Genomic DNA, 108,083 nt, shown 5'->3' with positions numbered 1-108,083 from the left:
GAAGGAGGCATCGATGCGCTTCTTCCACGTCTCGTGGTAGTCCCAGATCGCCCCCCACGCCACGCAGGCCTTGTAGCGGGGCTCCATGCTGGCCACCCGGGGGGCGTAGTAGCCGCCCAGGCTGATGGCCATGACGGCGACGCGCTTGGCGTCCACGTCCTTGCGCTTCTCGAGGTAGTCGAGCGCGGCCGAGCCCGCGGCCTCGTAGTCGTGGCGGAGGTAGATCTTCCGGAAGCGGATGGACTCGCCCGTGCCGGGGCCGTCCACGATGAGGCAGCTCATGCCCCGGCGCACGAGGTCGTCCACCCCCCGCATGTACTGGAGCTCCTTCGTCACGTCGAGGCCGTCGAAGAAGACGACGCAGGGCGCCTTGGCCTTCTTGGTGTTCTCGGCGCGGACGAAGTAGGCCGGGAGCTTCTTCCCCTTCTCGTAGGGGACCTCGACCTGCTCGATCCTGGGCCGATCAGTCAGGCGGGCGAAGCGGCGGAAGCAGTCGAGGGAGGTTTTGTAGACGTCCAGGGCCCGCTTGTCCTTGGGAGTGCGGAAGCGCTCGCCCATCTGGTAGTAGGAGCAGGCCCGGAGGTAGTGGGAGGCGGCGGAGAGGTTGCGCTTCTTCTTCTCGGCGGCCTGGCCCAGCGCCCGCACCCGGTCCCCCATCCACTTCCATTCGCTGAACCAGTGCTCGTCGTCCCCGAGTTTCTCGCGCAGGCGCCGGCCCACCTGGTCCACCTCCCCGATCTCGGACTGGCCGAATCTCGCCCCCGAGACCATGCCGCAGATGGCGGCCGACCAGCGGTAGTCCTCCGGGAAGTAGGTGAACCAGTTGGCGTTGGCGCGGGCTTCGGGCATGGGTCGCTCCTTGAGAAGGGTTTCCCCGGACAGGAAGACGGAAGATAGCCGCCGGATCGGTTGCTGAATCGGCGCGGGAATCATATCTTCCGGGGGTTCGCGCAAGCAAGCCGATCAGGGGGGCGGGCGAACCGTCCGCCGCCAGGAGGGAGCCGTGGCCGGGAATCCGGATCTCAAGGAAGTCTTCGCCCACATCGAGCGCAACACCGGGAAAATCGTCGCCGACCTGCAGGAGCTCTGCCGCCAGCCGAGCGTCTCGACCACCCACACGGGCATCGAGGAGATGGCGGCCCTGGTGAAGCGCCGCCTGGAGCGGGCGGGGTTCCAGGCCACCCTCCACCGGACCCCGGGCCACCCCATCGTGACGGCCCTCCTGCCCGGCAAGAACTCCAAGAATCTCCTTTTCTACAACCACTACGACGTGCAGCCCCCCGACCCGGTGAGCGAGTGGACGAGCCCGCCCTTCGAGGCCCGGGTGGTGGACGGCGCCGTGGTCGCCCGGGGCTCGACCGACAACAAGGGGAACATCGTCAGCCGCCTCGCGGCCTTCGAGGCCCTGCTCGCCGTGCGCGGGGAGCTCCCCTGCAACGTGAAGTACCTCATCGAGGGCGAAGAGGAGATCGGAAGCCCCTCGCTCGAGGACTTCGTCCTCGCGAACAAGGCGCTCCTCGCGGCCGAGGGCTGCGTCTGGGAGGACAACACCACCCGGGAGGACATCCCCATCCTCTCCCTGGGCAACAAGGGCCTCTGCTACCTGGAGCTCACCTGCCGCACCGCCAACGTGGACTTCCACTCCAGCAACGGCCAAATCTACGAGAACGCCGCCTGGCGGCTGGTGTGGGCGCTCTCGACCATGAAGGACGAGAAGGAGAACATCAAGGTCGAGGGCTTCCTCGACGGCGTGAAGCCCCTGAGCCCCAAGGAAGAGGCCATGGTCGATCGGATGAAGCCCTACAACTTCGCCGACCGGGTGAGGAAGTTCGAGCTGCGGGGCAACCTCCTCGGCCTCTCCGACAAGGAGCTCACCCGGCGCCACCTGACCATGCCCACCCTCAACATCGCGGGCTTCGACGCGGGCTACACCGGCGAGGGGGTCAAGACCATCGTATCGGGCCGGGCCCGGGCCAAGGTGGATTGCCGCCTCGTGGTGGACCAGGACCCGGACAAGATCCTCGCCTGCGTCCGGCGCCACCTCGACAAGCACGGCTTCGCGGACATCGAGGCCAATATCCTCTTCCGCTCCCTCCCGGCCAAGAGCGACCCCGAGGCCTCAATCGTGCGGGCGTGCGAGGCGGCCTCGCGCCGGCTCTACGGGAAGGACCCCATCATCAACCCCTTCGGAAACGGCAGCACGCCCACCTGGATTGTGCTGCGCCACCTGGGGGTCCCGCTGGCCTCGACGGGGGTAGGCCGCATCACCTCGCGCACCCACAGCGCGAACGAGAACCTGAAGATCGCGGACCTGATCGACGGCGCCAAGTGGATGGCCGCCATCACCGAGGAATTCGCCGCTCTGTAATCCGGAGGACCGCCCGTGGCTTCCAGGGACCTGGCGCCCGTCTTCGCCCACATCGACAAGAACGCGGATCAAATCGTCGCCGACCTGCAGGAGCTTTGCCGCCAGCCGAGCGTCTCGACCACCCACACGGGCATCGAGGAGATGGCGGACCTGGTGAAGCGCAGGCTGGAGCGGACGGGCTTCCAGGCCACGATCCACCGGACCCAGGGGCACCCCATCGTCACCGGGCGCCATCCGGGCGCCGGGCGAAAGACCCTCCTCTTCTACAACCACTACGATGTCCAGCCCGCCGAGCCGCTGAGCGAGTGGACGAGCCCGCCCTTCGAGGCCCGGGTGGTGGACGGCCACGTCATCGCCCGGGGCTCGACCGACAACAAGGGGAACATCATCAGCCGCCTCGCGGCCTTCGAGGCCCTGCTCGCCGTGCGCGGGGAGCTGCCCTGCGACGTCAAGTACATCATCGAGGGCGAGGAGGAAATCGGCAGCCCCTCGCTCGAAGCCTTCATCCCGGCTCACAAGGCTCTCCTCGCGGCGGACGGCTGCATCTGGGAGGACACCTTCCGGGAGGACGTGCCCGTCCTCGACCTCGGCAACAAGGGGCTCCTCTACCTGGAGCTCACCTGCCGCACCGCCAACGTGGACTTCCACTCCAGCAACGGCCAGATCTACGAGAACGCCGCCTGGCGGCTGGTGTGGGCGCTCTCGACCATGAAGGACGAAGACGAGAATGTGAAGGTGGAGGGCTTCCTCGACGACGTGGCGCCCCTCACCCCGAAGGAGGAGGGGTTGCTGCGGCGCATCCCGCCCTACAGCGGCGCGGAGCGCAAGCGCAAGTTCTCTCTGCGCCGCTTTGTGCTGGACCTGCCGGACGCGGAGCTCCCCCGGCGCCACCTCACGGTGCCCTCCTTCAACATCGCGGGCTTCGATGCGGGCTACACCGGGGAGGGGGTCAAGACCATCGTCTCGGGCCGGGCCCGGGCCAAGCTCGACTTCCGCCTCGTCGTGAACCAGGACCCGGACAAGATCATGGCCTGCATCCGCCGTCACCTCGACAAGCACGGCTTCAAGGACATCGAGGTGCGCAAGCTCTTCCAGAGCTACCCGGCCAAGAGCGACCCGGAGAGCGCCCTGGTCGAGGCCTGCGCGCGGGCCTCGCATCACCTGTATGAAAAGGATCCGGTCATCAACCCCTTCGGGATCGGGGGGACGCCCACCTGGATGGTCATCCGGGAGCTGGGGATACCCCTGGTGAGCACCGGGGTGGGCTACGTCACCGCCCGCACCCACAGCGCGAACGAGAACCTCAAGGTCGAGCACCTGACCGAGGGGGCCAAGTTCATGGCCGCCATCTGCGACGAGTTCGCCTCCCGCTAGCGGGGGAAGAGGAGGGACGCACACATGATGGTCGCGAAGGGAGGCAGGCTGGGCGAGGTGGTGGTGGCCCGCCTGGTGGCGGGAGAGGACCTGCTGGAGGGCATGACCCGCATCTGCAAGGAGAGCGGCATCCGGAACGGCGTCATCCTCACCGGCTTCGGGAGCGTCTCCCGCGCCGTGGTGAGCGGGACGGCCACGGCCAAGTTCCCGCCGGACGAGTTCTACAAGATCGACCGCTCCGAGGGCATCGAGATCCTGGCCATCAGCGGCGTGGTGGCCGACTACCACGTGCACGCCCACGTCGCGCTGTGCACCCCCGCCGAGAGCTTCGGGGGCCACCTCGAGGCGGGCAACATCGTCTTCAGCCTGGCCGAGATCGCCTTCGCCAAGATCGAGGGGATGAACCTCAAGCGGATGCGCGACCCGGTCACCCAGCAGCGGCTGCTCCAGGCCGTCGAGTCCTACGAGGGGCTCCCCGAGGAGGATGAGGGCGGGAGCCTGCACGACGTCGCGCACCGGATGAAGAAATAACGGCCCATCTTTCCCTGAAGGAGTTGCCATGCACGTCTACGATCTGCAGAAGGAAGCGGTGTTCAAGCCCGAGCGCCACGTCGAGAAGGTGCTTGGCCGGTTCGAGACCCAGTGGGACAAGGTGGACGTGACCGTCGCCTGCTGGGAGCCCGGCCAGGTGAGCCCCAACCACGCCCACCCGGACGCCACCGAGATCTACTTCTGCTTCACGGGGGGCGGGAAGATGAAGGTGCCCGGCCAGACGGTGGACGTGAAGCCCGGGCAGTTCATCGTCCATCCGGCCGGCGAGCTGCACGAGTACACCAACGGGCCCGAGCGCACCCTCCTCTACCGCGTGCGCTGCGGGGCGGGCATGGTCTCCCGCACCAAGGAGTGGCCCACCAACAAGGAGTGGAAGGCCAAGCCCGAGGACATCGAGTATTACAAGGGGAAGTGAGGATGCCGTCTTCGTGGGGGCGGGTTTCAAGCCCGCCCCTATGTGCCATCTCACGCACACCTGTAGGGGCGCACGGCCGTGCGCACCTACGGAAACCCTGCCTCAGCGAGACGATGATGAATTTCCCCTTCCCTCTGGGAGGGGGTAGGGGGAGGGCAGGAAACTTCTTTTCCTTTTCCTGCAATGGAAGGGTTACCCTCCCCTCTGCCACTTGAGCCACCGCCCCATCCACTTCCTGACGCCGGGGGTGAGGCGGGTGCGGTTGTAGAGGTCCCCCGTCTTGCGCACCGCCTCGGCCTGGGTGGGATAGGGGAGGATGAGATCCGCCAGGCCCCTGAGCCCCGCGCCCCTCTGGATGGCCAGGGTGTAGAGGCCGATCATGTCCCCCGCGTTCCGGGCGACGATCGTGGCGCCCACAATCTCGTCCGTGCCCTTCTTGACCCACGCCTTGGCGAAGCCCTCCGTCTCCCCGTCCAGCACCGCGCGGTCCACCCCCTCGAGCGGCTGGACGAAGGCCTGCGTCTCGATTCCCTGGGCGGCCGCCTCGGCCTCGGGCGTCCCCACCGCCGCCACCTGAGGGTCGGTGTAGGTGCACCAGGGGATGACCAGGGCGGAGGCCCTCCGCCGCCCGAGGAAGAGCGCGTTCGCCAGCACCGCCCGGGCCATGAAGTCCGCCGCGTGGGTGAACTGGTAGCGCGAGCACACGTCCCCGGCGGCGTAGATGCGCGGGTTGGTGGTGCGCAGGCGGTCGTCCACCCGCACTCCCTTGCGCGGGTCGAAGGCGACGCCCGCCGCCTCCAGGCCCAGGTTCTCCACCCGGGGCACCCGGCCCGCCGCCACGAGGACGGCCTCAGCCCGCGCCTCGCGCTCCCGGCCGTCCGGCCCGGCGAAATGGATGACCTTTTCTTCTCCCCGCGCCTCGGCGCGCGCGATCCGGGCCGAGAGGACAACCTCCACTCCGTCCCGGCGCAGCGCCTCGAGCACGATGCGCCCGGCCTCCGGGTCGTCCTTGAGCAGGAGCCGATCCGCCACCTCGAGCAGGGTCACCCGCGCCCCCAGGCGCTGGAAGGCCTGGGCCATCTCGCACCCGATGGGCCCGCCCCCGATCACGGCCAGCCGGGCCGGGCGCTCGGTCAGGCTGAAGAGGGTTTCGTTCGTGAGGGGGCCCGCCTCCGCCAGCCCGGGGATGGGGGGGATCCCCGCCCGGCTCCCGGTGGCGACCACCGCCCGGGCGAAGCGCAGGGTCTGGCCCCCCACCTCCAGCGCGCGGGGGCCGGTGAAGCGCCCCTCGCCCAGGAAGACGTCCACCCCCAGCCCCTTGAAGCGCTCGGCCGAGTCGTGATGGCTGATCCGCGCCCTGAGCCGCCGCATCCGCTCCATGGCCGAGGCGAAGTCCGGCGGCGTCCCGTCCTCCAGCCGCGCCCCCTCCGCCCGCGCGTGGGCGCTCCGCAGGAGGCCCTTGCTCGGGACGCAGCCGAAGTTGAGGCAGTCGCCTCCCAAAAAGTGCTTCTCGACGAGGGCCACCCGGGCGCCCAGCCCCGCCGCCCCCGCCGCCGCCACGAGGCCCGCCGTCCCCCCGCCCAGGACGGCGAGGTTGTAGGTCCCCCTCGCCTCGGGATTCTTCCAGCCCGGCGGACGGACGTTGGCAAGAAGACGCTCGTTGTGGGCGTCGCGGGGCTCGATCATGGAGGTGCTCATGGAAGGCTTCCCTCCCCCTTCCGGGCCCTCAGCTTCTTGTAGGCGGCGGGGACGAGGGCGAGGACGGCCAGCCCCGTCAGGGCGATCATGACCTGCGGCGTGAAGATGCCCCCCACGCTGAACTCCCCGCCCCTCTCGAGGACGCTGCCCAGCCCGGCCCCCACCGAGGCGAGGACGAAGGTGGCGGGGATGATGCCGAGGAAGGTGGCGATGAAATAGATGCGGAACGGTACCCCCAGGAAGGCCGGGACGAGGTTCACGATGAAGAAGGGGAAGATGGGCATGATCCGGAGCACCAGCAAGTAGCTCAGGGCGTTCTCGGCGAAGCCCGCCTCCATGCGCTTCATCCAGGGACCGGCCCGCCGGCGCAGGGGATCGCCCAGCGAGGTCTTGGCGATGAAGAAGAGGATCGAGGCTCCGATGGTCGCCCCCGTCACGATGCAGAGGGTGGCCGGGAGGGTGCCGAAGAGAAAGCCGCCCCCGAGGCTCATCACCCCCGCGCCCGGGATCGAGAAGGTCACCACGGCGATGTAGAGGAGGATGTAGAGGATGGGCGCCGTCCATCCCAGCCGCCCGACCCAGTCCTGGAGCGCCTGGTGATTCTCCCGCAGGGAAGCGAAGGTCACGTGCTTGTCGAGGCCGGCGAGGAAGAAGAGCGCCAGCGCCCCGATGAGGACGAGGGGAGGGAGCCACTGCCTCATCGTAATCCGGCCGCTGGTTTTTTCCGCCATCGGGCGATCCGTCTCCGCCGGTGGAAGGTTCATGGGGCGCCTCTTCCCGCCGGGGCGCATGGCGCGCCTGTACGGGCGCGAGGTGAAAGGGGGCGGGCCTACTTCTTCAGCACCCCGGGCCAGTTGCGGTCCGCCTTGGCGATGTGGCCGGGGATGTCCTTCTCCCACCTCCGCTGGATGGATTTGCTGTAGTTGAGATAGAGCTTCCCGTTCACGATCCTCCAGGCGTTCGGATCGATGTCCGCCGTGTAGCCCTCGCTCACCGCCCAGGCGCAGTAGCCTCCGTACTGCGGCGCGTAGCGCTCCGGCCCGGCTTGAAAGGCCTTCTTGTTCGGGTCGCTCGCGAAGCGCCAGGTGGCCCCCATCCAGGAGAGGCTGTGCGCGGCCTGTCCCTTCACCGGCTTCCCTTCCTCGAAATAGGCGACGGGGTCGTAGCCGTGCAGGGCGAGGCCCCCGCGGGCCAGGTTCAGGGGGGCGGCCGCACCGGCGGGGGCCCCCGTCCCGGCGATGAGCGCCAGGGCCAGGAGAACCAGGCCGAGCGGCTTCCATCCGAAGGGCCGGGGCGTCATTCGTCACCCGCTATCTTATTGTTTCATAAAGGGCATTTTAGAAACCGCCGCCGGGGCGGTACGTCATCCCGCCGCTTCCGCTTCCCCCCGCCGGAACAACCCGGCGGGCGAAGCGATTCCCGCCCCGCCGTTTTGGCCTGGAATCCGGGGCGAATATAGATCAATATGGGGCGGGACTCTATTCGGCCGGTTGTTGCGCCGGATCCAGATCCGCCCCCCTCTCCAACCCTCGGAGGAGAGCGACGGATGAACAACGGTTGGACCTTCGCCCGGGAGCTGGGGGCCACCCTCCTCCGCTTGGCGCTCGGCGCCTACTACCTCATGCACGCCTACTACGCCGGGGCCGTCATCGGGATCCCCGCCCTGGCCCAGGCCAACGCCACCCGGTACATGGTGCCGCTGCCGGAGCTCTCCGCCTGGTACATCGTCCTGGGCCACGGCGCCGGCGGGCTCATGCTGCTGATCGGCCTCTACCCCCGGATCGGCGCCCTGCTGAACATCCCCATCATGGCGGGCGCGTTCTTGTTCGTCCACCTGAACCAGGGCTTCTTCATGCGGGGGATGGCCCTCCCGGACGGCCGCGCCGCGGCCGCGGGCTTCGAGTACTCGCTCTTCCTGCTCCTCGCGACGGCCGCCTCGCTTCTCATCGGGGGAGGCCGCTTCACCCTGCGGACCGCCCGCAAGGGCGGCCGCATCTCCCTCGACTGACCCGCCGGCCCGGCTGGAGGAGAAAGCGGCGCCATGGATCTGCGGCGCGCCAGGAACCGCCTCGCCGCCCGCCTGCTGGGCATGTTCCCGGGCCTGGTGGACCGCTGGGCCCGGGGCCGCCGGTTCGCGCAAGAAGGCGCGGAAGAAGGCGCGGGGGAGGCCGATCCGTGGGCGCCCCTCGCCAAGCCCCTGACCCGGTGCCGCGTCGCCCTCGTCACCACGGGGGGCGTCCACCTCCGGAGCCAGCCCCCCTTCGACATGCGGAACCCGGACGGCGACCCCACCTTCCGGGAGATCCCCGCCGGCACGCCCCGCGGTAACCTCGTCATCACCCACGACTACTACGACCACCGCGACGCCGACCGGGACCTCAACGTCATCCTGCCGCTCGACCGCCTGGAGGAGCTCGCCCGCGAGGGCCGCGTCGCCGGACCGGCCCCCCTCCACCTGGGCTTCATGGGCCACGTGGACGGCCCCCTGGTCGAACGCCTCATTCGGGAGACCGCCCCCGCCGCCGCCCGGAGGCTGGCCGAGGCCGGGGCCGACGCCGTCCTCCTCGCCCCCGCCTGAGGCCTCTGCAACCGGACCGTGGGTCTGGTCGCGCGGGCCATCGAGGCGGCGGGCATCCCCACCGTCTCCCTCAGCATCGTCCGGGAGATCACCCTCCAGGTGCGGCCCCCCCGCGCCGTCTTTCTCCATTGGCCCCTCGGCCATCCCCTGGGCGAGCCGGGCCGGCCGGCCCAGCAGCGACAGGTTTTTCTCGACGCCCTGGGCCTCCTCGAGAGCGCCCGGTCGCCCGGCGCCCTCCTCGAGCCCGGCTACCGCTGGCGGCGGCACGCCTATCCCGGGGAGAGCCCCTGACCGCCCGAAACCCGCCGGTTTCCCTTTCCGCGGCGATTTTTTCGCCTCGAATATCGGTGAATATCGGTGAAAAAGGGGCTCTTTCCCCCCTCTTCCCTCGCCTTCCTCGGCCCTCTCCGCGCCCCCGGAAAGCCTCCGAATCCGCCGCCGGGCCAATTTTTTCCCCTGGAATATCGTGAAATATCGTGAAAAGCAGGGGGAATTCAGCCCTTATGTGCCCTCATCGGGGGCATTTTCTCTGCCTGAAGGCCCGCCCCCTGGCCCTCTCCTGACGCAGCCGCCTTCCGGGCGGCGTCCCTCCCAGCATAACCCCTCATGCGCGCCCAGCCGCTACCGCAAATGACGCCAATTTCGCGCACTTTCATCTTCAGGCCGAAAAGGGCACGAAATTTACTTATCTGAATTAAAAAGACAGGCAAATTATACTTGACATATTAACACTAAGAAAATATATTGCTCATCGAAGAAGATAATTGGGGCGGGAAGCCCCCCAGGAGCTCATAGGACCCGGAACAGAACCAAGGACCCAGAAGGAGGTAACCCAAATGGCCACGCTCATGACCCGCGACCCCATGAACATGCTCCAGAACCTCAGCCGCCTGATGGAAGAGCCCTTCCGGCCCGCCTTCGGCTACGACGGCGAGGACGGCACCCTGCCCCTCGACATCTCCCAGACCGGGACGGAGATGGTCGTGCGGGCCTCGCTGCCCGGCTACCGGCGCGAGGACATCGATGTGCAGGTGCACAACGGCGTCCTCTCCATCACGGCCGGCTACCAGGCCGAGCACGAGGAGAAGGGCGAGCGCTTCTACCGGCGCGAGCGGCGCGCCGGCTCCGTGAGCCGGCGGGTGGCCCTGCCCGGCATCGTCTCGGAGACCGATACCCGCGCCGAGCTCAAGGACGGCGTCCTCACCGTCCGCATCCCGCTGTCGGAGAAGGCCAAGCCCCACAAGATCGCCATCCAGTAAGCCAGCCTCTCCCCCCTTCTCTTGATGGGGGGGGAGTTCAGACCGCCCCGGCGCGGCGTCATACGCGGCCGCCGCCCGGGGCGGTTTTTTGCGCTCCGCCGCGGACGCGCGGGTGCGTGCTACCATCATCCGCCGGATGCTCCGGCCGGCCGATCGCCGGCGCATGAAACCGCCGCCAAAACCGGAAGGGAGAACATGCCTCCTTTGTACGCAACCGAGAAAGAGAGATTCGTCGCCGAGCTCGCCCGCGACCTCTTCGTCGCCGCCTTCACCGGCCAGCCCGGCCTCCTCAACACGCCCCCTAGCCCCACCAAGTGCTTCCAGCAGGCCAAGCTCTTCGCCGAGGAGCTGCAGAAGGAGAATTTCAGCTAGGGGACCACGGAAGGAAATACCGCGCCCCGGGAGAGGCCTCGGCCCGGCCGCCGCCCGGGGCGGTTTTTTGTGGGGGGCGGGAGACTTGAATCTTCTGAGAGTGGTCACGATTATGTTATTATTCTTGTAATGGAAAATTAGAAGATGCGGAGCAAGCAACAATCGTGATTGTTTTGGAGGTCTCGGAGATGCCAAAACCCTTCGTATCCGCGAATGCATATGCACCTTTCACGCATAGAGCGCATACATGCCTGATAAAATGTTTTCAGATGGGAAGCTGGAAGTATTCCATCAAGATAAGCAAAGGGGGAAAGAAAGTATATTCCGAAGAAAGCAAAAATCTTTTTGCATCCGCAGATGAGGCGTACAAGGAAGCTCAGAAAAGATCAGCAGAGTGGATCGACAACAAAATCGATCGAATAATTCGGTGATCACGAATTCGCAAGATTTTTCTCCCGTAAGAACATGGAGTTTTTCCTTGCTCAGTTTGGGAGCCTTCCCGATTGTCTAATTCGAACTTCCGGAAAGACTCGTTCAAAGAAATAATTTTCCCCCTGCTTAGAGAGTTTCTTCGGCCCACCGTGTCATTCCTGGGTTTATTGTTCCTTGCGTTTATTTTATATGTCTTCAAGTTCTTGGCCTTTGAATGGGTTCTCGCAATCTTAGTGGGGGGAATTATTCTATTTCGTGTAAGACGAAATAAATCCCAGGCTCTTGAATCGGAAGAGCTAGCGGGTAGGATTGTTCGGAGTGGAGATCCGAATGCCGAAGATATGTCGCTTGACGACCTGAATCATGCAGGGGTGAATTGGCCGATTATTGCGCAGTTTAATTCTCTTGAAACCGTTCCCACTCTCAATCCGAATGATGTCGTTGTCGAAAATCCACCAAGATGCCCGCGGTGTGGCACTCAACTAGAACAGAAACTTAATTTCTGGGGTTGGTGGGCCTGGAGATGCGTTGGATGCAAGTTTCGTATGAAGAGTAGGGACGGCTTCAATGTTGAGGCGCAACGTGCCTTGGTGCTGGCTAGAAGGCGACTTGAAAGGGAGGACAGGTAGATACAGGTCCTGCGGTAAATTTCCCCCTCCTCGACACCTCCCCCCTCGCCGTGGTTTCATATCCCGCCGCGCGCCTTCCGGAGGGCCCTCCCATGACGACCGCCGTCGCAGCGCCCAAGTCCGCGCATTTCGCCCGCTTCGTGGGGGCGCTGGAATTCCTCTATGAGCAGGGCTTCCGGGGCCGGGACTTCATCCGGGCGGCGGAGCCGGCGCTGAGAAGGCTCCTCATCGAGCGGGACTGGCTGCCGGAGGCGGCCCGGACGCCCTCGGAGAAGGGCTACGCGCGCCACCTCCTCCACCGCGACCCGGGGGACCGCTTCGTGGTGGCGGCCATGGTGTGGCGGCCGGGCCAGGGCACCCCCATCCACGACCACGACGGCACCTGGGGGATGGTGGGGATGATCGAGGGGGGCCTGGAAGTCGTGAACTTCTCGACCGAGAGGGAGGCGCGGGCGGGCGGGGAGGTGTCGCTGCGCCGGGAGGCACCCCATACCCCCAAGGCGGGGGAGCCCGAGTGCGTGTGCGCCTGCGCCGACATCCACCAGGTGACGAACCCCCTCGGGGAGACGGCGGTCTCGGTGCACGTCTACCCGCGCGACCTGGAGAAGTGCAGCGTCTTCGAGCCGGTCGGGGAGGGCGCGGGGCGCTACGCCGCGCGGACGGTGAAGCTCGACTACACGAAGAGATATTCCTGAGATGCCCGGGTCTCGGCCCGTAGGGGCAGGCCCCTGTGCCTGCCCCGGATTCGTTCGGGCTGGCCCATCTTGCGGGTGGGCGATGCCATGTAGGGGCGGTTCGCGAACCGCCCCTGCAACAAACCGGCATGGCCAATGCGGGGCGGCCACGGGGGGCCGCCCCTACGGATTTCTTTGGGCAATGTTCTTTTGGGCCTGTCATTCTGAGCGCAGCGAAGAATCTGCTTTAAACAAGAACCGAGATTCTTCACTCCGCTTCGCTCGTTCGGAATGACAACAAAGGCAGGCGTATCCATTTCCATTTCATTCTCTGACCGGGAGAGTCGCATGAAACCCAAGGGAAGCTGGCGCGCGGGCCACGAGACCATCGGGCCCCTGCGGATGTACTACCGGGACTGGCGCCCGGCGGGGGGCGGGAAGGCCCCGGCGGTCGTCGCCCTCCACGGCTCCCTCGTCCAGAGCGGGATGTGGATCCCCGTGGCCGAGGGGGTGGGGAAGGCCCGCTTCATATGCCCCGACCAGAGGGGCTACGGCCTCTCGAGCGACCCGGGCTCGGGGGACTCGGCGGCGGACTTCGCCCGGGACGCCATCGGCCTCGCCAACGCCCTCATGCTCGACCGCTTCACCGTCATGGGGCACTCCTTCGCCTACGCCATCGCCCTGGAAGCCGCCCGGATGGAGCCGGAGCGGGTGGCGGCGGCCGTGCTGGTGGACCCGACGGTGCGGGACGCCTCCGGGCACCAGCAGAACCTCGGCCGGGCGGCCGAGCGGCCGGCCTCCTTCCCCTCCTTCGCCGAGACGCTGCGCTGGTGGCGCGAGAACGAGGAGGGCGGCTGGCCGGCGGCGGAGGTCAAGCGCTTCCTGCGGGAGGTGATGGTCGCGGAGGGGAACGGCGGGCCCTGCCGCGCCCCCTACACCCAGGAGCGGCTGCTGCGCCTCCGGGCCTTCCAGGCCTCGCCGGGGAGCGACTACGGCATCGGGGCCGCGAAGCACGTGAAGTGCCCCGTCCTCATCTTCCGGGGGAGCCTGAGCCGGCGCCTCAGCGCCCAGGCGGAGCGGCGGCTCAGGAACGCCCTCCCGAACGGGGCCCAGTCGGTGCTCTGCAGGAAGAGCGGCCACTTCCCCTCGGTGAGCGAGCCCAAGCGCTTCAACGACGCCCTGCGGAAGTTCCTGGCGGGGACGAGGTAGGGGCATATTCTGACGGCCGGTCGCCCCTACGGACGGATTTAAATGGTCGGCCAGATATTCTGTCCGCGGCACCACCCGTAGGGGCGGCCCCCCGTGGCCGCCCTGGTCCGTTGTCAGGGGCAGGCACAGGGGCCTGCCCCTACGGAAAAGGCTTTCATTCGTGGCGGCGGGCCTTGTCGTCCGTAGGGGCGGTTCGCGAACCGCCCCTGCAAAAACCGGCGTGGCCCATGCAGGGCGGCCACAGGGCCGCCCCTATGGAAATCCGCCCATGTAGGCCCGGCATCCCGCGTTGTAGGGGCGAGGCATGCCTCGCCCCTACGGAACCTCGCCCCGCGCCTCTGACCCCCTCCCCCCGTTGTGCGGCCCCCGGGGCGCGGGTATGATTCCTCCCGTCGCCGCAGGCCCATTTCGCGGCCGGCTCCTCTGCAGGGGCGTTCCATGGAACGCCCCTACCCGTTGGCGCACCCGAGGAGAGGAATTTGTCCAAGGTCTTCCCCAGCTCGAAGGCGGCGGTGGCGGACCTCCGCTCCGGAATCACCCTGCTCGTCGGGGGCTTCGGCATCTGCGGGATGCCCCACAACCTCTGCCGCGCCCTGAGCGAGCGCGAGGACGTGGCGGGCCTCCGCCTGGTGAGCAACGCGGGCGGGCTGAACGGCTGGGGGGCGGGCCTCCTCTTCGAGCGCCGCCAGGTGAGGGCCATGCTCGCCTCGCGCGTGGGCCCGGCCTGCAAGGCCTACGAGAGCCAGGTGATGGCGGGGGAGATCGAGCTGGAGCTCGTGCCCCAGGGCACCTTCGCCGAGCGCATCCGCGCGGGCGGGGCCGGCATCGGGGGCTTCTTCACCCCGACCGGGGCGGGCACCGTGGTGGCCGAGGGCAAGGAGAGCCGCGTCATGGGCGGGCGGGAGTACATCCTGGAGATGCCCGTCCGGGGGGACGTGGCCTTCGTCAAGGCGTGGAGGGCCGACCCGGCGGGGAACCTGGTCTACCGCCTGAGCGCCGGGAACTTCAACCCCGTGATGGCGACAGCGGCGGACCTCACCATCGCCGAGGTGGAGGAGATCGTCCCCCTGGGGGCGCTCCCGCCGGAGCGGATCCACACCCCCGGGATTTTCGTGCAGCGGGTCGTGGTGGGGGAGAACCGCGAGAAGCCCATCGAGATCCGCGCCACGCGGCCCCGCGCGGGCCGGAAGGGCTGAGGGGAGAGGCCATGGCGCTCACGCGGGAGGAGATCGCGCGCCGGGCGGCGCTGGAGGTGCCGCGGGGGGGCTACGTGAACCTGGGTCTCGGCATCCCCACCCTGGTGGCGAACTACATACCGGCCGGCTGGGGCGTCACCATCCACTCCGAGAACGGGGTGCTGGGGGTGGGGCCCTATCCCTACGAGGGGGAGGAGGACCCCGACCTCGTGAACGCGAGCAAGGAGACGGTCACCATCCTCCCCGGCGCCGCCTTCTTCGACAGCGCCACCTCCTTCGCCATGGTGCGCGGCGGGCACGTGGACGTCACCATCCTGGGTGCCATGGAGGTGGCCGCGAACGGCGACCTCGCCAACTGGGCCGTGCCCGGGCAGAAGATCTCGGGCCCGGGCGGGGCCATGGACCTGGTGGTGGGGGCGAAGAAGGTCATCATCACCATGGAGCACGTGACCCGGAAGGGGGAGCCCAAGATCAAGGAGCGCTGCGCCCTCCCCCTGACCGGGAAGGAAGTGGTGGACCTCATCGTCACCGACCTGGCCCTCATCGAGGTGGGAGAGGGCGGCCTCCTCCTCCGCGAGCTGGCCCCCGGCGTCTCCGAGAAGGAGGTCCGCGGGAAGACCGCCGCCCCCCTGCGCGCCGCCCCCGGCCTCAAGGAAATGTTCGCCGCCGCGTGAAGGCTGCCTCCCGCCGATGATCGATCTCGAACAGTTCTCCCGCGAGCACTGGGGCCCCCTCAGGCGCCATGCGTACCGCCTGACCGGCAGCATCCTCGACGCCGAGGACGCCGTGCAGGAGACCATGCTCCGCGCCGTCGAGATGGGCCCCGCCCTCGACAGCATCGACAACCACCCGGAGTGGCTCCACGTCGCCGCCACCGAGGCGGCCATCGAGCTCCTGAACGGCCACCCGCCCCTCCCCCTGGACACCCTGGAGCTCCCGGACCTCGTCCAGACCGCGGGCCCCGGCGCCGGGCCCCCCCTCGAGGGCGAGGAGGGCTGGCCCGGGGTGGACCTCCCCTTCCTCTTCCCGCTCCAGTACATGGAGCCCGAGCAGCGCGCCGTGGTGGTGCTGCGCGACGCCCTGGAGGACGGCGACCGCATCGCCGCCACCGCCCTCTCGGCCACCCTGCCCGAGATCTTCCAGATGGCCGAGGCCGCCGGGCGCCGCCGCGCCGAGGTGCGCCGCCGCTGGGGCCGGCACGTCCCCTTCGCCCCCCTCCAGGACGACCCCGCCTCCGCCCGCATCTTCTCCAAGTTCACCGAGGCGCTCGGGATGCGCGACAAGGCGCTGCTCCAGGCCATCCTCGTCCCCGAGGCCGAGATGGTGATGAACGCCGGCCGCCGCGAGAGCGGAGGGGACTTCGTCGCCACGGCCTGCGCCGAGACTCTGGCCTCGATCGGGGACGGCCTGCGCTTCAGCCCCGTCTGGCTGAACGGCTGCCGGGGGCTCCTGGTGTGGGCGTGGCACCCGTACCGCGGGGAGTGGCTGCGCGAGGCGGCCCTCATGGTGCTCGCCGAGGGGAGCCACGTCCGCACCCTCAAGTGGGAGATGGACGGGCACATCCTCAGGACCATCCAGGCCGAGGAGCCGGTGGGGTAGGGGGAGGGGTCTTACGCCGCCTCGATGGGGCGGACCCTCTTCTCGATCCGCGGGCCGTTCTCGCGCTCGGCGCGCTCCAGCTCGTAATGCCCCTGGAGGTTCATCCAGAACTGCGCCGTCGTGCCGAAGTACTTGGACAGGCGCAGGGCCGTGTCCGCCGTGATGCCGCCCTTGCCGTTCACGATCGTGTTGACGCGCTTGGGAGGGACGTCGATATCGCGGGCCAGCTTGTTCTGGCTGACGCCCATCGGCTTCATGAACTCCTCCAGCAGTATCTCGCCGGGGTGGATGAGGGGGAGTTTCCGGGGCATGACGCTCTCCTTCAACCGGACCGCACATGCTTAATGATAATCGACGATCTCCACGTCGTACGCCGATCCCTCGTGCCACCGGAAGCAAATCCGCCATTGGTCGTTGACGCGGATGCTATATTGGCCCTTCCGGTCGCCCTTGAGCGCCTCCAGTTGGTTGCCGCGAGGCACCATCAGATCGTCTAAACGGCTAGCCGCGTTTAGTATCTTCAGCTTTCGCCGCGCGGCATCCTCGATGGCTTGAAAGCGCCTCGAAGGCTGGTTGAAGAAAAGCTTTTCGGTGTCATCACAGCGAAAGCTCTTGATCACGGGCGCATTCTATTACGGTTAGGGTAATGGGGCAAGGGTAACGCAAAAGGATGCGGCAAGAATCAAGAGCAGATTCCTCGCTGCGCTCGGAATGACTGGCAAGGACCCGGTGTCATTCCGAAGCGACCGAAGGGAGCGAGGAATCTGCTTTTGATTTAGCCGGGAGTCGGGCTTCCCCCTACCCCAGCCGCCTTCTCCCCTTCACCCGCTCCTCGCAGGGGACGGGGGTCTCGTTGCCGAGCCAGAGGTCCCAGGCGGTGTGGTGGCCGATGTCCACGCCCTCCTCCTGGGCCTTCCGCTGGAGGGCGATCTGGAGCTCGTCCAGGAAGGCGCAGTCCATGAGCTCGAGATTGTCCGAGAGGTGGCGGTGGAGGACGCGGTAGACGAGCTTCATGTCCTCCAGGGAGGCGTCGAACCGGAAGTTGCCTGCTTGGGTCTGAAATGTCATGTGGTTTCCCCGAAAATCCCGACAAATCGAGCCGAAACGGGCGTAACCGCCCACAGGTCCGATTTTACCGGATCGGAGAGGGATGGGGAAATGGCTCGTGTTCATGCCGGGGCAGGCCGGTGATGTTTCGCAGGGGCGAGGCAAGCCTCGCCCCTAGACGCGGCCGCCGCGATTGGGATGGCGTCTGTGGGGGCGTATCGCGATACGCCCCTACGTTTCCGCGCGCCACATTTGGAGTTCGGAGGGAGGAAAGAAGCCGGGGGCCCGGAAAAGCGCATGGGGCCGGGCCCCCGGCTGGGGGGGGCTAGTTGAGGCAGACCTGCTTGAGCTCCTTGAAGTGGTCGAGCACGTGGCCGGTGCCGCGCACCACGGCGGTCAGGGGGTCCTTCACCCGGTAGATGGGGAGCCCCGTCTCGGTGTGGAGCCGGGCGCCCAGGCCCTTCAAGAGCGCCCCTCCGCCCGCGAGCACGATGCCGCGGCGCTGGATGTCGGCCGCCAGCTCGGGGCTGGTCTTGGAGAGGGCCTTGCGGATGGCCTCGACGATGGCCTTGACCGGGGGCTCGAGCGACGCGCGCACCATGCCGTCGGTGAGCTTGATGACCCGGGGGATGCCGGTCGAGACGTCGCTGCCGCAGACCTCGGCCTCCATGGGCTCCGAGAGCGGGGCGGCCGAGCCGATCTCGATCTTCACGCGCTCGGCCTCGAAGGAGCCGATGGCCAGGCCGTGCTCGCGCCGCACGTAGCGCTGGATGCAGTCGTCCATGGCGTCCCCGGCCACGCGCAGCGACTCCGAGTAGGCCACGGTGTACTGGGAGATGACGGCCACCTCGGTCGTGCCCCCGCCGATGTCGATCACCATCGAGCCCGCGATCTCGTGGATGGGGAGCTTGCTCCCGATGGCGGCGGCCATGGGCTCCTCGATGAGGTGCACCTTGCCCGCCCCGCACTGGGAGGCCGAGTCGATGACGGCCTTCATCTCGACGCTGGTGATGCCCGCGGGCACGCAGATCATCATGGTGGGCCGGCCCAGGCGGCGGCGCGGCATGGTGGCCTTGATGAAGTGGCTGATCATGGCCTTGGTCACGTCGAAGTCGGCGATGACGCCGTCCTTCATGGGCCGGATGGTGCGGATGCTCTCCGGCGTGCGGCCGTACATCTCCTTCGCGCGCTTGCCCACGGCGAGCACGCTGCCGCCGTTGCGAGAGCTCAGGGCCACCACCGAGGGCTCGTCGAGGACGATGCCCCCCTCCCGGTAGATGAGGGTGTTGGCGGTGCCCAGGTCCATCGCGAGCTTCTGCCCCATGAGTCCGCTGAATCTGTCCAGGAGCCACATCGCTTCATCCCCCCCCGTGAAAGCACAGCTGGTTGATCCCCGCCGACCGGGCCGCGGCGAGCGCGCCCAGGGAGGCCGCGATGAGGGCGTTGGGGTCCTGGGCGTGTTCGGGGAAGCACGCCACCCCCGCCGATGCCGTCACCTCGGCCGTCCGTCCCCCGATCCGGCAAGGGGTTTCGTTGATCGCCTGGATGAGCCGCTCCGCCGCCGCCTCGGCGTGCTCGTGCGAGGAGCCCTGGAGGAGCAGGAAGAAGCGGGCCCCATCGTGCCGGGCGAGGATGTCCCCGCCCCGGGCCGCGGGGGCGAGCAGCCGGTGGATGTGGAGGGCCGCCTCCTCGCCCGCCGAGGGGTGGAGCTCCTCCTCGAGGGAGTCTGGCGCGATGCACAGGAGGGCTGCGCGGCGGCCGCGGGCGTGGGCGTCGCGGAGGATCTCGGGGAGCTTGGCGCGCAGGCGGGCCATGCTCCAGCCCCCGGTCAGCGGGTCGGTTTCGGCGTGGCGGCTGAGCCGGCGCTCGGCCCTCAAGCGCAGCAGCGCCTCGGCGGCGGGCGCCGCGGCCATCTCGGCCCGCTTGAGGGAGGCCGGGTCGAACTCCCCCCGGCGGCGGCTGGTGAAGCCCAGGACGCCCGCCACCTCGCTGCCCGCCGAGAGGGGGACGGCCAGGGCCGAGCGCGCGCCGATGTTGGGCTCGTCGGGGTGGAAGAGGGGCCGGCTCCCGTTCGGGCCCCTGAGGTCCGGGAGGCGCAGCGGCTCCCCCTTCTTCAGGACGTAGCCCGCCACGCTCTGGCGCTCGTTCACGGTCAGGCCGCCGAGGAAGAGCTCCCCGAAGCCCGAGGTGCGGGCGAGGCGGGGGGTGCCTGCTTCCTCGTCCCGGAGGACGAGGAAGCAGGCGTCGAAGGGGAGCAATTCGCGCGGCACCAGACAGATGGCGTTCAGCAGCTGGTCCTCGCTCTCGCACGCGCGGAGAGAAGCCAGATATCCGCTGTAGGCGCCGACGTCGACGGAGCGGCGCTCCTTCTGCGCCGCCGCCAGGGCACCATCCACCAGATACGCGAATTGTTGGGCGAACCCCGCGAGGATTTTCTGGGACTTGGCGGTGAAGCACCAGCTCTTCTTGCTGTCGATGGCGAGCGCGCCCTTGGTCAGCGAGGAGGGAAGCGGCGCGGCCATGAAGGACTTGATGTCCTCGTGGCGGCCGTAGTAGCCGAGGACGACGGTGTCCTTGTCGAACTCGTTGACGCTCAGGGCCTCGTTGTTCTCGAGCACCCAGCCGAGGAAGCCCTGGCCGCTCTCCACCGCGGCCTCGGGCAGGAGGTGGGGGCTCAGGCTGTGGTAGCTGGTGAGCTGGAAGACCTTGCGCCGCCGGTTCTCGAGGAACAGGCAGGCGCTGTAGGCGTCCGTCACGTTGCTGACCAGCGTCACCAGCGAGAACAGGTCCCGTTCGAGGTTCATCGGGCCACCCGGGGGGCGGGGCGGATGGGGAACGAGCGGAATCTTAGCAAAGGGCTTTTTTGACTCAAGTAATTTTTTAAGTCATGCCTGTATCCAATTGAATTCATTGTAAAAGAAAATTAAAATTTTTCGCCGCGCGGGGCCAGACTTCAACCAGTGCATGTGGTTGATTCCGTATCTATTTGAAAAAATTACATTTGTTTGCTTACGCCAGAAAGGGCGCGGCCGGATTTGCCAGCAAAAACTAGGAGTTGTGCCTTCGCCCACGAGGGCGCCTACCCATGGGGTCCGGGCGGCTCACGATGGCCCGGCTGACGAGCCTGGCCAGCTCCCGCGCGAAGGCCTCCATGCCGGGCAGGATGCGGAGCCCCTCGGCCCCGGCGGAGGGCCCCGCCAGCGGGGCGAGGGCGTAGGCGGGCTTGCCCGCCTCGCGCGCCGCGGCGAGGAGGGCGGCCAGGGGCGGGCCGAGGAAGAGGAGGATATCGGCCCGGGACGCGGCCGCTTCCGGGGGCGCCTCGCGGGGAAGGGAAGCGAGGTCCCGCCCGCCCGCCGCGCGGTAGCTCTCCCCGGCCAGGCGGGAGGGGCCCTCCGGCGGGTGGAGGAGGAGGGCGTGCCCTCCGGCCGCGGCGTAGCGTCCCGCCTGCTCGAGCGCCCGGCGCCCCGGCTCCGGGGGCTCGGGGCCTCCGGTCCAGAGGATGGCCAGGCGCACGTCCGGCTCCCTAGCTGTAGTACCGCTTGCGGAGCTCGGCGACGCTGAAGTCCTCGGAGGTGAAGAACTCGATCATCCCCGCCTCGCGGCCCTGCACCCGCCGGGCGGCGGCCGGTATCTGGGCCGCGATTTCCTGGGGGACCACCAGCGCCCCGCTCGGGTCGGCGTGGACGATGTCCCCGGGCAGCACGTTCATCCCCCCCACGCACACCGGGACGTTCACCTCCACCACCCGGATGTCCCCCCGGGAGGGGGTCACCCCCGCCGCCCAGACCTTGAAGCCCGCCTTCCGCATGGCCTCCACGTCGCGCACCACCCCGTCGAGTACCGCGCCCTCCGCCCCCAGGCGAAGGAAGAGGTTGGCCATCACCTCGCCCCAGAAGCAGGCGGAGAGGGGCCGGGGGCCGGTGTCCTGCTGGACGAGGATGCAGGGCTTCGGCGCCGCGTCCACGGCCTCATAGAGCCGCAGGCGGGAGGAGTGGGTGCGCTTCTCCCCGGGGGCGTACTCCCCCGTGGTGAAGGTGACGGCGTAGCCCACGGCCGTGCCGGCCTCGGGGAACATGCAGCGCACCCGCGCGTCCGTGTGACCCATGGCGCGGGGGCGCACGTCGAAGGACTCGATGGCGTTGGAGACGGTGGGAGTGTCGAGCTCCCGGAGCGAGTGCAGGGTTTCCAGTGTGAGCATGAACTCTCCTCGGCCCGAATGGGGCCGAAATCCTGGAATTCTGTAGGGGCGAACCTTGTGTTCGCCCGGTCCAAGAAGGGCGATGACAAGCATCGCCCCTACGAAAGCACCTTCCGAACCGGCACCCCTCGCCGCTTGTGCTAGCGCCCGCCTCGCGCGGGATGCCCCCGGGGGATTCTCCCTTCCCGCATCCAGGCGCGCCAGTCCTCCAGGGCGGCCCGGGTGGTGTCGAACGCCAGCTCGGCGGGGTCGATCTCCTCCGGCGCCGCGAACTTGACCGCCTCCGTCTCGTCCAGCGGCCGGGGCTCCCCGCCCGCGATCTCGCCCAGATAGGCCACGAGGACGATGGGGTTCCCGGGTAAAGAGTACACCCCGAGCAGCGGGCCCATCCTCGCCTCGACGCCCGTCTCCTCCAGGGCCTCGCGGGCGGCCGCCTCGGCGACCACCTCCCCGCGGTTCACGAAGCCCCCCGGGAAGGTCCACAGCCCCTTGCCCGGGTTATGCCTGCGCTGGACGAGGAGCGCCTTGCCTTCGCGCGCGAGGATCACTCCGGCCGCCAGCTTGGGGTCCAGGAAGTGGACGTGGCCGCACCCCGGCCGGGAGCAGCAGAGCTGCATGCTGCCGTCCCCCTCCCCCCAGGGCCGGTACGAGAGCTCCGCCCCGCACGACACGCAGAAGCGGATGCGCCCCCCGAGGTGGGGATGGGCCGCGGGCGGCGTGCCGCTCATGCGAAGAGCCTCTCCGCGCCCGGCTGGCAGAAGGGATTGGCGGCCTTCTCCCGGCCGACCGTGGTGTCGGGGCCGTGGCCGGGGTGGACGATGGTGTCCGGCGGGAGGGTGAGGAGCTGGGTCCGAATGCTCCGCAGGAGGGTCCGCGCGTCCCCCATGAAGAGGTCGGTGCGTCCCACCGAGCCCGCGAAGAGCGCGTCCCCCACGAAGGCGCGGCCCGGCTCCCCCTCCGCGGCCGCCCGGTAGAGGGTGACGTTGCCGGGGGCGTGGCCGTCCGTGAGCCGGATCTCGAAGCGCAGGCCCCCCGCCTCCAGGGCCTCGCCGGGGACCAGGAAGCCGTCCACCTCGGGCACCTCAGGCGGCTCGAACCCGTACATGCGCGCGACCTCCGGCATGCGCCGCAGGTTGGGGAGCTCCGCCTCGTGGAGCCAGTAGGGGACACCCAGCCGCCGCCTCGCCTCGGCGGCGCCCTCGGCGTGATCGATGTGGGCGTGGGTGCCGGCGAGGAGGACGATGGAGAGGCCAAGCCGCTCCGCCTCCGCGAGGACCCGGTCCACCTCGGCGCCCGGGTCGATGTAGACGGCCTCGCGGGTCTTCTCGGACCCGGCGAGGTAGCTGTTCATCTGGAAGGCGCCGACGGGGATTCGCTCGACGATCACGTGGGCCTCTCCGAGGAAGAAAGCGGCGGCCGGGGGCGCGCCCCGGCCGCCGCCGGCGGATCGAATGGCCCGGAGGGTCCCCGTTACTTCGCCTCGGGGGGCAGGACGGCGATCTCTATCCGGCGGTTCTTCTCGCGCCCCTCCGGGGTGGCGTTGTCCGCGATGGGCTGGAACTCCCCGAATCCGGCCGCCGACGCGCGGCGCGGGTCGAGGCTCCCCACCTCGACCAGATAGCGCATGACGCGGGTGGCCCGCCCGGCGGAGAGCTCCCAGTTCGTCTCCCACCGCTCGGCGAGCCGCTCGGTGATGCGCAGGTTGTCCGTGTGGCCGCGCACCTGGAGGTCGCGGTTGCCGTAGCGCTTCAGGGCGCCGGCCACGCGGCCCAGCACCTTCTCGCCGGGGGGCTTGATGTTGACGCTCCCCGGCGCGAAGAGGATGCCGCTCGACACCTGGACGACCACCTTGTCGCCCTCGCGCTTCACCTGGACGGCGCCGGACTTGATCTCGGGGGCGAGCTGGGCCTGGAGGTCCTTCTCGAGCTGGGCCTGGAGCCGGACCCGATCCTCGAAGCGGGCGAGGCGCGTGCGCGTCTCGTTCAGCGCACCCTCCGCCTGGCGCAGCTTCTGGAGGGCCTCCTCCTGCTCCTTTTCGAGGCGGGCCATCTTCTCCTGCGCGGTCTCGCTCTCCTGCTTTTGGGTGGAGACCTGCGCCCGCAGGTCGGCGACCCGGCTCTCGGTCTGCTGGCTGTAGCGCCTCGCCATGGAGAGCGACTGCGTCAGCTCCTCGTTCTCGACCTGCTTCTGCTGGAGCTGCTGGCGGAGGTTCTGCGCGTCGTGGGTGAGGGAGGCTATGCGGGCCTGGGCGCTCTCGAGGCTGCGCCGGAGGTCGGCCGCCTCCTCCGCCTTACGGTCGTATTCCTGGAGGCCAACGCACCCCGCGAGGAGGAGGGGAAGCAGGAGGAGGGCAGGGCACCCGCGTGAGCCGCGCATCAGACGACCGCCTTTCCTTGGAGGAACCGCTCGGCCTCCGCCACGTCCTCGCGGCTGCCGATGACGAGGGGCACGCGCTGGTGGAGCTTCTCGGGCACGATGTCGAGCGTGCGCTGCGCGCCGTCGCTCGACGCCCCTCCCGCCTGCTCCACGATGAATGCCATGGGATTGCACTCGTAGATCAGGCGGAGCTTTCCGCTCTTGCTCTTCTTGTCCCCAGGGTAGAGGAAGACCCCGCCCTTGAGGAGGTTCCGGTGGAAGTCCGCCACCAGGGAGCCGATGTAGCGGCCCGAGTAGGGCCGCCCGCTCGCCTTGTCCTCGCTCTTGAGGTGGCGGATGTACCGGGCCACCTCGTCGAACCAGTAGACGGAGTTCCCCTCGTTGATGCTGTAGATCTTCCCGCGCTTCGGGATCTGGATGTTCGGGTGCGAGAGGAAGAACTCCCCGACCGAAGGGTCCAGGGTGAAGCCGTTGACCCCGTTGCCGGTGGTGTAGACGAGCATGGTGGAGGAGCCGTAGATGACGTAGCCGGCGCAGAGCTGCTCCGAGCCCTTCTGGAGGAAATCGTCGATGGTGGCGGGGCCGCCATCGGGCGAGCGCCGCCGGAGGATGGAGAAGATGGAGCCGATGCTCACGTTCACGTCGATGTTCGAGGAGCCGTCCAGCGGGTCGTACACCACGACGTACTGGCCGTCGTCCACGAAGCTGCCGGGGACGAGGTAGGGCGCCTCCATCTCCTCGCTGGCCATGGCGGAGACGGTGCCCGTGTGGTCGAGCGCCCGCCGGATGACCTCGTTCGCGTACTCGTCGAGCTTCTGGACCTCCTCGCCCTGGACGTTCGTCTTGCCGGTCAGGCCCAGTATCTCGACGAGGCCCGCCTTGTTGACCTCGGCGTTGACGATCTTGGCCGCGAGGCATATCTGGCTCACGAGCCGCGTGAAGACGCCCCGGGCGCCGGGGTGCTTCCGCTCCTCGTTGCGGAGGTGGCGCTCCAGGGTGATGCCCTTCAGGTCCTCGGCGGGGATTGTCTCGCCCACGGTTGCCATCACGCCACCCTCCTTTCCCCGGCCGTCTCGATGGGCCCTTTTAAACGGCGGCAAGCTCGCGCTCCATCGCCTCGCTGTACTTGGCCAGGGCCGCGGCGCCGTTGCACTTGGCGCGGTGGTGGAAGATCTTCTGGGCCTTGATCACGTTCTCGGGTTTGCCCGCCCACGCCTTCATCGAGGGGGCCTGCAGGGCTCGCCCGTAGGAGAAGCTGAGCTTCCAGGGGTTGCCGCCGATCTGATTCATGGCGTTGAGGTGCGCCGTGGCCGCCTCGTCGGTCTGGCCGCCCGAGAGGAACACGACGCCCGGCACCGCGGAGGGCACGCAGCGGCGCAGGCACCTGAGGGTCATCTCCGCCACCTGCTGGACGCCGGCCTGCACCGGGCACTTCTTGCCCGAGACCACCATGTTGGGCTTGAGCAGGATCTTCTCGAGGGGCACGCGCTGCTGGAAAAGGGAGTTGAAGACGGTCTTGAGGGTCCACTCGGTCGCGTCGAAGCAGGTCTCGATGGTGTTGTCCGCGTCCATGAGGACCTCGGGCTCCACGATGGGTACGAGGCCGCCCTCGACGCAGATGGCCGCGTAGCGGGCCAGGGCGTGGGCGTTCGTCTCGATGCAGTAGCGGGTGGGGATGCCCGGGCCGATGGTGATGACGGCGCGCCACTTGGCGAAGCGCGCGCCCAGATCGTGGTACTCCTTGACGCGGCCGGCCAGGCCGTCGAGGCCCTCGGTGATGACCTCCTCGGGCGAGAAAGGGAGAGGCTTGGTGCCCTTGTCCACCTTGATGCCCGGGATGGAGCCTTCCTTCGAGAGCACCTCGGGGAAGGGCACGCCCTTCAGGGACTTCTGCCGGATGGTCTCGTCGAAGAGAATCACGCCGCTGATGTAGCCGCCGAACCCGGGCGTGGTGAAGAGCATGTCCCGGTAGGCGCGGCGGTTCTCCTCGGTGTTGGGAATGTTGAGGGACTTGAACCGCCTCTCGATGGTGCCCGTGCTCTCGTCGGCGGCGAGGATGCCCTTGCCGTCTGCGACCAACTGCCTGGCGGTGGTTTCGAGATCCGGCGCGCTCATGGTGTCACTCCTTCATCTGGCCTGGAGGAAACAATGCCCGGTCCCTTCCTTTTCCCGGCGGAAACGCCGCTCTCCCGGAAGGAGTCTCCGCCCTGAAGGCTCCGACGCCCGAGGAAGAAAGCCCCTGATTCATACCTGAGCGTGGAGGAATGGCCCCTTGAAAGGCCGGGGCCGACGGTACGCTTCGCAGCAACGGAACAACTGACGGAAGGATATCAGATTCGGGGCCAGGAAAAAAACCCTTTCGGCGAGTCCTTTCCCGCGGCGGAGCGGCGGAGAAACCGGACCGGCGTGGGATATACTCGCGGTTCAGGTGTTCACCGGGGGGGCGCATGGCCGGAGGCGGGGCAGGAGGAGGGGAGGGGCCCGCCGGAGAACCCTCGGCCTCCGGGGCCGCTTCGCGGGAAAACCCGCCTTCTCCGGCCCGCTGGCGGATGCCCGCCTTCTACTTCATCCACTTCTTCGGGGTCGGGGTCACCCTCCCCTTCCTGAACGTCTACTTCGACGCCGCCGGCATGAAGGGGCTCCAGCTCGGGCTCCTGAACGCCGTCCCCCGCCTCACCCTGGGCTTCGCCCCTCCGCTCATGGCCGCCCTGGCCGACAAGTACCGCCGGGGACGGGAGGTGCTCATCATCGGGGCGGCCGCGGGGGTGGCCGCCTCCCTCGCCATGTGGGGGGCCGAGGGCTTCTGGCCCCTCCTCGTCCTCGTGACGCTCTACTCCGCCGCCCGGGGTTCCCTCGTCCCCATCGCCGAGAACATCTGCCTTCGGGAGATCGCCGTGAGCGGCGCGCAGTACGGCCGGGTGCGGCTGTGGGGCTCTCTCGGCTTCATCGCGGCGGCCCTGGGGGTGGGGGCGCTGGTGGACGCGGCCTCGATCGGGATCATGTTTCCCGTGCTGGCCGGGAGCGGCGCCCTCCTCATCGGCGTGGCCGCCTTCTTCCCCCGGGAGGGCGGGGAGGTGAGGCTGCGCTTCGGGGGGGACCTGTTGGAGCTCCTCCGGAACCGCCCCTACATGGTGCTGGTGGGGGCGAGCACCCTCGTGGCCTTCAGCGCGGGCCCGTTCAGCATCTACTTCAGCATCTACCTGAAGGAGCTCGGCCACCCGGCCTGGGTGATCGGCATGGCCTGGACGGCCGGGGTGGCGAGCGAGATCGTCTTCTTCGTCTACGCCCAGGCGCTCCAGCGGCGGGTCGGCCTCAAGGCCATGATCGCGGCCGGCATGGCGGCCTACGCCCTCAGGTGGGAGATGATCACCTGGACCGACAGCGGCGTCCTGCTCGTGGCCATCCAGCTCCTGCACGGGGTGAGCTTCGGGGTCTTCCACGCCGCCTCGATCCAGTACGTCGACCGCCTGAGCGGCCCCGCCACCAAGAACACCGCCCAGTCCCTCTACAGCTCGGCCGAGATCGGCCTCGGGGTGACGGCGGGGGGGCTCCTGGCGAGCTGGCTCGTCCCCCAGTGGGGCTTCATCCCCCTCCTCCACGCCGGGGCGCTTCTCTCCCTGGCCGGGGCGGCCTGGTTCGTCCTGGCGCTGGGGCTCCGGGAGGAGGCTTGAGCGCTTGGTGCACGCCGCGGAAGGGCCTAAAATCCTCTCACGTTTTGCATCGAATTCATCCGAACATCATCCGGCGGGGGAGAAATCTCATGAGCGGGTATCCGAGGAACGGCGTCCGGGACGGGATGCGGGTCGACTGGGACGTCCCCATCGAGATGGACGACGGGGTGGTGCTCAGGGCGGACGTCTTCCGGCCGGTGCAGGGCGGCACGTATCCCCCCATCCTCAGCTACGGCCCCTACGCCAAGTGGCTCCACACCGAGGACGGCTATCCCCAGCAATGGAAGACAATGGTGGAGCGCTTCCCGGACACCGCCGCCGGCTCGACCAACAAGTACCAGACCTGGGAGGTGGTGGACCCCGAGAAGTGGGTGCCGGACGGCTACGCCGTCGTCCGGGTGGACGCGCGCGGGGTGGGCCGCTCGGAGGGCTTCCTCGACCCCTGGTCCGCCCGCGAGGCCCGCGACCTGCACGACTGCATCGAGTGGGCCGCCCGCCAGCCCTGGAGCAACGGGCGGGTGGGGCTGAACGGCATCTCGTATTTCGCGATGAACCAGTGGCAGGCGGCCTCCCTCCAGCCCCCCCACCTGGCCGCCATGTGCGCCTGGGAGGGCGCGGCCGACTTCTACCGCGACATGGGCCACCACGGGGGCATCCACTGCCGCTTCCCGGAGCTCTGGTACGTCCGCCGGGTGGTGCCGCGCCAGCACGGCAAGGGCGAGCGCGGCTACCGGAGCCGCATGAACGGGGAGTGGGTGTCGGGGCCCGAGACCCTCCCCGAGGAGGCGCTGGCCGCCCGCCGGGCGGACTTCGCCGGGGACGTCCTCAAGCACGACCTGGACGACGATTACTGGAAATCGCGCATGCCCGACTGGTCGAAGGTGAAGGTGCCCTTCCTCTCCCCGGCCAACTGGGGCGGCGTGGGGCTCCACCCGCGCGGCAACTTCGAGGCCTTCACGCAGGCCGCCTCCAAGGAGAAATGGCTCGAGGTGCACGGCTTCGAGCACTGGACCGGCTTCTTCACCGACGCGGGCGTGGCCTACCAGAAGAAGTTCTTCGGCCACTTCCTCAAGGGGGAGGACACGGGCTGGAAGAAGGAGCCGCCCGTCCGGCTCCTGGTGCGCCACCCGGGCGACGTGTTCGTCGAGCGTGCCGAGAGGGAATGGCCCCTCGCCCGGACGAAGTGGACGAAGCTCTATCTCCACCCCGCCGATCAGGCGCTCTCCGCCGGGAAGCCGGCCAGGGCCGGGAAGGCCTCCTACCCCGGCCTGGGGGAGGGCCTCACCTTCCTCACCGCGCCCTTCAAGACCGAGACCGAGATCACCGGCCCGGCGGCGGCCAAGCTCTTCATCTCCTCCGAGACCGGGGACGCCGACCTCTTCCTCGCCCTGCGCCTCTTCGACCCCGCGATGAAGGAGGTCGTCTTCGAGGGCGCGATGGACCACCACACCCCGGTGGCCCTGGGCTGGCTCCGGGCCTCCCACCGCAAGCTCGACAAGAAGCTCTCCCTGCCCTGGCGCCCCTACCACGCCCACGACGAGAAGCAGCCCCTCGCGCCGGGCCGGGTGTACGAGCTCGACGTGGAGATCTGGCCCACGAGCGTGGTCGTCCCCCCCGGCCACCGCCTGGGCCTCTCGGTGCGGGGGCGGGACTACGTCTGGCAGGGCTCCGGGAAACCCCAGGGAGAGAACACCGGCTGCGGGCCCTTCATCCACGACCATCCCCGCGCCCGCCCGGCGGATATCTTCGGCGGGAGGGTCACGATCCACGCGGGGCCGGATCGGCCCTCGCACGTGCTCCTGCCCGTCATCCCGGCGAAGAAGGGGTGAGGGACAGGCGCGACATGAGGTGCCCCCATGCCTGACCCCGCCATCTTCCTGACCGGCACGGGGACGGGCGTGGGGAAGAGCGTCGTGGGCTGCGCCCTGGCCGCGGCCTGGGCGGCGCGGGGGCTCGGGCCCCGGGTGTTCAAGCCCGCCGAGTCGGGCTGCGAGCGGCGCGGAGGAGCGCTGCACCCCGAGGACGCCTGGACGCTCCGCCAGGCGGCGGGCGATCCCAGGCCCATCGAGGAAGTCTGCCCCTACCGCTACGCCCTCCCCCTCGCCCCGGCCCATGCGGCGGAGGAGGAGGGGAACCCGCCGGACGCCGGGCGCCTGCTCGGGATGATCGCCGCGCTGCGCCGGGCGCCCGGCCCCCTCCTCGTCGAGGGGGCGGGGGGGCTGCTCGTGCCCCTGGCGCCGGGCCTCCAGATGATCGACCTGGCCCGGGGGGCCGGCCTCGGCCTCCTGATCGTGGCGCCCGTGGGCCTCGGCACCCTGAACCACACCCAGCTCACCGTCCGGGCGGCGCGGGCCGAGGGCATCCCGGTCGCGGGCATCGTCCTGAACGACCTCACCGGGGAGGACACCCCCGCCGCCCGCCGCAACCCTGGGGCCATCGAGGAGCTCTGCGGCGCCCCCCTGCTCGGGGTGTTCCCCCACCTCCCGGGGATCGGGGCGGAGCTTAGGCGCGGCGCCGGTCCCGGCACCCCGGCGGCGGCTAGGCTGGCGGAGGCGGCGGAAAGGCTGGACCTGGCGGCGTTGGGAAATACGTAGGGGCGGGTTTTAAACCCGCCCCCGCGAATGCGGGCAAATGGGGGAATCGTAGGGGCAGGCCCCTGTGCCTGCCCCGGGGCGACCACAGGGGGCCGCCCCTACGGTTGAATGCTGCCGCGATTCGGGATTTCCGTAGGGGCGGTTCGCGAACCGCCCCTACAGATCCATGCGCCGGGGCAATCTCCGGCGCTGCCCTACCTCCTCGCCGCCAGGGCCAGCACCTTCTCGCCGAGCTCCTTCCTCGCGTCGTCGAGGACGGGCTGGACGGCCCGCCGGAAGACGGCGCGCTCTTCGGGGGTGAGGTCCACGAAGGCGATCCCCATCTTCTCCATCTTCTGGCGGTAGTCCCGCTCCACCACCCCGGCGGCTTCGCGCTGGAAGAGGATGGCCTCGCGCGCGGACTCCCGCGCCGCCCGCTGGAGCTCGGCCGGCCAGGCGTCGAAGGTGGCCTTGTGAACGTAGATCCCCCGCGCGCCGTAGAAGGTGCCGGTCATGGTGACGTGGCCGTGCACCTTGTGGACCCCGTAGGTCATGGTGTTGGAGAGGGGGTTCTCCTGGGCGTCCACCTCGCCCGAGACGATCTTCTGGATGCCGGGCTTGAGGTCGGTGGGCACGGGCTCGGCGCCCAGCAGGCGGAAGGTGCGCGCGTGGATCTCGTTGAGCTGGAGGCGCACCCGCATCCCCTTGAGGTCGGCGGGGGAGCGCACGGGGCGGAGGCGGTTCGAGAGGTGGCGGAAGCCGTTGTCCCAGTAGCCGAGCACCCGGTAGCCCAGGCGGCGCTCGGTGCACTCGGTCAGGTAGGCGCCCAGCTCCCCGTCCAGGGCGGCGTGGGCGTGATCGAGGTCCTCGAAGATGGAGGGGAGGTCCACCACCCCCAGCTCGGGCACGCGCTCGGCCAGGTAGGCGGTCGAGAAGTAGCACATGGTGAGGACCCCCGCCTCGGTCAGCCAGAGGAGCTCGTTGGCCCCGTAGCCCAGGTCCATCACGTTCCAGACCTTGTCCGTCTGGATGGCCCCGCCGGTGCGGCGGGCGATCCCCTCGGCGAAGCGGACGACGGCGCGGCTGTGGGAGGTTTCCGGGGGGGAGTAGCCCCCGAATCGGATTCGGACGGGCTCGGGCATGGCGCTCGCTTTCTCCTGGGGAATCGGGTTCTCCGGTCCGGGTATCCGGCCGCCGGCGAGCATACCGCCCGGGGCCGCCCCGGCCAAGGGCTTGACGATCCTCGGCCGGGTGGGGCATGTTCCCTGCCCTGTTTGGGGCTTTCGCAGGGGGATCGGATATGGGCACATTGAAAGAGCAACTGTTCACCCAGGTCGCTTCCCGGACGCTCAACCGCCTCACCAAGGACCTCCAGAAGAAGTTCGAGCTGAAGAAGGGGGACCGCTTCAACGTCAAGGGCATCACCTACGAAATCGGACCTCCCCGCTTCCAGAAGGACGGCATCCAGTTCGAGATCAGCAGCAAGATCCCCGGGGAGGAGTTCCCCCCGGCGTACGAGCACGCCAACTATTTCAAGGAGATCGAGAAGGCCTGCCGCTCCTCGAGCAAGAAGCCGGAGGCCGCGGACATGGAGAACATCGTCCGCGAGACGCGGGACCAGGAGCGCAAGGAGCGCGACTACGTCAAGCTCACCTACCTCTACGCCCTGAACGAGCTCTACGACGACCGCGAGGTGAGCACCCAGGTCCAGGAGTACGCCAAGAACCCCGAGAAGGCGAAGGAGCTGCCTCCCCCCATGCCGGGCGTGAACACCCTGGCCGGGCGGATCATCCTGAACCGCCTGGAGGCGGCGCTCTACGACGCCGCGCGGCGGAACGTGGATACCCTGATCAAGGCCAACGAGGACGTCCGCGAAGGTCTCAAGAAGCTCCGAAAGGGCTAGGCCCGTGCCGGAGGCCCTGGCCCTCACCGGCTGCGAGGCCTGGACCCCTCTCGAGCGGATCCCCGACGCCCTCCTTCTCGTCGAAGGAGGGCGTTTCGCTTACGTGGGGCCGAGGAGCGCCCTCCCCCTTCCCCCCGGCGTCCGCCGCGCCGACCTCGGGGGCGCCGCCGTCTGCCCGGGCTTCGTCGACCTCCAGGTGAACGGCCTGGGGCCCGAGGCCGTCCTCGGCGCGGACGCGGAGGGCCTCCTCCGCCTGGCCCGGGAGCTCGCCCGCCGGGGCACCACCGCCTTCCTCCCCACCGCCACGACCGCCCCCCCCGAGGATCTCCTGCGCGCCGCCCGGGCGGCCCGCGAGGCCTGGGAGCGCCAGCGGCGCGGGGCCGGCCGGGGCGCCGCCATCCTCGGCCTCCACCTCGAAGGCCCCTATTTCAACCCCGCCATGCGCGGGGCCCATCCGGCGGAGCACCTCCGCCCCGCGGATTTGGAGGAACTCGAGCGCATCGGGGAGGCGGCGGGGGGCTTCGGCCCCTCGGGCCGTCCCGGGCTCCGCCTCCTCACCCTCTCGCCCGAGGCGGGGGGCGCCCTGGAGGCCGCCCGCGCGATGAGCGGGCGCGGCGTGGCCGTGGCGATGGGCCACACCGCCGCCACCGAGGAACAAGTGGAGGCATTCATCGAAGCCGGCGCGCGCTTCGCCGTCCACGCCTTCAACCGCTACGGCGCGCCGGGCGGAGGCCCGCCCGATCACCGCGCGCCGGGGCCCATGGCCGCGGCCGCCTCGGACCCGCGCCTCATGGCCGGCCTCATCGCGGACGGGGTCCACGTGCATCCCGGCGCGATCGCCTCCTTCGCGCGGGCCCGGGGCTGGGAGCGCGTCGTCCTCACCTCGGACCTCGTCTCCGACCGGGGCCTCTCGGGAGAGGGCGCCTCCGCGGAGGGCGCCGCCGTGCGGCGCGGAGGCATCCTCTCCGGGAGCCGCCTCTCGCTGGGGGAGATGCTCCCGAACTACCGGAGGTGGACCGGCCTCTCCCCCGGCCGCGCCGTGGCCGCGGCCACCCAGCAGCCCGCCCGCCTGCTCGGGCTCCAGGAGGAGGCGGGCCGCCTCCTCCCGGGCACCCCGGCCGACCTCTGCGTCCTCGATCCCGCCACCCTCGCGATCCGGGCCGTGATGGCGGGGGGAGAGTGGGTGATTTCATTTGCGGCGCCCTAGCGAATCCACCATAATGCGGCGGAAAGAATTGTTTTTGCGGCCTTCTGCGGCGTTTTTCGCCCTGCCGCCTGCGCGGGGTCCGGCCCAATGCATGACCTCTTGTTCCGCGGCGCCCTGCTCTACGACGGGGAGGGCGGAGAGCCCTATCCGGGCGATCTGGCCGTCTCCGGGGACGCCATCGCGGCGGCGGGCCCCCGGGTGGAGGGCCCGGCCCGCCGGACCATCGACGCGCGGGACATGGCGCTCTCGCCCGGCTTCGTCGACATCCACGGCCACTCCGATTATTACCTCCTGATCAACCCCACGGCCGAGGCCAAGGTGCGCCAGGGGGTGACGACCGACGTCGGGGGCAACTGCGGCTACTCCGCCGCCCCCATCGGGGGCCCCGAGGCCCGGGAGCGCGCCGGGAGCTACCGCGAGCAGTACGGCCTGGAGCTCCCCTTCGACACCCTGGATGGCCACCTCCGCCGGATGGAAGAAACCGGCATTTCGGTGAACTACGCCCCCCTCGTGGGCCACAACACCGTGCGCGCGAGCGTGATGGGCGGGAGCGCCCGGCCCGCCACCGCCGGGGAGCTCGCCCGGATGGAGGCCATGGTCGCCCAGGGGATGGCCGAGGGCGCCTTCGGCCTCTCGACCGGGCTCATCTACGCCCCGGCCTGCTTCGCGGACCGGGGGGAGCTGACCGCGCTCTGCCGCGTGGCGGGCGCGCGCGGGGGCCTCCTCGCCACCCACATGCGCAGCGAGGGCGGGGGGCTGCTCGAGGCGATCGAGGAGGTCATCGGCGCGGCGCGCGACGCGGGCCTCCCCCTCCAGATCAGCCACCTCAAGACTGCGGGGGAGAAGAACTGGGGCAAGCTCGACGCCGCCTTCTCCCTCATCGAGGAGGCGCGGGCGCGCGGGCAGGACGTGACCAGCGACCGCTATCCCTACACCGCCTCGAACACCCACCTGAGCGCCTTGCTGCCCGACTGGGCGCACGACGGGAGCCTGGAGGAGAGGCTGGCCCGCCTCCGCTCGCCCGAGAGCCGGGCCCGCATCCGCGCGGAGATCCTCGCCGCCCACCCCGAGCCCGAGTACTGGGAACGCGTCCTCATCAGCCGCGCGTTCACCGGGAAGAACGCCGGCTGCGAGGGCCTGACCCTCGCCGGGCTGGGCCTCCGGCGCGGCCTCGACCCCTGCGAGGCGATGATGGACCTCCTCGCCGAGGACCGGCTCCAGGTGGAGATCCTCATCTTCATGATGAGCGGCGAGAACATGCGCCGCATCCTGAGGAAGCCCTACGTCATGGTGGGCTCGGACGCCGGGGCGCTCACCCACGAGCCGCCGCTCGGCGCGGGCCGCCCCCATCCCCGGAACTTCGGCACCTTCCCCGCCGTGCTCGGGAACCTCGCTCGCGACGAGGGCCTGCTCCCGCTCGCCGAGGCCGTCCGCAAGATGACCTCCGCGCCCGCGCGGCGGCTGGGCATCCGGGACCGGGGCGTCCTGCGGGCGGGCTTCAAGGCCGACCTCGTGCTCTTCGACCCCGCGCGGGTGCGCGACCGCACCACCTACGAAACGCCCATGGCCTATCCCGAGGGAATCGAGATGGTCCTCGTGAACGGCGTCCCCGTCGTGGAGGGCGGAGCCCATACCGGGGCCCGGCCCGGGCGCGGGCTGCGCAAGCCCGCTTCGAACGGCGGCCGGACGCCATGATGGGCCTCTACGGCACGCTGGGCCTGGTGGGCCTCCTCGCGGGGGCCTGCCTCGCCGCGCTTTGGCTCTACCACCGGCGCGCCGGGCGCCGGGGGAGCTTCCCCGCCGACGCCTGGGAGCCCTATCTCCAGAAGGGGGGACAGCCCACCCCCTGGGGGACCGGGGTGCCCGAGGAGGTGGAGAGGGTCGCCGGCGGAGACGAGGCGCCCCAGGAGCCGGAGAGGCAGTACGTCGCCTCCTCCCGCGCCTCGGACGGCAGCATCCCCTCCCGCATGAAGGCGCTCGAGGCCATCCCCATCAGCGCCGGCGAGGAGCGGCGGCGGGAGGAGCAGAAGCGCCAGATGGAGGCCGCCAGCGTGCCCAAGCCGCTGCGGCCCCCGGATGAGGCGGAGGGCGGCGAGGAGGCTCTCGACCTCATTTCCTCCGCCCCCGCCGGGCCGCCGCGCGCCCCTGGTCCTCCGCCCGCCCCGCCGGCTTCCATCTCTCCCGGTCCCCGGGAAGCCCCCGCGTCTCACGGCGGCGCCTCGTCCGGCAACGGGGGGCGCAGGCCCTGGTGGGAAAATCTTCCCGCCCCGAAGGAGGCGCCCTTCCGGCTCACCGTCGCCCAGCTCATGGGCCTCGCGGTGACGGACGCCGCCGCGCCCTCCTCCCCGGCCGCCCCCGCCGATCCGGCCGCCCTGCCCTGGCGGCCCCACATCTCCGTCTCGCCGGAGGAGCGCCCCCCCCTGGTCTCGGAGGCCCTGGCGCCCGCCCCGCCGGCCCGGGACGAGGAACCGGCCCGGGAAGAGGGGGAGGAAGGCGACTTCCTCGGCCTCGGCGCCGGGGAAGCCCCCGCGTACTCCGGTTTCGACGAGGCGGCGGCCGCGCTGCCCGGGGAGCCCGCCTCCGCCGCCCCCGGGCCGCCGCGAGAGCCCGAGAGCGCTCCGCCCGGGGCTGGCGAGGCGGCGCCCGAGGAAGTCTCCCTGTTCGACGAGGAAGCGGCCGCGTCGGAGGCGCCTGCCCCGGACCTGTTCCTGAAGGAGGAGGAGACGGCGCCCTTCCCCGCCGAGGAGGAGGAGGAACCGGACGCCCCTCCGGCCGCTTCCCGCGCCGTCCCGCCCGCCGCTCCCATCGGGGACGCTCCGGTGTTCGCGGAGGAGCCTGGTGAAACAGCGGGCGAGGGGAGCGCCGCGGGCGGAGAGGGCGCCGCCGGGGAAGAGGCGCTCTTCCTGATGGACGAGGAGGCGATCGAGGAGGCGCCCGCCGCTCCCCGGGAGGCCGGCGAGGCGCGCCGCGCGCCGGAGGAGGCGGATTTGCCCGCCCTTCCCTCCGAGGAGGAGGAGCCGGACGTCATCGAGGAGGCCCGCGCGCCCGGGGAGGAAGAAGGGGCCATCCTCCTCGAGGAGCTGGAGGAGGAGCCTCCCGCCGCCGCCGCGCCGGCCCCCTCCGCCCCGGCTGAAACCGAAACGGGGGAGCGGCCGCCCGATCTACCCTCCGAGGAAGAGGGCGGCGCCGATGTCTTCGCCGTCCTGCGGAGCGAGCGGGGCCTGCCCGAGGAGGACGTGTCCGAGGAGCCCATCGGCAACGCGCTCCTCTACGAGGAGAACGAGGCGCTCGAGAACATCTCCAAGCAGGGAGAGGTCGCGCCCTCCCCCGGCCGCCCCGGGGAACCTCCCGCTCCTCCCCCTCCCCCCCTTCCCGAGGCGCCCGCCCTCCCGGCGGCGGAGTCTCCTTCCGCGATGCCGGACGAAGACGATCTCCCGCGGGAGGAAGAAGAAGCGCCCGTCCCGGCCGCCTCCCCGGCCGACCTCGTGCGCAAGCTCGCCGCCGACCATTGCCCGGGCGACCTGCTGTTCGCGGAAGAGGGGGAGGTCCGCCTCCCCGCCTGGGCGCAGGGGGTGACCCAGGCGGCGCTCACCGACCTTCAGGAGCGCCAGGCGGGCAAGGCGGCGGTCCAGCCCGAGGAGTACATCCGGCTGGGGATCGTGGAGCACCTGCTGGGGCGCCACGACGAGGCTTCGAGCCACTTCAAGGAGGCGCTCCGCCGGGCGCGGCGGCTGGGCCCCGTGCTGAACGCCCTGGCCGTGGCCACCTTCGCGCGGGGAAAGGTGGATCCCGCCATCTCCTACTGCAAGGAGGCCGTCCGCGAGGCGGGGGGCGACGCCTCGCTCCGCGCCGCCGCCTTCCGCAACCTGGGGTACTTCTACCAGGTGAAGGGCGACCACGCCCGGGCGGCCGAGGCCACGGCCTCGGCCATCGAGGCGCTGGGGACGAAGGGGGACCCGGCCCAGCTCTCCCGCCTCCACCTGCGGGCGGGCCAGCTCCTGAGGCGGCTGGGGGACGCCGGGCGCGCCCGGGAGCACCTGGCGGAGTCGGCCTCCCACTTCCGGAAGTCGGGCGAGCACGCCGAGTGGGCGCGCGCCCTCGTCGCCCTCGCCTCGGTCCAGACCCAGCTCGGGGACGCCGACGCGGCCCTCAAGAACCTCGAGGAAGCCTCGCGCGCCTGCCGCGAGATGGGCGACGCGGCGGGCGAGGCTCTCGTGCTGGGGCAGATGGGGGGCACCTACACCGCGCTCGATCAGTTCACCCGCGCCCTGAGCTACTACGAAAAGGCGGTCGCCATCCACCGGGAGCTCGGCAACCGCAAGGGCGAGGCCGCGCACCTGAGCAACATCGGGAACATCCACTACTTCCGGGGGGACCTCGAGGAGGCCGAGGAGGCCTACGAGCGGGCGCTCCGGATCAACCGCGAGGAGGATCACCTCGTCGGCCAGGCCACGAGCCTCGGCAACCTGGGGCGGCTCCACCTCGAGCAGGGCGCCCTCGACAAGGCGCGCCTGCGCCTAACCGAGGCGCGCGACCTGTTCAAGGAAGCCGGCTCGGAGGAGCAGCTCGAGAAGGTGCGGGCCATGCTGGAGGAGGTGGACCGGGCGCAGGGGCTGTAGGGGGAGGGGTCAAGCGAGGCGGGACCTGCCGCCTCTTCTGTTCTCCCTCACCCCCTGGGAGAGGGCCGGGGTGAGGGCTTCGTGGGGGCGCAGAACGCAGGACGCCAAAAAGGTAGGGGCGTTCCATGGAACGCCCCTACGGAAGCGGCCGGCGATGTCCCTTCGCAGGGGCGGGTTTCAAACCCGCCCGTACAGATTCTCGCTGGCGGCAGACACCCCCTCACCCCTCCCGCTTGCCCTTCAGGCGATCGTCGGCCTCCCGCAGCTTCTGGGAGAGGTCCCTCGCGAGGCTCGCCGCCACCTTGAAGCCGAGCGAGGGGAAGACGTTCGTCAATATCTCGCGCTCCACGCAGAAGACGAGAGTCTTCTTCGCGGCCGTGGCGGTGGCGTTCCTCGGGGTGCTCTCCAGCACCGCCATCTCTCCGAAGCAGTTCCCGTCGTCGAGTGTGGCGATGGGGGCGCCTCCCCGGCTGATGGCGACCTCCCCGAAGATGATGAGGTAGAAGCAGTCGCCCATCTCCCCCTCCTGGAAGATCACGTCGCCCGGCTCGTAGGAGCGCCGGCTGCACAGCCGGAGGAACCACACGAGCTCCTGCGGGCTCATGCCGGAGAAGAAGGAGTAGGAGCCCCGGAGCTTCGCGAGCAGGCCTTCCATGTTCGGCCCGCCCTCGCGCATGATCGGCGCGGCGTCCAGGGCGGGGTTCGGGGGGCGGGGCTCCGGCTGGGCCGGCTTGGGCGCCTGCATGGGATGAAGCCTCCAAAGGGGAAAAAAGGGAGAGGGCGCGCCCGGCGTCGCGGGCGGTTTTTCGCTCCCCTGGGGTGCCTCTAATGATGGGCCGTTAAGGCCAAATTGCCTGGCCCTCTTGGCCGCCTCCCAGTTCGGCCTCCCTCTCCCTCCGGGAGAGGGCCGGGGTGAGGGAAGATTCGGCGGTACGGGATTCCACTCCCTCACCCCCAGCCCCTCTCCCAAGGGGAGAGGGGAGCGGGGCTCAACGGGGATGATTTCTGCGCCCGGCGTCGCGGGCGGCCCGGCTATTTTTCCTGCTTGCGGATGAGCTCGTTCGCCTCGCGGAGTTTCACGGAGAGCTGGCGCGCCATGCCGACCACCACCTTGAAGCCCAGCACCGGGGCCCGGGTGGCCAGCACGCTGCGGGAGATGGAGAAGAGGAGGGTGTTCCCCAGCGCCAGCGCGGTCGCGTTGCGGGGGGCTTCCTCCAGGATGGCCATCTCGCCGAACACCTGCCCCGGCCCTAGCCGGGCGACTTCCGTGTTCTCCACCATGATGCGCACCTCTCCCGACACCACAAGGTAGAAGGTGTTGCCGAGCTCGCCCTGGGAGAAGACTTTCTTGCCGTCCTCGAAGGTCTCCCGCTTGCACAGCTTGAGGAACTGGCCCACCTCGTCCTCGAGCATGTCCGAGAAGAAGAGGTAGGTCTTCTGCAGCTTGCGGATGAGGGCCTGGAGCTGGGGTGGGACGGCCTCCTTCTTGAACGTGAGCTTCTGGAAGGCGGGCTGCTGGCCGGGTTCGTCGGGCATGTCCCTTATCCTCCGCCGAGGGCGAAGCGCTCCGTCAGGCGCCCGAAGACCCGCGCCGCCCGGCGCAGCTCCTCGATGTCGACGAACTCATCCGGCCCGTGGGCCTGCTCCACGTTGCCCGGGCCCAGCAGGAAGCACTGCCGGCTGCCCGTCCGCGCGGCGGCCAGCCCGGCATCGGAGTAGTAGCTCACGCCCGCCGGCTCGGGCGGGGCGCCTGCCGCCTCGGCCAGCGCGCGGGAGAGGATCGCGCCGCCCTCGCTCCCCAGGTCGGAGAAGATGGGGGGCCGGTCCACCGAGAGGGCCCGCACCTCGGCGGAGGTCCCCGGCGTCTCCGCGCAGGCGGCCCACGCCGCGCGCTCGACCAGCCCGCGCGCGTCCGCGACGCCCAGCGGCGGCACGAAGCGCACATCCGCCTCGAGGCGGCAGCGGTCCGCCACGATGTTCGTCTTGCGGCCCCCCTGGACGACGCTCGCCACTACCGTCGTCCGGCCGAGGAGCGGGTCGGACGCCTTCAGGGAGGCGGCCTCCGCGTGGAGGCGCAGCACCGTCCGCGCGCCGGCGAGGACGGCGTCCGCCCCCGCGTGCGGCACCGAGGCGTGGGCGCTCCGCCCCGAGATCAGGACCTCGTACCACATCGCGCCCTTCTGGGCGGTGACGAGCCGCATGCGCGTGGGCTCGCAGGCCAGCACCACGTCGCGCGCGCCGATGCGCCCGCGCTCGATGGCGGCGGCGGCGCCCCGCATCCAGGGGCTCTCCTCGTCCACCACCAGGCAGCAGCGCACGGTGCGCAGGGGGCGGGCGCCCGCGTCCACTTTTTTCTTGAGCCCCCTGAGCGCCACGAGGGCGGCGGCGAGGCCGCCCTTCATGTCGCATGTCCCGCGGCCCCAGAGCCTGCCCTCGGCGCATTCCGCCGCGAAGGGATCGCGCGTCCAGCCCTCGCCCGCGGGCACGGTGTCCATGTGGTTCAGGAAGACGAGCGCCGGCTGAGCGGCCTCTCCGGCGATCTCGGCCACCACGTTCTCGCGCCCCTCGGCCACGCGGTCCCGCTCGACCGGGAGGCCCAGCCCCCGCAGGTAGTCCTCCAGCCAGTCCGCCACGCGGGCCTCGCTTCCGGTCGGGTTCTCGCTCGGGATCCGGACGAGCTCGCGCGTCAGGGAGACGGCTTCGTCCTGGAAGGGGGCGTCCATGCGGGCTCCTTGGGAGGCCATGCCGTATTATGCCCCAGATTCGGGGTTTCGAGCTGTAAGGCGCCTCACTTTTTGCGGGAGGCTCAGGGAGCGGCCTGGAGCCGGTCCCCCGGCGTGATGTGCCCCAGCACGACCTCGCGCTTCGCCCCTGTCGCCGCCGGGACGTTGGCCGGAATCCCCTTCAGCGCCGCCCAGCCCAGGAGCGCGAACGCCACGGCCTCGACCGCCCCGGGCGGCACCCCCCGCTCCGCGCTCGATCGAACCGGGATGGGCGCCAGGCGCTCGCGCAGGCGGCCCAGGAGCGTCTCATTTTGATATCCGCCCCCGCCCACGATTATCTCCGCGGGGGGAGCCTCCCTCGGCAAAAACCGGCGGACCGCCTGCGCCACGCACTCCGCCGAGAAGGCGGTGAGGGTGGCGATCTCGTCCGGCGGGGAATCGCGCTTGCGGAGCCGGGCGAGCGCGCCCTCGAGGAAGGCGGCGCCGAAGGTTTCCCGGCCCGTGCTCTTGGGAGGAGGGAGGTGGAGGAAGGGGTGCGCCATCAGGGCGGCGAGGGCCTCCTCGTCCACCCGGCCCCGGGCGGCGAGGGCCCCCCCGCGGTCGAAACGCTCGGCCCCGCCGGTCCAGCGCTCGACGTAGCCGTCGATGGCCATGTTGGCGGGCCCGCAATCGAAGCCGAAAAGCCCCGGCCGCCCCGCCGGCGGGATGTAGGTGAGGTTCGAGATCCCGCCCAGGTTGAGGAAGGCGCAGGGCGCGCCCGGCCGCTCGAAGAGGAAGCGGTGGGCCCAGGGGGTGAGCGGGGCGCCCGAGCCCCCGGCGGCCACGTCCCGGGCGCGGAAGTCCGCCACCACGGTCAGCCCCGTGCGCTCGGCGATGACGGCCGCGTCCCCGAGCTGGAGGGTGGAGGGGAGAAGGGGGCCGTCCGCCCCTTCGCCTCCCTCGGGCAGGTGGCGCACGGTCTGGCCGTGGCTCCCGATGAATCCCACGCGGTGGAAGACGACCCCCGCCGCCGCGAGCAGCTCGAGCGCCGCCCGGGCGAAGGCCTCGCCGATCTCGCGGTGGAGGGAGCAGATCTCGGCCGTCGAGGCCCCCGGCTCCCCCGCCGCGCGCAGGATGCGCTCGCGCAGGCGGGGCGGGTAGGGCGCGGAATGGAAGTGGGCGAGCTCGGCCTTCCCCGCCGCGATCTTGACCAGGGCGGCGTCCACGCCGTCGGCCGAGGTCCCCGACATGAGGCCGACGCCCAGGGTGTGCGGGGATTCCCTCATGAGGGGGAGCCGGAGGCGCGGCCGACGCCGTAGACGCGGCGATACTCGCGGTAGTAGCCGAGGACCCGCTTCACGTACTCGCGCGTCTCCTGGTAGGGGATGCGCTCGATGAAGACGGCCATCGGCTCGTCCCCCCGCTTCTGCCACCAGCGCCTCACCACGTTGCGGCCCGCGTTGTAGCTCGCGATCGCGGGGACGAGCTCCCCGCCGAACTCCTTGACGAGCCCCGCGAGGTAGAGGGAGCCCAGCCGCACGTTCAGCTCCGGGTCGAAGAGCTGGCTGTCCGACGCGAGGCTGAGCTTGACCCGCCGGGCGAGGCTGCGGCCCGTCCCGGGCATGAGCTGCATGAGGCCCATCGCCCCGGCGGGGGAGAAGGCCCTGGGGTCGAAGGAGCTCTCGGCCTTGATGATGGCGTTGACCAGGAGCGGGTCGACGCCGTCCACCTGCCCCGGCCCGGCCCGCAGGGGGAAGATCGCCCGCCAGAACTCGGGCGGCAGGTCCGCTCCCCCCGTCCGGATGGCGCCGCGGAACTGCCCCTGGAGGATCGGCGCCGCGCGCTCGTGGAACCCCCGGCGCGAGAAGGCCATCGCCGCCCGGTAGCGGAAGTAGGGCGAGGGGCCCAGCCGCTCGTATTCCTCCCCCGCCAGGTGATGGAGGCCCATCGAGGCGAGCAGCTCCGCCGCGCGCCAGTGGGAGAGCGCCCCGGGCTCCAGGGGCCCGGCGGGTGGGGCGTTCCACTCCCGGAAGCCCGCCTCGCCCGGCGGGGGCGGCGAGGCCGCGCCCGTCAGCCCCTCGCGCGCCAGGCGCCCGAGAGCCTCCAGGCAGAGGTGCCCGTAGTATTGGTGGCGGCCCTGGCGCACGCAGTCGCGGTAGTGGGGAACCGCCCGGTCGCGCTCGCCCGAGCGCTCCGACGCCGCGCCCGACCAGTGGAGCGCCGAGGGGACGAGCGGGTGGTCCGGGTAGCGGCGGACCAGCTCCTGGAAGCCCTTGAGGGCCGCCGCGTCGTCGCGCTCCTCGAACCGCACCCAGGAGAGCTGCCACAGCGCCTTGGGCGCGAGCGGCGAGGCGGGGTACTGGCGGATGAGCTGCTCGAAGTACTTCGCCGCGAGGTCGCGCTCGCCGTCGTCGCCGTGCACGTGGGCGAGGAGGTTCAGCCCCCGGGCCGCCCAGGGGGAGTTCGGGCTCTCCTGGAGGAGAAGCTTGGCGTCCTCCTCGAAGGCGAGTTTGTCGTCAGCCCGAAGGTGATTGCGCATGAGGTGGTAGCGGGCCTCGGCCCGGGCGGGCGAGGCCGGGGGCGCGCTGCGCACCGCCTCCTCGAGCGCGATGCGGGCCTCCGCGGTGCGCCGGAGGGAGTAGAGCGCGATGGCCATGCGGTGCCGGACCTGTCCCGCGTAGGGGGAACCCGGGAACCGGCGGTCCAGCTCGCGGTAGGCCTCGAGGGCCTCGCGGTGGCGGTGGAGCCGCTGGAGGCGGCGGGCGCGCAGGTAGTGGTCCGGGGCCTGAAGGGGGGGGAGCGGCGGCTTGGCCAGGAGGGCCAGGCCCTCCGCGCGCCCGATCGCCTGGGCCGAGAGCGGGCTCTCGGGGAGGTCCAGCCAAAGCCGCCGCCAGGCGAGCGCCGCCTCGCGCGGGTCGCCCGCCTCCTCCAGGGCCTGGGCGAGGAGCGCGAGATGGGCGTCCGCCCGCTCGTGGTTCGGGTAGAGGCGGAGGAGGCCCCACAGCCATTTCGCCGCCTCGCGGGGCGCCGCGCGCCGGAGGGCGAGGCGGGCGAGGGTTTCGTGCGCCTGGGGCGCGTGCGGGTGGCTGGGGTCGGCCTTCAGGAGCTCCTCGAGGGCACTGCGGGCGGCCTCATCGTCCTTGCGCTTCTCCGCCGCGAGGGCCAGGAAGTAGAGGGCGTGGCTCTTGAGGTCGGGGGCCCGCTCGAGCGCCCGGCGCAGCCGGGGGATGGCCTCCTCCGGCCGCCCCGCCTGGAGATGGGCGTAGCCCTCGAGGAAGGCGCGGCGGCCGTCCGGGCCGTCCGGGATGGACTCCAGCGCCCGCAGCAGCGCGGGGAGGTCCTCGCGCTCCGCCGCCGAACGTACCCCCTCCGGCATGGGCACGACGTGAGGCGGGGAGGCGGGCGCGGCGGAGAGCTTGGGCGGGGCGGGCTTGGAAGGGGCGGCGAGCGCCGGGCCGGCGGCCAGGAGCAGCCCCGCGAGGAGGAGGGCGGGGCGCCTCATCGCCTCCTCCCGGCGGCCTGGAACTCGGCCTGCACCCGGGAGCGGGCCTTCGCGTTCAGGAGGATGTCGGCGCCCGTCATGGCGAGCGCCTTGGCGCCCAGGAGGAGGGCCTTGCGGCCGGGCGCTCCCCCGGCCGCGCGGGCGAAGGCCGGGGTGTGGGCCGAGACGCCGGCCGGCACCATCTGGATCTCGGGATGGATGGTGGGCGCCGCCTGGCTCACGTTGCCCACGTCGGATGAGCCCATGGCCAGGGGCGGCAGCGGGTCGGGCTCGCGCACCCCGAGCCGGCGGAGGTTCTCGCGGAAGAGAGAGGCGAGGGAGCGGTTGACGCGCATCGGGGCGTAGGCGACGGGATTGCGCCAGATGCGCAGCCGGGCGCCGGTGGCCCGGGCGGCCCCCCGGGCGCAGTCCTCCACCCGCCGGGCGAGGGCCTTCACCCCCCCGGGGGTCGTGCTCCGGACGTAGAACCAGGCCGAGGCGCGGGCCGGGACGATGTTCGGGGCCTCCCCTCCCTCGGTGATGACGCCGTGCACGCGGTCCTCCGGGGGGATGTGCTGGCGCAGGGCGGCGACGGCCTGGAAGGTGGCCAGGACGGCGTCCAGGGCGTTGATGCCTCTTTCCGGGGAGGCCGAGGCGTGCGCGGCCCGCCCGGTGAAGTGGAAGCGCAGCTCGTTCAAGGCCAGGAAGTTCACCTCCGCCCGGGTTTCTCCCGCCGGGTGGAACATCATCACGGCGTCCAGCCCCCGGAAAAGGCCTTGTTTCGCGAGGAAAACCTTACCTCCGCCCGCCTCCTCGGCCGGGGTGCCGGTCACCACCACCGCCCCCGCCTCCGGCCCCACGGCCCGGGCCAGCGCGGCCCCCGCCCCGGCGCTCGCCACTCCGATGACGTTGTGCCCGCAGGCGTGGCCCAGGCCCGGCAGGGCGTCGTATTCCGAGAGGAAGGAGACGGCCGGGCGCCCGCGCCGGGCGGGGCGGCGGGCCTCGAAGGCGGTCGGAAGCCGGCCCACCCCTTTTCGGACCTCGAAGCCCTGGCCCTCGAGGAAGGCGCAGAGGCGGCGGCAGGCGCGGTGCTCCTGGAGGCTCGGTTCCGGGTCCCGGTGGATCTCCCGGGAGAGCGTCCAGAGGTCGCCCGCGAGGCTGTCCACGCAGTCGACGGCGTTTTTCTTTGCGCGCTCCAGGGCGTCCACGCGCAAACCTCCGTGGCGGGCGGGTGCCGGGGGATTATGAAAAGCCCGAGAATCCGTGTCAATGTTTCCCGAAAAACCGCTGTATTGACTGCCTTTTGCAAAAGCGCGATACTTTGCTGCCCGCCTGGCCTGGAGGATCCATCCGGTGGTTTCTCTGTCCATTTTCGCCGCCACTGCCGCTCCCATTCCGCCCGCCAACGGCCCCATCGCCTCCGAGATGGATCTGTGGGGCCTGGCGTTCCGGTCGAGCGGCGTTGTGTTCTTCGTCCTGCTCATGCTCATCGCCTTCTCGCTCTCGTCCTGGGCGATCATCATCTGGAAATACTTCGAGCTGCGGCGCGCGAGGCATCGCTCGGACGACTTCCTCGCGGTGTTCTGGAAGGCGAAGCGGCTCGACCACCTCTACAACGAGACGGGCGAGTTCGGCGACAGCCCGATCGGCCAGGTGTTCGCGGCGGGCTACCAGGAGGTGGAGCAGGTGGTCAAGGCGCGCTCCGCCAAGGGAGGAGGGGCCGAGGAGGCCTCCGTCCTCACCACGACGGAGTCAACCGGCGTCGAGACCGTGGAGCGGGCGCTCCGGCGCGCGGCCAACCAGGAGGTGGGCAAGCTCGAGCGCCTGCTGACCTTCCTGGCGACGACCGGCAGCGCCACTCCCTTCATCGGGCTGTTCGGGACGGTGTGGGGCATCATGAACTCCTTCCGGGAGATCGGCTCGCGCGGCTCGGCCGGCCTGGCGGTGGTGGCGCCGGGCATCAGCGAGGCCCTCATCGCCACCGCCCTGGGCCTCGCGGCCGCCATCCCGGCCGTCATCGCCTACAACCATTACCAGAACCGCGTGAAGGTCATCGCGAACGACATCGAGAACTTCACCGCCGACTTCCTCAACCTCGTGGGCCGGCACTTCATGCGGATGTAGGGGGAGAGGGCGCCATGGCTGTAAAAATCACGCGCGGCAGTGCGATGTCGGAGATCAACGTCACGCCCCTCGTGGACGTGATGCTGGTGCTGCTGGTGATCTTCATGGTGACGGCCCCGCTCCTCGAGACGCAGAACCAGGCCGTCAACGTGGATCTCCCCAAGGTGACCGCGGAGAGGTCCCGCGTCGCCGAGGACGCGGTGGTCGTCACCGTGGACCGCGGGCAGAAGGTCTACCTGAACGATCACCCGCACGAGCTCGCGGAGCTCCAGCCGAAGATCGCCGCGCTGTTCCGGTCGCGGGCGAACAAGGAGATCTTCCTGCGCGCCGACCGGACGGTCCCCTACGGCCGGGTGGTCGAGACGATGGCCGTCATCCGCGCGGCGGGAATCACGAAGCTCAACATGGTGACGGACCCTCTCGAGCCCGAGAGCGCGAGCCGGCGCCGGCGGTGAGGCTCGCATGAGAACCCCGCCGAACGGGAAGGACCGCCTGGCGGCGCTGGCGGAGGATGCCGCGCCCGAGGCCCCGCACGGCGCCGGGCCCTCGCGGCCCCTCATCCAGGACCCGCGCTTCCGCCGCGCCTGGGCCGGGTCGGTCGCGCTCCACGTCCTGCTGTTCGGCTGGACCCTCTACCATCCCTCCGAGACCAAGGCCAGGTTCTACGGCAGCGGCACCGCCGTGAGCCTGGTGGGCGCGGACCAGATCCCGGGCGGCTCCCAGAAGGGGAAGTCCGGGGACCGCCCCGAGGACCTGAAGGAGAAGGCGGTTCCCGTCCCCGCGGCGCCCAAGGCGCCCGAGGCGAAGAAGCCGCCCGCGCCCAGCAAGGAGGAGATCGAGAACATCCGCCGGATCAGGCAGCTCCAGGCGGAGCAGGCCGAGAAGGCCGCGAGGGAGCGGAAGGAGAGGGACGAGCGGGAGCGCAAGCAGCGCGAGCGCGACGCGCGCCTCAAGGAGATCCGCGAGCGGCGGGAGCGCGAGGACCGCTGGCGCCGCCAGTACGAGGCGAACCTCAAGCGCGAGGCCGACCGCCGGCAGAAGGAGGCGTCCCAGGCGGCGCGCGCCCAGACCCCGCCCGCGGGGCATCCGGGCGAGGGCGGCGGGGACGGCCAGGGCGGCGGCAGCATCGGAGGGGGCGGCGGGGGCGTCGCCCGCACCGAGCTCGAGCGCTACTACGGCCTCCTGGGCGAGCGGGTTCGCAGCTTCTGGACGATTCCCCTCAATCTGACGGACCTGGACAGGCTGAGCGTCACGATCGCGGTGGATGTCGACCGCGGCGGGGGCGTCCGCGGCCTGAAAATCGAGAAGTCGAGCGGCAACAAGGTCTACGACGAGGCCGCCTTGCGGGCCGTGGAGCGGGCCGCGACGCCCGCGTTCCCCGTGCCGCCCAATTCGGTGAAGGAGAGTGTGCTTGCTTTGGGATTCCGTTTCTGCGGCGCGAGCTTCTGCCGCTGACGCTCGAGGGTGGGCCGGTACGGTGAATGAGCCCGGGGCCCGGCCGCGCCTCCGGGGCCGGCTGCGCCTCTTCCTTTTTCTTCTCCTCGCGGGGTTCGCCGCCGGGCCGCCGGCTCCCGGGGCGCTCGCGGCGTCCCGGACCTTCATCGACATCTATTCCCCCGCCGCGCGCAAGATCCGGCTCGCGATCCCGGAGCTCCGGCCGCTCGACGGGCCCCGCGACCCGCTCGGCCTCCAGATCGCCCAGGTGATCGAGGAGGACCTCTCGCGCACGGGGCTCTTCTACGTCCAGGACCGGCGGAGCTACCCGGAGAACCCCCTCCAGGCGGGCATACGCCTCGAGGAGCAGAAGTTCCCCGAGTGGCTGAACGTGGTGAAGGCCGAGGGCCTGGTCAAGGGCGGCTACACGGTCGGCGGGAATTCCATCACGGCCGAGATCTTCCTCTACGACACCGCACGCGGGGCGCAGGAGCTCGGCAAGCGCTTCCAGTACCCGCGCTCGAGCTGGCGGCTGATGGCCCACCGCTTCGCCAACGCCGTCCTCGAGCGCTACACCGGCGAGAAGGGCATCTTCGACACGCAGATCGCCTTCGTCTCGCGCAGCTCGCCCGCCGAGCGCGGCGAGATCTACATCATGGACTGGGACGGCGCCGACCTCCGGCGGGTGACGCGCAACGGCATGGGCAACAACGCACCCGCCTGGTCCCCCGACGGCCGGTGGCTCGCCTACTCCTCGTTCAAGTCGAGCCCGCCGGGGGTGTTCATCCTCCCCACCAACGGAGGGGCCGAGTTCCGCGTCAACGCGCCCGCCGCCCAGGGCATCGGCGGGAACTTCTCCCCCGACAGCCGCTTCTTCGCCTACGCCGAGCGGACGGGCCGCACCTATCAGCTCGTCCTTTACGAGATGGCCACCCGCGTGAGGTCCCGCCTCAGCCGCAGCTTCGGGATCGACGTCACGCCCTCGTTCTCCCCGGACGGCAGGCGCATCGTGTTCGCTTCGGGGCGATCGGGCGGTCCCCAGATCTACGTGATGAACGCGGACGGGAGCGACCCCCGGCGGATCAGCTTCCAGGGCACCTACAACACCGAGCCCCGGTGGAGCCCGCGCGGGGACCGCATCGCCTACTCCACCCGGGTCAGCGACCACGTCTCGATCGATATCGTCACGGTCAATCCCGACGGCTCCGACCTGCGCCGCCTGACGGGCGCCCAGGGAAAGAACGAGTCGCCCAGCTGGTCGCCCGATGGCCGGCACCTCACCTTTTCGTCGGATCGCTCGGGCCGGAAGGAGATTTACGTCATGACCTCGGCCGGAACCGAACTCAAGCGCCTTCAGCTCGGCCAGGAGCCGGCGTGGTCGCCCGCCCTGCCGTGATGGGCCGGCGATTCTGAAACAGGTTAAAATTTCCTAAAAACCCCCCTTGCTCCGCCGGGGGCGCCGACTTATACTTAATGGCTGTTTCGAAATTGGGTAACTTTCTACTTGCGCATGCCCGGGACCCGAAGGAAAGAGGTTGTGTAACCTCTTGTAAAATTAAGTTTTACGCGCGACCCGAGCGCCTTTTCGGGAATCGAGGAGGAAGTCTGAATGTCGCAAGCGGCGAGTTGGAAGCGGGTGGGACTGGCCATGTTGGGCGTGGCCCTGTTGGCAGTCACGACCGGCTGCGCTCAACAGACGGTGAAGAGCGACGAGGCGGTGACCTCCGCTCCCGGTGCCCGTGCCGGCCAGCAAGAGGCTGGAAGCATGACCGAGGCCGAGCGCCAGCGCCGCCGGGAGGCGTTCAAGTCGGGCTTGGCGAGCTTCGAGAACGACCTCGTTCATTTCGATTTCGATAAGTCTGAAATCCGGCCCGACATGCGTCCCATCATGGATGCGAAGGGCAAGTTCCTGGCCGATAACCCGACGATCAAGATCCAGATCGAGGGCCACGCCGACGAGCGCGGCACGGTGCAGTACAACATCGCCCTCGGACATCGCCGCTCCCAGGCCGCCAAGGACTATCTGGTTTCCCTGGGCGTGGACGCCTCGCGGATCGAGACGGTGAGCTTCGGCAAGGAGCGCCCCCTGGATCCGCGCCGCAACGAGCTGGCCTGGGCCAAGAACCGCCGCGCGAAGTTCAACGTGACCGGAGGGATTCCGGCGGGGATGAACTAAGCGCTTGCCCGGTTTTTTCCGAAGGAAGGACTCCTCGGCGGGCGAGCCCCGCCGAGGAGTTTTTTTCTCATGCGCATGAATCTCGCTCCCGCTTTCGTCCGGCTCGCCCCCTGGGTCCTCGCCCTCCTGCTGGGCGGGTGCGCGGCCCCGGGCGAGGGAAGGCTCGGCGGCCTCCCGGAGCCCGCCTCGCCGCCGCCCCCCCCGGGGGCGGCCCCCGGGGCGTCCCCGGACGTGCGCGAGAGCCTCGTGGGCCTCCGGCGCGGCCTGTCGAACCAGGAGGAACGGATCGAGGAGATTCGCCGGGCCATGCAGGGCCTGGTGGACAGCCTCGAGCGCGGCCGCCGCGACGGCGAAGCCTCGGTCCAGAAGCTAGGGCAGCAGCTCGAGGAGATGCGGGGCCGGGTGGAATCGCTGGAGAACGAGCTCGCCCTGGCGCGCTCCGGCCGCTCCGGCGCCCCGGCGCAGCCGGGCCCCCCCGCCGAGGCCAGGCCGGGCGCTCCCCCCGCCGGGGAAGGCGCCCCGCCGGCCGCCGTCCCGGGCGCTCCGCCCGCGGCACGCGCGCCGCAGCCGTCCGAGGCGCCCCAGGCGCCTCCCGCCGAGGCCAGGCTCTCCGGGCCCGAGGAGGAGTTCAACCAGGCCCTCAAGGCATTGCAGGAGGACCGGAGCTATCCCCGCGCGCGGAGCCTGCTAGGCGCCTTCCTCGCCAAGCATCCGGGCCACGAGCTGGCCGACGACGCCCAGTACTGGATCGGGCAGACCTACTTCGAGGAGCGCAACTACGAGCGGGCCATCTTGGCCTTCAACAAGGTGCAGGTGGACTACGCCAACGGCGACAAGGCGCCCGACGCCCTCTTGCAGGAGGGCCTGTCCTTCCTCAACCTGGGGGACCGCGCGAGCGCCCGGGAGCTGCTGATGCGGCTGCAGCAGAGGTACCCCAACTCCGAGGCCGCCCGTACCGCGGCGGAGCGCCTGAAGAACTTGCAGTGAGGGAAGCGCCCGCCGAGCCCTCCCCGCCAGCCATGAACGGCCATGACTGACCCCAGCCGCGTCCCCCGGAACGTGCGCGCCCGGGCCGAGGAGCTCGCCGAGGAGCTCCACCGGCACAGCCACCTGTACTACGCCCTCGACAGCCCCGAGATCGAGGACGCCGAGTACGACCGCCTCTTCCGCGAGCTCCAGGACCTCGAGGCCGCCTATCCCGCCCTGGCCCGTCCCGATTCACCCACCCGCCGCGTCGGGGCGCCGCCCCTCGATGCGTTCGAGGTCTTCGAGCACGACCCGCCCATGCTCAGCCTCGAGAACGCCCTCACCGAAGGGGAGGTGCGCGCCTTCGAGGAGCGGGCCGCCCGCTTCCTCCGCCAGACCTACGACCGCGAGGTGGCGTCCATCGCCTACACCGCCGAGGCCAAGCTCGACGGGCTGGCCGTCGAGATCATCTACCGGGGCGGCGTCCTCGAGGCGGGGGGCACGCGCGGGGACGGCGAGCGCGGGGAGGATGTGACGGAAAACCTGCGGACGGTCCAGGGGGTCCCCCTCCGCCTCCGGACGCCCCCCGGCGGCCCGCCCCCGCCCCGCCTCCTCGCCGCGCGCGGGGAGATATTCATGCGCATCGCCGATTTCGAGCGACTCAACCGGGCGCGCGGGGAGGCGGGCGAGCCCCTCTTCGCCAACCCGCGCAACGCGGCGGCGGGCTCCCTGCGCCAGCTCGACTCGCGCATCACGGCCGCCCGCCCGCTGGCCGTCTGCTTCTACGGCGCGGGGCGCATGGAGGGCCACGCGTTCAAGTCCCAGGCCGAGCTGCTCGACACGTTCAAGGCGTGGGGCCTCCCGGTGAACCCGGCCTGGAGGCGCTGCGGGAGCCTGGACGAGGCCCTCGCCTGGCACCGCGAGATGCTGGCGGGCCGCGAGCGCTCCCCCTACGAGTACGACGGCGTCGTGCTCAAGGTGGACGCCTTCGACCTCCAGCGCGAGCTGGGCGCCACCTCCCGCGCCCCGCGGTGGGCTATCGCCTACAAGTTCCCCCCCCGCCAGGCGGCGACCGTGGTCGAGGGCGTCCTCTTCTCGGTGGGCCGCACCGGGGCGATCACGCCCGTCGCCGCCATGCGGCCGGTGCGGGTGGGCGGGGTGGAGGTCTCCCGCGCCACCCTGCACAACGAGGAGGAGATGCGCCGCAAGGACGTCCGCGTGGGTGACACCGTTCTCATCCAGCGGGCGGGGGACGTGATCCCCGAGGTGGTCTCGGTCGTGAAGGAGAAGCGCCCCCCCGGCGCCCGCGCCGTCCAGATGCCGCGCGCGTGCCCGGTCTGCGGCACGGGCGTCCGCCGCGAGGAGGGCGAGGCGGCGCTCCGCTGCCCGAATCCCCTGTGCCCCGCCGTGGTGCGCGAGAGCCTGCGCCACTTCGGCTCGCGGCACGCCCTGGACATCGACGGCCTGGGCGAGAAGCTCGTGAACCAGCTCGTGGACAAGGAGCTGGTCCGGGAGCCGGCCGATCTCTTCCGCCTCGCGCCGGAGGCGCTCGCCGCGCTCGAGCGGATGGGCAAGAAATCGGCGGAGAACCTGGCCGCGGCCATCGAGAAGGCCCGGACGCGGAGCCTCGGGCGCTTCATCTACGCCCTGGGCATCCGCCACGTGGGCGAGCACCTGGCCGATGTCCTGGCCGCCCGCTTCGGATCCATCGAGGCTCTCATGGCGGCCGAGGAGGCGGAGCTGATGGCCGTCCACGAGGTGGGCCCCCAGGTGGCCCGGAGCATCCGCTCTTTCTTCGAGGAGGAGCGCTCCCGGCGGATGGTGGAGAACCTCCTCGCGGCCGGGGTGCGGCCGGCCTCCCCCGCGCGGGCGGCGGGCGGCGGCGCCTCCCTCGCCGGCAAGACCTTCGTCCTCACGGGGGCGCTCTCTTCCCGCACCCGGGACGAGGCCAAGCGGGCCATCGAGGCGCTGGGCGGCCGGGTGACGGGGTCGGTCAGCAAGAACACGGACTACGTGGTGGCGGGCGAGGCCGCTGGCTCCAAGCTCGCGCAGGCCGAGAAGCTCGGGGTGCGGGTGCTCGGCGAGGCGGAGTTCGACGCCGTCCTGGCCGGGGGGCCGCTTCCTTGACGGGGGGGCGGGGCTTCCCTATGATCCCGGAAGCAGCGTCAGGCTCACCCGCGCGGCTCGCCTCCGGATTATTCTTCCTTTTCCATTGGGATAGCCATTGAGCAAAGTGCGAAAAGCCGTTTTTCCGGTCGCCGGCCTCGGCACGCGGTTTCTTCCCGCCACGAAGGTGATCCCGAAGGAAATGCTCCCCATCGTGGACACCCCGCAGATCCAGATCGGGGTCCAGGAGGCGCTGGACGCGGGGATCGACCAGATCGTGTTCATCACGGGGCGCGGGAAGGTTTCGATGGTGGACCATTTCGACGTGGCCTACGAGCTGGAGGACCACCTGCGCAAGCGGGGGCAGGAGAGCCACCTCGAGATCGTCCAGGAGATCTCGCGGAAGGCGCACATCTCCTCCATCCGGCAGAAGGTGCCGGGCGGGCTGGGCCACGCCGTCCTCTGCGCCAAGGACGTGGTGGGCGACGAGCCCTTCGCCGTCATCCTGAGCGACGACTTGATTCGCAGCGAGGTCCCCGCCATCCGCCAGCTCGCCGATGTCCAGGAGGCGCGCGGCGGCGCGGTGGTCGCGGCGATGCGGGTGGCCAGGGATCAGGTATCGAAATACGGCGTGGTCGTCCCGGACGGGAGCCCCGCGCCGGGCCTGCGGCTCACCTCGCTCAAGGGGATGGTGGAGAAGCCCTCGCCGGAGAAGGCCCCCTCCGACCTCGCCATCATCGGGCGCTACATCCTGCCGTCCGAGATATTCGGCGTCCTGGAGCGCACCCCGAAGGACCCGAAGGGCGAGGTCCAGCTCACCGACGGCATCCGCCTCCTCCTCGGGAGCCAGCCGGTGTACGCCTACGAGTTCGAGGGCAAGCGCTATGACGCGGGCGACAAGCTGGGATTCCTGCAGGCCACGGTGGAGTATGCCCTCGCCCGCGAGGACCTGGGGCCCTCCTTCCGCGCCTATCTGAGGAACCTCTCCCTTTGATCGCCGACCCAGGCCCGCCGGAACCCGAGCCCCCGGCATCCAGGCGCCGTCCGGCCGCCCCCCGGCCGCGCGGGGAGCGTCCGCGCCGCCCGGGGAGGGGGTAGGGATATGGAAGGGGAGCTGCTCTTCCGCGTCCTGCTGTTCGTCCTCCTCCTCGCCTTCTCGGCGGTCTTCTCGGCCAGCGAGGTGGCCCTGTTCTCCCTCCCCCGTCCCCGGGTGCAGACGATGCGCCAGGAGGGAGGGGTGGGGCGCCTGGTCGCCGACCTCCTGGACCGCCCCCGGCGCCTGATCACCTCGATTCTCATCGGGAACGAGATCGTGAACATCGCGGCCTCGGCCCTGTTCGCGGGCGGGCTGGTCCTCGTGCTCGGCCCGGAGCGCTCCTGGCTCGCGCCCATCCTGATGACGCCCATCCTGATGGTCGCCGGCGAGATCACCCCCAAGTGCCTCGCGTCGCGCTTCACCGAGCCCGCGGCCCGCCTCGCGGCGCCCCCGCTCGCGGCCTTCTCCTGGATAGCCACCCCTCTCCGCTGGGCCGTGCTGCAGATCGTGAACCGGGTGCTGACGCTCCTGGGCGCCCCGCCCCGGGTCCGGCGGAACGTCCTCATGGAGGGCGAGTTCCTCGACTGGGTGGAGGCGGGCCACGCCGGGGGCGCGCTCGACGCCGCCGAGCGCACCTACATCCAGAACGTCTTCGAGTTCCACGACTCGACGGCCGGCGAGGTGGCCATTCCCCGCACCGAGATGGTGTGCTGGGAGGCGGACCTGCCCCTGACCGAGGTGATGGAGCGCGTCCGCAACGCCCCTCACTCCCGCATCCCCATCTACGGCGGGGACCGCGACAACATCATCGGCATCCTCTACGTCAAGGATTTCCTGCGGCACCTCCGCCGCGCCTCCGGGCCCGGCGAGCGGCTCGCGCCTGCCATGCTCCGCCGGCCGATCTATGTCCCCTCGGGCATGAAGCTCGACGCCCTCTTCCGTGTCTTCCGCCAGCGGCGGACCCACCTCGCCGTGGTCCTGGACGAGTTTGGGGGAGTGGAGGGCCTGGTGACGATGAAGGACCTGCTGGAGGAGATCTTCGGGAAGCTCCAGGACGAGTTCGATCAGGCCACGGAGGACTGGATCCAGGCCGAGGCGGAGGACGCCTACCTCTGCCGCGCCCGCACCACCCTCGAGGACTTCTCCGCCGCGACCGGCTGGAAGGTCCCCGGGCACCCGGAGGCCCAGACCCTGGGCGGCGTGGTGTTCACCCTGCTGGGCCGCATCCCCCGGGCCGGCGAGCGGGTGGCCTGGGGAGGGGTGGAGCTCATGGTGGTCGAGGCCCGGCCCACCGGCGCCGTCCGCATCCGGGCGAAGCGGCTGGAGGAGGGCGCCTGATGCCCCTCTCCCTCGTCCTCGCCGCCGGCTTCGTCCTGCTCCTCTTCGAGGCGTTCTTCGCCGGGGCCGAGATCGCCATCGTCTCGGCGAACCGGAACCGCCTGCGGGCGATGGCGGACGAGGGCCACCGCGGGGCCGGGCTCGCCCTCGACCTTCTCGCCCGGCCCGAGTGGCTCCACGGCACCATCCTCACCTGGCACAACGCCTCCTTCGTGACGAACGTCTCGATCGCCACCCTGGCGGCCATCCAGGTCGCGGGCCCGCGCTACGGCGAGCTGCTCTCGATCCTGGTGGTCATCCCCTTCCTGGTGATCTTCGGCGAGGTGATGCCGAAGAGCTATTTCCAGGAGCGCGCCGACGTCATCGCCCCCCGCATCGCACCGATCGTCTGGGCGGCGCGGGTCGGGGCCTACCCGGCCGTCTGGGCGGTCAGCCTGCTGATCGGCCTGGTGACCGGCGGGAAGACCGCCCGCGAGGAGAGCTCCACCTTCATCACCCGCCGCGAGCTCGAGGCCCTCGTCGAGGAGCCGAGCGAGGGGGACGTCCACCCGGTCGAGCGGAAGATGATCGGCCGCATCTTCTCCTTCGGCGACCTGCGCGCGGACGACGTGATGGTGCCCCTGGTGGACGTCTCGGCCGTGGACGAGCAGGGGACGGTCGAGGACGCCATCGAGCGGATCGAGAAGGACGGCCACTCCCGCATCCCCGTCTACCGGGAGAACATCAACCACATCGTGGGCGTGGTGTACGCGCGCGACATCCTGGCGCTGGGGCCCGAGGCGGCGGGGCCTCTCCTCTCGAAGCCCGGCCTCGTGCGGGAGGTGTACTACGTCCCCGACTCGAAGCCCGCCGACGACCTCCTCGCCGACCTCCAGCGGGAGAAGCACAAGCTGGCCATCGTGGTGGACGAGTACGGCGGCTGCGTCGGCGTGGTGACCGTCGAGGACCTGGTCGAGGAGATCGTCGGCGAGATCAGCGACGAGTACGACGTGGACGAGGTGCGCCTCTTCCGCCGGGTGGGCGACCGGAAGTACATGGTGGACGCCCGGATGGAGATCGAGGCGGTGCGCGACGAGCTCTCCGTCCCGGTCCCCGACGGCGACTACAACACCCTCGGGGGGTTCCTCCTCGAGAGGTTCGGCCGCATCCCCAAGGCGGGCGAGCAGATCGTGGTGGAGGGCTGGATCTTCACCATCGAGGCCGCCACCGAGCGCCAGATCGAGAGCGTCCGGCTCGAGCCCGTCCCTGAGGACGCGAACGCCCCCGGGCCCGAGGATCGGGCGTAGGGGGCGGCGCGTTCACCCACCCGATCAAACAATCCGAGTGGTATGCGGTCGTGCGCACCTACGGAGGGAGGCGCACTGGCCGCAATGCTTTTCCCCTCCCCCTCCGGGGGAGGGTAGGGTGGGGGAGAGGGCCTCCGCCGATGCGTTTCCCTCCCCCCTCGGGCCCATGCGGGCCCGACCTCCCGGTGGGAGGAGGAGAGAGGCTAGATGGTCACGGGCGCCGCAGAGTCCCCGCCATGACGACAGAGGGCGAACACGAGGTTCGCCCCTACGGACGTGTTCGCTATGGATGATGTAGGGGCGGTTCGCGAACCGCCCCTACGGATACCTGTTCTGGCTTTCCCTCTCGGGCGCTCGTAGGGGCAGGCCCCCGCGCCTGCCCTGGCGGGGCGGCCACGGGGGGTCGCCCCTACAGACACATCCGCCGACGAGGCGATTGCAGGGGCGAGGCATGCCTCGCCCCTACGGGCGCGTTCGGTCCCCTCGCCTCATCCCACCGGCCCCGGCGGCTCGACCCCCGTCTCCTCCCCCAGCCGGCGCAGGGTCTCCCATTGGGAGGGCTCGTAGGGGATTCCGTTCCGGAGGGCGTCGGCCTTGTGACGCGCCTCGCGCTCCCCCGGCATGAGCATCCCGGGGCCGCCGTAGCGCCGGATGTCGGCCACCGTCTCGGCCAGGCGGCGGCGGGCCTCGGCCTCGGGATAGAGCACGTCGACCCGCCAGGCCTCGAAGGTCTGGGAGACCCGGCTGTGCGGGGTTTCGCGCATGTTGGGGATGCGCTCCGTCGAGCCCCCGCCCATCACGTTGTCGAGCTCCACCAGGATGTTCAGGCCCGAGCCCTTGTAGCCGAAGCGCTCCCCGCCCAGGGGGCGCACCGAGCCCTTGAGGAGCCTCTCGTAGGGGACCACGCCCTCGAGCGGGGCGCCGCGCTCGTCCACCATGTAGTCCGGCGGGAGGGGGTCCCCCGCCCGGGCGGCGCGGATGGCCGGGCTCACCGCCCGCTGGGTGGTGGCGATGTCGATGACGATGGGCTCCTCGCCCTCCCCGAGGGGCATCACCCAGGCGATGGGATTGGTGCCCAGGCGGACGCGCTCCCCCCCGTAGGGCACGAGCCAGGCCCCCGAGGTGCAGGTGGCCCGGGCGGCGAGGCCCCGGGCGGCCAGGGCCTCGACGTAGACGCAGGCGGCCCCGAAGTGGTTGGCGTTGCGGACGTGCACCCGGCCCACCCCGTAGCGCTCGGCCAGGTCCCCCGCCAAGTGGGCGGCCTGCATGGCGGCGACGGGCCCCATGCCTCCCCGGCCGTCCATCGAGGCGGCGGCCTGGTCCTCCCGGCGCTTCACCTCGGGCCGGGCGGCCGGGTCGATGGCCTTGGCCCGCGTGCGCTCGACCAGCTCCATGAGGCCCGTCCCCCCCGCCACGCCGTGGCTGAAGATGCCCCGCAGGTCGGCGGCGGCCAGGACCTCGGCCGCCGTGCGCGCCATGTCCCCGGGCGCGCCCAGGGTGCGGATGGCCCGGGCGGCGAAGTCGGCCAGGGCGGAGGCGGCGACGCGGCGGCGCTCAGGCACGGACGGCCGGCTCCTCGAGGAAGGGGATGCGGACGATGAAGGAGACGCCTCCGTCCTCCTCCAGGGAGGCCACGTCCATCCGGCCGCCCAGCATCCCCGCGGTGAGGTGGGCGCGGTAGAGGCTGAGGCCGGTGCCCACCAAGGCCCCCGCCTCCTCGATGTCCTCCTCCAGCCACTCGAGGATGGAGGCCGGGCGGCTCTCGGGGAGCTGGGCCGAGCGGCACTCGGTGGAGAGGACGATCTCGTCCTCCTTGCGCGCGAGGCGCACGAGGATGTTGCCCCCCCCGGGGGAGAGGTGGATGGCGGTGTCCAGGAGATCGTCGATGAGGAGGGTGAGGCGCTCGCGGTCGGCCAGGGCGCGCAGCGCCCCCGGGGGCAGCTCGGGCTGGATGCGGTAGCCCCGCAGCCGCCGGAGGCGGCGGCTGATGCGGTCGCTCACGATCATCGAGAGATCCACCCCCTCCCGGCGGAGCCGCACCGCGCCCGACTCCATGGAGGAGGTGTCGATCAGGTTCCGCACCGTGCCCCCCAGCCGGTCGAGGGACTCGGAGAGCTCCTTGAGCCCCTCCCGCAGCTTCCAGGGGTCGGGCTCCTGCGCCATCTCCTCGACCCGCTTTCGCAGCTCCCCGAACGGCCCCCCCAGCTCCCGGCTCACGAGCTGGAGGAAGAGGGTCTTGAGCCGGCTGCTCTCGGCGGCGCGCTGGACCTGGGCCGCGAGGTCGCCCGTGGCGCCCCCGGCCGCCTGCTCCATCAGCTCGACCAGGGACTTCAGGCGGGCGTAGGCCCCCTCGCCCAGGCCGAGGGATTCGAGGCGGCGCAGGATGTCCTCGTTCGCGTCCATCGCGGTGGCCCCGGCGCTCGTGGGGAGGAGAAATCGGCAGCGGAACGCGGCGATTCTGCGCGAAGGGCCGGGGGAATGTCAAAAACGGGGAAGCCGACGCGCCGGCATCGGGACTCCTGCAATCTCGCGGTGTTCTTCGTTGAGGATCTTTCCCCCCTGGCCCTTTGGGGGAGAGGGGCGGGGCGGGGGAGAATTCAACAGCCGGGCGGCTTCCCTCACCCCTTCCCCCGCGGCGTGTTTTTGCCGCGCGGCGCAAGCGCATTTCTCCGCTCCGGCCGTCAATTCAATGGGATCGATTTCTTCTGTGGGCGAATGAAGGCGGGCGGCCGCTCAGCCGGCCAGCGCGCCCCGCCGGAAGCGCTCGGCGGAGTCGAGGATGATCTGGGCGGTGCCCGGCGTCATGGGGGCGAGGCTCGGGAGGTCCGCCAGCGGGTGCCACATGGCCTCGGAGATGTCGCTCCCGGCCTTGAGCTCCCCGCCGAGAGGGCGGCAGACGAAATCGACGATCACATAATGGTAACGGACGCGCTCCCAGGAGTCGCGCGTGACCCGGTCGATCACGGCGCAGCGGCCGAGAATTTCGATGATCAGGCCCGTCTCCTCGAGAATCTCTCGCCTCAGGGCTTCCTCCAGGGTCTCCCCCAGCTTGACCGCCCCCCCGGGCACGCTCCACTCCCCCTGGCGCGGGGGGCGCCCCCTCCGGACCACCAAAACGTCTGATTCTTTGAGAATTATGGCTCCGACGCCCACGATGGGGCGGAGCGGGTACTCGCGGCCCACGAAGCGGCCCACCCTGAAAAAATCCCGTAAAATCGGGCATTGACAGGCCAGAACGGCCAAACGTATCATTTTTATGCATTTATTGAAAATTGAAATTGGCAACCCCTTGCCCGAAGGAGAAAAACCGTGACCAAGAGCGATCTCGTTGCAGCGATGGCGGCGACAGGGGAGATCCCCCGGGCGAAGGCCGAGCAAATGTTCAACGCCATGCTCGATCGGGTCACCGACGCCCTTAAGTCCCGGGAGCGGGTCGTGATTTCAGGCTTCGGCACCTTCTCCGTGCGCGAGTCGAAGGCCCGCACGGGGCGGAACCCCAAGACCGGCGAGACGATTCACATCTCGGCCAAGGCCGTCCCGAAGTTCACCCCCGGCAAGGAACTGAAGAGCTCCATCTCGGGCTCCTGAGGTCCGGCCTCCCTTCCCGCCGCCCCGGAAGTGGCGGGCGCGGCCCGCCGGCCGCGCTCCCCCCGGAGGGCCCGTGCCGCCCGAGGTGCTTTTCGCGCTCGTCTCGCTCGGCCTCCTCGGGGTGAGCGACTTTCTCTACAAGTGGGGCCAGCGCTGGGAGCTCCGCGCGGCCCCCTTCATGCTCATCCAGAACGCGGCCTATGTCCCGAGCGCCCTGGCCCTCGCCGGGTGGCGCGGGGACCTCGCCTGGGCCCCCGGCCTCCTCTTCGGGCTGGGGAACGGCCTCCTCGCCTTCACCGCCTTCTTGTTCCTGCTCCTGGCCATGCGCCGGGGGGAGGCGGTGGCCCTCGTCCCCATCGTGCGGCTCAACTTCGCCGTGACGGCGGCCCTGACCGTCGCCCTCCTGGGGGAGAGCTTCACCTGGGCCAAGGGCGGGGCGCTCGCCCTCGCCGCCCTGGCCGTCCTGGCCGGGGGGAGCGGGATGGCCGCCGCCGGGGGGGACCGCCGCTCCCTCCTCCTCGCCCTCTCGGCCATGTGCCTGTTCGGCCTCATCGGGCTCTTCTACAAGCTGGCCCTGCGCCACGGCGCCCCGCCCGCCGCCATCACCGCGGCCCAGGGGATGGGCGTGACCCTGGCCGCCGTCCCCTTCGCCCTGTGGCGGCGCGACCCCCTCCCCCGGCGGGGGCCCCCGCTCTGGCTGCCCCTCCTCTGCGGGGTGCTCACCTCCTCGAGCTACGTCGCGCTCGCGGTGGCCTTCACCCACGGGGAGGCCGTGGTGGTCGCCCCCATCGCCCAGCTCAGCTTCGTGCTGACGGGGCTGCTGGCGGTCCTCTTCCTGGGGGAGCGCCTCACCCCGCGGAAGGCGGCGGGCGTCCTCTTCGCGGCGCTGGCGGTGGCGCTCTTCGCGCGGGGGTAGGGGGGATCGGGCGATACCTTTCCCTCCCCCTCCGGGGGAGGGTGGGGTGGGGGAACGTCTTCCTGACCGATTCCCTCCCCCATCGGGCCCATGCGGGCCCGACCTCCCGGGGGGAGGGGGAAACCCAACACTGCTGACGATCCGTCTGCAGGCGGGTTTCAAACCCGCCCCTACAGACGAATGTCCAAACGTATCTGTAGGGGCGAACCTTGTGTTCGCCCCCTTCACTGGTGACGGCGGGCGATGACAAAAATCGCCCCTGCGGACATTGCCTTTCGCGCGTATCTCTAAATCGCCCCCTCCCGCCGCAGCGCCTCCACCCGCTCCGCGTCCCAGCCGAGCCAGGAGGAGAGCACCTCGCCGGTGTGGGCCCCGAGGGCGGGCCCGGTCCAGCGGATGCCGAGGGGCGTCCCGGACATCCGGGGGAAGGCCCCCTGCATCGGGACCGCGCCGTAGTCCGGGTCCGGGACGTGGCGGACGAGCTCGCGGGCCTGGAAGTGGGGGTCGGCCAGGACGTCCTCGATGTCGTAGACGGGGCTCGCCGTGACGCCCCCCGCCTCGAAGCGGGCCAGGTTCTCCGCGCAGGTGCGCCGGGCGATCTCCCCGGCGAGGATGGCGTCCAGCTCCCCGGCGTGGGCGACGCGGGCCGCGTTGTCCGCGAAGCGGGGGTCCGCGATCAGGTCCTCGCGCCCGATGGCGCGGAAGAGGCGCTCCGCCATGGGCTGGGTGGAGGCGGCGAGGGCGATCCAGCGGCCGTCCCGGGCGGGGTAGAGGTTGCGCGGGGCGGAGGTGAGGGAACGGTTGCCGGTGCGGGCGCGCTTCTTGCCGTGCAGGAGGAAGTCCGCCGCGAGGGGGCCCAGGATGCTGAACAGGGGCTCGTGCAGGGCCAGGTCGATCACCTGTCCCCCGCCCCCGCGCGCGTCCCGATGGTAGAGCGCGAACATGGCGGCGGCCACCCCGTAGAGGGCGGCCGTCATGTCGGCCAAGGGGAAAGGGGGCAGCAGGGGGGGCGAATCCGGGAAGCCGTTCATCGAGGCGAAGCCGCTCATCCCCTCCACCATGGTGCCGAAGCCCGGGCGGTCCCGGTAGGGGCCCTCCTGCCCCCAGCCCGAGATGCGGAGGATGACGAGGCGCGGGTTGATCGCCAGGAGCGCCCCGGGCCCGAGGCCCCAGGACTCGAGCTTCCCGGCGAAGAAGTTCTCGGCCAGGAGGTCGGCCTTCGCGGCCAGGGCGCGCAACGCCTCCCGCCCGGCGGGGCGGCCGAGGTCGAGGGTGAGGGACTTCTTCCCCCGCCCGTACACCTTCCACCAGGCCGGGCTCCAGGCGCGCAGGGTGTCCCCCCGGCCGGGGGCCTCCACCTTCGCCACCTCGGCCCCGGCGTCGGCGAGGAGCATCCCGAAGAGCCCGCCCGAGACCAGCCGGGTCAGATCGAGCACCCTCACCCCGTCGAGCGGCCCCGGCACGGAATCCTCCTCCCGCGTCTCCTGTGTTCCCTCCGTTTCGCCACTCCGGTGCGTTCCGGTATTGTAGCCGGGAGCGGAGCGGGCGGGAACGCGCCGCCTTCGCCGGATCGCCGCCGGGAGGAACCCGATTGAAGCGGATATGCGTCTTCGCCGGCTCCAAGCCGGGCAAGCGCCCCGCCTACCGGGAGGCCGCCGCCCTGCTGGGCGGGCTCTTGGCGGGCAAGGGCATCGGGGTGGTCTACGGGGCCGGCCAGAACGGCATGATGGGCGGGCTGGCGGACGCCGCCCTCGCCGCCGGGGGCGAGGTCATCGGGGTCATCCCGGACCGGCTGATGGGCGCCGAGCCCCCGCACGAGGGGCTCACCAGCCTGCGCATCGTCAAGTCCATGCACGCCCGCAAGGCGGTCATGGCGAATTTATCGGACGGCTTCATCGCCCTGCCGGGCGGCCTGGGGACCATCGAGGAGACGATGGAGATCCTCACCTGGGCCCAGCTCTGCTTCCATAAGAAGCCCATCGGCCTCCTGAACGTGGAGGGCTACTTCGACGGCCTCATCGCCTTCCTGCGCCACGCCACGGAGGAGGGCTTCGTCCGGCCCGAGAACCTCGAGCTCTTCCGGGTCGAGTCCACCCCCGCCGCCCTCCTCGAGGCGCTCGTGAACTACTCGCCCCCGCCCCACGTCAGCGACCAGCGGGACATCGAGGAGACGTAGGGGGCAACCGGCTTCCCCGGGGCGTTGCCGGTCATCTTCCCGATTTGGCTGTTCTCATTATTCCAAGGGCGGAATCTTCCGGAGTTCCTCTCTCGTGCGTGCCCTCTCCCAGTCGGCGAGCAGCTCCTGCTGATGGAGCGCCGCCCACTCGATCACAAGGCCTGTCGCGCGGGGCGGCAATCTGCCCGAAAACATGGCCAACGTGCGGATATCGACCAGCGCGAGGCCGCCGCCGTATTCCGCGTGAAAGTGCGGCGGGTTGTGGTCGTCGAAGAACATCTTGATGACGATGCCGTAGAACCGGCTGATCTCAGGCACGGAGGGGCTGATCGCGCAGCGCGGGGAAAAGGTCCTCCGGTTTCTTGCCCGTCACCTTGAGGTAGAGCGCGTCGGGGCACAGATCGACCCGCTCGCCCCAGGCCAGTTCGCCGGACGGGCCGATGCGGACCTGCCCGAAGGCGCCCGGTTCGCGCCAATAGGCGAACACGCCCTTGCCGGCGGCCTCGGAGAGGTCCGCCGTTCCGGACACCCCGTCGTCGAATTCAAGCTCCAGGCGGTACCCTGGCAATGTCCTGACCTTGGAAACCCTTCTCATGGCTCCGTGCCTCCTCGTTCCCAATGCTACCAGCAAAGGCGGCCGGAAAGGAATTCATGCGGCGCGGCCAGCGGCATGAGCTCGGCCGCTCCGCTTCTCCGCCATCCGCTGCGGTTATGCCAGCAGCATCCGCATGGGCTGGAGGGTACGGTTGAAGGGGTTGAGGACGAGGCCGAGGACTTCGAGCGTCACGGTGCCGAGCAAGGCCTCGTCGCCGGGCTCCCCGAGGATCACCGGGGTGTGCCCCTCCCCTTGGGGCAGGGCGATGTGGCACTCCGAGACCTGGCGCTCGATGGCCGTGCCGTCCGCCAGCGTGCACCGGATGGGGCGCTTCGGCGCGAGTCCGATTGAGCGCCAGGCATCATGAGGAAGCAGCGTATAGGTCGCGCCGCCGTCCACCAGGAACCGCAGGGCCGCCTGCCGCCCCGCCGGGCCGGAGACCGTGCCTTCGACGAACACGAGGCCCATTTCCATCGCTCCCGCGCGGGAGTGGGAAGACAGCCCGCCAACTCGGACCAGTATTGGGGCGGTGCCACAGTCTGTCAAATTTGCGCCGGAAGGGCGGCGGAAGACAGCCGTCATGGCGTGAGAGGGATGGGCTCGCCGGCCTCGCGCAGGTCCTCGACGTAAAGCTCCACGGCCTCCCGGATGTTGGCCAGGGCCTCCTCGGCCGTGTGGCCCCAGGTGTGGCATCCCCGCAGCGCGGGGCAGGAAGCGTGGTAGGCCTTCCGGCCGTCCTCGAAGCGGTCCTCCTCGATGACGACATTGAAGATGTGCGACTTCATCGTTTCCTTTCCTCCCGGGACGAGCTTCAGCCGATCCGGGACCGTCAAGGGGAGTAATCCGTAACATTGTAAAAACCATCAGCCAATGAGGTTGAAATAGTAATAATCGTCATCTAACCGGAGCAGCGTTGATTCCGGCTGCAACTGCCGTGTCGTGTCCTTCGGCGACAACGGTGGATTTCCCTGCGGCGCCAAGGCGTAGCTGTAATAGTAGAAGACGAGGATCAAGAGAGCGCCAAGCGCATTGAGGGCATTCTTAAATGTTGCTTCGCCAAAATACTTCTGTCTCTCGTGTTTTACATTGTTGTAGCTACGCCACCACAGCGGATTATCTTGCCCCGCCCAGTTGTCCCATGGTTTGAGGTCAAGGCTGTATCGAGGAACGAATACCTGGGTCGCCGGAAGATTCGGAAATCCAGCCAGCAGGACAGCCTTGTAATCATCGATGTTGTGCCGGCGCGCATCCGGCTGGAGCCGCTGGCAAAGCAACTTTGCTACTACATCAACCTCGGATGCAGCCGCGAAAAGTAGATGCGCGAACTCAATTGAGTAGACGTTGAAGTTCTGCTGACAGAATTCGACGTACCGGGAGGCTACCTCCAGATCGCGTTCGAGCGCGATGAAGTAGTTCCAGTGTATCTTGCTCGATGACGCGTTGATCATGGTTTTGAAAACCTCCTGTATGCCCCCTCACTCCCACCTCAGCCACTTCAAATACCCCACGCTCATGTCCAGCGGCACTTCGATCTTGAGCCCCTCCTCCTGCTTGTGGGCCTGGATGGTGCGCAGGTGGGCGTGGCCCTCCCAAAGGACGTGCCGGAAGGTGCACTCGAGGTCGTAGTGGACGAGGGCGGGGTCGCGCTCGTCGAACCACACCCCGCGCGGGTGGGCCTTCAGCATGGTGTTCTCGAGCCAGGCCCGGGGGCTGTCGCCGGAGGGCCAGTCGGGGGCGTCCGGGGGGAGGCGGCGGGTGAAGACTTTTTCCCGCATGCCGCCCAGGGTCTCGTTCCCGAGGATCTCCCAGGCGAGATCGCAGCCGTCCCGGATGGCGGCGAGGAGGCCCGCCAGGTCGAGGTTGAGCCGGGGGTCCATCATCCGGTCGGTGCCTCCCGTGTCCGCCAGGCGCATGTCCCGGGGCGGGCGGTCCCCGAAGAGGATGGGGCCCCAGTTGCCGAGGAACCAGCGGTAGCTCACGCAGGCCATGTGGCTCACCTGCTCCCGGATGGACCACTTGCCCCAGCTCTTCCCGGGGCGCCGGCGGCCGAGCTGGGCCTCGGTGAGCCCCTCCACCTCGCGGGCGTACATGCCGGGGAGGGCGGGATATTCGGGGAAGATGTCCCGCGCGGAGGTGGAGAGGTCGTCCGCCATGCCGGTGGGTCTCCTGGAGATGGAGTCGAGCCCGGAAGTAATCCCTCACCCCAGCCCTCTCCCGGAGGGAGAGGGAGCGTGACTTGTCTCGTCAGAGGTGATGCTTTCACGTACACCGCACCCCTCTCCTCTTGGGAGAGGGGCCGGGGGTGAGGGAGAAATCGGAGTCATGCGGCCAATCAACCTTCAGGCCATACGCCGCCTTTTGAGTATAGCCCACCCGATGGCCGCGCCGCATGGGCCGTGCCATAATCGCGCGCGTCATCTCTCCAATTCCCCGGCGGAGGCCCGATGGGCGATCTTTCCCTCCCGTCCCCGGAAGTCCGCGCCCTCATCGGCAGCTTTCTCTTCGCCTGCAACCAGATCGTGGTCCGCCGCCTCATGGACCGGGATTCGGCCATGACCGTCACCTTCTGGGTGAACGGCTGGATGGGCGTCTTCGCCATCGCGCTCTCGCCCTTCGTGGACTCCTACGAGGGCAGGCCCCTCTTCGCCATTCTCATGTTCCTAGGGGTCGGGATGGTGGGCCAGGGGATGGCGCGCTATTGCTCCTACCGCTCGAACTACGAGGTGGGGGTGAGCCGCACGAACGCCATGATCGCGGCCTCGCCCCTCGGGGCGGTGGTCGCCGGCATCGTGCTCCTCGGGGAACGCCCCGGCCCCGTCCTCTGGCTGGGGGTCGGGCTGGTGGTCGCGGGGATGATCCTGCTCACCAGCGAAGGAGACGGGCGGCGGCGGGCGATGGGGAGGTACGCCTTCGCCTTCATGTCCCTGGTGTCCTTCGCGATCACCCCCTACCTGCGCAAGGCGGGGCTGCTGGCGATGAACGCCCCCTGGATGGGCATCCTGCTTTCCACTTCCATGGCGAACATCTCCCTCATGACGTCGTCGGGCTTCATGGCGAAGCCCCAGCGCTTCCGCTGGGACGCGGCGGCGATGTGGGCGGCCCTCCCGGCCGGCGCGCTGGCCATCGGCCAGGCCATCAACTTCTGGACCGCCCTCAGGGACGGCTCCCTCTCCGTCATCGCCCCTCTCATGCGGACGGGGCCCATCTTCGTGCTCCTGCTCTCGTTCCTGTTCCTCCGGGGCCGGGAGGTCATCACCAAGCGGGTGGTGATCGCGACCCTGATCGTCGTGGCCGGCGCGGTATTGGTCACGTCGGGGAGGTGAGCGGGCAAGGCCTCGCGTTTCCCTCTCCGGGGCCTGCGCACGCAGCCGCCGATGGGCAACCCCGCCCGGCGCGCCGCCGCCAGCCCACCCATGGCCGCGCGGCAGGGGCCGTGCCATACTCGGGCGTCACCTCCAATCCCCCGCCGGAGGCCCGATGGGCGATCTCCCGATCCCTCCCGCGGAAGTCCGTGCCGTGCTGGGGAGCTTCTTCTTCGCCTGCAACCAGATCACCGTCCGGCGGCTGATGGACCGCTCCTCGGCCATGACGGCCACCCTCTGGGTGAACGCCTGGATGGGGGTGGCCGCCCTCGCCCTCTCCCCCTTCGTCGACTCCTACGCCGGGAGCCCCTGGCTGGCCGTCGGGATGTTCCTCGCGGTCGGGCTCGTGGGGAACGCCGTGGCGCGCTACTCCTCCTACCGCTCCCACATGGAGGTCGGGGTGGGCCGCACGAACGCCCTGGTGGCGGCCTCCCCCATCGGGGCGGTGATCATCGGCATGGCGCTGCTGGGGGAGCGGCCCTCGCCCGGGGTCTGGCTGGGAGTGGCGCTGGTGGTGGGGGGGATGGTCCTCCTCACGAGCGAGCGGGGGGGCGAGCGCCGGCCCCTCGCCAAGTACACCTTCGCCTTCATGAGCACGGCGGCCTTCGCCGTCACCCCCTACCTGCGCAAGATGGGGCTCCTCTCGATGGACGCGCCCTTCCTGGGCATCGCGATCTCGGCCTTCATGGCGAACCTCATGCTCCTCGGCACCTCGCGCTTCATGGAGAGCTCGCAGCGCTTCCGCTGGGACGCGGAGGTGATGTGGGGCGCCTTCCCCTCGGGCCTCCTGGCCATCCTCGCCGCCGTGAACTACTGGACGGCGCTCCGGGACGGCTCCCTCTCCGTCATCGCGCCCCTCATCCGCCTGGGGCCCATCTTCGTGCTCCTGCTCTCGTTCCTGTTCCTCCGGGGCCGGGAGGTCATCACCCGGCGGGTGGTGGTCTCCACCGTGGTCGTCGTGGCCGGGGCGGCGTTGGTCACGTCGGGGAGGTAGGGGCGGGGGGCGGATTGAGGGGGTGGGATTCAAGGAGATACGTAGGGGCGATGTTTGTCATCGCCCTCTTCGAATCCCGCGGGGGCGAACACGAGGTTCGCCCCTACAAACGAGGGAAAACCCGGGGCGAGGGAGGATTGGAGGGATTCGCCCCCTCTGCTAGAGTTCGCTGCGGGTTTCGGGGCATCCGGTCCGGGGGAGCGGCCATGAGCGAGATGTCGCTGCACGAGGCGATCCATACCCAGCGGGCGATCCGGCAGTTCACCGAGGAGCCGGTTTCGGAGGAGGACGTGCGGGCGCTGCTCGACGCGGCCGTCCGCGCCCCCAGCGGGGGCAACCGCCAGCCCTGGCACTTCGTGGTGCTGCGCGACCCGGAGCTCAAGGCCCGGGTGCGCGATCTCTACCACCGCTCCTGGAACGCCTACAAGGAGAAGGTGGCCGAGATGGCCAAGACCCAGCCCGAGGCGGCGGCCACCCTCGAGCGCTGGAAGAAGCACCCGGCGGGCGACCACTTCGCGGCCAACCTGGACAAGGTGCCGGTCCTCATCCTCCCCTGCCTGGACATGCGGGTGCTCTCCTTCGGGGACGACCCCGGGGCGCCCTCCGTCATGACGCTCAACAGCGTCTACGCCTCCATCTACCCGGCGGTGCAGAACCTCCTGCTCACCGCCCGCGCCCGGGGGCTGGGGGCCGTCCTCACCACCCTGCACTGCCGCTACGAGGACGAGGTGAAGCGCGCCCTGGGCATCCCCGCCTGCGTGCGCACGGCCTGCCTCATCCCGGTGGGGCATCCCAAGGCGAGGTACGGGGAGACACGCCGCGTCCCCGCCTCCGACCGCACCCACCTCGACGGCTGGGACGCCTCCCTCGCCGCGAGCTACGAGCCGGGCCGGGGCATCCTCCGCGTCGCGGACCGCATGACCCGCAACCCCGTCACCTGCTCCCCCGACACCCTCGTCTACGACGCCCAGGCGATGATGCGCGAGGGGGGCTTCGGCCGCCTTCCCGTGGTGGAGGAGGGCCGCCTCGTGGGGATCATCTCGGACCGCGACGTCCGGGGCGTGCTCCTGCCCCCGGACGTGCCCAAGGGGCTCAAGGACCGCTTCGACCTCCTCCTCGTCCGCCGCGTGAAGGACGTGATGACGCGCGAGCCCATCACCATCGGCCCGGACGCCTCCCTCGAGCAGGCCGCCGACCTCCTGCGCGCGAACAAGCTGGGGGCCATCCCCGTCGTGGAGGGAGGCTGGCTCGCGGGCATCATCACCCGGGGGGACGTGCTGGGCGGCTTCTTGGACGCGGTGGGCAAGGGCCGGGGCGCGCTGCGCTTCTCCCTCAAGGCCTCCCGCCGGCCCGGCGAGGGCGGGATCGTGCCCCTCCTCAAGGCGCTGGAGGATGAGGGGGCGGAGGTGCTCTCCGTGGTGAGCGAGCCCGACCCGGCCGACCCCGCCGGGCACGTCCACTACACCGTGCGCGTGGCCCGGGCCGACCCCAGGAAGCTCATCCCCCTCCTCGAGCGCCGGGGCATCGCGGGGCCCGAGATCCTCCAGGAGGAGGCCGGGAAGGGCTGAGCCCTCCCGCCGATTGACCGCCCGCGCCCCATCTGACAAAATCGCCTCCGCTAACGGCAGCTCCGGAAGTGCTTCCCGAGAAAATCCGCGCGGCAGTGTCGTCACGGGGTCCGGCCGATCGAGGAGGATTCGATGCGGGTACTCAAGATCATCCCCGAGCGCTGCACCGGCTGCATGCGGTGCGAGCTGGCCTGCTCCTACGAGCAGACCGGGACCTTCCAGCCCTCGAAGTCCGTCATCCGGGTCTCGGCCTTCGAGGGGCACACCAGCTACGCCCCCTACACCTGCCCCCAGTGCGCCGAGGCCTGGTGCCTGACCGCCTGCCCGGTCGAGGCCATCGTCATCTCCCCGGCCGGGGCCAAGGACGTGGTGGACGGCATCTGCGTCGGGTGCAAGCTCTGCACCATCGCCTGCCCCTACGGCACCGTCTTCTACGACCCCGACACCCACAAGGCCTTCAAGTGCGACCTCTGCGGCGGCGCTCCCGCCTGCGCCCAGGTCTGCCCGACCCAGGCCATCCTCTATACGGAGGCCGAGACCGAGGACTGGCTCGGGCCCTTCGCCGCCGAGCGGGCCGCGCTCGCGGGGGCGCGCTAGCCATGGCCGCCCAGCGGAACGTCATCGTCGGGGCCGGGACCGCCGGCTGGAACGCCATCACCGCCATCCGGGAGATCGACAAGGGGGCCTCCGAGATCATCCTGGTCTCGGACGAGGCGCCCTACTCGCGGATGGTGCTCCCCTACTACCTGGCCGGCCAGATCGGGGAGAGCCACTGCACGACGGCCGGGCCCCACCGCCTCGCCGCCCTCAAGGTGCAGGCCCGCATCGGGGCCCGGGCCGCCAAGGTGGACGCCAAGGCGGGCAAGCTCATCCTCGCGAACGGGGACGAGATCCCCTACGACAACCTCCTCATCGCCACCGGCTCCTCGGCCGTCCGCCCCCCCATCCCGGGGGCGGAGGGGGCGAACGTCCACAGCTTCTGGACCCTCCTCCACGCGCGCGGGGTGGCCGAGGGCATCAAGCCCGGCTCCCGGGTCGCCATGATCGGGGCGGGCTTCATCGCCTTCACCATCCTGAACGCCCTTGTAAGCCGGGGTGCCAGGCTCACCGTGCTGGAGATCGCCCCGCGCATCCTCCCCCGCATGGTGGACGAGGCGGCGGCCCGCATCGTCCAGGCCTGGCTCGAGGAGCGGGGCGTCACGGTCAGGCCCGGGGTCCAGGTGACGGCCATCGAGGACGCGGGCAAGGCCAAGCGCATCAAGCTCAAAGACGGCGGCGATGTCGAGGCCGACCTCGTCATCATGGCCACGGGCATCCGGCCCAACCTGGAGTGGCTCAAGGGCTCGGGCGTCGAGGTGAAGGCCGGGGTGGTCGTGGACGAGCGCCTGCGCTCGAGCGTCCCCAACGTCTATGCCGCGGGGGACGTGGCCGAGGGCCCCGTCATCGGCGGGGGCCGGGCCGTCCACGCCATCGAGCCCACCGCCATGCAGCACGGCCGGGTGGCGGGGGCCAACATGGCCGGGCGGGAGGTGGCCTATCCCGGCAGCCTGCTGATGAACATCGTGGACGTGATGGACCTCGAGATCGCCAGCTTCGGCGCCTGGGACGACGCCGGGGCCGAGGCCTGCGAGGACCTGCGGCCCGACCGGCCCGCCTACCGGAAGCTCCTCTTCCGGGGAGGGCGGCTGGCCGGCGCCATCGTCCTCGGCCGCACGCGCGAGATCTGGGCCACGAACGACGTGGGCATGCTCAAGGGGCTGGTCTACACGGGCCGGGACCTCTCGGCCTGGAAGGCGCGCCTGAAGGCCCGGCCCCAGGACGTGCGGCTCGCGTTCCTCTCCACGGGGACCACGAAGGAGCTCCTGCCCCAGACCCTGCTGGGCCGGCCCTCGGTGCCGGAGCGCGAAGTGAGGGTGAACGCATGACGGCCACGGGAGGCGGAATCTTGGCGGACACCATCTACGCATACGCGGGGCGCATCCTGCGGGTGGACCTCACGAGCGGGAAGGTCACCTCCGAGCCCTTCACGGGCGGTGACCGCCGCAAGTGGATCGGCGGGGCGGGCCTCGGGGCCAAGATCCTCTGGGAGGAGGTCCCCCCCGAGGTGAACTGGGACCACCCGGAGAACCGCCTCGTCATGGCTACCGGGCCCCTCGCCGGGCTCCCGGTGTGGGGGACGGGCGGGCTCACCGTCGTCACCCGCGGCGCCCTGACGAACGGCGCCACCAACACCCAGGCCAACGGCTTCTTCGGGGCCAACATCAAGACCTGCGGCTACGACGCCATCGTCGTCCAGGGCCAGTCGCCCCGGTGGGTCTACCTCCACATCACGGACGAGAAGGCCGAGCTCCGCGACGCCTCCTCCCTCCTGGGCAAGGACACCTGGCAGACCCAGCAGGCGCTCGAGGCCGAGCTCAGGCTCTCGGGCCACCGCTTGAGCGTCTACTCCATCGGCCCCGCCGGGGAGAGCCTCGTGCGCTTCGCCGCCATCCAGGGCGACTACGGCCACGTGGCCAGCAAGAACGGCTGCGGCGCCGTCATGGGCAAGAAGAGGCTCAAGGCCGTGGCCATCGAGCGCGGCTCCCGGGGCGTGGCCGCGGCCCATCCCCACGCGCTCCTGGCCGCCGCCGAGGAGATCGCCCACGACCTCAAGACCGACCCCTCCACCAAGGGGCTCTACATGTACGGCACCCTCGGCGGGGTGCGGAACCTGCACGGCATGGGGGCGCTCCCCATCCGCAACTACACCACCAACGTCTGGCCCGAGGGGGTGGACACCAAGCTCTGGGAGGCCCCGGCCCTGCGCGCGGGCTTCGACCACCGGGGCCACCAGTGCAGCGCCTGCGGGATGCACCACTGCCACATGCAGGTCATCCGCTCGGGTGCCCACAAGGGCGAGGTGGTGGACGAGCCCGAGTACGAGGGCTGGTCCGGGGCCGGGTGGGCCATCGGCGCCACCGACCCGCAGGAGGTCTCCTGGCTCAACACCCGGATCGACCGGGCCTGCGTGGACGTGAACGAGTTCGGCTGGCTGTGCGGATGGGTGATGGAGTGCCAGCAGAAGGGCTACCTCAGCGACAAGGACCTGGGCTTCCGCCTCGAGTGGGGGGACGTCGAGGGCGCCGCCCGCCTGCTCGACATGATCTGCAAGCGCGAGGGCATGGGCGACATTCTGGCCGAGGGCGTGAAGCGCGCCTCCGGGAAGATCGGGGGCCCCGCCGCCGAGTGCGCCATCTACACCGAGGTGGGCAACAGCCCCCGGGGGCACGACCACCGCTCCCGCTGGGAGGAGCTCCTGGACACCTGCACCGGCAGCGGGGGCACCAAGGACACCGGCCCCCCGACCTTCCCGAGCGAGTTCGGGCTCCCGGCGCGCATCGCGCCCCAGGACCCGGTGCCCGTCGCCCGCCAGGTGGCCACCATGCGCGGCCGCAAGCACTTCGAGGACTCGCTCGGGGCCTGCGTCTTCACCACCCGGGTCTACATGGAGACGCTGTGCCGCTCGGTCGCCGCCGCCACCGGCTGGGACATCCGCCGCGACGAGGCCATGCGGGCCGGCCGGCGCGCCGCCGCCCTCATGCGGGCCTTCAACCTGCGCTGCGGCATCGGCCCCGAGCTGGAGAAGCCCTCGAAGCGCTACGCCTCCACCCCCGTGGACGGCCCCATCGCCGGCGTCTCCATCCTAGACCACTGGGACACCCTGATGGACACCTGGTACCAGACCGCGGGCTACGACCGCGCCACGGGCCGGCCCCTCCCCGGGACGCTGCGCGACCTCGGGCTCGAGCACGTCATCGAGCCCCTCTGGGGGGCCGGGGTCAAGGCGTGAGCGAAGCGGCGGACGGGCGCTTCCCGGTCAAGGTGGAGGTGATGGCCTGGGCCACCACCTTCGTGGGCGGGGACGGGAGCGACCGCAAGAGCTTCGAGGTCGAGGCCGCCCCCGGCGACAGCGTGCGGAGCGTCCTCAAGCGCTTCAGCGCCCGCTTCCCGGCCCTAAACGACGCCCTGTGGGACCGGGGCTCCGCCGACCTGGGCGAGCACATCGAGGTGGCCGTCAACGACGCCCTCCTCGGCATCCACCACACCCTCGACACCCCCGTGAAGGCGGGCGACGAGATCCTCCTCATGGGCCAGTTCATGGGGGGGTGAGGCGGGCTTGGACTTCGTCCGCGCCGAGCGGGAGTTCCGGGGCGCCCCCATCGAGGCGGGCGCCCGCTGGGCCGGGGAGGACCTCTGGGTCCTCCTCGCGGGGGGCGCGCGGCCCCACGTGGGCTCGGTTATCCTGGCCTCACCGCGCCCGAGCCTGGATGATCCCTCCCGCACCTCCGCCACCTCGAGCGTCCTGAACCGCCCCGGCCACATGGACGAGCGCCCGGGCCGGGCCCTGGCCGAGCGGCTGGCGGCGGCGCTGGGCTGCCACGTGGCCCTGGCCTGCGGCATCCACTACGACGATCTGGACGCCCCCGCCATCGAGCGGATCGAGGCCCTCTGCGCGGAGCTGGGCGAGGAGCTCCTCGCCCAGCTGGGGGGTGCGGGGGGCTGAGCTTCCCCTGGCGTCTCCTTCCATCCAGTTTTTGGTCAAAATCCCCCGTTTTTGATCGGAAATCGCTCTTTTTTGCAAAAAAATGCGCGAGCACGAACGTGCGCGAAATTGCGGTAACTGGCCCCGGCCCGGGCGGGGGTATGTTCGATCGGGGGCGCGGGTCCGGTTCCCCCCTCTCCCTCCGGGAGAGGGAGAAAATCCCGCCCTACAGATCGGGAGGAGACAGCACGACACGAAAACCCGTCGCGGGAGGTCTCGCGAATTGAGGGGAAAACCCCTTTTCGCCGGCGGGAGGCAAGTAACGGTTAGTAACGCTTATTGAGGGATAAAGAGGGGATAAAGCCCCGTTTTTTCTCTGGTCTTACCGGAGGCCGTATGGGCCGGGAAAGGGGCGGTTCCGGCGGCTTCCGGGAAATTCCGGGGAATTCCGGCTTTTCACTTCCGGGTGGAGGCCAGCTCGGCGAGGAAGCTCTCGAACCACCACCGGCTGCTGTGGCGCTCGACGCAGGCGGCCAGCTTGCGGTGGCGGGCGATGCGCTCCTCGAGGCTCATGGTGAGGGCCCGCTGGATGCCGTCGGCCACGTCCTCGGGGTGGTAGGGGTTCACCAGGATGGCGTCGCGCAGCTCCTCCGAGGCGCCGGTGAAGCGGCTGAGGACGAGGGCGCCCGGCTTCTCGGGGTCCTGGGCGGCGACGAACTCCTTGGCGACGAGGTTCATCCCGTCGCGCAGGGGGGTGACGAGGCAGACGTGGGCCTCGCGGTAGAACTGGGCCAGGCGGGCCTGGGGGTAGGAGCGGTAGAGGTAGCGCACGGGGACCCAGTTGTGCTCGGCGTACTCCCCGTTCACCCGCCCCACCAGGGCGTCCACGGTGCGCTTCTGCTCCATGTACTCCGTCACCCGGGTGCGCGAGGGGGCGCAGATCTGGTAGAGCGAGGCCTTCCCGCGCCACTGGGGATGCGAGCGGAGCAGGCTCTCGAAGGCGAGGATGCGGTTGGGGATGCCCTTGGTGTAGTCGAGCCGGTCCACGCCCAGGATGACCTGGCAGCCGCCGGCCTCCTCCCAGAGGCTTCGGTGCCGCCGGCCCCCGCCGCCCATCTCGCGGGATGGGCCGCGGAAGCGGGCGGGGTCCACCCCGATGGGGAAGATGCCCACGCGCTGGCGCCGCCCCGAGGCCGAGAGGCAGGAGCCGTCCCACGAGGCGCCGATGAGCCGCTCGGCCGCGTAGACGTAGTTGTCGCGGTAGGTGCGGGTGTGGAACCCGGCGAGGTCGTAGTCCAGCATCGCCTCGAGGAACTCCTCGGGCTGGGGGAGGATCTGCCAGGTGTCGTGCGCGGGGAAGGGGGTGTGGAGGAAGAAGCCGATGCGGCCCTGGTGGCCCAGGCGCCGGAGCTCCCGCCCCAGCAGGAACAGGTGGTAGTCGTGCACCCAGACCGTCTCGCCGCCCGAGAGGTATTCCGCGAGGCGCCGGGCGAAGCGGGCGTTCACCTGGGCGTAGGCCCGCTCCTCCTGCCGGCTCAGGCGCACCCGGCCCTGGAAGGAGTGCATCAGGGGCCAGACGGCGCGGTTGCAGAAGCCGTTGTAGTAGAGGTCCACCTCCCGCTCGTTCAGGTCGATGCCGACGACGCGGCTGCCGTTCATCTCCCACGTGAGGGGGGCGCCGTGCTCGGGGGCCGCGCGTCCGCTCCAGCCGAGCCACAGCCCGCCGCCCGACATCTCCAGCGCCGAGAGGAGCGCCGGAACCAGGCCCCCCACCTCCTGGGCGCGGGCGCCCGCCTGGTCGGGGCGGGGCGGCAGGCGGTTCGAGACGATGGCGAGCTTGCTCAATGGGAATCCCCCGTGGGACGGGCGGCGCGGCCGCGAAAGAGGGCCTGGGGCCGGGCGATCTCCTTCTCCGTGTTCGGGTGGCGGCGCCGGCGGAAGGGCGCCGACGGACGTGCCTGCGGGCTGGAAACCTGGATAGGCTGTGGTTCCGGCGTTCAGGGTTTTGCAGGCGTCACGGGGGCATTCTGGCACAGGCGCCGTCCCCTGCCAAGCCGCCGCCGGCCCGGAGGGCGCGGGGGGGGCGGTGGTTTGACGGGGCGGAGGCTCTTTGTTAGCGTCCCCGCACCGGAGCGCCCTCCGGTCCCGCCTCAGCCCTTCGGAGGTCTCGTTCGATGGCATCCGCGCTCGCCCAGGCCGATCCCCAGGTGTACGCCGCGATGGAGAACGAGAAGCGCCGCCAGGCGGACGAGCTCGAGCTCATCGCCTCGGAGAACTACGTGAGCGCGGCGGTGATGGAGGCGGCCGGGGGCGTGATGACCAACAAGTACGCCGAAGGCCTGCCCGGGAAGCGCTATTACGGCGGATGCGAGTACGTGGACGTGGCCGAGGCCCTCGCCATCGAGCGGGCCAAGGCGCTCTTCAAGATGGACCACGCCTGCGTCCAGCCCCACAGCGGCGCCCAGGCCAACGCCGCCGTCTACTACGGGCTGCTCGAGCCGGGCGACACCATCCTCGGCATGAACCTCTCCCACGGCGGCCACCTCACCCACGGCCACCCCGTCACCTTCTCGGGGCGCTGGTTCAAGGTGGTGGCCTACGGGGTGGACCCGGAGAACCAGGTCATCGACTTCGGGGAGGTCGAGCGCCAGGCGAGGGAGCACCGCCCGAAGATCATCGTCGTCGGCGCGAGCGCCTACCCGCGCCACATCGACTACGCGCGCTTCCGCACCGTCGCGGACGAGGTGGGGGCCGTGGTCATGGCCGACATCGCGCACGTGGCGGGGCTCATCGCCGGGGGCGTCCACCCGAGCCCCGCCGGGCACTGCCAGATCGTGACCACCACCACCCACAAGACCCTGCGCGGGCCCCGGGGCGGCTTGGTGCTCTGCGACGCGGACTACGCCGAGAAGATGGACAAGGCCATCTTCCCCGGCCTCCAGGGCGGCCCCCTCATGCACGTGATCGCGGCCAAGGCGGTGGCCCTGCAGGAAGCCGCCGGCGAGGAGTTCCGCCGCTACGCCGCCCAGATCGTGAAGAACGCCAAGGCCCTCGCCGCGGCGCTCATGAGGCGCGGGCTGCGGCTCGTCTCGGGCGGGACGGACAACCACCTGATGCTCGTCGACCTGCGCGAGGCGGGCTTCAGCGGGAAGAAGGCCGAGGGGGCGCTCGGCAAGGCCGGGATCACCGTGAACAAGAACGCCGTCCCCTACGACACGCGCAAGCCCATGCTCACCAGCGGCCTCCGCATCGGGACGCCGGCCCTGACCTCGCGCAAGATGAGGGAAGGGGAGATGGAGGTCATCGGCGGCTGGATCGCCGACGCCCTCGCCGGCGTGGAGAACGAGGAGAAGCTCGCCTCCATCCGCCGGGACGTGCGCGAGCTGTGCGCCCGCTTCCCGATGGGCCCCGGGGGCGCCCGGCCCGAGTAGGGTTACTGCACCACCCCCGCGCTCCTGGCGGCCTAGAGCCTCAGGCACTCCTTCGCCTGCCTCGCCAGGTCCTCGCGGAAGTCGGGGTGGGCGAGCTGGATGAGCCGCTTCGCCCGCTCGCGGATGTTCAGGCCGAAGAGCTGGACGTGCCCGTACTCCGTGACGACGTAGTGCACGTGCGCCCGCGTCGTGACGACCCCGGCTCCCTGGTCGAGCATGGGCACGATGCGGGATACCTTCCCTCCCAGCGCGGTGGATCGGACGGCGATGATGGGCTTGCCGGCCTTGGACCGCGCCGCCCCCCGGATGAAGTCCACCTGCCCGCCGAAGCCGGAGTAGATGCGGGTGCCGATGGAGTCCGCGCATACCTGCCCGGTCAGGTCGATCTGGAGGGCGGAGTTCACCGCCACCATCTTGTCGTTCCGGGCGATGACGTAGGGGTCGTTCGTGTAGTCGACGGGGTGGAGCTCGAAGAAGGGGTTGTCGTTCGCGTACTCGTAGAGCGTCCCGGTTCCGTAGATGAAGGTGCCGATCACCTTCCGCATGTGGATGCTCTTGCAGGCCCCGGTCACGATGCCCTTCTCGATGGCGTTCATCATCCCGTCCGAGATCATCTCGGTGTGGATGCCGAGGTCGCGCTTCCCCTCCAGGGACATCCAGACCGCGTCCGGGATGCGGCCGATGCCCATCTGGAGGGTGGAGCCGTCCTCGATGAGGCCGGCGATGACCCGCCCGATCTTGAGGTCGACCTCGTCCGGGGGCTCCGCCTGGAGCTGGGGCAGGGGGTCCGACACCTCCACGACCTTGTGCGCCTGGGAGACGTGGATGAAGGTGTCCCCCAGCACGCGCGGCATCTGATCGTTGACCTCGAGCACCAGGATCTTGGCCGCCTCCGCCGCCGCCTTGCTGGCGATGACCTCGGCCCCGAGGGAGCAGAAGCCGTGGATGTCCGGCGGGGAGACGGAGAGGTAGGCGACGTCCAGTGGGAGGTAGCGGTCGCGGAAGAGCTTCGGGATCTCGTAGAGGAAGACCGGGATGTAGGCCGCGCGCCCCTCGTTGACCGCCTGCCGGTCGCTCGGGCCCACGAAGAGCGACTCGTGGCGGAAGTGCTTCTCCATGCCCTGGAGGGAGAGGGGGTCCTTCCCGACCAGGAGGACGTGGTGGACGACCACGTCCCGGAGCTCCGACTTCCGGTCCGCGAGCGCGTGCAGGATGGCGACGGGCGAGGAGGCGTTCCCGGAGATGTAGATCCGGTCGCCGCTTCTCACCACGGAGGCGGCGTCGGTCGGGGTCGTCAGCTTCCCCTGGTAGTCCTTTTGCCAGGTCATCGCCGTTCACCCTCGAATGGCGCCCGTTTCGTTTCGGCCACACCCATCCGCTCGAGCTGGTGGAGTACGGCGAGCAGGCGCGCGTCGCTGAACGGGGCGCCCATGAGCTGCGCCCCGATGGGAAGGCCCCCGCGGCTGAAGCCGGCGGGGAAGGAGACCGCGGGCCCTCCGAAGAAATTCCACATGCGGGTGAGCGAGGTGAGCAGGCCCCGCACCGCCTGCTTCCCGCCGCGGAGCGTAACCGTGTCCTCCGCGATGGGGGGCGCGGGGATGGGCGTGGACGCCGCGAGCAGGAAATCCGACCGCCCGAACGCCTCGCGCATCACCCGGGCGGCCCACTCCCCCCGGAAGCGCTGGGCCTGCAGGTACTCGGCCGCCCTCACCAGGAGCCCCGGCCGCAGCCGCTCGACCACGCGCGGGTCGTAGTCCCCGGGCCGATCCCGGATGTTCTTCTCGTGGTAGGCGGCCGCCTCGCACATCAAGACTATCGCGGTGGCGTCCTTGGCCGGCTCCTGGTCCGGGATCTCCACCTCCTCCACCCGGGCCCCCGCCTCCGCCAGCGCCTCCGCCAGCCGCTCCACCGCCTCCGCCACCTCGGGGTCGGAGTCCGCGTAGTACCGGCGCGCGTGCCCGATCCGCAATCCCTTGAGCGGCTCGCCCAGGCCTTCCAGGAAGCGGAGGGGTTTCCCGTCCATCGAGCACGGGTCCGCCGGATCGTGGCCGGCGAGGACGCTCATCGCCAGGGCGCAGTCCTCCGCCGTGCGGGCGAGGGGCCCCACGGTGTCGAGCGACCAGGAGAGGGGCACGCAGCCCGCCTTGCTCACGAGCCCGAAGGTGGGCTTGTGGCCCACCACCCCGCACAGCGAGGCGGGGATGCGGATGGAGCCCCCCGTGTCCGAGCCGATGGCGAAGGCCGCCTGGCCGGTGGCGACGGCGTTGCCCGAGCCCCCGCTCGAGCCGCCCGTGACGCGGGAGGGGTCCCAGGGATTCTTCATGTCCCCGTAGTGGATATTGTGGCCGGTGGGGCCGTAAGCGTACTCGTGGAGGTTGAGCTTGCCCAGGATGACGGCCCCCGCTCCGCGCAGCCGGCGCACGAGCGTGGCGTCCTCTTTCGCGATGCGGTCCCGATCGATCCGGCTCCCGGCGGTGGTGGGCAGGCCGGCCATGTCCACGAGGTCCTTGATCCCGACGGGGACCCCGGCGAGCGGCCCTGGGTCCTTTTTCGCGGCCACGGCCTCGTCCACGGCCCGGGCGGCGCGGCGGGCGCCCTCGGGGTCGAGCCGTATCCAGGTGTTGAGCTTGGGGCCGAGGCACCCGGCCCGGGCGAGGAACGCCTCGGCGGCCGAGGCGGCGGAGAGCTCCCCTTTCCGGACCCGGCGGGCGATCTCCGCCGCCGGGAGATGGGTGGGGTCAGCCGTCACGGCGGGCCCTCCCAAGCAGCGCGGCGTGGCCCTGGGGCTCGGCCTCGGGAGAGAGCCGGGACACCAGGCGCCCGTGGATCTCGGCGATGCCCTCCAGCACGGCGGCGATTGAGACGCGGGTCTCGGGGGAAAGAGAATCCCCCAGGGCCGAGCGGCAGAGCCGCGCCATCTCCTCGTCGGGGATGCGCATGGATTCGAGCCCTTTCTTTTGAGAGCGGAGCGCGGGTTGACGGAAACTTCAGGAGGGGCTGTTCACGAACTCACAGCTTTATATGTACCCCCGCCGCCGGGGGGGGCGCAACGCCCATCGGGCCGAAAAGGGCGGGATTTTCAGGACCCTCCGCCCGAGCGGCGGGGCCCGCGGGGTTGCGGGATCGGGTGCCGGGCCGCAAAATCCCCCGGTCCCGGCGGAAGCGCCTTCCGGCCGGCTCCTCAATCCAGGGTCGTCCGAATGATCCGTCTCAGCGTGTTGGACCAGTCCCCCATCCGGAGCGGGGGCACGGCCGCCCAGGCCCTGCAGGAAACCCTGCTCCTCGCCCAGGCGGCGGAGCGGCTGGGCTACCGCCGCTACTGGGTGGCCGAGCACCACAACAGCGGCGGCCTCGCCGGGACCTCGCCCGAGATCCTCGTCGGCCAGATCGCCGCCCGCACCCGCTCCCTGCGGGTGGGCTCGGGAGGCGTCATGCTCAGCCACTACAGCGCCTACAAGGTGGCGGAGAACTTCCGGCTGCTCGAGGCCCTCTACCCGGGGCGGATCGACCTCGGCATCGGCCGCGCCCCGGGCAGCGACCGCCTCACGGCGGCGGCCCTCGCCCCCGGCCAGAGCGGCTTCGGCTACGAGGACTACCCGCGCAAGGTGGCCGACCTCATGGGCTACCTCACCGACAGCCTCCCGCCGGAGCATCCCTTCGCCCGCCTGCGCGCCATGCCCGACGGCCCCACCGTCCCCGAACTGTGGATGCTCGGCTCGAGCGACGAGAGCGCCATGATGGCCGCCCACTTCGGCCGGCCCTTCTCCTTCGCCCACTTCATCAACCAGTACGGCGGGCCCCAGGTGATGGCGATGTACCGCGCGAACTTCCGCCCCTCGAAGCAGCTCGCCGGGCCCCTGGGCAGCATCGGCGTCTTCGTCATGTGCGCCGAGACGGAGGAGGAGGCCATCCACCACGCCTCGAGCCGCCCCCTCTGGATGCTCCGCAACCGCCGGGGGGAGCGGAAGGGTGTCCCGCCCCCCGAGGAGGCCAAGGCCTACCCGTGGAGCGGGGCCGAGCGCGCCTTCGCCGAGGACGTCTGGGGCCGCACCACCGTGGGCGACCCGGACCAGTGCAAGGCCGGGATGCTCCAGCTCGCCGGGGCCTACGGGGTGGAGGAGCTCGTCGTCGTCACCGTCTGCCACAGCTTCGAGGCGCGGGTGAGGTCCTACGAACTGCTGGCCCAAGCCTTCGGGCTGGAGGGGAGGGGGTGAGAGCGGCGCGTTTCCGGAGTAGAGTGGATTCGATTTTCTTGATTCGGCCCATCCGACAGGAGATTTTCAATGTCCCTCATGGCGGTCCTCACCACCAGCCGCGGCGAGATCCGCATCTCGCTGCACGAGAAGCAGACCCCGGCGACCGTCGCCAACTTCGCGAACCTCGCCAAGCGGGGCTACTACGACGGCCTCTCCTTCCACCGGGTCATCCCGGACTTCATGATCCAGGGCGGCTGCCCGCAGGGGAACGGCCGGGGCGGCCCCGGCTATACCTTCGAGGATGAGTTCCGCGGCGATCTCGCCCACGACGCCCCGGGCGTGCTCTCCATGGCGAACGCGGGCCCCGGCACCAACGGCTCCCAGTTCTTCATCACCCACGTGGCCACCCCCTGGCTGAACGGCAAGCACACCGTCTTCGGCCAGGTGACCGCGGGCCAGGAGGTGGTGGATTCGATCAAGGCGGGAGACAAGCTCGATAAGGTCGCCATCGAGGGGGACACCGGGCCTCTCTTCCAGGCACAGAAGGCCAACCTCGACAAGTGGAACGCCATCCTGGACAAGTGAGGGGCGGCGTCAGGGCCGTGCGGGGATGGCGTCCGGCCTTTTGGGCTCCCAGCTCTCGGCCAGGCGCTGGGCCTCCCAGAGCTCGCTGGGGCTGAGGCGGGCGGCCACCTCGCGCAGAAGCTCCGAGACGCCGGGCTCCCCCTTCTTTTGGGCCAGGCTGAGCCAGGCGTGGGCGAGGATCAGGTCGCGCGGCGCGCCCTTCCCGGCGGCGTAGGCCTCCCCCACGAGGCGCTGGGCGGGGGCGAGCCCTTGCTCGGCGGCCCGGCGGTGCCACTTGAAGGCCTCGGCCGGGTCCTCCTTCGCCCCGAGCCCCCTCGCGTAGAGCGTCCCCAGGTTGAGCTGGGCCTTGGCGTGGCCCCGCTCGGCCGCCTTGCGGTACCACCTGAGCGCCTCGGCTGGGTCCTCCTTCACCCCGAGCCCCTGCCGGTACATGACGCCCAGGTTGAACTGCGCCTCCGCCACTCCCTTCTCGGCGAGCGGCCGGAACTCCCGCAGGGCGGCGGCGTAGTCCCCCAGCCGGAAGGCGGTGACGCCCTCCTTGAAGCCCGCATCGGCGGGACAGGTCGCCAGGAAGAGGAAGAGGAAGAGGGCGGGCCGGAGGATCGGCGGGCGCACGGGGCTCCCTACCTCCCGCCCTTGATCTGGGCCTTGCGGAAGCGGAAGGCGGCGGGGGTCACCTCGAGGGCCTCTCCCTCGCGGAGGAACTCCAGGGCCTGCTCCAGACTGTAGCGCTTGGGGGGGACGAGCTGGGCCGTCATGTCCGACCCGGAGGCCCTCATGTTGGTGAGCTTCTTCTCCTTGGTGATGTTGACGTGCATGTCCTTCTCGCGGCTGTTCTCGCCGACGATCATGCCCTCGTAGACCTCTTCCGTGGGGCCGATGAAGAGGGTGCCGCGCTCCTGGATGTTCTCTATGGCATAGGGGGTGCTCTTCCCCCCGCGGTCGGCGACGAGGGCGCCGGTGATCCGGCCCGGCAGGTCGCCCGCCCAGGCGTCCCACCCGGCGAAGAGGTGGGTGAGGATGCCCGTCCCCCGGGTGTCGGTGAGGAACTCGCTGCGGTAGCCGATGAGTCCCCGGCTGGGGATGCGGAACTCGAGCCGCGCCCGGCCCTTGCCGTGGTTCACCATCTTGGTCATGCGGCCCTTTCGGATGCCCATCTTCTGGGTGACGACGCCGATGTAGTCCTCGGGGACGTCGATCACCACGTCCTCGAAGGGCTCCAGCACCTTGCCGCCGTCCTTGCGGATGATGACCTCGGGCCGGCCCACCGTCATCTCGTATCCCTCGCGGCGGAGCTGCTCGATGAGCACGGCGAGCTGGAGCGAGCCCCGGCCCGAGACGCGGAAGGCGTCCGGGGAGCCGGTCTCCTCCACCCGGATGGCCATGTTGTTGCGCGCCTCCCGGAAGAGGCGGTCGCGCACCTGACGCGAGGTGAGGAACTTGCCGCTCCGGCCGGACAGGGGCGAGTCGTTGATGCGGAAGGTCATGGCGATGGTGGGCTCGTCGATCGCGATGACGGGGAGCGCCCGGGGGTTCTCGGGATCCCCGATGGTGTCCCCGATGTTCAGCTCCTCGAAGCCCGCCACGGCGACGATGTCCCCCGCGCGCGCCTCGGCGATGGGCGCGCGCTGGAGGCCCTCGAAGCCGAAGAGATGGCTGATCTCGCCCCGCTGGTTCTTGCCGTCCCGCCCGAGGACCACCGCGGCCCCCTTGGCCCGGATGGCGCCGTTCCACACCCGGCCGATGGCGAGGCGGCCCACGTAGTTGTCGTACTCCAGGCGCGAGACGAGCATCTGGAGGGGGGCTCCATCTTCGAAGCTGGGCGCGGGGATGGAGGCGATGAGGGTGCGGAAGAGGGGCTCGAGGTCCCCGGCGAGCCGGTCCGGCGCCGTCCCCGCCCGGCCCTCGCGGGCCACGGCGTAGAGGACCGGGAAATCGAGCTGGGACTCGGCGGCGTCCAGGTCGATGAAGAGGTCGTAGACCTCGTCCAGCACCTCGGCCGGCCGGGCGTCCGAGCGGTCAACCTTGTTGATGACCACCACGAAGGGCAGCGCGCGCGCCAGGGCCTTGCTCACCACGAAGCGGGTCTGGGGCAGGGGGCCCTCGGAGGCGTCCACGAGGAGCATGACGCCGTCCACCATCGAGAGGACGCGCTCGACCTCGCCCCCGAAGTCGGCGTGCCCCGGGGTGTCCACGATGTTGAGCCGCACCCCGCCCCAGGTGACGGCGCAGTTCTTGGCCATGATGGTGATGCCCTTCTCGCGCTCCAGGTCCATGGAGTCGAGCACCCGCTCGGCCACCTCCTGCCCCTGGCGGAAGATCCCGCTCTGCCAGAGCATGGCGTCCACGAGGGTGGTCTTGCCGTGGTCCACGTGGGCGATGATGGCGAAGTTCCGGAGGTCCTGGCGCTGGCTCTTTGTCATGGGGGTCCTGGGCCGAGGCGGCGTCCAACCCCCCGGCCGTCGGCGGGCCGGGGGCGCGAGGCGCAGGATAATGGACGAACCGGGGCGGCGGGGCAAGCGGCCGCCGGAGATGAGTGGTCGGTTTGGCTATTCTCTGAACGCCGTTGCCCTGGATGAATTGGCACTCTCCCTCTGGGAGAGGGCTGGGGTGAGGGAAGAGCGCCGGCGGCGGAGGCGCGAAGCAAAGGACCACCTCGAAATCATATGCGCCTCTGCGCAAACTGGACCGCTACCGGCCGCCGGAGATGTTTCCCCGCGGCCTCCGAACTTGCTAGGCTGGGGCCTCTTCAGCGGAAGCTTCGGGCTGTCCACGCGTCCCGGGGGGGGAGAGCGCCGCCCTTGAGATTCTCCTTTTTCATGATGCCCCACTTCCGCGGCCACACGCGGGACCTCGAGGACGAGTGGGCGCGGACCCAGGCGGCCGGGGCGGCGGGCGCCCTGCCCGTTCCGGGCCGGGCGAACCCCCGGCGGGGGCGGCGGCAGGAGCAACTTATCGTTCCCTTGACGGCGGAGCCCTGGCTGGAGGCGCGCGCATGAACATAAATCAGCTGGCCCCGGGCGTGTTCTACGCAAACACCTACCCGACCTTCGGGTGCGTGGTGACACGGGAGGGCGTGGTGGCGGTGGACGGCCCCATGAAGCCCACGGAGGCGGCCGAGTGGCGGGCCTTCCTGGAGTCCAAGGGGCCCATCCGCTACATCATTCACACCGAGCACCACCAGGACCACATCGCCGTCAACGGCTTCATGCCCGGAACCGTCGTGGCCAGCCGGCTGACCGATGCGGATTTCTTCAAGTCCGTCCCCTCGAGCGAGGTGGCCGTGGAGCGGATGCGGAAGTATGACCCCACCGCGGGCGGCCTCCTGGAGGGCTACCGACTGCGGACCCCCGAGATCGTGTACGACGGCGGCTTCACCCTCCGCCTCGGGGGGGAAACCTTCCGCCTCCGCCACTCCCCGGGGCACACGCGCGGGCAGACCGCCGTCCACGCCGCCGGGACCCGGGTGGCCTTCACCGGCGATAACATCACCCCCGGCGGCCATCCCTTCTTCCATTCCGCTTCGGTATGGGCGTGGTTCGACTCGCTCGACTATCTCGAATCGCTGGATGTGGACTGGTATATCCCCGGTCACGGCGACCCCTGCCGGAAGGAGGAGATCGCCCGGCAGCGCGAGAAGATGGAGGCGGTCGTGGCCCAGGTCCGGCTCCTGAAGGGGATGGGGAAGAGCCGGCAGGAGGTCCAGCAGGATGCGAAGTATATCCACCGGGCGGGGCAGGGTTACCCGCGCATCCTGGGGGACCGCGCCTTCGAGCTGGAGGCGGCGGGCTTGGGAGCCGTATATGATGCGCTGGAGGAGCGGCGCTAGGAGGCGATTCACGGAGGCCTTCACGGCCTTCGAACCTGGGAGCCAAAAGGAGAAATGAGATGAAAGCCGCCTGCAGGGTGATGTCCGTTCTCTTGGTTTCCTTCCTCATCGGAGCCGCCCCCGCCGGCGCGGCCGAGCAGGGAGGGGTGAACGTCGGCAGCCTCACGTGCAAGACCAAGCCGGGCACGAGTGTGCAGCTCTTCCTCGTGTCCTCCGTGGCGGTCGAGTGCGCCTTCAAGACCACCGGGGGCGAGGAGATGTACAAGGGCGAGCTCGGCTTCCTCGGCGTGGACCTGAGCCGGAAGGACGAGCAGACCCTGAACTTCACCGTCCTCGGCGTCACCCGCGACATCAAGATGGGGGCCCATTCCCTCCAGGGAGACTACCTGGGCACGTCCGTGGCCGCAGGCATGGGCGGGAAGGGCGTGGGCTCCACCGCCCTCGTCGGAGGGCTGAGGAAGAGCTTCAACCTCGTCCCCTCGGCGGATACCTTCAAGGGCGCGGGCATCAGCGCGGGCGCCACCCGGATGAACCTCCAGCCCCTGAAGAAGTAGGCCCTCTCCCCCGCCTTTTCGCCGGCGAAACCCTCTCCCCGTCCGGATTTTTCCGGGCGGGGAGCGCGTTTCGTCCTCCCTTCATTTCTCAGTGTTTTCTTCGATTGAACCTCGTCCCGGCCGGGGCCTATTTTAAAAATAGGGAAATACGGGCGAGAGGCGGTCAGCCCTCTTCTTTCGCCTGCCGTTTGACGCCCAGCGTGCCAAGTCGGGTGCCGCCGGCATAAACCCATGAGCGACGATGGACGATGAGGGGGAATTTTCCCGGCCGGCGCCGGCATCCTGCGCCCGCCGGGCGGGGCCGCATCCCGGATGGAAGCACCGGGGATCCCGCCGCCGATAGGGGAATTTGATGAACGCCCGGAACCTGATGTTTGCGTGCGCGATGAGTTTCTTGCTGGCCGCGGCCGGAACCGGCCCGGCCTCGGGCGCGGAACCCCCCAAGGAAGAGAACAAGACAGGGGTGAACCTGGGCAAGCTGACGTGCAAGACGAAACCCGGAACGCAAACCAAGCACTTCCTGCAATCCTCCGTCTCGGTGGACTGCACCTATCAGCCCAACGAGGGCCAGCCGCAGAAGTACGGCGGCGAGATCGGCTTCTTGGGGGTGGACGTGGGGCAGCGGGAAGAGAGGACCCTGTACTTCGGCGTCTTCGGCGTCCGCACCGGCGCCGCCCTCGAGGCGTTCCCCCTCCAGGGGAACTACTACGGGACCACGCTTGGCGCCGGCGTGTTCGGCCAGGGGTATGGCTCCTCGGCGCTCGTTGGCGGGAGCCAGAAGGGCATCAGCGTCGTCCCCTCGGTCGAATCCTTCAAGGGCGAGGGCCTCATCGTGGGCGGCACGCGTATGTACCTCGAGCCTGACCGCGCGGCCCAGGCCCCGGGCCGGCCGGTGCGGGAGGCGGGCAAGTAGGCAGACAAAGGCATGGGGCGCCGCCCCCGTGGAAATCCCCGCCCGGGGAAACCGGCCCGGGCGGGGATTTTTGTCGGTTCTTTTTTCCCGGAAAGAATACCTTGAGGCCGGACGCGGTGAGGCGGTATGATCCCGGCGAGGAGATTCCCGCCTCCTCTGACAGGAGAGGCCATGGACGCAGTCTACCTGCGGCATCCTTCCGTGCTTCGCGACCCCATCATGATCATGACCTTCGCCGGGTGGAACGACGCAGCCGAATCCGCCACCCTCGCGGCCCGGTACCTGGTGGACCGCCTGGGCGGAGAGCGTTTCGCCGCCATCCCGCCCGACGACTTCTTCCAGTTCTCCGACCAGCGGCCCACCGTGCGCCTCGACGAGAAGGGGGAGCGGCAGATCTCCTGGCCCGCGAATGATTTTTTCGTCTGCCGGGCGGGCCACCTCCCGCGGGATTTCGTGGTGGGGGTGGGGGTCGAGCCGCACCTGCAGTGGAGGCGCTTCAGTCGGAGCGTCCTCGACATCGTGAACCGGTGCGGCGTCCGGCTCGTCGTGACCATGGGGGCCTTCCTGGCCGGGGAGTCCCACACCGAGCCCGTCCCCGTCACCTGCCTGGCCACCGACCCCTCCCTCGTCCGCAACCTGGGCATGGAGCTCTCCCGCTACGAAGGCCCCACCGGCATCGTGGGGGTCCTCCACAGCCTCATGCAGGAGGAGAGGCTCGCCTCCGTCAGCCTGTGGGCCAGCGTGCCGCACTACATCGCCGCTCTGCCCAACCCGAAGGCCTCCTTCGCCCTGCTCGACCGGCTGCGGGCGGTGTGCCGCATCCCCCTGGACCTTGGCGACCTGGAGCGCTCGGCGGCGAACTTCGACCGGCAGGTGGAAGAGGCCATCCGCGAGGATCCCAAGCTCGCCCGCTACGTCTCCCAGATGGAAGGGTCCGAAGCCGAGGACGAGCCGGAAGAGGAGGAGGAGCATTCATCCGGCGAGGCGGCCGAGGAGCTCCCCCCGGGGGAGCAGGTCGCCGACGAAATCGCCGACGAGATCGAGGACTTCCTGCGGCGCCGCAAGAACGGGTCCGACAAGGACTAGACCGGCTTTTTTCTGTAGTTCCTCCTGGGTGCGCCGCCGCGGAATGGTCGGTGGCTGGGGGACATCATTGCGCCCGTGCGGGCTTCCTTCGATAAAAAGCGAGCGGAGATGGCCGGGCGGGGCGGAGTGCGCGGGTTCATCCTGGCGGCGGGGCGAGGCGTCCGGCTGGGCCCCCTGGGGAAGCTCGTCCCCAAGCCCCTCTGGCCGCTGGGGGGGACCCCCCTCATCCGGTTCGCGCTGCACAAGCTCAAGCGGGCGGGGGTCCGCGAGGTGGGGATCAACCTCCACCACGGGGCCGAGGCCATCCGGGCCGCGGTGGGGGAGCGCCCCCTGGGCCTCGAGGCGCGCTATTTTTTCGAGCCCGAGATCCTGGGGACGGCGGGGGGCCTCAAGAACGCGGAGGGCTTCCTGTGGGAGACGGGAGCCCCCTTCTTCGTCCTGAACGCCGACGCCCCATGCGGGGCCGATCTCGAAGAGGCCCTGGCCCGGCATGAGCGGGGCGGCTTCCTCGCCACCCTCATCCTCCGGCCCTCCCCCGACGCCGCCCGCTACGGGCTGCTCGCGGCGGATGGGGCCGGCCGCCTCCGCCGCTTCCTGCGGGCCGAGGCCCCCGGCGCCCCGGACGGCCGGGTCACGGAGGGGATGTTCACCGGCCTGAGCGTCCTCTCCCCGGCCCTCCTGGACCATATCCCCGCGGGGCGCCCCTGCGGGATCTCCGAAGAAATCTATCCTCCCCTCCTCGAATCGGGCGCCCCGCTCGGGGCTGTCCTCTCCTCGGCCTACTGGGCCGACTTGGGGACGCCCGCGCGCTACCTGGAGGCGCAGGGGGACCTCCTCTCGGGCCGCTTCGTGCCCGAGTTCCCGTGGCCGGAGGAGGACCACGTGCTGGCGGCGGGGCCGGGCGGCGGATGGGACGGGGGGCGGGTCGAGCCTCCCGCGCTGATCTCTGCGGGGGCGCGGCTGGAGAGAGGGTCGGCCGCCGGGCCTTTCTCGGTCCTGATGAGGGATGCTACCCTGCAAGCGGAAGCGCGCGCGTCGGGATCGGTGCTGTTCCCCGGGGCCCGGGTGGCCCCGGGCGCGCGGCTGGACGCGTGCATCGTGGGGCCGGGCGCCGTGGCGGACCCGCCGGGCGGGCGGGCCCGCCGGTCGGTGTTCCTGGCGGGGGCGGCGGAGCCGGTTCCTATCGAGGATTGAAGCCCGGACGGGGGGCATCCCCGCCACTGGGCGGCCCAAAGGAGGAAAGGATGCGGGAACGCACCGCGGTCGCTTCGCTTCGGGTGGGCCGCTCGCCGGTCTTCGCGCAGGGCGGGGTGGTGGCCACCAGCCAGCCGCTCGCGGCGGGGGCGGGGCTCCAGGTCCTCCGGGACGGCGGGAACGCGGTGGACGCCGCCATCGCCACGGCCGCCGCCCTGAACGTGGTGGAGCCGCAGTCCACCGGCGCCGGCGGCGACATGTTCATGCTTTACTGGAGCGCCAGGGACCGGAAGCTCTTCGGCCTGAACGGCAGCGGCCGGGCGCCCAGGGCGGCCACCCTGGCCCGCTACCGCGAGGCGGGGTTCCAGAGGATGCCCGACGTCGGGGTCTTCTCGGCCACCGTCCCGGGCGCCGTGGACGGCTGGTGCGCGGCGCTCGAGCGCTGCGGAAGCGGCAAGATGCCTCTCAGGCGGCTCCTCGCCCCGGCCATCCACTACGCGGAGAAGGGCTACCCCCTCTCGCCCATCATCGCGAACGCCTGGCGGAACCAGGAGGCCAAGCTCGCGAAGTGCGCGCACTCCGCCAAGCTCTACCTCCCGGCGGGGCGGGCCCCCCGGGCGGGGGAGGTCTTCCGCAACCCCAAGCTCGCGGCCTCCCTGCGGGCGATCGGGGACGGGGGCCGCGAGGTCTTCTACGAGGGCCCCATCGCGAAGGAGATCGTCCGCTACACGAAGGAGTTGGGAGGCCTCTTCGAGCTCGATGACTTCGCCGCCACGCGCTGCGCCTGGGTCGAGCCCATCCGCACGAGCTACCGCGGCCACGAGCTCTGCGAGATCCCGCCGAACGGCCAGGGCCTGGCGGCGCTGCTGTGCCTGAACATGATCCAGGGCGATCCCGTCGGCGAGTTCAGCTACGGCTCGGCGGATCACCTCCACCTGATGATCGAGGCGATGAAGCTGGCCTTCGCCGACCGGAGCCGCTACATCGCCGACCCGGAGATGGCCGAGGTGCCCGTCCAGGGCCTCCTGTCCAAGGGCTACGCCAGGGAACGGCGCAAGCTCATCGACCCCGGCCGGGCGGGCGACCCCGCGCCCGGCGCGCCCCACGGCTGGAGCGACACCATCTACCTCACCACGGCCGACGCCGAGGGCAACATGTGCTCGTTCATCAACAGCCTGTTCGCCCACTTCGGCTCGGGCATCACGGGAGGGGAGACGGGCATCGTGCTTCAGGACCGGGGCTGGGGCTTCGTCCTGGAGGAAGGGCACCCCAACTGCATCGCGCCAGGCAAGCGGCCCTTCCACACCATCATCCCCGGCTTCGTCATGCGCGGCGGGGAGCCCTGGATGAGCTACGGGGTCATGGGCGGGGACATGCAGCCGCAGGGCCACGTCCAGGTGCTCTCGAACATGCTGGACTTCGGGATGGACATCCAGGAGGCCCTCGACGCGCCCCGCTTCCGCGTGCTGGGCGGGCGGAAGGTGGCCGTCGAGGGCGGCGTGCCGGACGCCGTCCTGGACGAGCTGCGCCGCCGCGGCCACGAGGTGGAGCGGGCCGGCGGCTACGAGGGCTTCGGCGGGGGGCAGGGCATCGTGCGCCTGCCGGGCGGCGTCTACATGGCGGGGTCCGATCACCGGCGGGACGGCTGCGCCGCCGGTTTCTAGCGCCGGAGGTCCGGTGGGGGCGCCATGAAACGCTGGGCGATCGCGCTGCCGCTTCTCCTGGCGGCGGCGACTCCTGGCTTCGCCGCCTTCGAGGACGACTGCCTCTTCACGGGCCGCCTGTCCGGGGAGGGCGGGTGGCGCGTCCTGCGTCCCGGCCTGGAGGCGCGGGGCATCGCGATGCGCTTCGAGGACGACTCCATCGCCCGGCTCTCGGCGGTGCGGGTGGAGCCCGGGCGGTTCCGCGCCGAGCTTAGGTGGAATCCCAAGGCGGGCCCGGCCGGGGAGAGCGCCGCGGAGGTGGCGAGGCTCACGGGGGCGGCGGTCGTGGTGAACGCCGGCTATTTCGACGAGAATGGCCGCCCGCTGGGCTTCTTCCTCTCCGGTGGGAAGGTGTACAACCGGCGCATCCTCTTCCGGGGGAGGGGGGAGGCGCTCCACCTGGGGGCCATCTTCTTCGTCCGGGAGGGCGGAGCGCTGGGCATCGCCTCTCGGGAGGCCTTCGAGCCCGAGGGGATGCGGGAGGCGTTCCAGGCCGGCCCCTATCTCGTGCGGGAGGGGCGCCCCGTCCCGGGCATCGAGCGCTACCGGGAGTACTGGCGGACGGCGCGGCGGACGGTGCTGGCCTTCGAGCCGGACGGCCGCCTGCTCCTCCTGGCGAGCGAGACGGAGGGGCGGGGCCTCTCCTGGTGCGAGCTTCAGTCGTTCCTGGCGCGGCCGGAGGCCCAGGGGGGGCTCGGGGTGGCCGAGGCCATGAACCTGGACGGCGGATCGAGCTCGCAGCTCCTGGTCCAGGCCGGCGGTTTCACGGGTGGGGTTCCCGGCAGGCCGGTGCCCGCCTTTCTCGTCTTGATCCCGCGGCGGGAGAGCCGGTAGCGCCGCCAAGAGGGGCCATTCATGACCCGAGTGCGCGATATCATGACCACCAACGTCGTCACCATCAGCCTGGACGAGACGCTGGACCTGGTGGACGAGATCATGACGAACGGGAACATCCGGCACATCCCGATCACGAAGGGGGGCCGCGTCGTCGGCGTCGTCAGCCAGCGGGATTTGCTGCGCGCGAGGCTCTCCTCCCTCGGCGACTACTCCCGCCGCGAGGCCCAGGAGTTCCTCCAGGCGGTGGACGTGGCGAAGGTGATGACCAAGAACGTGCGGTGCGCCGACCCGAACGAGTCCGTGGTCCACGCGGCCAAGCGGATGCTCGAAGACAAGATCGGGTGCCTGCCCGTCGTGGACAAGGACGGCGAGCTGGTGGGGCTCATCACCGAGACGGACGTGATGCGCCACTTCGCCGAAACCTCCTCGGAATAGAGGGGCGGGAATGCCGCCGAGGGACATGGAGGGGAAGGTGGCCGTTGTCGCCGCGGCGAGCCGCGGGCTGGGCCGCGCCTCGGCGCGCGCCATCGCCCTGCGGGGCGCCCGCGTGGCCATCTGCGGCCGGCGCGAGGAGGAGGCGGCCGAGGCGGCCCGCGCCATTTCCGAGGAGGCCGGGGTCGAGGCGTGGTCCTGCGCGGCCGACATGGCGGGGGCCGAGGGCGTTCAGAGGTTCGTGCAGGGAGCGGGGCGGCGCTTCGGCGGGATCGACGTGCTGGTGTGCAACGCCGGAGGCCCGCCTGGGGGCGGCTTCGCTCTTTTCTCGGACGAGGATTGGCGGCACGCCGTCGACCTCACCCTGATGAGCGCGGTCCGCCTGGTGCGGGAGGCCCTCCCCTTCATGAAGGGGCGCGGCGGGGGGCGCATCGTGTTCCTCGGGTCGAGCTCGGTCCGCGAGCCCCTCGACGACATGGTGCTGTCCAACGTGCTCCGGCCGGCGGTCGCTGGCCTGTCGAAGTCCCTCTCCAGGGAGCTCGCCCCGGAGAACATCCTGGTGAACGTCGTGGCGCCCGGAACCATCCGCACCGACCGGGTCATGGAGACGCGGACGGCCCGGGCGAAGCGGGAGGGCGTGACGGTTGAGTCGCTCCTCCAGCAGACGGCGGCGGGCATCCCGCTCAAGCGCCTGGGGGAGCCCGAGGAGTTCGGCCGGGTGGTAGCCTTCCTGGCGTCGCCCGAGGGGAGCTATATCTCCGGCACCACCGTCGTCGTGGACGGCGGGCGCATCCGGGGGCTGTAGTGATTCAGTATCCGCCGCGGGTTCCGGCGGGTTCGAGCGGCGGCGGGGAATTGTCCTGCGCCTCGGACTCGCGCCGCCGCTCCCGCTCGGCGGCGTCCTTCTTCTCGTAGACCACGATCTGCTCCCGCAGCGATGTGAAGAAGCCGTCGGGTCCGGTGAAGAGGCCACCGAGGAACCCGGGGGCCAGGCCCGGGGAGAGCTCCACGCGGGTGCGCCCGTTCGGCAGGCGCTGGAAGAAGATGGCTCCGATGGGCCGGATGCCGGCGAGGACGATGCGTCCCCTCTCCTGGCTGGCCTCGCTGATCTTCTCGCCTCCGAGGTTGACCACCCGGACGGCCGCCGGGAAGACGATCTCGATGGGCTTCTGGAAGACCATGGCCGGCCCGCCCTGGGGCTGGGTCGCGGTCAGCACCTCCGTCGAGGGCGCCGCGCACCCCCCCAGCAGGACCGCGGCCGTCCACGCCAGCCATCGCCGCATCGGGCATCTCCTTCAGAATCAGGGCCCTTCGAGTATAGCAAGACGCTCCTTCGTTGACACTCCGCAGCCCGAATATCATACTGCTGTGTTGCCGTCTTTTTTGCGCGGCGACCGCCTAACGGATGGAGGCGGGTTTTCCGGAATGGACGAGATCGTCATCGAGGGCGCGCGGGAGCACAACCTCAAGAACATCTCCTTGCGCCTCCCCCGCGAGCGATTCATCGTGGTGACCGGCCCGAGCGGCTCGGGCAAATCCTCCCTGGCCTTCGACACCATCTACGCCGAGGGGCACCGGCGCTACGTGGAGAGCCTCTCCACCTACGCGCGCCAGTTCCTCGAGCGGGTGGACAAGCCGGACGTGGACTTCATCGACGGCATCAGCCCGGCCATCGCCATCGAGCAGTACAACCCCGTCAAGCACTCGCGCTCGACGGTGGGCACGGCGTCCGAAATCTACGACTACCTCAGGCTCCTCTTCGCCAAGGCGGGGCAGATCCATTGCCCTGAGTGCGGCAAGCCGGTGCGGCCCGCCACCGTGGACAGCACGGTGAGCCTTCTCCTGGAGGGATTCGGGGGGGCGCGGGGCTTCGTCCTGTTTCCCCTGGCCCCCGTCCCCAGGGACGAGCTGGAGCCCCGCCTGGGCGCCCTCCAGGCCCAGGGCTTCATCCGCCTCATGGCGAGGGGGGAGGTGCTCGACATCGCGCCGCCCCTCCCGGCCCTGGCGGCCCGTCTCCTGGGGGGCGGGGAGGCGCCCGCCGCCATCCCCAGGCGGGGGCGCGGCCGGCCCCCCAAGTCCGCCCCCGCCGGCGCCCTCGTGCGCGGCGTCCAGGTGGTGGCCGACCGGCTCGTGTTCTCGGAGGAGAACCGGGCCCGGCTGGGCGAGTCTCTCGAAACCGCCTTCCGCGAGGGGGAGGGCGTGGCCGAGGTGCAGGTGGTAGACGGCCCCCTGCTCCGCTTCAGCCAGCGCCTTGAGTGCTGCGGCCGGAGCTTCGAGCCTCCCACCCCCCTCACCTTCAGCTTCAACAACCCCCAGGGCGCCTGCCCCGAGTGCGGGGGTTTCGGGAACACGCTCAACCTCGACGAGTCGCTCATCATCCCGAACCCCAAGCTGACCCTCGCCCAGGGGGCGGTGGAGCCCTGGACGCGCCCCCGCTACCGGCGCCACTTCGGCAAGCAGCTCCAGGAAGCGGCGGAGCGGGAGGGGCTCGACATCCACCGCCCCTGGCAAGACCTCCCCAAGAAGCAGAAGGCCATGGTGCTGGAGGGCACGGAGGCGCTGCTGGGGGTGTTCCCCTTCTTCGAGCGCCTGAAGCGGAAGAAGTACAAGGTCTGGGTGCGGGTGTTCATCCGCCGCTACCAGACGCTCCAGCAGTGCGCCGTGTGCGGGGGCGCCCGGCTCCGTCCGGAGGCCACGTGGGTGAAGCTGGGCGGGGAAACCATCGCCGGGCTGTGCGCCATGCCGGTGGAGAGGCTGCGGGCCTACTTCCAGGCGCCGCCCCTCACCCCGGAGCAGGACGGCCGCGCGAGGGACATCCTCAAGCAGATCCGCGACCGGCTGGAGTTCCTCCACGAGGTGGGGCTCGACTACCTCACCCTCGACCGGGAGACCCGCACCCTGAGCGGGGGGGAGCACCAGCGGATCAACCTGGCGAACCAGCTCGGAGCCCACCTGACCGGAACGCTCTACATCCTGGACGAGCCCACCATCGGCCTCCATCCCCGGGACAACGCGCGCCTCATCCACATTCTCAAGGGGCTGGTGGAGCGGGGGAACACCCTGCTCGTCGTCGAGCACGACCGCGACGTGATCGAGCAGGCCGACCACATCGTGGACCTGGGGCCGGGGGCCGGGGAGCGCGGGGGGGAGATCGTCTTCGCCGGGCCGCGCGCGGAACTGGCCTCCTGCCCCGCCTCGGCGACCGCCAAGTACCTCACCGGCGCCCGCCGGGTGATCCCCCGGCGGCCGAGGGAGCGGGCGGGCGCGAACGGCCGGGAGCTCACCCTCCTCGGGGCGAGCGAGAACAACCTGAAGGACGTCGACCTGCGCGTGCCGCTCGGCAAGCTCGTCGCCGTCACGGGCGTCTCGGGCTCGGGGAAGAGCACCCTCGTCCACGACACGCTCTTCCCGGCGCTCGCCCGCATCCTGCACGACGCCAAGGACCCCATCGGCCGCTTCCGCGAGATCCACGGCTTCGAGCAGATCAGCGCGGCGGTGCTCCTGGACCAGAGCCCCATCGGGAAGAGCCCGCGCAGCAACCCCATCACCTACCTCAAGGGCTACGACTCCGTCCGCCGCCTCTTCGCCGAGACGGCCGCGGCGCGGGGCCTGGGCTACGGGGCGGGGCACTTCTCCTTCAACGCGGCGGGCGGGCGGTGCGAGTCCTGCGCCGGGAGCGGATTCCAGAAGGTCGAGATGCACTTCATGGCCGATCTCTACATCCGCTGCGCCGACTGCGAGGGCAAGCGCTTCAAGCCCCAGGCGCTGGAGGTCCGCTACAAGGGGCTCAACATCCACGAGGTGCTCAACCTGACGGTGGAGGAGGCCTCTCTCTTCTTCGACGACGTTCTCTCCATCGTCTCAAGGCTCCTGGTGCTCCGGGACGTGGGGCTGGGCTACCTGCGCATCGGCCAGCCGGTGAACACCCTCTCGGGCGGGGAGGCCCAGCGGCTCAAGATCGCCGGCCACCTCGCCTCGAAGCCCCCGCGCGACGTGCTCTACCTCATGGACGAGCCCACGACCGGCCTCCATTTCCAGGACGTGGAGCGGCTCCTGGAGGTGCTCCTGCGGCTGGTGGCCCTCGGGAACACGGTGGTGGTGATCGAGCACAACCTCGACGTCATCCGGGCGGCGGACTGGATCGTGGACCTGGGGCCCGAGGGCGGGGGCGCGGGCGGCCGGATCGTGGCCGAGGGCCCCCCGGCCAAGGTGGCCCAGCACCCGGGCTCCCGCACGGGAGTTTTCCTGCGGGCCTATTTCGAAAAGCATCCCGCGGCGTAGGATCCCATGCGCCGTAAATGGCTCTGGGTGCTCGCCGCGGCCGCCTTCCTGCTGGTCCTGTCCGCCCTTCTCCGGCCGCTCTACCCGCCCCTGCGCCACCCGCTGGACGCCCTGCTCCTGGCCCAGTCGCTCCTCGCGAAGGAAGAGAAGAGCTGGCTCGCCCGCTGGACCCTTCCGCCCGAGCGGCGGGAGGAGACCCCGGGGGACGTGCCGCTCGATTTCTACATCCCCGGCGGGAGCGATGAGCCGCCGCGCGGGTGCATCCTCCTCGCGCACGGGATGACGGACGCCGGCCGCCGCGACGCGCGGCTCGCCGCTTTCGCCCGCTCCCTCGCCCGGCTGGGCTTCGCCGTGGCCGCGCCCGATCTTCCGGGCATGCGGCGCTTCCGGCCCGACGTCCGGGACGTGGCCCGGCTCGCCTCCACCTTCGCCTGGCTGGACGGCCGCCGACCCCCCTCCGTCCCCCGCTGCGGGCTCTTCGGCCTCTCCTTCTCGGCGGGACCCGCTTTCCTGGCGGCGGCCCGGCCCGAGGTCGCCGGGCGGGTCGGCTACATGATCGCCGTCGGAGCCTACTACGACCTGCGGGAGGTGCTCCTCCACCTGACCACGAGCGGGCGCGGCCACGAGCCCGCCTTCCCGGGCGGGCCGCCCCTGTGGACGGGCAAGTGGCTCTTCCTCCGCTACAACGCCGACCTCCTCGGCCTGGACGGCCACGAGGCGGAGGTCGAGGCCATCGTCCGGCGCAAGCTGGCGGACGAGAAGGCGGACATCGCCTCCCTCGTCTCCCGCCTCCCCGAGGAGGGGCGGGGCGTCCTCGCCCTCATGGAGAACACCGACGCCGCCCTCTTCGACGCCATCTACCGGAGCCAGCCCCCGGCCATGCGCCAGCGGCTCGAGGCCTGGTCGCTGGAGGGCGTCGTGCGGCGGGGCGGCTACCCGCTTTTCCTCATCCACGGCCGGGGCGACCCCCTGGTCCCCTTCTCGGCGGGCGTCCACCTGGCGCGGGAGGCCCGGGAGGTCCCGGGGAGGAAGGTGCGGCTGCTCATCGTGGAAGCCCTCGGCCACGTGGACGCCTCCAAGACGCCCTTCTCCGTCCGGAAGCTCGGCGAGACGGCCCAGCTCCTGGGGTTTCTGTCCGAGGCCTTGAGCGCGATGGAGAAGAACTGAGGGGGCGATTACGAACCTGACAAACCTAAGTCAGGATAGCGGGTGCAAATCAACCCATCGGTGTACGTAGTTCCGCCCCTTTTCCATGGCCTCATCCATGGAGTCAAAGGCTTCTTCGCTTCGGTGGTCATGAGGGTCTTGGCGGTACCTGAAAATGGTAGCGTGGAATTTGTACTGCTTCGGTTTGAGGCCTCGATAGTGATCGACGGCAACGACTCTGTACTTGTAGCCCCTGTACTCGCTATCCTCGCGATGCGGAAAGTCCACTAGGGTGCTCCTACGGGCGATTCTGTTTCTTTAAGGTCGCGCATAGAGGAGCTTCCCCTCGCGCTCGCAGCGGCCGACCACGTGGTTGATGGAGTTCCGCCACCGGGCGAACTCTTCGCTGCTGAACACGAGGATGTCCGCTGCGATGCGGTAGGGAGAAATCGCTCTGTAGAGGCTGTTGATCTCCTGGAGGCGGCTGCGGCGCGGACCGAAGGGCTCGCGTTCCACGACCAGCAAGTCCACGTCGGACTCGGCGGTGGCCTCTCCCCGCGCCCGGGAACCGAACAGGTAAATCCGCTCCGGGTCGGCTTGCCGGACAATCGCATCCGCGGCTTGAGCGATGGCTTTCTCGCCGTTGAAATGCCTGGACATCGTGGCGCTCCCTTTCTATCCTCGATTCGAAATTGTACCTGCATCCCTTTTGTTTTGGAACGGTTTCAAAATTCGCCGTCCATGCCCGGGCGCGATGGAAGGCGGATGAGTCCTCCCGCGCTGGCCGCGCAACGGCGGGGATGGTACATACTGGAGGCCCCACCTGGCTTCCAATGACGCCGGAACGAACGGCCGGAATCGAGCGAGAGCCGCCTGATGGATTCGACGCACGCCCTCGGCCTCATGTTCGCCGCCTCCGCCCTGGCGGCGTGGTCGTGCCTCTCCTTCTTCATCCGGGCGGCCCTGAAGGACGCCCCCCTCCTCCAGACCACCGCCACGACCACGCTGTGCAACGCCATCCTGGTGCTGCCGGCCGCGTGGCTGCTGCTGCCCGCCTCGGCCTTCCGGCCCTCGCGCCCCGGGACCTACCTCCTCCTCGCCCTCATCGCCTTCTTCATGATCGCGCTCTCCCGGCTCACCTACTACTTCGCCATCCGGCGGATCGGCCCCAGCCGCTCCGTCCCCATCGCGGCCAGCACCCCGGTCGTCACGGGCCTGCTCGCCGCCCTGTTCCTGGGGGAGCCCCTCTCCCCGCGCATCTTCACCGGCCTGGCCCTCTTCGTCGCCGGCGTCACCACCGTGGTGCGGGCGGGGCAGTCCCCCGCGCACGCGGGCCCGGCCTCCCGGCGCGACCTGCTCGTGGGCTACCTCTCCGCCATCGCCACGACCTTCATCTGGAGCTCCACCGGCGTGATGATGAAGGCGGCGGGAAAGGACATGCCCCCCATGGCCGTGGCCGCCATGGCCATCTGGCTGGGGGCGCCCATGGCCTGGCTCATCGCCTGGAGGTTCGAGCCGGGCCTCTCGCCCTCGCGGATCCCCCCGGGCAACTGGCGGTGGGTCTTCCTGGCCGCCGTGTGCCAGACCGTGGCCATCCCCTCCTACAGCCTGGCCATGAACCACACCCTGGCCGTGAACGTCTCCTCGATCACCTCCATGCAGCCCCTCCTCGTCATCCTCCTCGCCCGCCTCTTCCTCCGGGAGGCCGAGAACGTGAACTGGCGCCTTCTGCTGGGGGCCGCCATGACCGTCTCGGGGACACTGACGGTGGTGCTCTAGGCGCCCCTTTTTTTGCGCCCCCGTGATTCATGGGATCTTTATCCATCAATATCCGCGACTATCCGCGGCAGTCGCCCTGCCGGCGGCCGGCCGCAGGGTTTGTTCCGCCGTTATTTCCCGTTACTTCGCGTGACGGGCCTCCTTTTTCGTTTTGGTTGCTTTTCCCATCAATTCCCATCAATTCGCGAGACTTCCCGCGACGGGTTTTCATGTCGTGCCGTCTCCTCCCGATCTGTAGGGCGGGATTTTCTCCCTCTCCCGTTGGGAGAGGGTTGGGGTGAGGGCCGTCCCGCCGGCGGCATCCCCTCACCCTGCCCTCTCCCGGAGGGAGAGGGGGGAACCGGACCCGCGCCCCCGCTCGAACATACCCCCTGCCGCCGCGCCGCCCGCTACCGCAATTTCGCCCAATTTCGCGCACCTTCGTCCTTCCGCCGGAGGTTTGTGGATCTTTTCAGCGTGGCGGATTGCCACGGGTCCGGTTTGGCCGCCGCGCAATCCGCCCCGGAGCGTCCGGGGAAGGGGGCGGAATGGCCTCGGGCCGGGTTTTCCGGCCGCCCATCGGCCCGGCCCCGGGGGACCGCGCCCCGCCAGCGGATTCGGGCATCCGAAAGACCGCTCCGAAAATCTTGCCCAGCGAGAATCCGTTTTCCCATCCGGCGTTGGCATGGACGGGAACGCCGCTTGCATCGTGAGCGCACGACGGCGCGGTGCGCCCGCCTCCCCATCCAGCCTCCCGGGGATTCCCCTCCCCGGCCCTTCAAGGAGCGCCCGATGAAAATCACCCTCAGCGTCATCAAGGCCGACATCGGCTCGGTGGGCGGCCACATCGCCCCCTCGAGCCGCCTCATGGAGGCCGTCCGGGCCCACGTCGCCCGGGCGGGGAAGGGCCTCCTCCTCGACAGCTACGTCGCCTTCAACGGGGACGACATCTCCATCCTCATGGCCCACGCGCGCGGGGAGAACGACGAGGCCGTCCACCGCCTGGCCTGGGAGGCCTTCGAGCGGGGGACGGTGGTGGCCAAGGAGCAGGGGCTCTACGGGGCGGGGCAGGACCTGCTGAAGGACGCCTTCTCGGGCAACGTGAAGGGCCTGGGGCCCGCCGTCGCCGAGATGGAGTTCGAGGAGCGCCCGAACGAGCCTTTCCTCTTCTTCGCGGCCGACAAGACCGACCCCGGGGCCTACAACCTCCCCCTCTTCCTCGCCTTCGCCGACGTGATGAACACCCCGGGCCTCATGCTCTCGCCCAAGATGAGCAAGGGCTTCCGCTTCGTGATCATGGACGTGAACTGCGTCGAGGGCGACCGGGTCATCGAGCTGAACGCCCCCGAGGACATCTACGACATCGCCGCCCTGCTGCGGGACCCCGAGCGCTTCGTGGTCGAGTCCGTCTGGGCGCGGGCCACGGGCGAACAGGCCGCCGCCGTGGCCACCTCGCGCCTCCACAACATCGCGGGCACCTACACCGGCAAGGACGACCCGGTCATGCTCGTGCGCACCCAGATGAGCTTCCCCGCCACGGGCGAGGTGCTCGCCCCCTTCCACATCGGCCACTTTGTGGCGGGGGGCATGCGGGGCTCCCACAACATGCCCCTCATGCCCGTCACCCTGAACACCCCCACGAGCTACTTCGACGGCCCGCCCCTCGTGAGCTGCGCCGCCTTCGCCATGCACGGGGGCAAGCTCACCGAGCCGATGGACACCTTCGCCCACCCCTTCTGGGACACGGTGCGCGGCCGCGTCTCCGAGAAGGCGATGGAGATGCGGCGGCAGGGCTTCTTCGGCGCCGCCATGCTGCCGATGTCGGAGCTCGAGTACACCGGGGTGGTGGAGAAGCTGCGGGCGCTGGACGCCCGCTTCCTCATCCGCCGCAGCGGGCGGGAGCCCGCGATGGCCGGCTGAGCGCGCCCCGGTTCATCCGGCGCCCCGTCCCCCTTCATCCTTCATCCCCGGGGCGGGGCGCTTTTTTGCGGGGGTGCTCTTCCCAGAGGACTTCCCGTCGCTCAGGAGCCTGCACTTCCGGAAGGAGGACGTGCTGCGCTACGTCGAGTAGATAACGCGGGAGTTGTCATGAGACTGGAAGTGGCGGGTAACAGAAAGCGGGAAATAAAAATCAAAGCACGGGGGTGTCAACGTTTCCTAGTTGCCTTTTTTTGGGGATGTACTTTGACGAAATAGGGATTATTTCTCTCTCGGAATTCATGAGAGAGACTTTTCAGTTCAAATACCTGGCAATTGATCAGTTCGGCTGAATTCAAATCAAACAACGCGATGTTGTGTCCTTCGCCCAGAGAACTTCTGTAGGCAATCCCGTCGTACCCATTGACCCTAAAAAGGTCGGCGATGATCTGACTGGGAACGTAATCGGCGGTATCGTCGCTCAAGGTTACCGGGCGAGAAAATGCTTTATCAATATCCCACCAGAGTACCTCTTCGCGTTCCTCCGGAGTGAGTTTGTCCTTCATGCCAATAGTCCAAGGGCGCTTGTTCTCTTTGTGTAATGTGCAGTTTATGATTTGCAACTCTCGAAGCGTTGTAAACTGAGCCACCGAAATGAGTGAGTCAAGCCAGGGGCGAATTTCCGCCATGGCGGTGTCTCGATCGGTGGAAAGATAAAGGCAAGGAATTCCTTTTGGATTAGCACGCCCCTCCTTTGCTCGATTGGCGAGTGGCTTCATCTCCTTTGGCGAAAGACCAATTAGATGATCGCCGTCATCATCATATCCGAGACGTGCTCGCCAGGGTTTATTGTGCTGTGGAAGGAGTTCAATGCGGTTCTTGCTCGTACGCAAAATCCAATCGAGGAATTCTTTAACTTCAGATCCATGCACATATCGAGTTTGGTGCGAAATCAAGCGTTCAAATTCCCAAAATCCCCGGAGAGACTTAGATTTTGGCATCGATTTTCCTCCAGAGATCAAGAAGGAAAAAGTTTCTCACGGACGAACGCGACAAAACGGCACATGAATCTTCTTTCATCCATCCTATCCCCCCAGCGTTCTGTTTCTCCGCGCTCCCGAACCGCGAGAAAAGTCTAACAGGGTTATCGTCCTTTGCGAGGGCGAGAATCCTCCCTCTCCATCCCCTCGATCGCCTTATGCGTCACGAGGGCGCCGAAGCCGAAGCGGGCGCGGACGGCGTCCACGCTCTCGGTCAGGCGCTCCTCGCGCTCGCGCGACGCCTCGGGCAGCAGGGAGGGCTGGAGGCCCGCCGGCTCGAGGCCGGTGAGGTAGGCCCCCACGAGGCGCACCCGCCGCCCGAGGGAGAGCGACTCCAGCGCCCCGCGCAGGAGGCGCAGGGCGGCGCGCGTCACGTCCCGGTCCAGGTTGGAGGGGGGATCGAGGACGCAGGCGCGGGTGTGTGTGGTGAAGTCGGCGAAGCGGATCTTGAGGGTCACGCCCCGGCCGCAGAGGCCTTTCTTGCGGGCGCGCGCCGCGGCCTGCTCGGCCAGCTCCGAGAGGGCCGCCTCGAGCCGGGCGGGGTCCCCGATGTCCTCCCGGAAGGTGGTCTCCCGGCCGATGCTCTTGGGGGCGCTCTCGGTGACGAGGGGGGCGTCGTCCCCGCCCCGGGCCATCCGGTGGAGCCAGCTCCCGGCGCTCTTGAAGTGGTCCTCGAGGAAGGAGAGGGGGAGAGCGGCCAGGTCCGCCACCGTACGCACCCCGAAGCCCTTGAGCCGGGCGGCCGTCACCTGCCCCACCCCGGGGAGGGTCTCCACCCTGAGGGGGGCGAGGAGGGCCGCCTCCCGCCCGGGGAGGACGGCCAGGACCCCCGCGGGCTTCGCGAGCTCAGAGGCCACCTTGGACATCATGCGGTTCGAGGCCACCCCGATCGAGGCCGGGCAGCCGGTGGCGTCCAGGACGGCCCGGCGGATGCGGGCCGCCGCCAGGAAGGGCGGGCCGTGCAGGCGGGCGGTGCCGGTGAGGTCGAGGTAGGCCTCGTCCACCGAGACGATCTCGAGGACGGGGGTGAAGCCCCGCAGCGCCTCCATCACTTCATGGGAGACGGCGGAGTAGCGGGCGTGCCGGCCGGGGAGGACGAGGGCGCCCGGGCACAGGCGGCGCGCCTGGGCCATGGGCATGGCGGAGCGGACGCCGAACCTGCGGGCCTCGTAGGAGGCGGCGGCCACCACCCCGCGCCCCCCCACGCCGCCCACCAGCACGGGCTTGCCGAGGAGGGAGGGGTCGTCCCGCCGCTCCACCGCCACGAAGAAGGCGTCCATGTCCACGTGGGCGATGAGGCGGGGGGAGGGCTCCCGCGGGCGGGGGGCTTCCCCGGCGCTTCCGCTCGTCTCATCCATGGCCCCGGCCTTTCCGGAGAGGGGGCCTTCCGGCTAGTACTTCCTCAGCACCCCCACCACGACGCCCTGGATGCGGAGGTCCGAGTCCTTCACCCGGATGGGCTCCATCGTCGCGTTGGCCGGCTGGAGGCGGATGTGGTCCGCCTCGCGGTAGAAGCGCTTGAGGGTGGCGCTCTCGCCGTTCAGCAGCGCCACGACGGTTTCGCCGTTCTGGGCCGTCTCGCGCTGCTCGACGATGACGTAGTCGCCCTCCTGGATGTGGTCCTCGATCATCGAGGTCCCCTTGACCTTCAGGGCGTAGAGGTTGTTCTTGCCCGGCGTCCAGGGGAGGGGGATGGTCTCGTTGTCCTCGACGGCCTCGAGCGGGGCGCCCGCGGCGATGAGGCCCTTGAGCGGGATGGCGCCCGAGGCGTAGGCGGCCTCGGCCCCCACGGTGTCCGCGCCCGAGACCATCTCGATGGCCCGGCTGCGGTTCCAGCTCCGCTTGATGAGGCCCTTCTGCGCCAGGTTCTGGAGATGCTTGTGGACGGTGGCGGGGGAGGTCAGCCGGAAGTTCTGGCCGATCTCGGCGATGCTCGGCGCGTAGCCTTTGACCTGGATGAATTCCCGGATGAACTCGTAGATCTCGCGCTGCCTGCGGGTCAGGAACATCTCAACAACCCTCCGATGGCGGCCAACTGGAATCTTCTCCCTCCGGCGCGGCCCCTGGGGCGCGCGACCATGAGGTCAAGGTTTCGACGTGGGCGGTGTTGGGGAACATGGGGACGATGTGGGCGCCGTCGATGCGGTAGCCTCCCTCGTGGAGGGCGCGGGCGTCCCGGGCGAAGGTCGCGGGGTTGCAGGAGACGTAGAGAATCTGGCGGGGCTCGAGGGCGAGGATGAGCGGGACGGCCTCGAGCGCCCCCTTGCGCGGGGGATCGAGCAGGAGTACCTCGGGGCCGCCGCCGAGGGCGCCGCGGATCTCGCCGGCCTCCGCCCGCCCCGCCTCGCGGAGCAGGAAGAGGGGCGGCGCGCCGCCCGCCGCCTCCCGCGCGTTGTCCCGCGCGCTGGCGATGGCGTCCTGCACCGCGAAGGGGTTGCTCTCCACCCCCACCGCGCGCACGCCCCGGCGGGCGAAGGGCAGGGTGAGGTTCCCCGCCCCGCAGAACAGATCGACGAGCCTGCCGCCGGGCCGGACCCGGGCTTCATCCAGTAGGGTTTTCACGAGGGCCTGATTGGCGGCGCGGCTGGGCTGGAGGAAGGACTCCGGCGAGATCCGCAGGACGCAGGCGGCGTCCGGCTCGGGGAGGTGGCGCGCGGTCCAGGCCGGAGGCTCCCCCGGCTTTCGTTCTCCCCAGAAGTTTAACCGAAAACCGGAGTCTCGTGCGAAAGTAACCCAAAGCGAACGGACGGCCCGAGGCAAATCCCGCGCGGGAAAGCCTTCTCGGCTTCCGGGGGGAAAGACCTGAAGTCCCGCCCCTTCCTCCGGGTCCGGCCCAAGGGACGTAATTTCAACGGCATCCACCCGCCGCGCCCCGGGCTCGGCCTTGAGGAAGCGCCGCACCCCGGCCAGCGCCCGGGCCACCGGCCGCTCGACGAGGAGGCAGTCCTCGATGGGCTGGAGGCGCCGGGTGCCCGGGGCGAAGAAACCGATCTCCTCCCCGCGCACCTGGAAGCGCGCCCGGGCGCGGTAGTGGAACTCGGGGCCCCCGGGCAGGATTTCCCGCAAGGGGACGGGCAATTCCAGCTTTCCGATGCGCTGGAGGGCATCGAGGAAGATGCGCCGCTTGGCCTCGAGCTGGGCCTCGGGCGCCGCCATCTGGAGGGGGCAGCCGCCGCAGCCCTCCCAATGGGGGCAGGGAGGCTCGCGCCGGTGAGGGCTCGCCTCCTCCACCGCCTCGAGCTCGCCCAGGAGGAACTTTCCCCTGTCCGATATAACCCTGAAGCGCACCCGGTCCCCGGGCACGGCGCGGGGGACGAACACCACGCGCCGGTCCAGGCGCACCACCCCGGCCCCGCCCGCGGCGATGCTCTCCACGCGCGCAGTGGCTTGAATATCCAGCGCTTCCGAGCGCCCGGCCGCGGCCAGCATGCCCAGCGAACCCCCCGAAGTGTCTACGAAGAAAACACATCTATAATACAAACAAAAATCGAATTTTTTTGCAAGCCCGGATTTTCACTGATTTTTTCCTCAGGTGATCCACAACGCCTGAAAAGGCCGGGGTTTTGACACCCCCGCCTTGCGGGTTCTACATTCACCCCTCATCCCGCAGCGGAACCCATCGCGGCCGAGGGCCCCGCCCGGAGCCGGATTCCGGCCGTTTCAGCAGGATTCGGCCTTCAGAGAGGAGGAGGCGGATGGCCACCATGACCGCGGGCCACGCCGTGGCGGAGGCGCTGGCGCAGCTCGGCTGCCGGAACGTCGTCGGCATGGCCGGCTCATGCATGATCGAGATCCTGGACGGCATGTACGGCCGCGAGGACCTCCACTTCCTCACCGTGCGCCACGAGCAGAGCGCCGCCCTCATGGCCGACGCCTACGGGCGCCTGACCGGCCGGCCCGGGGTCTGCATGGCCACGAACGGCCCCGGCGCCACCAACCTCCTGACCGGGGTCGCCAACGCCTGGATGGCCCAGAGCCCCGTCCTCGTCATCACCGGGGCGCCCATGATGAAGGACACCTTCCGGGAGTCCGCCCAGGAGATCGATCAGATCGCCCTCTTCAAGCCCGTGGTGAAGTGGTCCGTCCAGGTGCGCAAGCCCGAGCGCGCCGCCGACGCCGTCCGCGAGGCCTACCATGCCGCCGTCACCGGGGTGCCGGGCCCGGTGCACCTGGACCTCCCGCGCGACGTGATGAACGAGGCTTCCCCCGCCCCCACGCTCGGCGGCGCCCCCCGTCCCCCCCGGCCCGCCCCCGACCCCGAGGCCCTGGCCGCCGCCGCCGATCTCCTGAAGCGGGCCGAGCGGCCCCTCATCGTGGCGGGCGGGGGCGTGCTGTGGTCCGGCGCTTCCGGTGATCTGGCCAAGCTCGCCGAGGCACTCTCCGCCCCCGTCATGACCTCGACCGGCCGCGACGACGTGATGAGCGCGGAGCACCCGCTGCACCTCGGCTCCATCGGGCGGGGCACCCTCCCCGAGGCGCGCGCCCTCTTCGAGGCGGCCGACGTGGTGCTCGCCGTGGGCACCCGCCTCGCCCACACCACGAGCTTCTTGAAGCCCGGCTTTCTCCCGGGGGGCGCCAAGCTCATCCACGCCGCCCTCGACCCCCGCTCAATCGGCCGGGCCTACCGGGCCGACGTGGGCCTCGCCGCCGACGCCGGGCTCGTCCTCCAGGGCCTCCTGCGCGCCGTGGAAAAGAGAAGCCGCCCCGCCTGGCGCGAAAGAGCGGCCGGGGTGCGCGCCGCCCAGGAGCGCCACCGCGAGGCGGCCCTCGAGTATGGCGGCAGGCCCATCGACCCGCGCCGCGCCCAGGCCGCCCTCGCCCGGGTGCTGCCCCGGGACGCCATCCTCACCATCGACGCCGGG

General features: G+C 70.3%; 105 protein-coding genes. 60 read left to right on the top strand and 45 right to left on the bottom strand.

Going from position 1 to position 108,083, the window contains the following annotated elements; all coding sequences use genetic code 11:
- A partial coding sequence (locus HYZ11_10960) for an alpha/beta hydrolase (protein ID MBI3128114.1) occupies positions 1 to 849 on the bottom strand: 849 nt, incomplete at its 3' end.
- A gap of 154 nt (positions 850 to 1,003) precedes the next feature.
- On the opposite strand from HYZ11_10960, the gene HYZ11_10955 reads away from it, so the two are divergent.
- The 4 genes from HYZ11_10955 to HYZ11_10940 are packed head-to-tail and all read left to right on the top strand — an operon-like array spanning position 1,004 to position 4,709.
- A complete protein-coding gene (locus HYZ11_10955; protein MBI3128113.1) occupies positions 1,004 to 2,368 on the top strand; it encodes a M20/M25/M40 family metallo-hydrolase in 1,365 nt (454 codons plus the stop codon).
- A gap of 15 nt (positions 2,369 to 2,383) precedes the next feature.
- On the top strand, positions 2,384 to 3,742 hold the full coding sequence (locus tag HYZ11_10950; protein ID MBI3128112.1) for a M20/M25/M40 family metallo-hydrolase: 1,359 nt from the start codon (positions 2,384 to 2,386) through the stop codon (positions 3,740 to 3,742).
- A 24-nt stretch (positions 3,743 to 3,766) separates the two neighbouring features.
- Positions 3,767 to 4,273, top strand: coding sequence for a DNA-binding protein (locus HYZ11_10945; GenBank protein MBI3128111.1), 507 nt, complete (start codon positions 3,767 to 3,769; stop codon positions 4,271 to 4,273).
- A gap of 28 nt (positions 4,274 to 4,301) precedes the next feature.
- On the top strand, positions 4,302 to 4,709 hold the full coding sequence (locus HYZ11_10940) for a cupin domain-containing protein (protein ID MBI3128110.1): 408 nt from the start codon (positions 4,302 to 4,304) through the stop codon (positions 4,707 to 4,709).
- A gap of 192 nt (positions 4,710 to 4,901) precedes the next feature.
- Here the strand turns inward: HYZ11_10940 and HYZ11_10935 are convergent, their stop codons facing one another.
- The 3 genes from HYZ11_10935 to HYZ11_10925 all read right to left on the bottom strand — a co-directional run bounded on the left by HYZ11_10935 (position 4,902) and on the right by HYZ11_10925 (position 7,707).
- Complete coding sequence (locus HYZ11_10935) at positions 4,902 to 6,407, bottom strand: mercuric reductase (protein ID MBI3128109.1); 1,506 nt, start codon at positions 6,405 to 6,407, stop codon at positions 4,902 to 4,904.
- A complete protein-coding gene (locus HYZ11_10930) occupies positions 6,404 to 7,138 on the bottom strand; it encodes a TVP38/TMEM64 family protein (protein MBI3128108.1) in 735 nt (244 codons plus the stop codon). Before HYZ11_10930 ends, HYZ11_10935 begins: the two co-directional genes overlap by 4 nt.
- 98 nt (positions 7,139 to 7,236) lie before the next feature.
- Positions 7,237 to 7,707 carry a YHS domain-containing protein gene (locus tag HYZ11_10925; protein ID MBI3128107.1) on the bottom strand — a complete coding sequence of 157 codons (471 nt, stop codon included), beginning with the start codon at positions 7,705 to 7,707 and terminating at the stop codon, positions 7,237 to 7,239.
- Positions 7,708 to 7,953: 246 nt separating this feature from the next.
- Between HYZ11_10925 and HYZ11_10920 the strand changes: the two genes are divergently transcribed.
- The 10 genes from HYZ11_10920 (at position 7,954) to HYZ11_10875 (ending at position 16,355) form a co-directional block, all read left to right on the top strand.
- Entirely contained in the window at positions 7,954 to 8,415 is a 462-nt protein-coding gene (locus HYZ11_10920) for a DoxX family protein (GenBank protein ID MBI3128106.1), read from the top strand.
- A 33-nt stretch (positions 8,416 to 8,448) separates the two neighbouring features.
- On the top strand, positions 8,449 to 8,985 hold the full coding sequence (locus HYZ11_10915; GenBank protein ID MBI3128105.1) for a hypothetical protein: 537 nt from the start codon (positions 8,449 to 8,451) through the stop codon (positions 8,983 to 8,985).
- Positions 8,986 to 9,003: 18 nt separating this feature from the next.
- The gene (locus tag HYZ11_10910; protein ID MBI3128104.1) at positions 9,004 to 9,276 is read left to right on the top strand and encodes a hypothetical protein; all 273 of its coding nucleotides are present in this window, start codon (positions 9,004 to 9,006) and stop codon (positions 9,274 to 9,276) included.
- 545 nt (positions 9,277 to 9,821) lie between these two features.
- Positions 9,822 to 10,244 carry an Hsp20/alpha crystallin family protein gene (locus tag HYZ11_10905; GenBank protein MBI3128103.1) on the top strand — a complete coding sequence of 141 codons (423 nt, stop codon included), beginning with the start codon at positions 9,822 to 9,824 and terminating at the stop codon, positions 10,242 to 10,244.
- A 195-nt stretch (positions 10,245 to 10,439) separates the two neighbouring features.
- Complete coding sequence (locus HYZ11_10900; protein ID MBI3128102.1) at positions 10,440 to 10,616, top strand: hypothetical protein; 177 nt, start codon at positions 10,440 to 10,442, stop codon at positions 10,614 to 10,616.
- A 1,153-nt stretch (positions 10,617 to 11,769) separates the two neighbouring features.
- Entirely contained in the window at positions 11,770 to 12,372 is a 603-nt protein-coding gene (locus tag HYZ11_10895; protein MBI3128101.1) for a cysteine dioxygenase family protein, read from the top strand.
- A gap of 327 nt (positions 12,373 to 12,699) precedes the next feature.
- Positions 12,700 to 13,560 (top strand): alpha/beta hydrolase, encoded by an 861-nt coding sequence (locus tag HYZ11_10890; GenBank protein MBI3128100.1) that lies wholly within the window; start codon positions 12,700 to 12,702, stop codon positions 13,558 to 13,560.
- A 479-nt stretch (positions 13,561 to 14,039) separates the two neighbouring features.
- Positions 14,040 to 14,756, top strand: coding sequence for a CoA transferase subunit A (locus tag HYZ11_10885; protein MBI3128099.1), 717 nt, complete (start codon positions 14,040 to 14,042; stop codon positions 14,754 to 14,756).
- Positions 14,757 to 14,767: 11 nt separating this feature from the next.
- The gene (locus tag HYZ11_10880; GenBank protein ID MBI3128098.1) at positions 14,768 to 15,430 is read left to right on the top strand and encodes a CoA transferase subunit B; all 663 of its coding nucleotides are present in this window, start codon (positions 14,768 to 14,770) and stop codon (positions 15,428 to 15,430) included.
- A gap of 16 nt (positions 15,431 to 15,446) precedes the next feature.
- Positions 15,447 to 16,355, top strand: coding sequence for a hypothetical protein (locus tag HYZ11_10875; GenBank protein MBI3128097.1), 909 nt, complete (start codon positions 15,447 to 15,449; stop codon positions 16,353 to 16,355).
- Between the two features lie 11 nt (positions 16,356 to 16,366).
- On the opposite strand, the gene HYZ11_10870 is transcribed toward HYZ11_10875, so the two are convergent.
- From HYZ11_10870 to HYZ11_10815, 12 genes are all read right to left on the bottom strand, one after another.
- On the bottom strand, positions 16,367 to 16,666 hold the full coding sequence (locus HYZ11_10870; protein MBI3128096.1) for a HigA family addiction module antidote protein: 300 nt from the start codon (positions 16,664 to 16,666) through the stop codon (positions 16,367 to 16,369).
- A gap of 30 nt (positions 16,667 to 16,696) precedes the next feature.
- Entirely contained in the window at positions 16,697 to 16,975 is a 279-nt protein-coding gene (locus HYZ11_10865; GenBank protein ID MBI3128095.1) for a type II toxin-antitoxin system RelE/ParE family toxin, read from the bottom strand.
- Positions 16,976 to 17,153: 178 nt separating this feature from the next.
- Entirely contained in the window at positions 17,154 to 17,423 is a 270-nt protein-coding gene (locus HYZ11_10860; protein ID MBI3128094.1) for a hypothetical protein, read from the bottom strand.
- A 304-nt stretch (positions 17,424 to 17,727) separates the two neighbouring features.
- A complete protein-coding gene (locus tag HYZ11_10855) occupies positions 17,728 to 18,756 on the bottom strand; it encodes a rod shape-determining protein (GenBank protein ID MBI3128093.1) in 1,029 nt (342 codons plus the stop codon).
- Between the two features lie 4 nt (positions 18,757 to 18,760).
- Positions 18,761 to 20,206 (bottom strand): GAF domain-containing protein, encoded by a 1,446-nt coding sequence (locus HYZ11_10850; GenBank protein ID MBI3128092.1) that lies wholly within the window; start codon positions 20,204 to 20,206, stop codon positions 18,761 to 18,763.
- Between the two features lie 244 nt (positions 20,207 to 20,450).
- On the bottom strand, positions 20,451 to 20,915 hold the full coding sequence (locus tag HYZ11_10845; protein MBI3128091.1) for a hypothetical protein: 465 nt from the start codon (positions 20,913 to 20,915) through the stop codon (positions 20,451 to 20,453).
- Between the two features lie 10 nt (positions 20,916 to 20,925).
- The gene (locus tag HYZ11_10840) at positions 20,926 to 21,600 is read right to left on the bottom strand and encodes an RraA family protein (GenBank protein MBI3128090.1); all 675 of its coding nucleotides are present in this window, start codon (positions 21,598 to 21,600) and stop codon (positions 20,926 to 20,928) included.
- Positions 21,601 to 21,740: 140 nt separating this feature from the next.
- Positions 21,741 to 22,328 (bottom strand): NUDIX hydrolase, encoded by a 588-nt coding sequence (locus tag HYZ11_10835; protein MBI3128089.1) that lies wholly within the window; start codon positions 22,326 to 22,328, stop codon positions 21,741 to 21,743.
- On the bottom strand, positions 22,325 to 22,987 hold the full coding sequence (locus HYZ11_10830) for an MBL fold metallo-hydrolase (GenBank protein MBI3128088.1): 663 nt from the start codon (positions 22,985 to 22,987) through the stop codon (positions 22,325 to 22,327). The genes HYZ11_10835 and HYZ11_10830 overlap by 4 nt, the downstream gene beginning before the upstream one ends.
- Before the next feature lie 83 nt (positions 22,988 to 23,070).
- Positions 23,071 to 23,976, bottom strand: a complete 906-nt coding sequence (locus HYZ11_10825) for an OmpA family protein (protein MBI3128087.1) — start codon at positions 23,974 to 23,976, stop codon at positions 23,071 to 23,073.
- Positions 23,976 to 25,022 (bottom strand): class 1 fructose-bisphosphatase, encoded by a 1,047-nt coding sequence (gene fbp / locus HYZ11_10820; protein ID MBI3128086.1) that lies wholly within the window; start codon positions 25,020 to 25,022, stop codon positions 23,976 to 23,978. Before fbp ends, HYZ11_10825 begins: the two co-directional genes overlap by 1 nt.
- Before the next feature lie 40 nt (positions 25,023 to 25,062).
- Positions 25,063 to 26,091 carry a fructose-bisphosphate aldolase class I gene (locus tag HYZ11_10815; protein MBI3128085.1) on the bottom strand — a complete coding sequence of 343 codons (1,029 nt, stop codon included), beginning with the start codon at positions 26,089 to 26,091 and terminating at the stop codon, positions 25,063 to 25,065.
- Positions 26,092 to 26,525: 434 nt separating this feature from the next.
- On the opposite strand from HYZ11_10815, the gene HYZ11_10810 reads away from it, so the two are divergent.
- The 3 genes from HYZ11_10810 to bioD all read left to right on the top strand — a co-directional run bounded on the left by HYZ11_10810 (position 26,526) and on the right by bioD (position 30,241).
- On the top strand, positions 26,526 to 27,647 hold the full coding sequence (locus HYZ11_10810) for an MFS transporter (protein ID MBI3128084.1): 1,122 nt from the start codon (positions 26,526 to 26,528) through the stop codon (positions 27,645 to 27,647).
- A gap of 125 nt (positions 27,648 to 27,772) precedes the next feature.
- Positions 27,773 to 29,476 (top strand): CocE/NonD family hydrolase, encoded by a 1,704-nt coding sequence (locus tag HYZ11_10805; protein ID MBI3128083.1) that lies wholly within the window; start codon positions 27,773 to 27,775, stop codon positions 29,474 to 29,476.
- A gap of 27 nt (positions 29,477 to 29,503) precedes the next feature.
- The gene (gene bioD, locus HYZ11_10800) at positions 29,504 to 30,241 is read left to right on the top strand and encodes a dethiobiotin synthase (GenBank protein ID MBI3128082.1); all 738 of its coding nucleotides are present in this window, start codon (positions 29,504 to 29,506) and stop codon (positions 30,239 to 30,241) included.
- A 194-nt stretch (positions 30,242 to 30,435) separates the two neighbouring features.
- On the opposite strand, the gene HYZ11_10795 is transcribed toward bioD, so the two are convergent.
- Complete coding sequence (locus HYZ11_10795; GenBank protein ID MBI3128081.1) at positions 30,436 to 31,362, bottom strand: TRAP transporter substrate-binding protein; 927 nt, start codon at positions 31,360 to 31,362, stop codon at positions 30,436 to 30,438.
- 167 nt (positions 31,363 to 31,529) lie between these two features.
- On the opposite strand from HYZ11_10795, the gene HYZ11_10790 reads away from it, so the two are divergent.
- The 4 genes from HYZ11_10790 to HYZ11_10775 all read left to right on the top strand — a co-directional run bounded on the left by HYZ11_10790 (position 31,530) and on the right by HYZ11_10775 (position 37,949).
- Positions 31,530 to 32,123: a hypothetical protein gene (locus HYZ11_10790; GenBank protein ID MBI3128080.1), complete on the top strand. Its 594-nt coding sequence runs from the start codon at positions 31,530 to 31,532 to the stop codon at positions 32,121 to 32,123.
- 4 nt (positions 32,124 to 32,127) lie between these two features.
- Complete coding sequence (locus tag HYZ11_10785) at positions 32,128 to 33,330, top strand: amidohydrolase family protein (protein MBI3128079.1); 1,203 nt, start codon at positions 32,128 to 32,130, stop codon at positions 33,328 to 33,330.
- Positions 33,331 to 33,417: 87 nt separating this feature from the next.
- A complete protein-coding gene (locus HYZ11_10780) occupies positions 33,418 to 35,025 on the top strand; it encodes a D-aminoacylase (protein MBI3128078.1) in 1,608 nt (535 codons plus the stop codon).
- Positions 35,022 to 37,949, top strand: a complete 2,928-nt coding sequence (locus HYZ11_10775; GenBank protein ID MBI3128077.1) for a tetratricopeptide repeat protein — start codon at positions 35,022 to 35,024, stop codon at positions 37,947 to 37,949. Before HYZ11_10780 ends, HYZ11_10775 begins: the two co-directional genes overlap by 4 nt.
- A gap of 220 nt (positions 37,950 to 38,169) precedes the next feature.
- Here the strand turns inward: HYZ11_10775 and HYZ11_10770 are convergent, their stop codons facing one another.
- The 6 genes from HYZ11_10770 to HYZ11_10745 all read right to left on the bottom strand — a co-directional run bounded on the left by HYZ11_10770 (position 38,170) and on the right by HYZ11_10745 (position 45,340).
- A complete protein-coding gene (locus HYZ11_10770; protein MBI3128076.1) occupies positions 38,170 to 38,694 on the bottom strand; it encodes a cyclic nucleotide-binding domain-containing protein in 525 nt (174 codons plus the stop codon).
- Positions 38,695 to 38,981: 287 nt separating this feature from the next.
- Positions 38,982 to 39,485 carry a cyclic nucleotide-binding domain-containing protein gene (locus tag HYZ11_10765; GenBank protein ID MBI3128075.1) on the bottom strand — a complete coding sequence of 168 codons (504 nt, stop codon included), beginning with the start codon at positions 39,483 to 39,485 and terminating at the stop codon, positions 38,982 to 38,984.
- Between the two features lie 5 nt (positions 39,486 to 39,490).
- Positions 39,491 to 40,672, bottom strand: a complete 1,182-nt coding sequence (locus tag HYZ11_10760; protein MBI3128074.1) for a M20 family metallopeptidase — start codon at positions 40,670 to 40,672, stop codon at positions 39,491 to 39,493.
- Between the two features lie 83 nt (positions 40,673 to 40,755).
- Entirely contained in the window at positions 40,756 to 41,937 is a 1,182-nt protein-coding gene (locus HYZ11_10755; protein MBI3128073.1) for an anhydro-N-acetylmuramic acid kinase, read from the bottom strand.
- Complete coding sequence (locus HYZ11_10750; protein ID MBI3128072.1) at positions 41,934 to 44,153, bottom strand: transglycosylase SLT domain-containing protein; 2,220 nt, start codon at positions 44,151 to 44,153, stop codon at positions 41,934 to 41,936. The genes HYZ11_10755 and HYZ11_10750 overlap by 4 nt, the downstream gene beginning before the upstream one ends.
- The gene (locus HYZ11_10745) at positions 44,150 to 45,340 is read right to left on the bottom strand and encodes a M20 family metallopeptidase (GenBank protein MBI3128071.1); all 1,191 of its coding nucleotides are present in this window, start codon (positions 45,338 to 45,340) and stop codon (positions 44,150 to 44,152) included. The genes HYZ11_10750 and HYZ11_10745 overlap by 4 nt, the downstream gene beginning before the upstream one ends.
- Positions 45,341 to 45,557: 217 nt before the next feature.
- Between HYZ11_10745 and tolQ the strand changes: the two genes are divergently transcribed.
- The 10 genes from tolQ to HYZ11_10695 all read left to right on the top strand — a co-directional run bounded on the left by tolQ (position 45,558) and on the right by HYZ11_10695 (position 56,598).
- Positions 45,558 to 46,256, top strand: coding sequence for a protein TolQ (tolQ, locus tag HYZ11_10740; protein MBI3128070.1), 699 nt, complete (start codon positions 45,558 to 45,560; stop codon positions 46,254 to 46,256).
- A 14-nt stretch (positions 46,257 to 46,270) separates the two neighbouring features.
- Positions 46,271 to 46,711: a biopolymer transporter ExbD gene (locus HYZ11_10735; protein MBI3128069.1), complete on the top strand. Its 441-nt coding sequence runs from the start codon at positions 46,271 to 46,273 to the stop codon at positions 46,709 to 46,711.
- A 7-nt stretch (positions 46,712 to 46,718) separates the two neighbouring features.
- Positions 46,719 to 47,711, top strand: coding sequence for a cell envelope integrity protein TolA (locus tag HYZ11_10730; GenBank protein MBI3128068.1), 993 nt, complete (start codon positions 46,719 to 46,721; stop codon positions 47,709 to 47,711).
- 22 nt (positions 47,712 to 47,733) lie between these two features.
- On the top strand, positions 47,734 to 49,086 hold the full coding sequence (gene tolB / locus HYZ11_10725) for a Tol-Pal system beta propeller repeat protein TolB (protein ID MBI3128067.1): 1,353 nt from the start codon (positions 47,734 to 47,736) through the stop codon (positions 49,084 to 49,086).
- A 213-nt stretch (positions 49,087 to 49,299) separates the two neighbouring features.
- Positions 49,300 to 49,866, top strand: a complete 567-nt coding sequence (pal, locus tag HYZ11_10720) for a peptidoglycan-associated lipoprotein Pal (GenBank protein ID MBI3128066.1) — start codon at positions 49,300 to 49,302, stop codon at positions 49,864 to 49,866.
- Between the two features lie 69 nt (positions 49,867 to 49,935).
- Positions 49,936 to 50,853 carry a tol-pal system protein YbgF gene (ybgF, locus tag HYZ11_10715; protein ID MBI3128065.1) on the top strand — a complete coding sequence of 306 codons (918 nt, stop codon included), beginning with the start codon at positions 49,936 to 49,938 and terminating at the stop codon, positions 50,851 to 50,853.
- A gap of 42 nt (positions 50,854 to 50,895) precedes the next feature.
- Positions 50,896 to 52,959, top strand: a complete 2,064-nt coding sequence (ligA, locus tag HYZ11_10710) for an NAD-dependent DNA ligase LigA (protein MBI3128064.1) — start codon at positions 50,896 to 50,898, stop codon at positions 52,957 to 52,959.
- A 97-nt stretch (positions 52,960 to 53,056) separates the two neighbouring features.
- Positions 53,057 to 53,932 (top strand): UTP--glucose-1-phosphate uridylyltransferase GalU, encoded by an 876-nt coding sequence (galU, locus tag HYZ11_10705; GenBank protein ID MBI3128063.1) that lies wholly within the window; start codon positions 53,057 to 53,059, stop codon positions 53,930 to 53,932.
- Positions 53,933 to 54,040: 108 nt separating this feature from the next.
- Positions 54,041 to 55,312 (top strand): HlyC/CorC family transporter, encoded by a 1,272-nt coding sequence (locus HYZ11_10700; GenBank protein ID MBI3128062.1) that lies wholly within the window; start codon positions 54,041 to 54,043, stop codon positions 55,310 to 55,312.
- Positions 55,312 to 56,598 carry an HlyC/CorC family transporter gene (locus HYZ11_10695; GenBank protein ID MBI3128061.1) on the top strand — a complete coding sequence of 429 codons (1,287 nt, stop codon included), beginning with the start codon at positions 55,312 to 55,314 and terminating at the stop codon, positions 56,596 to 56,598. Before HYZ11_10700 ends, HYZ11_10695 begins: the two co-directional genes overlap by 1 nt.
- Positions 56,599 to 57,086: 488 nt before the next feature.
- Here HYZ11_10695 and HYZ11_10690 read toward each other — a convergent pair whose 3' ends face one another.
- The 3 genes from HYZ11_10690 to HYZ11_10680 all read right to left on the bottom strand — a co-directional run bounded on the left by HYZ11_10690 (position 57,087) and on the right by HYZ11_10680 (position 59,781).
- Entirely contained in the window at positions 57,087 to 58,160 is a 1,074-nt protein-coding gene (locus HYZ11_10690) for an Ldh family oxidoreductase (GenBank protein ID MBI3128060.1), read from the bottom strand.
- Positions 58,153 to 59,001 (bottom strand): hypothetical protein, encoded by an 849-nt coding sequence (locus tag HYZ11_10685; protein MBI3128059.1) that lies wholly within the window; start codon positions 58,999 to 59,001, stop codon positions 58,153 to 58,155. Before HYZ11_10685 ends, HYZ11_10690 begins: the two co-directional genes overlap by 8 nt.
- Before the next feature lie 330 nt (positions 59,002 to 59,331).
- Positions 59,332 to 59,781 (bottom strand): NUDIX hydrolase, encoded by a 450-nt coding sequence (locus HYZ11_10680; GenBank protein MBI3128058.1) that lies wholly within the window; start codon positions 59,779 to 59,781, stop codon positions 59,332 to 59,334.
- Positions 59,782 to 59,907: 126 nt separating this feature from the next.
- Between HYZ11_10680 and HYZ11_10675 the strand changes: the two genes are divergently transcribed.
- Together HYZ11_10675 and HYZ11_10670 are read left to right on the top strand one after the other, a co-directional pair.
- Positions 59,908 to 60,186 carry an HU family DNA-binding protein gene (locus HYZ11_10675; GenBank protein MBI3128057.1) on the top strand — a complete coding sequence of 93 codons (279 nt, stop codon included), beginning with the start codon at positions 59,908 to 59,910 and terminating at the stop codon, positions 60,184 to 60,186.
- A gap of 73 nt (positions 60,187 to 60,259) precedes the next feature.
- A complete protein-coding gene (locus HYZ11_10670; GenBank protein MBI3128056.1) occupies positions 60,260 to 61,102 on the top strand; it encodes a DMT family transporter in 843 nt (280 codons plus the stop codon).
- Between the two features lie 287 nt (positions 61,103 to 61,389).
- On the opposite strand, the gene HYZ11_10665 is transcribed toward HYZ11_10670, so the two are convergent.
- Entirely contained in the window at positions 61,390 to 62,565 is a 1,176-nt protein-coding gene (locus HYZ11_10665) for a CoA transferase (GenBank protein MBI3128055.1), read from the bottom strand.
- Between the two features lie 128 nt (positions 62,566 to 62,693).
- Between HYZ11_10665 and HYZ11_10660 the strand changes: the two genes are divergently transcribed.
- Positions 62,694 to 63,278, top strand: a complete 585-nt coding sequence (locus HYZ11_10660; GenBank protein MBI3128054.1) for a TIGR00730 family Rossman fold protein — start codon at positions 62,694 to 62,696, stop codon at positions 63,276 to 63,278.
- Between the two features lie 57 nt (positions 63,279 to 63,335).
- On the opposite strand, the gene HYZ11_10655 is transcribed toward HYZ11_10660, so the two are convergent.
- The 6 genes from HYZ11_10655 to HYZ11_10630 all read right to left on the bottom strand — a co-directional run bounded on the left by HYZ11_10655 (position 63,336) and on the right by HYZ11_10630 (position 66,026).
- Positions 63,336 to 63,596 carry a DUF4160 domain-containing protein gene (locus tag HYZ11_10655; GenBank protein ID MBI3128053.1) on the bottom strand — a complete coding sequence of 87 codons (261 nt, stop codon included), beginning with the start codon at positions 63,594 to 63,596 and terminating at the stop codon, positions 63,336 to 63,338.
- A complete protein-coding gene (locus HYZ11_10650) occupies positions 63,589 to 63,873 on the bottom strand; it encodes a DUF2442 domain-containing protein (protein ID MBI3128052.1) in 285 nt (94 codons plus the stop codon). The genes HYZ11_10655 and HYZ11_10650 overlap by 8 nt, the downstream gene beginning before the upstream one ends.
- Positions 63,874 to 63,987: 114 nt before the next feature.
- Entirely contained in the window at positions 63,988 to 64,341 is a 354-nt protein-coding gene (locus HYZ11_10645; protein MBI3128051.1) for an aspartyl protease family protein, read from the bottom strand.
- Between the two features lie 110 nt (positions 64,342 to 64,451).
- Complete coding sequence (locus HYZ11_10640) at positions 64,452 to 64,658, bottom strand: type II toxin-antitoxin system HicB family antitoxin (protein ID MBI3128050.1); 207 nt, start codon at positions 64,656 to 64,658, stop codon at positions 64,452 to 64,454.
- Between the two features lie 78 nt (positions 64,659 to 64,736).
- Positions 64,737 to 65,321, bottom strand: coding sequence for a hypothetical protein (locus HYZ11_10635; GenBank protein MBI3128049.1), 585 nt, complete (start codon positions 65,319 to 65,321; stop codon positions 64,737 to 64,739).
- A gap of 27 nt (positions 65,322 to 65,348) precedes the next feature.
- Positions 65,349 to 66,026, bottom strand: coding sequence for a hypothetical protein (locus HYZ11_10630; GenBank protein MBI3128048.1), 678 nt, complete (start codon positions 66,024 to 66,026; stop codon positions 65,349 to 65,351).
- A 291-nt stretch (positions 66,027 to 66,317) separates the two neighbouring features.
- On the opposite strand from HYZ11_10630, the gene HYZ11_10625 reads away from it, so the two are divergent.
- The 8 genes from HYZ11_10625 to HYZ11_10590 all read left to right on the top strand — a co-directional run bounded on the left by HYZ11_10625 (position 66,318) and on the right by HYZ11_10590 (position 74,340).
- The gene (locus tag HYZ11_10625) at positions 66,318 to 67,196 is read left to right on the top strand and encodes a DMT family transporter (protein ID MBI3128047.1); all 879 of its coding nucleotides are present in this window, start codon (positions 66,318 to 66,320) and stop codon (positions 67,194 to 67,196) included.
- Between the two features lie 154 nt (positions 67,197 to 67,350).
- Positions 67,351 to 68,229 (top strand): DMT family transporter, encoded by an 879-nt coding sequence (locus HYZ11_10620; GenBank protein MBI3128046.1) that lies wholly within the window; start codon positions 67,351 to 67,353, stop codon positions 68,227 to 68,229.
- A gap of 206 nt (positions 68,230 to 68,435) precedes the next feature.
- Positions 68,436 to 69,797, top strand: coding sequence for a CBS domain-containing protein (locus HYZ11_10615; protein ID MBI3128045.1), 1,362 nt, complete (start codon positions 68,436 to 68,438; stop codon positions 69,795 to 69,797).
- Between the two features lie 132 nt (positions 69,798 to 69,929).
- Complete coding sequence (locus HYZ11_10610; GenBank protein MBI3128044.1) at positions 69,930 to 70,394, top strand: 4Fe-4S dicluster domain-containing protein; 465 nt, start codon at positions 69,930 to 69,932, stop codon at positions 70,392 to 70,394.
- A 2-nt stretch (positions 70,395 to 70,396) separates the two neighbouring features.
- Positions 70,397 to 71,722 (top strand): NAD(P)/FAD-dependent oxidoreductase, encoded by a 1,326-nt coding sequence (locus HYZ11_10605; protein MBI3128043.1) that lies wholly within the window; start codon positions 70,397 to 70,399, stop codon positions 71,720 to 71,722.
- A gap of 20 nt (positions 71,723 to 71,742) precedes the next feature.
- Positions 71,743 to 73,626 carry a hypothetical protein gene (locus HYZ11_10600; protein ID MBI3128042.1) on the top strand — a complete coding sequence of 628 codons (1,884 nt, stop codon included), beginning with the start codon at positions 71,743 to 71,745 and terminating at the stop codon, positions 73,624 to 73,626.
- Positions 73,623 to 73,946 (top strand): MoaD/ThiS family protein, encoded by a 324-nt coding sequence (locus tag HYZ11_10595; GenBank protein ID MBI3128041.1) that lies wholly within the window; start codon positions 73,623 to 73,625, stop codon positions 73,944 to 73,946. The genes HYZ11_10600 and HYZ11_10595 overlap by 4 nt, the downstream gene beginning before the upstream one ends.
- 7 nt (positions 73,947 to 73,953) lie before the next feature.
- Positions 73,954 to 74,340: a hypothetical protein gene (locus HYZ11_10590; GenBank protein MBI3128040.1), complete on the top strand. Its 387-nt coding sequence runs from the start codon at positions 73,954 to 73,956 to the stop codon at positions 74,338 to 74,340.
- A gap of 435 nt (positions 74,341 to 74,775) precedes the next feature.
- Here HYZ11_10590 and HYZ11_10585 read toward each other — a convergent pair whose 3' ends face one another.
- Entirely contained in the window at positions 74,776 to 76,164 is a 1,389-nt protein-coding gene (locus HYZ11_10585) for a trehalose-6-phosphate synthase (GenBank protein ID MBI3128039.1), read from the bottom strand.
- Between the two features lie 329 nt (positions 76,165 to 76,493).
- Between HYZ11_10585 and HYZ11_10580 the strand changes: the two genes are divergently transcribed.
- Positions 76,494 to 77,750 carry a serine hydroxymethyltransferase gene (locus HYZ11_10580; GenBank protein MBI3128038.1) on the top strand — a complete coding sequence of 419 codons (1,257 nt, stop codon included), beginning with the start codon at positions 76,494 to 76,496 and terminating at the stop codon, positions 77,748 to 77,750.
- A gap of 32 nt (positions 77,751 to 77,782) precedes the next feature.
- On the opposite strand, the gene HYZ11_10575 is transcribed toward HYZ11_10580, so the two are convergent.
- The 3 genes from HYZ11_10575 to HYZ11_10565 are packed head-to-tail and all read right to left on the bottom strand — an operon-like array spanning position 77,783 to position 80,689.
- On the bottom strand, positions 77,783 to 79,078 hold the full coding sequence (locus tag HYZ11_10575; GenBank protein ID MBI3128037.1) for an acetyl-CoA hydrolase/transferase family protein: 1,296 nt from the start codon (positions 79,076 to 79,078) through the stop codon (positions 77,783 to 77,785).
- Positions 79,075 to 80,499, bottom strand: coding sequence for an amidase (locus HYZ11_10570; GenBank protein ID MBI3128036.1), 1,425 nt, complete (start codon positions 80,497 to 80,499; stop codon positions 79,075 to 79,077). The genes HYZ11_10575 and HYZ11_10570 overlap by 4 nt, the downstream gene beginning before the upstream one ends.
- Positions 80,489 to 80,689: a hypothetical protein gene (locus HYZ11_10565; protein ID MBI3128035.1), complete on the bottom strand. Its 201-nt coding sequence runs from the start codon at positions 80,687 to 80,689 to the stop codon at positions 80,489 to 80,491. Before HYZ11_10565 ends, HYZ11_10570 begins: the two co-directional genes overlap by 11 nt.
- Positions 80,690 to 80,950: 261 nt before the next feature.
- Here HYZ11_10565 and HYZ11_10560 point away from each other — a divergent pair, with 261 nt between their 5' ends.
- The gene (locus HYZ11_10560; protein ID MBI3128034.1) at positions 80,951 to 81,964 is read left to right on the top strand and encodes an LLM class flavin-dependent oxidoreductase; all 1,014 of its coding nucleotides are present in this window, start codon (positions 80,951 to 80,953) and stop codon (positions 81,962 to 81,964) included.
- A gap of 69 nt (positions 81,965 to 82,033) precedes the next feature.
- Entirely contained in the window at positions 82,034 to 82,531 is a 498-nt protein-coding gene (locus HYZ11_10555) for a peptidylprolyl isomerase (protein MBI3128033.1), read from the top strand.
- Positions 82,532 to 82,540: 9 nt separating this feature from the next.
- Here HYZ11_10555 and HYZ11_10550 read toward each other — a convergent pair whose 3' ends face one another.
- Both HYZ11_10550 and typA read right to left on the bottom strand, forming a co-directional pair.
- Complete coding sequence (locus HYZ11_10550) at positions 82,541 to 83,146, bottom strand: sel1 repeat family protein (protein ID MBI3128032.1); 606 nt, start codon at positions 83,144 to 83,146, stop codon at positions 82,541 to 82,543.
- Positions 83,147 to 83,154: 8 nt separating this feature from the next.
- Positions 83,155 to 84,954, bottom strand: a complete 1,800-nt coding sequence (gene typA / locus HYZ11_10545; protein MBI3128031.1) for a translational GTPase TypA — start codon at positions 84,952 to 84,954, stop codon at positions 83,155 to 83,157.
- 378 nt (positions 84,955 to 85,332) lie between these two features.
- Here typA and HYZ11_10540 point away from each other — a divergent pair, with 378 nt between their 5' ends.
- The 10 genes from HYZ11_10540 (at position 85,333) to HYZ11_10495 (ending at position 93,884) form a co-directional block, all read left to right on the top strand.
- Positions 85,333 to 85,530: a hypothetical protein gene (locus HYZ11_10540; protein ID MBI3128030.1), complete on the top strand. Its 198-nt coding sequence runs from the start codon at positions 85,333 to 85,335 to the stop codon at positions 85,528 to 85,530.
- Positions 85,527 to 86,360: an MBL fold metallo-hydrolase gene (locus tag HYZ11_10535; protein MBI3128029.1), complete on the top strand. Its 834-nt coding sequence runs from the start codon at positions 85,527 to 85,529 to the stop codon at positions 86,358 to 86,360. The genes HYZ11_10540 and HYZ11_10535 overlap by 4 nt, the downstream gene beginning before the upstream one ends.
- Before the next feature lie 59 nt (positions 86,361 to 86,419).
- Positions 86,420 to 86,914: a DUF992 domain-containing protein gene (locus HYZ11_10530; protein MBI3128028.1), complete on the top strand. Its 495-nt coding sequence runs from the start codon at positions 86,420 to 86,422 to the stop codon at positions 86,912 to 86,914.
- Between the two features lie 352 nt (positions 86,915 to 87,266).
- The gene (locus HYZ11_10525; GenBank protein ID MBI3128027.1) at positions 87,267 to 87,827 is read left to right on the top strand and encodes a DUF992 domain-containing protein; all 561 of its coding nucleotides are present in this window, start codon (positions 87,267 to 87,269) and stop codon (positions 87,825 to 87,827) included.
- A 171-nt stretch (positions 87,828 to 87,998) separates the two neighbouring features.
- The gene (locus HYZ11_10520; protein ID MBI3128026.1) at positions 87,999 to 88,913 is read left to right on the top strand and encodes a PAC2 family protein; all 915 of its coding nucleotides are present in this window, start codon (positions 87,999 to 88,001) and stop codon (positions 88,911 to 88,913) included.
- A 126-nt stretch (positions 88,914 to 89,039) separates the two neighbouring features.
- The gene (locus HYZ11_10515; GenBank protein MBI3128025.1) at positions 89,040 to 90,107 is read left to right on the top strand and encodes an NDP-sugar synthase; all 1,068 of its coding nucleotides are present in this window, start codon (positions 89,040 to 89,042) and stop codon (positions 90,105 to 90,107) included.
- Positions 90,108 to 90,157: 50 nt separating this feature from the next.
- Positions 90,158 to 91,771, top strand: a complete 1,614-nt coding sequence (ggt, locus tag HYZ11_10510; GenBank protein ID MBI3128024.1) for a gamma-glutamyltransferase — start codon at positions 90,158 to 90,160, stop codon at positions 91,769 to 91,771.
- Between the two features lie 24 nt (positions 91,772 to 91,795).
- A complete protein-coding gene (locus HYZ11_10505) occupies positions 91,796 to 92,644 on the top strand; it encodes a phosphodiester glycosidase family protein (GenBank protein ID MBI3128023.1) in 849 nt (282 codons plus the stop codon).
- 21 nt (positions 92,645 to 92,665) lie between these two features.
- Positions 92,666 to 93,082 carry a CBS domain-containing protein gene (locus HYZ11_10500; protein ID MBI3128022.1) on the top strand — a complete coding sequence of 139 codons (417 nt, stop codon included), beginning with the start codon at positions 92,666 to 92,668 and terminating at the stop codon, positions 93,080 to 93,082.
- Positions 93,083 to 93,092: 10 nt separating this feature from the next.
- Positions 93,093 to 93,884 carry an SDR family oxidoreductase gene (locus tag HYZ11_10495; GenBank protein MBI3128021.1) on the top strand — a complete coding sequence of 264 codons (792 nt, stop codon included), beginning with the start codon at positions 93,093 to 93,095 and terminating at the stop codon, positions 93,882 to 93,884.
- Positions 93,885 to 93,888: 4 nt separating this feature from the next.
- Here HYZ11_10495 and HYZ11_10490 read toward each other — a convergent pair whose 3' ends face one another.
- Positions 93,889 to 94,362, bottom strand: a complete 474-nt coding sequence (locus HYZ11_10490) for a hypothetical protein (protein ID MBI3128020.1) — start codon at positions 94,360 to 94,362, stop codon at positions 93,889 to 93,891.
- A gap of 142 nt (positions 94,363 to 94,504) precedes the next feature.
- Here HYZ11_10490 and uvrA point away from each other — a divergent pair, with 142 nt between their 5' ends.
- On the top strand, positions 94,505 to 97,360 hold the full coding sequence (uvrA, locus tag HYZ11_10485) for an excinuclease ABC subunit UvrA (GenBank protein ID MBI3128019.1): 2,856 nt from the start codon (positions 94,505 to 94,507) through the stop codon (positions 97,358 to 97,360).
- Between the two features lie 6 nt (positions 97,361 to 97,366).
- The gene (locus tag HYZ11_10480; GenBank protein MBI3128018.1) at positions 97,367 to 98,527 is read left to right on the top strand and encodes a hypothetical protein; all 1,161 of its coding nucleotides are present in this window, start codon (positions 97,367 to 97,369) and stop codon (positions 98,525 to 98,527) included.
- Between the two features lie 297 nt (positions 98,528 to 98,824).
- Here HYZ11_10480 and HYZ11_10475 read toward each other — a convergent pair whose 3' ends face one another.
- Positions 98,825 to 99,166 (bottom strand): nucleotidyltransferase domain-containing protein, encoded by a 342-nt coding sequence (locus HYZ11_10475; GenBank protein ID MBI3128017.1) that lies wholly within the window; start codon positions 99,164 to 99,166, stop codon positions 98,825 to 98,827.
- Positions 99,167 to 99,382: 216 nt separating this feature from the next.
- Here HYZ11_10475 and HYZ11_10470 point away from each other — a divergent pair, with 216 nt between their 5' ends.
- The gene (locus tag HYZ11_10470) at positions 99,383 to 100,285 is read left to right on the top strand and encodes a DMT family transporter (GenBank protein ID MBI3128016.1); all 903 of its coding nucleotides are present in this window, start codon (positions 99,383 to 99,385) and stop codon (positions 100,283 to 100,285) included.
- A 771-nt stretch (positions 100,286 to 101,056) separates the two neighbouring features.
- Positions 101,057 to 102,184 (top strand): fructose 1,6-bisphosphatase, encoded by a 1,128-nt coding sequence (locus tag HYZ11_10465; protein ID MBI3128015.1) that lies wholly within the window; start codon positions 101,057 to 101,059, stop codon positions 102,182 to 102,184.
- Positions 102,185 to 102,411: 227 nt separating this feature from the next.
- Here HYZ11_10465 and HYZ11_10460 read toward each other — a convergent pair whose 3' ends face one another.
- From HYZ11_10460 to HYZ11_10445, 4 genes are all read right to left on the bottom strand, one after another.
- Complete coding sequence (locus HYZ11_10460) at positions 102,412 to 103,182, bottom strand: RES family NAD+ phosphorylase (GenBank protein MBI3128014.1); 771 nt, start codon at positions 103,180 to 103,182, stop codon at positions 102,412 to 102,414.
- Positions 103,183 to 103,325: 143 nt separating this feature from the next.
- Positions 103,326 to 104,579, bottom strand: a complete 1,254-nt coding sequence (gene dinB, locus HYZ11_10455; GenBank protein ID MBI3128013.1) for a DNA polymerase IV — start codon at positions 104,577 to 104,579, stop codon at positions 103,326 to 103,328.
- Positions 104,580 to 104,612: 33 nt separating this feature from the next.
- Positions 104,613 to 105,230 (bottom strand): transcriptional repressor LexA, encoded by a 618-nt coding sequence (gene lexA, locus HYZ11_10450; protein MBI3128012.1) that lies wholly within the window; start codon positions 105,228 to 105,230, stop codon positions 104,613 to 104,615.
- Position 105,231: 1 nt separating this feature from the next.
- A complete protein-coding gene (locus tag HYZ11_10445) occupies positions 105,232 to 106,650 on the bottom strand; it encodes a class I SAM-dependent RNA methyltransferase (GenBank protein ID MBI3128011.1) in 1,419 nt (472 codons plus the stop codon).
- A gap of 266 nt (positions 106,651 to 106,916) precedes the next feature.
- On the opposite strand from HYZ11_10445, the gene HYZ11_10440 reads away from it, so the two are divergent.
- Positions 106,917 to 108,083, top strand: a 1,167-nt coding sequence (locus tag HYZ11_10440; GenBank protein ID MBI3128010.1) for a thiamine pyrophosphate-binding protein, incomplete at its 3' end; no start/stop codon positions are given.

The organism is Candidatus Tectomicrobia bacterium (genome assembly GCA_016192135.1).
GTDB lineage: Bacteria > UBA8248 > UBA8248 > UBA8248 > UBA8248 > 2-12-FULL-69-37.
Note: the sequence above shows the minus strand (reverse complement) of the source record. Positions and strands in the feature narration are given on the sequence as shown.

Coding starts and splice junctions, on each gene's coding strand:
- HYZ11_10495 (MBI3128021.1), top strand. CDS start 93,093: ATGCCGCCGAGGGACATGGAGGGGAAGGTGGCCGTTGTCGCCGCGGCG.
- HYZ11_10755 (MBI3128073.1), bottom strand. CDS start 41,937: ATGAGGGAATCCCCGCACACCCTGGGCGTCGGCCTCATGTCGGGGACC.
- HYZ11_10650 (MBI3128052.1), bottom strand. CDS start 63,873: ATGAGAAGGGTTTCCAAGGTCAGGACATTGCCAGGGTACCGCCTGGAG.
- HYZ11_10935 (MBI3128109.1), bottom strand. CDS start 6,407: ATGAGCACCTCCATGATCGAGCCCCGCGACGCCCACAACGAGCGTCTT.
- ybgF (MBI3128065.1), top strand. CDS start 49,936: ATGCGCATGAATCTCGCTCCCGCTTTCGTCCGGCTCGCCCCCTGGGTC.
- HYZ11_10855 (MBI3128093.1), bottom strand. CDS start 18,756: ATGTGGCTCCTGGACAGATTCAGCGGACTCATGGGGCAGAAGCTCGCG.
- HYZ11_10525 (MBI3128027.1), top strand. CDS start 87,267: ATGAACGCCCGGAACCTGATGTTTGCGTGCGCGATGAGTTTCTTGCTG.
- pal (MBI3128066.1), top strand. CDS start 49,300: ATGTCGCAAGCGGCGAGTTGGAAGCGGGTGGGACTGGCCATGTTGGGC.
- HYZ11_10815 (MBI3128085.1), bottom strand. CDS start 26,091: ATGAGCGCGCCGGATCTCGAAACCACCGCCAGGCAGTTGGTCGCAGAC.
- HYZ11_10470 (MBI3128016.1), top strand. CDS start 99,383: ATGGATTCGACGCACGCCCTCGGCCTCATGTTCGCCGCCTCCGCCCTG.
- HYZ11_10880 (MBI3128098.1), top strand. CDS start 14,768: ATGGCGCTCACGCGGGAGGAGATCGCGCGCCGGGCGGCGCTGGAGGTG.
- ligA (MBI3128064.1), top strand. CDS start 50,896: ATGACTGACCCCAGCCGCGTCCCCCGGAACGTGCGCGCCCGGGCCGAG.
- HYZ11_10475 (MBI3128017.1), bottom strand. CDS start 99,166: ATGTCCAGGCATTTCAACGGCGAGAAAGCCATCGCTCAAGCCGCGGAT.
- HYZ11_10905 (MBI3128103.1), top strand. CDS start 9,822: ATGGCCACGCTCATGACCCGCGACCCCATGAACATGCTCCAGAACCTC.
- HYZ11_10930 (MBI3128108.1), bottom strand. CDS start 7,138: ATGGCGGAAAAAACCAGCGGCCGGATTACGATGAGGCAGTGGCTCCCT.
- HYZ11_10640 (MBI3128050.1), bottom strand. CDS start 64,658: ATGAAGTCGCACATCTTCAATGTCGTCATCGAGGAGGACCGCTTCGAG.
- HYZ11_10900 (MBI3128102.1), top strand. CDS start 10,440: ATGCCTCCTTTGTACGCAACCGAGAAAGAGAGATTCGTCGCCGAGCTC.
- HYZ11_10920 (MBI3128106.1), top strand. CDS start 7,954: ATGAACAACGGTTGGACCTTCGCCCGGGAGCTGGGGGCCACCCTCCTC.
- HYZ11_10735 (MBI3128069.1), top strand. CDS start 46,271: ATGGCTGTAAAAATCACGCGCGGCAGTGCGATGTCGGAGATCAACGTC.
- HYZ11_10620 (MBI3128046.1), top strand. CDS start 67,351: ATGGGCGATCTCCCGATCCCTCCCGCGGAAGTCCGTGCCGTGCTGGGG.
- HYZ11_10945 (MBI3128111.1), top strand. CDS start 3,767: ATGATGGTCGCGAAGGGAGGCAGGCTGGGCGAGGTGGTGGTGGCCCGC.
- HYZ11_10765 (MBI3128075.1), bottom strand. CDS start 39,485: ATGCCCGACGAACCCGGCCAGCAGCCCGCCTTCCAGAAGCTCACGTTC.
- HYZ11_10780 (MBI3128078.1), top strand. CDS start 33,418: ATGCATGACCTCTTGTTCCGCGGCGCCCTGCTCTACGACGGGGAGGGC.
- HYZ11_10625 (MBI3128047.1), top strand. CDS start 66,318: ATGGGCGATCTTTCCCTCCCGTCCCCGGAAGTCCGCGCCCTCATCGGC.
- fbp (MBI3128086.1), bottom strand. CDS start 25,022: ATGGCAACCGTGGGCGAGACAATCCCCGCCGAGGACCTGAAGGGCATC.
- HYZ11_10875 (MBI3128097.1), top strand. CDS start 15,447: ATGATCGATCTCGAACAGTTCTCCCGCGAGCACTGGGGCCCCCTCAGG.
- HYZ11_10575 (MBI3128037.1), bottom strand. CDS start 79,078: ATGACCTGGCAAAAGGACTACCAGGGGAAGCTGACGACCCCGACCGAC.
- HYZ11_10795 (MBI3128081.1), bottom strand. CDS start 31,362: ATGCCCGAGCCCGTCCGAATCCGATTCGGGGGCTACTCCCCCCCGGAA.
- HYZ11_10860 (MBI3128094.1), bottom strand. CDS start 17,423: ATGACATTTCAGACCCAAGCAGGCAACTTCCGGTTCGACGCCTCCCTG.
- HYZ11_10615 (MBI3128045.1), top strand. CDS start 68,436: ATGAGCGAGATGTCGCTGCACGAGGCGATCCATACCCAGCGGGCGATC.
- HYZ11_10635 (MBI3128049.1), bottom strand. CDS start 65,321: ATGATCAACGCGTCATCGAGCAAGATACACTGGAACTACTTCATCGCG.
- HYZ11_10835 (MBI3128089.1), bottom strand. CDS start 22,328: ATGAGCGGCACGCCGCCCGCGGCCCATCCCCACCTCGGGGGGCGCATC.
- HYZ11_10810 (MBI3128084.1), top strand. CDS start 26,526: ATGCCCGCCTTCTACTTCATCCACTTCTTCGGGGTCGGGGTCACCCTC.
- typA (MBI3128031.1), bottom strand. CDS start 84,954: ATGACAAAGAGCCAGCGCCAGGACCTCCGGAACTTCGCCATCATCGCC.
- HYZ11_10825 (MBI3128087.1), bottom strand. CDS start 23,976: ATGCGCGGCTCACGCGGGTGCCCTGCCCTCCTCCTGCTTCCCCTCCTC.
- HYZ11_10925 (MBI3128107.1), bottom strand. CDS start 7,707: ATGACGCCCCGGCCCTTCGGATGGAAGCCGCTCGGCCTGGTTCTCCTG.
- HYZ11_10730 (MBI3128068.1), top strand. CDS start 46,719: ATGAGAACCCCGCCGAACGGGAAGGACCGCCTGGCGGCGCTGGCGGAG.
- uvrA (MBI3128019.1), top strand. CDS start 94,505: ATGGACGAGATCGTCATCGAGGGCGCGCGGGAGCACAACCTCAAGAAC.
- HYZ11_10530 (MBI3128028.1), top strand. CDS start 86,420: ATGAAAGCCGCCTGCAGGGTGATGTCCGTTCTCTTGGTTTCCTTCCTC.
- HYZ11_10750 (MBI3128072.1), bottom strand. CDS start 44,153: ATGAGGCGCCCCGCCCTCCTCCTCGCGGGGCTGCTCCTGGCCGCCGGC.
- HYZ11_10480 (MBI3128018.1), top strand. CDS start 97,367: ATGCGCCGTAAATGGCTCTGGGTGCTCGCCGCGGCCGCCTTCCTGCTG.
- HYZ11_10840 (MBI3128090.1), bottom strand. CDS start 21,600: ATGCTCACACTGGAAACCCTGCACTCGCTCCGGGAGCTCGACACTCCC.
- ggt (MBI3128024.1), top strand. CDS start 90,158: ATGCGGGAACGCACCGCGGTCGCTTCGCTTCGGGTGGGCCGCTCGCCG.
- lexA (MBI3128012.1), bottom strand. CDS start 105,230: ATGTTCCTGACCCGCAGGCAGCGCGAGATCTACGAGTTCATCCGGGAA.
- HYZ11_10610 (MBI3128044.1), top strand. CDS start 69,930: ATGCGGGTACTCAAGATCATCCCCGAGCGCTGCACCGGCTGCATGCGG.
- HYZ11_10760 (MBI3128074.1), bottom strand. CDS start 40,672: ATGGACGCCCCCTTCCAGGACGAAGCCGTCTCCCTGACGCGCGAGCTC.
- HYZ11_10940 (MBI3128110.1), top strand. CDS start 4,302: ATGCACGTCTACGATCTGCAGAAGGAAGCGGTGTTCAAGCCCGAGCGC.
- HYZ11_10645 (MBI3128051.1), bottom strand. CDS start 64,341: ATGGGCCTCGTGTTCGTCGAAGGCACGGTCTCCGGCCCGGCGGGGCGG.
- tolQ (MBI3128070.1), top strand. CDS start 45,558: ATGGATCTGTGGGGCCTGGCGTTCCGGTCGAGCGGCGTTGTGTTCTTC.
- dinB (MBI3128013.1), bottom strand. CDS start 104,579: ATGGATGAGACGAGCGGAAGCGCCGGGGAAGCCCCCCGCCCGCGGGAG.
- HYZ11_10895 (MBI3128101.1), top strand. CDS start 11,770: ATGACGACCGCCGTCGCAGCGCCCAAGTCCGCGCATTTCGCCCGCTTC.
- HYZ11_10490 (MBI3128020.1), bottom strand. CDS start 94,362: ATGCGGCGATGGCTGGCGTGGACGGCCGCGGTCCTGCTGGGGGGGTGC.
- HYZ11_10445 (MBI3128011.1), bottom strand. CDS start 106,650: ATGCTGGCCGCGGCCGGGCGCTCGGAAGCGCTGGATATTCAAGCCACT.
- HYZ11_10565 (MBI3128035.1), bottom strand. CDS start 80,689: ATGCGCATCCCCGACGAGGAGATGGCGCGGCTCTGCCGCTCGGCCCTG.
- HYZ11_10555 (MBI3128033.1), top strand. CDS start 82,034: ATGTCCCTCATGGCGGTCCTCACCACCAGCCGCGGCGAGATCCGCATC.
- HYZ11_10535 (MBI3128029.1), top strand. CDS start 85,527: ATGAACATAAATCAGCTGGCCCCGGGCGTGTTCTACGCAAACACCTAC.
- HYZ11_10805 (MBI3128083.1), top strand. CDS start 27,773: ATGCGGGTCGACTGGGACGTCCCCATCGAGATGGACGACGGGGTGGTG.
- HYZ11_10500 (MBI3128022.1), top strand. CDS start 92,666: ATGACCCGAGTGCGCGATATCATGACCACCAACGTCGTCACCATCAGC.
- HYZ11_10460 (MBI3128014.1), bottom strand. CDS start 103,182: ATGCCAAAATCTAAGTCTCTCCGGGGATTTTGGGAATTTGAACGCTTG.
- HYZ11_10505 (MBI3128023.1), top strand. CDS start 91,796: ATGAAACGCTGGGCGATCGCGCTGCCGCTTCTCCTGGCGGCGGCGACT.
- HYZ11_10700 (MBI3128062.1), top strand. CDS start 54,041: ATGGAAGGGGAGCTGCTCTTCCGCGTCCTGCTGTTCGTCCTCCTCCTC.
- HYZ11_10630 (MBI3128048.1), bottom strand. CDS start 66,026: ATGGCGGACGACCTCTCCACCTCCGCGCGGGACATCTTCCCCGAATAT.
- HYZ11_10520 (MBI3128026.1), top strand. CDS start 87,999: ATGGACGCAGTCTACCTGCGGCATCCTTCCGTGCTTCGCGACCCCATC.
- HYZ11_10560 (MBI3128034.1), top strand. CDS start 80,951: ATGATCCGTCTCAGCGTGTTGGACCAGTCCCCCATCCGGAGCGGGGGC.
- HYZ11_10770 (MBI3128076.1), bottom strand. CDS start 38,694: ATGCAGGCGCCCAAGCCGGCCCAGCCGGAGCCCCGCCCCCCGAACCCC.
- HYZ11_10695 (MBI3128061.1), top strand. CDS start 55,312: ATGCCCCTCTCCCTCGTCCTCGCCGCCGGCTTCGTCCTGCTCCTCTTC.
- HYZ11_10775 (MBI3128077.1), top strand. CDS start 35,022: ATGATGGGCCTCTACGGCACGCTGGGCCTGGTGGGCCTCCTCGCGGGG.
- HYZ11_10580 (MBI3128038.1), top strand. CDS start 76,494: ATGGCATCCGCGCTCGCCCAGGCCGATCCCCAGGTGTACGCCGCGATG.
- HYZ11_10915 (MBI3128105.1), top strand. CDS start 8,449: ATGGATCTGCGGCGCGCCAGGAACCGCCTCGCCGCCCGCCTGCTGGGC.
- bioD (MBI3128082.1), top strand. CDS start 29,504: ATGCCTGACCCCGCCATCTTCCTGACCGGCACGGGGACGGGCGTGGGG.
- HYZ11_10465 (MBI3128015.1), top strand. CDS start 101,057: ATGAAAATCACCCTCAGCGTCATCAAGGCCGACATCGGCTCGGTGGGC.
- HYZ11_10870 (MBI3128096.1), bottom strand. CDS start 16,666: ATGCCCCGGAAACTCCCCCTCATCCACCCCGGCGAGATACTGCTGGAG.
- HYZ11_10685 (MBI3128059.1), bottom strand. CDS start 59,001: ATGGACGCGAACGAGGACATCCTGCGCCGCCTCGAATCCCTCGGCCTG.
- HYZ11_10605 (MBI3128043.1), top strand. CDS start 70,397: ATGGCCGCCCAGCGGAACGTCATCGTCGGGGCCGGGACCGCCGGCTGG.
- HYZ11_10850 (MBI3128092.1), bottom strand. CDS start 20,206: ATGAACCTCGAACGGGACCTGTTCTCGCTGGTGACGCTGGTCAGCAAC.
- HYZ11_10890 (MBI3128100.1), top strand. CDS start 12,700: ATGAAACCCAAGGGAAGCTGGCGCGCGGGCCACGAGACCATCGGGCCC.